The organism is Streptomyces sp. WAC05374 (genome assembly GCF_004353505.1).
GTDB lineage: Bacteria > Actinomycetota > Actinomycetes > Streptomycetales > Streptomycetaceae > Streptomyces.
This window is the reverse complement of record NZ_SMNQ01000001.1, coordinates 1-114,493: the sequence shown is the minus strand read 5'-3', so window position 1 is coordinate 114,493 and position 114,493 is coordinate 1. Positions and strand designations below refer to the sequence as shown.

Sequence of the window (114,493 nt, the reverse complement as noted above, 5' to 3'; positions counted from 1 at the left end):
GGTAAGAGCCTGGACGCCCTCGACGCGGCGACCTGCGAGGACTCGCTGCCCCGTCTGCCCGGCGCCCCGCCCGCCATCAGCGCCTACCGGGAGGGCACGTGATGCGTCGCCACGTCGGGCGGGGCTGGAGCCTTCTCGATCACCTCACGTCCCGCCCGCTCCGACGTCCCCGATGCGCTGACCGTCGTGCTGTGCGCCCGCATCCCGGGGGCGGGCACCGAGCCGTTGTTCCGGCTCATCAACAAGGGTGCCGCCGCGGACATCCTGACGCACGGCGGGCGGAGTACCTCGACTACGGCGGACAGGTCCGTAACCGTATGGAACCGTATGGCGCGCGGTCAGACGACGCACGCGGCAATGCCGCCGGCCATGGCGGTGCCGATGGTTGCCCCCTCGTTCGCGATCGTTTTCGAGCTCTGCGCTCCGTTGCCCGGTGTCAGCGGACCTGGACCATCTGCCACCGAGGTTGGACCAGCGTTGGGTCCGTGATGACGCAGTTGAACCGGGAGCTGAGGCAGCGCAGCCGTGCGGCGTCACTGTCGGCATCTTGCCTGAGCGGTGCGTCGCCGAAGGTTGAAGAGCGCGCCGGGATTCTCCACGCTTGACCTCAACCATGGTTGAGGAGCGATGGTGGAGTGCATGACCACTCACGACTCGACGGTTCTCCTCTTTCGGAACACCATGCGCATCACTGACGGTCACCTGGAGGGGTTCCGTGACGCGATTGCCAGGGCCGTGGCGTTCGCAGAGCAGCACGGGCCGCAGATGATGGTGGAGACCTTCCTGGACGAGGAGCGGATGCTCGCTCACAGCTTCCAGCTCTATCAGGATTCCGACGCGGTCCGCCTCCACTGGAGGCTGGCGGACCCATACATCCAAGAGGTGATGAAGCACTGCCAGGTGGAGCGCTTCGAGGTCTTCGGCGAACCGGACGCCGATGTGGCAGCGGGCGTGCGGTCGGCGCTCAGCGAGCAGTGTGCGCTGACGTTCAGCCCGCGCATCGCCGGATTCGTGCGTTTCGCTTCTGTGTCAGGTGTCGGGTGTTCCCCGCCGACGCGGGGGTGATGCGACCGGGACCTGGGGGTGGGAGGAGGACCAGCCGTGTACCCCTCCTGAATGCCTGCTCTCCGTGCCGGCCGGCTTTTCGGGCGTGGTTCAGATGCTGGTCAGTCACGCAGTTGGCGGGCGATGCGGGGCACCCGGAGCGTTCCGTCGGCGGCCTCGCGTACGAGGGCGACGGCGGCCTTGGGCGGGTGGTCGAGCCGGTGACGGCGTTCGCCCCCCGGGCGGTTCACGCGTTTTCTCTCGCTTCCGCCCTGTCGCTGGGGCTTAAGGCGCTGCCGGTTGTTCACCGGCCCGCCACAGCGGCGGCGCTGGAATGCGGGACTTCCGGACGGGGTGGCACCGGCCCCGCGGACCGGGTCCCGCCCGTCAGGCGAACTGGGCGACCTGGGAGTCGCCGGCGGGAAACTGGATCATGACGAACGCTGGCGAACTTGTGACGGTCCGGGATGACTGGTTCGGCGGGCAGACCGAGTGGCTCGGCGGGGGCGCCGACCTGGGGCTGCTGGCAGCCCTGGAAGCAGGCGGAGCCACCCCCGTGTCCCCGACACAGGCACAGCTCTTCGCCATGCTGGACGACCAGGGCACCACAATCTCGGAGCTGGCCCGACGCATGGGCGTCGCCCGGCAGAACGCGCACCAGGCCGTGCACGGCCTGGTCGCCGCCGGACTGCTCGCACAAACCCCCAACCCCACCTCCGCCCGGCAGCGCCTGATCCGGCGCACCGCGGAAGGGGAACGTGCACACCGCCAGGCCGGCCTCATCCTCGAACGGCTGGAAGAGCAGCTCGGCGAGCGGATCGGCAGCGAGAGCGCCGATGCCCTGCGCACGGCGCTGGAGGCACCCTGGGGCGAGCCACCCGCCCCGCGCCGAGCGTGAGGCGACGTACCGCCCGTCATCAGACCCAGGGGACAGAAGGGCTTCCAGATCCTGCCCAAGAGGTGAGCGCGCCATCAACTGGATCAGGCGGCCGCCGGATCGTCCGCGACTCCCCAGCACAGCGAAGCGCACCTGGCCTGGAGCTCGATCACGCCGATGCCCCACCGTCTCACCCGGCCGCTGAAGAAAACGGTCCGCACCGGCGCCTTCTCTGCATGCCCCGCCCGCGCCGATGCGGATCCGGGCATTCTCCCGCGGCATTCGCCTCGCTTCAGTCGCGCTGTAGAGGGCCGCTGCTGGGGTCAGACGGCTTCGGCTTCAAGGATCGAGGTCAGGGCCGGTGTCGGCACGAGGCGGGGGAGGCGGAACCCGGAGCGGCCAAGCAGGTCTTCGAATGCGGCGGCGGTGCGCTCGCATTCCTGGAGGGTTATCAGCATGACGATGTCCAGGGCGATGGCCGGGTGCGGGGTACCGTCGTCGGGCAGTACCGAGTCGATCACCAGCAAGCGCGTGCCCTGAACCATGGCGGTGCGGAGGGCGATGAGAATGCGCAGGCAGTCCTCGCCTCCATCCGCCGTGGCCTTCCGGACCCGAGTCGCTGGGAGGCGGACGGCGTGGTGTCGGCACAGACCAGCGGCCGCAGGCGGCTCTCCGCAGTGACGTGGTCGCTCGTTCGGGGGTGAGGAGACGTTTCCGCTGTTCCGGGCGGTACGGGGCGCGGGACATGATCGCGGCGCCCCTGGCACCGGGGCTCACACCCGATTTCGCCTCCGGAGGTAGCCGCCCGTGGTCCTCGTCATCGTCGTCGTTGCCGCAGCCCTGCTCGCCGGCCTCGCCGCCAACCGCTTTCTGCGCCCCCGGCTCCTCAGCGAGGACGACGACACCGGAATGGCCGTGAAGGACCTCGTCGGCCCGCTGCTGACGCTGACCGTACTGCTGCTCGCCTTCGTCATGGTCACCGCCACCGGCTCCTACGGCAAGGCGGAGGTCGCCGCCCGCGGCGAAGCCCGCGCCGTCGACCAGATCACCGAGGCCGCCGAGTATGCGCCCGCTGCCCAGAAGACCAGGATCCAAGCGGACACCGTCTGCTACGCCCGCGCCGTACGCACGCAGGAATGGCCCGCCATGGCCGACGGCGACGGCTCTCCCGCCCCCAGCGTCTGGTCCACCGACCTCCGCAACTCCTTCCGCCCCCTGCAAGGAGAGCCGGCCTTCGGCATGCTGGTCGCCGCCGACAACAAGCGCTCCGAGGAACGACAGGAACGCCTCACCCAGGCCACCCCGAGCGTGCCCAGCGCCATCTTCTACTTCCTGCTCGCCACGCTGACCATCACCGTCGTGGCGCTGGGAACGTGCATCCCCCGCCGCAACAACAGGGGCCAGGTCATTACCCTCGTCGTGATCACCGCCCTGCTCGCCACCACGCTGTGCATCATCCGGGACGTCGACCGCCCCTTCGGCGGTATCGTCGATGTCCAGCCCACTGCCATCGCCGAAGCCGAACGCCAGGCCACCCGCGACTTTCTGGCCCACCACAGTGCTGCCGATCTTCCCTGCAACGACCAGGGCATTCGTCGAAACACCTGACCACTAACCGCCTGCCGCGACCACTGTCGCGGTGGCGCCTGTCAGGCCCGTGCCCGCATCCGTGCTCTGGAGCGGGGGGGCACGGGCCTTCGCATGCGATTCAGGACGGTGCCTGCCTGGAGCAGCAGTACGTCGGCGCATACACCCCCGTGGCCATCCCGATGGCTCCAGCCAGCGTGCGCTCTCGAGGTCAGCGTGACACAACGGGGTTAAGTCCCCCACTCAGGAGTTTTCGTGCCCTTCGTCCCTTGTATCAGCGTGTCCGACACGGCTACCAGCCTCACCTTCTACAAGAAGCTGGGCTTCGACGCCGACTCCAGCACCTCACGCCCCCGGTGACGACATCCACATGCTCCTCTACAGGGGTGAGTTCTGCGCGATGATCTACCGCAACGCCGACCTCAAGAACTGGCTCCCTGTCCTCAGGGAGCAGCCTCTCGGATTCGCCGGCATGTTCTACTTCTCCATCGACGACCTGGATGCCTTCTACGGGCATGCCTCCCAGCACGCCGAAGTGGTCAAGGAGATGACCACCGACGAGAGCGGTCAGCGCATGTTCTACATCCGTGACCTCGACGGCTACGTCATCGGCTTCAATGACAAGGCCGCACTGCAGGCCAGCGACCTTGGCAAGTACGCGAGTAGGCCAGCCGGTACTGCTCCGGGACTTTCCCGGGACAATCCATGGCGCACCCAGGGCCGGGCGACCAACCCACTGCCCCGATCCGAAAGACGCCCCAGGCAGGGGATGCGCAAGGTCCCAAACATCCCTCCCCCTGGCTACACCGCTACAAGGCCGCTTCTCATGGTGTGATCGCCCGTTGAGCCGTGGATGACGGATCTGGTCGAGCGTTGGCACAGGACGCGTTGTGGACGCTGCCGGCGGATGGTCCGCCCGCAAAGGTCATACGCCGGCAGGACGGCGGCTGCCGACGGGCAGGGGACCGTCAATGCCCAGCGGCGATCATTTTCGTGGCCACCTCAGGCTGCATCTGGCGGCAGTTGCCGCCGGTGCTCCGGCCGGCCTCCCCCCCCCACGCTCTGCCGGCGCTTCGCCCAGGGGAGCCGGGACCAGGTGTGGCTGCACCGGGCACTCGATCAACTCGGTGCCCGGGTGAGCTGGACCGGTCGTGGCGCGCGATCGACTCCGTCGGTCTTCGGACGGCGAAAGGGGCCGGTGACCGGACCGAATCCGACCGACCGCGACAAGTCGGGGTCCGGACATTCACCTCACCATCGACCGGAACGGACTGCCGCTGCCACTGAGCATCTCCGGCGCCAACACGCACATGGCCTCGGCCTGGAACCGCTCGTACGCGGGATGCCGCCCATCCGCTCCCGTCGCGGACCCGCCGCCGGCGTCCGGCCAAGCTCCACGCTGATAAGGGATCGACTGCGAACAACTGCGCCGATAGCTCCGCAAGTCCCGCATCCGCCACCTGATCACCCGGCAAGTTTGCGGCTGGTGTCTGAGCCAGGCCCCGGGCCTCACCGGGGTGCCTGGTGGCTGTCGTTGGCTAGGGATGTCCGAGGAGCAAGCTGCCGGGGGCGTCGGGGTCTTCGCTGGCAAGGTACTCGCGCCAGGTGGCGTAGTACTCGTCGCGGTTGATGCGGCCGTCTCCGTCGCGGTCCATCTGCTCCATCGCGGTCTTCGCGTCCTCGGACATGCCCCACGCTTTCCAGATGCGGTCGATCTCCTCGCCGTGAAGGACGCCGTCGCCGTTGATGTCGGCGGTGTCGAATTCGGCGTCGAGCGCGGGGCGGAACGTCTTGTCGAGGAGGCTGAGGTCGGCGACGTGGCGGTGGAGCCCGTCGTGGAACTCCTGCCGGCTGACCCGCCCGTCGCCATCGTTGTCCATGTCCGCGACGATGTTGCGGTGGACCCGCTGGTAGGCCTCGTGGAGTGCCGTGGCCTGGGCGGAGTCCTCGGCGTGGCCGAAGGCCGAGGCGAACTTCTGGGCGGTCCTGGCCCAGTCTGCGGGCTCGATGTAGCCGTTGCGGTCGGTGTCCAGGAGGTCGAAAAAGCGGTTGAACTTACGGGTCCGCAGATCGGTCGTTGTCGTCATCACTACCTCAGGCAGGTGTGGGGGGACGGGTCATAGTGGATCTTTCCGTGTCTCTGCGGACAGAGCCAGCCGATCCGGCTCCGATCACGCGATCAGCCGATTCATCTCATGAAAACGTGCTCGGCCGTGCCTTCACCACCACGACCGTGACCGTGGCCCCCTTCCGTGTGGGTGTCATCCCCGGAGGCGGGCGAGCAACAGCATGTATCGGCTGGTGGGATCCGGCAGGTGGCGAAGGGGCTCAAAGCCGCGTGCCGCCAGCTCATCGTCGAGCTGGCCGGCGGTGAAACGCACCGCGATGGTGGCACGCAGCACCTCGCCGCGCGGGAAGACCACCCGGCGCCCGGCAGGGGGACCGGGGACCAGGACGGTCTGGTCGGCGAGCGAACACAGGCCGATCTCCACGCGCTGCGAGGGCGCGGCCCAGACGACGTGGTGGGCATACGCGTCCAGGTCGAAGTCCGTGCCCAGGTCACGGTTGAGGATGCGAAGGCAGTGAAGGTAGAACGCCTCCATGAGCCCGGCGGCGTCGCGGTAGGCGGAGACCATCACCTCTACGTCGTGCAGCAGCGGCACGCCCAGGAGCAGGCCGTCTCCTGGCCGCAGGCTGCCCGCCAGTAGCTCCAGCAGGCCGTGGCGCTCAGCGGGCAGCAGGTTGCCCAGGGTGCTGCCAAGAAAGGTCACCAGCACGGGGCGCCGGCCCGGCTCGCGCAGCACGGGCGGCCACGGACGGGTGAAGTCGGCGGCCACGGCGCGCACCGTGGTGCTGGGGGAGGCGTGCCGGAGCCGCTCGGTCAGATGGTTCAGCGCGCTGGTGCTGACGTCGACCGGCAGGTAGGCGACCGGGGCGGTCATGTGCTGCAGCAGCGGCAGCGCCTTCTCCCCGGTGCCGGAGCCGAGCTCGATCAGGGTCCGGGCCCCGCTGGCGGCCATCACCTCGGATGCGTGCGCTTGGAGCAGATGCATCTCCAGCCGGTTGAGGTAGTACTCGGGCTGCTCGCGGATCCGGTCGTAGAGCGCGGTGTTGTGCTCGTCCCACAGCAGTCGATAAGGCAGGTGCGGCGGGCTCTGACCCAGGCACTCCGCCACCTCGACGCGGGCATGCAGCAAGGCGTCCTGCTGGACTGGGGAAGTGGACACCGACACCGTCAACCTCACGGATGGTAGTTTTCCGAACTCGCAGGGTCACTATAGGGTTTGGCTGTGCAGACAGAGGAATACGGAAGCCGCCTGTACGGCTTCGACCAGCCACTCGAACGCGAACGCATCGGCCTGATCGGCGAGGTCTTCGACCCCTATCCCCGCCGGCGGATCACCGACCTCGGCGCCCTGACCGGCCGCCGCTGTCTGGACGTCGGCGCAGGCCCGGGCACCGTCGCCGCCTGGCTCGCCGACCAGTCCGGCCCCGACGGAGAAGTCATCGCCCTCGACCGCGACACCAGCCTGCTGCACGAAGCCGGCCACCCCGGGGTGCACATCTGGCGGGCCGACATCCACACGGCCAGCGACGACGAACTGCCCAAGCCCGGCTTCGATCTCATCCACGCCCGCCTGACGCTCTGCCACCTGCCACGGCGCGAGGAGGTCCTGCCCCGCCTGGTGTCCTGGCTCGCCCCCGGCGGCCACCTCATCGTCAGCGACGTCATCAACACCATGGCCGCCACCTCCCCCCACCCCGCCGTACGCGCCCTCACCCAGGCTTACGACCGTGCGCTGGCCACCACCCTGGACAGCGACCTGAACTACGCCCGTGCATACCCCACCCCCCTCATCAACGCGGGCCTGACCGGCGTCGACATGGCAGCCGACGTCCCCCTCGTACGCGCCGACAGCCACACCGCCCGCTTCTGGGAACTGACCTTCACCGCCATGCGCACCGAGATCCTCGCCACAGGCCTCATCGACGCCGCCGACTTCGACAAAGCCATCGACCACCTCACTGCCCGCGGGACCCACGAACTCGGCTACACCCTCGTCTCCGCCTGGGGCCGCTCCGCCTGAGACGCCGTGTGCCGATGACGCGGGTCATCCTCGCAGTCCCGGGCTGGGTGCAGATGAGCTCGTCGGGGATCAGCCGTCCATGGCCCCGGCGAGGGCGTCGGCGAGCTCCTCATGGGTCGCTGGCACCCGCCCGCGAAGGGGCATCGCAGAGCGGGCACCAGGCGACGAGACGGCCACCGATGATCCCGTCCCGACATCCCGCACCACCAGGGCCGCACCGCCTGCCACGCCCCAGGCTGCCTCTGGGGCAGCGGGGCGGTACGCCCGGGGCCCGGCCTTAGGCCGTGGACAGCGGACTACGTGGTGCCGCTCGCGGAGGCCTGGGATTCCGGGGCAAGCGGCTGGACGGCGGCGCGGCGCCAGGCCTACGCCAAAGACCTGGACGCCGAGCGGTCCCTGAACGCCGGGTCACCGCGAAGACGAACCGCTCGAAGACGGACAAGGACCCGGCCGAGTGGATGCCGCCGGCCGGCGGCCAGCACGGCGCCTACGTCGCAGACTGGACCGCTGCCAAGAAGCGATGGCAGCTCACGGTGGACGACGCCGAGCGCCAGGCCCTGGCCGCCGCGGCCGCGCTTTGTCCGGGGGTGGCTATGACGACTTCTTGGGGGGAGTCATTTGTCGAGGAGTTCGGGAGGCGTGTGGCCCAGTGTGCAGTGATCAACGTCGATGAGTTTTTATGTCGACAGCGTGTGCGATCGCGGGTTGCGGGGTCTGCGTCATAATCCATCTGTGGATATGTCCGATGAGGGACAGCCGCTCGATCCCGTCTGGCTTGAGATCAACAACAATGTGTGTGGTGGCCTGGCAGGAGCCCCGAGTGCATCGTTGGTGGCCGAGCGGTTCATCGGGGCTGGCTGGAGTTCCAGATCAGGTTCGTCGTGGGAGTCGTATGAGGTCGAGACCAGATGGTGCTGCATCGAGGTCGACCCGACCGACGGGGACACGCTCCTGAACGGAGTTGTCGATCCTCAACGGTTCGAGGAGCTGGCAGCCTTGCTGACCCGGTTCGGCCTGCGGTTCACGCTTGAGCTCTATGACGATGACGGAGAAGTGCTGCGGGAGATCGAAGCTGGAACGCCGTCAACGCTTCATGGCCGCAGCTCCTCAGCCTTTCAGCCGGCTGCTCGCTCCGCGCGCTGGGCACCGAGGCCGCCGTGAAGGGCTACCACGTCCGCTACACCCTCGCGACGAAGCTGGTGAACGAGCTGGTGGAGGCCGCGGACGAGAAGCATCACCCAGCCCGCAGGGCTGCGGCCAGGCCGGCGACGGTCTGTCGCGCCGCGTCAGCGGCGGCGAGTGCAGCGCGCGCGTACGGCAGGACGGACCGACCCACTTCGGTCGGTGTCACCGACCGGTTGGACCGGTCGAGCAGAGGCTGCCCGAGCTCCTTCTCCATCTGGCGGATCTGGGTGCTGAGGCCAGGCTGGGCCAGATGAGCCGGGCGGCGGCGCGAGTGAAACCGCCTTCCCCGACGACGGTGACGAATAAGCGCGGCTGGCAATAATCACTGATTCTAGATCGCAGCACATCAATCTATTGGACGTACGTTTGGGTTGGCCGCAGGCTTGATCACATGGAGAAAGCGGCACCTCGCAAGGACAGGAACGCGAAGGCCAGGGCGTGGATCGCGGCCGGAACGCCACGAGCTGGCCGACCTGCTCGACGGCCTGGGGGACGATCAGTGGGACAGGCGGAGCCTCTGCGCGGGATGGCGGGTCCGTGAGTTGCGGCCCACATAACGATGGGCCTCCGGCTCTCCCTGCCAGCGACGCTCGGCGAACTGGCCAGGGCGCGGGGGAACCTGCACCGGATGACCGACCAAGTCGCCCGCAGGGACGCGGCCGTCCATTCCACCGCGGAGCTCGCCGCGTTCTTGCGGGAGGGCGCCCACCACCCCTGGACGCCACCGGTTGGTGGGTACACGGCGGCGCTCGGCCACGACGTGGTGCACGGACTGGACATCACCGTCGCTCTCGGCCTCGACCGGCGTGCCCCCGAAACGGCTGCGCGTGCTGCTCGACGGGATCCGGCCCAGCGGCCTGAGGTTCTTCGGCGCCGACATCTCCGGAGTGCGGCTGTGCGCTGAGGACCTGGACTGGCCCTACGGCGGCTCTCCCGTGTACGGCGCCGCCCAGGACCTCGCCCTGCTCGCCTTCGGCTGCAGGCTTCCGAACGGTCGGCTCCGGGGCGAACCAAGCAGCCGTTTCACCACCGTCTGAACCCCGCCGCTCACTCTCGCAAGGAGACACCACCATGCGCACCCGTCTGCTCCAGGGACTGTCCCTGCTCTCCACCGGGCTGCTTGCCGGCGCTTTCAGCTATGGCGCCGCGAATCTCGTGCCGACCTTCAATGCCGTCCCACTCGACATGAGACTCGACTTCCACGCCGAGCTGATGAAGATGAACGGGATCACCGTGCAGGGAACCATGGCGATCTCAGCCCTCAGCTCCCTCGCCCTGGCCGCGCTCACCCGAGGCCGGACACGAGTCCTCGCGGCCACGGCAGGGGCCCTGACCGTCGCATCCTTCGTTATCACCCGGTTCGGGAACGTACCGATCAACGGCCGTATCAAGCAGTGGGCCGCCACTGCACCGCCGACCGACCACGCAGGCATCCTGCACCGCTGGGAACTGTTTAATTACGCGCGTACCCTCACCGCCGTGGTGGCGTTCGCCCTCCTCGCCTTCCTGGCCCTGCGAGTGACCGCTCCCTCCCGAGGCTCGCTTGGACGCGAGAGCCAGGCAGCCACACCAGCCAGCGCCGCCCAGACCCGCACCGTCACGGGCGCGCACCGCCCACCGAGTGGATGCGCACCGGATGGACGGTGGTGCGCACCGTATGGAGAGGGTGCGCCCCGGGTGGATGCGCACCAGGCCCGGTCCGGCCGATCATGGTCGTGAGCCGTCAGGCATGATGCCGTGGTGAGCATCATCGAGTTCGGAAACCCATGGACGCCCGCTCATCAAGCGGTGGAGTCGAGCGACCACGCTCACGCGCCTCCTCGATGAGGGAGCCGACGTGAACGAGGTCTGTTGCGGGATGACCCTGCTGATGCACGCCATCGACCTGGAAGGGGACTCGGCTCTCCAGTCAAGACAACCGGTTGACAGCGCACTCACTGCAATTCTGCTTGCATACGGCGCCGACCCGACCATAACCCTCGACGGCGAAACCGCCTACGACATCGCCCACCGTTACAACCGCAGCATGGCGATCCGGTTGTTGCACCGGTTCACCACTCATCATGGCGGCGTCGCGGCGCCCGATCCGGGTGGACTTGTCGATGAGGACAAGCGCTAGTTACGTGATCGGCCGCACGAGCCATGGCTTCGTTCACTTCTAGGAACAGCGTTTGTCGATGAGTTCCGTCAGCAGCGAGCGATCAAGAGGGCCGCGGATGTTCACGAGTTTTGACGGCACCGCCGTGGCGCCGATGCCGCGGGGGCGAACCTATGAGTTCCGCCGGAGTCGTTCCTCGGCTTCAGCAGGTGTGTCGTAGTAGCCGGGGCGGCCCAGCAGGATCGTGGTGAAGTAGTAGCCCTGTTCCTCATCCGGGTCATCGTCGGCTTCGAACGGACGCCAGAAGCTCAGCAGGAGGTCGGGGGCGATGAACGAAGCGGGGTCTTCCAGATCCGCCTCGATCGTGGCGTGTTCGCGCATGCGGGTGACCACCTCGTGGGCCGGCAGGGCGAATACGTCCACGTCGTGGAAGACCACGCGGTCCGTTGCGGCAGTCGGGCGTGCGAGCTCGACTGCCTGGAGCTGGCCCTGCATGCAGTGAATGCTGACCATCAGTCCGCTCGGGCGGAAGATGTGCTGCCCTGGCCGGTCTGATTCCGAGAACGCGGAAGGTCGCGGAGCGAGTCCAACGCGGCATCGGCTTCGTCCCGGGGCATTCCGATGCGGAGCGGGCCGATGCCGGTCGGTGGTGCGAGGAGGAAATCCATGCGGGCATGATGCCAAGAGGCACTGTCGGCTGGAGCTGGCGGAAAGCGTGTGGCTGGGAATTGACTCAGGGTGCACCCCGATGTGCACGGAAATCGGGAACCCTAGCCTTCCTTTTGAGCGGGCCGGGGCACAGGTTTTCGGCGGCTCGGCCCTGTACGGACAAGGTTTCCAGCAGGGTGTCGCGTTATTCGGTTGATCTGGGGGCAGCTCGTCAATGCTGATCGGATTGAGGACGCACCGTGCCGTCACCGCAGGTGTGGTGGCGGCGCTTCTCAGCACTGGCTTCCTCGCAGGCACGGCTGGCCAGGCTGAGGCGGTGGTGCCTGTCTGTGTGAAGGCCGCCTCGGTGTCATGGGGTGCGGGACACGGGCCTGTGCCGTCGACGTCGGGAGGCTCGCTCAACTGCCGGCTCGGCCCGGGCAACAGCGGTGCCGGGGTGAAGGCCCTGCAGGCGGCGTTGAAGCTGTGTCACAAGAAGAACATCGCAGTCGATGGAGTTTACGGCGACAGGACCAAAAGCGCCCTCGCGGCAGTCCAGCGAAACAGCGGCATCGACGACGACGGCCTCTACGGCCCTCAGACCCGCAACGTCATCCTCTGGGACGTCACCGAGAAGACGCCCGCAGGAGGGACCTGGAAGTACTGCGACCGGCTCTGACATACCGGACGCGTTGTTCCCGCCGAAACATCGCACCATCAACGGAGGTACACCCATGTCCATCATCACCGGAGCCCGGCGCGTCGCTGCTACGGGACTCGGCTCCGTACTGCTCGCGACCGGAGTGGTCGGGGTGGCGGCTCCCCAGGCCCAGGCCGTCACCCCCATCTGCACCAAGACCGTCAGCAAAACGTGGACGGACGGGTACGGTTACAAGTTCTCCGGCCCCGTAGCCGCTGCTTCGAACGGCTCCCTGAACTGCCAGCTCGGGCCGGGCAACAGCAGCTCAGCCGTCAGGGCACTTCAGAACTCCATCAACCGCTGCTACAACTTCGCCGATATCGCCGTGGACGGCATCTACGGCCCCGGGACCAAGGCTGCCGTGGCCAAGGTGCAGCGCTACCACGGCATCTCCGACGACGGCCTCTACGGGCCGAGCACCCGGGCCGTCTTCAACTGGATCATTGTCGGCTCCCAAGGACCGGCCTGCCACGACTTCTGAGTGGGCAACACCGGCCTGCCTGCTGCGCCAGAAGTCCAGTGCGGGTGAGGTGCGCACAGGGTGGCGGGTTGACTGACGCCGGGAGGGCAGCGCTGGAGCGTTGCAGGCCGTGGCGTGGACGGCGTGCTTCTCCATGTCCAGCACCCGGTTCTTCCTCCCTCCTCGACACCTTGACCGTCCGTGCCGCCGCGGCACGGACGGACGCGCAGGACGAGGATCAGCCGGTGAAGGCGGGGAGCACGAGCTGGTACGTCCCGTAGTTCATGAACCCCGCGATGACGGCGGCGACCATGGATACGACGAGAATGAGCACCCTGTCGCCCGTCGGAGGGCAGACGACGGCGTACGCGGGGTTCTTCGGGTGGTAGGCGATCCGGACAGTCTTGCCCTTGTTGTGGCCGTGGATGTAGCGGGTCACGCCGTCGGTGGCCGAGAACGCGTGGACGGTGTCGCCGTCGTCCTCCCGGAACACCTGCCGCCCCTCCACAGTGATGCCGTGGCGGGGCAGGTACCAGTCCCGCCACACCATCGCGAACAGCATCACAACGAGGTAGGAGCAGGCCACGCCCGTCGCCCCGAGCAGCAGCGTCGCGATGGCCCGGCTCCAGTCCCCGCCCAGCACACCGACGACGACGGCCAGGGCTGCGATGGCCGCGCAGCCGGTGTACATCAGCCGGATGCCGTGGGTGGGCAATCCGACTTGGACCAGGTTCTCGTCCGCTTCGTCTTCGCCCTCGTCACCGATGACCAGGCTCCGGATCACGACAAGCGTGGAACCGTCGACCGTCTCCTCGTCCGCGGTCTGTTCCGGCAGAGCGGCGTTCACCGCGTCGGCGAAGACGCCCGCGGCGGCCGCGCTGACGTCGCTGACGCGGTACACCGTCGGATCGACTCCCGCCGGAGCGGTCAACTCCAGGAGGATGTCGCGCCGTTCGGCGTGGACCCGGGCGACCGAGGCGAACGGTATGCGCAGCTCGGCGTCCGGACGCCGCAGCAGCAGCTCCCCACCGGTGGAGCGGAGTTCGATGCCCCTGTCGCCACGGAGGACGGGGACGGGCGAAGAGATCGACATGCGCGTGATCGTAGGTGGCGAAGTCCCCGCTGGTGAAGAGTTGAGGGGCTTTCGGATTGAACCTGTGGTGCCGTACCGTCCGTCTGTGAACCTGGTGATGACCGTGCTCCTCCTTGCCGTCCTCGCATCCGCGGCCTTCTGCTTCTTCGGCCTGATACTGATCAAAGGCGAAGGAGCGGAGCTCAAGAAGATGACGGAGCTGTACGAATCCGGCGTCGAGGTGCGAGCGGAGCTGGTGAGCCTAGTGCCGTTCGGCACCAACGGTTACGCGAGCGCTGTCTACGAGTGGCAGTCCCCGGAAGGCTCCGGCCGGCACCAAGAGGGTGCGAACGTGGGCCACGCCCACGTCGTCGGACAGAGCTACCCCCTGGTCTTCGACCCGCAGAACACCAGGCAGGTGCACCTGGGGACGAAGGTCGCGGTCCGCAGGGAGCGCAAGCGCCGCCAGAGCTACGTACGCAACGCCCGGCGAATGACCCTCCTGGCCCTCACGGGCGGCGCCTTGGCGACGGTGGGGCTGATCATCAGCCCCTGACGGCCGTCAAGGTTCGAACGCGGGCATCGGGTGACAACTACCGGCGGGCTGCTGTCCGGCGGCTCTTGGGACAGATCGCCGTCGCAGAGTTCGCCCAGCGCGTCCGCGAGCGGCTGGGGCTCCTGCGGGTCAAGGGGCCTACCACCATTACGGAGCAGGACCTTGCCGACCGGATCGGCTACGAGGTGGCACAGGCGGTCGTGGCACGGCGCCACGGGTAATGGGACCAGCCCTGGCGTCGCTCGTCACGGTAGCGGCCATCCGTGACCTATTGGTGTGATGGGCAGACACGAAATCAGCCCGCCCGCGACGTGCCCCGCCGCATCACGGCCCGACGTCACCCTACGGGACGCGGCGACGTCGCCAGGCCCGGTTCCGGGCGGCGCGGACCTGGCAGGTGATCGGGTCGGCCCTGATGTCGCCGACCCGGCATCCAAGCATCCGGCTGGCTGCCCTGAGGTCACCACCGGTCCATTTGCCGGGAACGCAGGGGGGATGGGAGGCGAGGGATGGGGGAACAAGGCGGCAGGGCAGCGACGCGCCCGCGTGTCGGCCCCCAAGAGGACTGATGCCGCCGAGAGTTCGCATACTCGGTGATCGTGCCGTGAGTGCGACGGCATCCATGACCGGTGTGCTGAGCAGGGCAGGAAAGGCTGATGGGGGATATGGACGACGTGAACGAACCTGCGGTGCCAGAGGTGGTGGAGAGCCCCGCTCTGCGGGCGCAGCCGACCGGCAAGCTGGCCCGGTGGATGCTGCACCACCAGGTGCAGCCGGTCGGGCCGGCGGCCGGGGAGGGGCACGCCGAGCCGCACGCCTGGTGGAAGGTGATGTGCCTGACCGGTGTCGACTACTTCTCCAGCCTCGCCTACGTGCCGGCGATCGCCGCACTGGCGGCCGGGGCGGTCTCGCCGTTGGCGACTCTGCTGATCGTTGCGCTGACGTTGCTGGGGATGGTGGGGCAAGCTGTTCGTGCTGGTCCTGCTCGGCTTCGTGGCTACGTCGTGGATCATCACGATCACGCTTTCCACTGCGGACGCGTCCGTGCATGTGGTTGAGAACCCCTTCTTCCCCCAGGCTCTGCACGGCCATGAGGTCGCTCTCACGGTGGCGCTGCTGCTGGTGCTCGGCGGAGTGTTCCTGCTCGGGTTCAGCGAAGCGGTCAGTGTGGCCATCCCGCTGGTCGCGGTTTTCCTCGCGCTGAACGCTGTCGTGATCGCGGTGGGCCTGACTCATGTCGTCACCACCCCAGGAGCCTGGTCGGCGTGGACGGATGCTCTTGTCGAAGGCGGAGGTGGCCTGGGGGACCTGATGGGTCCGGCGCTGTTGGCCTTCCCTCTGTTGGTGCTCGGCCTGTCGGGCTTCGAGACCGGTGTGAGCATGATGCCGCTGGTATCCGCCGAAGGCCCGGATGAGGAGCAGCGATTGCGCTCGCGCATCCGCAACACCCGCAAGCTGCTGACCACCGCCGCACTCATCATGAGCGTCTACCTGTTGTCCGCGAGCTTCGTCACCACCGTCCTCATCCCTCATGAGCAGTTCGAGCCGGGCGGTGCGGCCAACGGCCGCGCGCTGGCCTGGCTGGCCCACGAACATGTCGGAGAGACCTTCGGCACCGTCTACGACATCAGCACCATCCTCATCCTGTGGTTCGCCGGTGCCTCCGCCATGGCCGGACTGATCAACATCGTCCCCCGCTACCTGCCCGACTACGGCATGGCCCCGGAATGGGGGCGCGCCGTGCGCCCGGTCGTCCTCGTCTACACCGCCGTGTGCATCGTCATCACGATCGCGTTCGATGCCGACGTGGACTCCCAGGCCGGCGCCTACGCCACCGGCATCCTGGCCATGATGGTCTCCGGCGCCTTCGCCGTCACCGTCTCCGTCGCACGCCGTCGCCGTCGCGCGACCGCCATCGGCTTCGCCCTCCTCACAGCCGTCCTGCTCTACGCCCTGGGCGCCAACATCATCGACAAGCCCGACGGCATCGCCATCTCCGGCTTCTTCATCGCCGGCATCATCATCGTGTCGCTGATTTCCCGGGTCTCCCGCACCACCGAACTGCGCGCCGACCGCATCGTCTTCGACCCCGCAGCCCGTCAGTTCATCACTGACACCCTGGCCCACGACAACGCCATAAACATCATCGCCAACCGCCGTCAGGCCGGCGATGAAGCCGAGTACAGTGCCAAGGAGCGTGAGCAGCGCGGCACCAACCCCGTGCCGGCCCCGGCCGACGTGGTGTTCCTGGAAATCGACGTCGTCGACCCCTCCGACTTCAGCGAGACCCTCACCGTCCACGGCGTCGAAGTCGACGGATACCGCGTTCTGCGCGCCGAAGCCCCGGCCGCACCCAACGCCATCGCCGCCATTCTGCTCGCGCTCCGCGACACCACCGGCGTCCAGCCGCACTGCTACTTCGCCTGGGCCGAAGGCAGCCCGCTGAAACACATGTTCCGATACTTCCTCCTCGGCCGCGGCGACACCGCACCCGTCACCCGCGAGATCATCCGCAAGCACGAGCCCGACCCCGCCCGCCGTCCCGGCATACACGTCGGCGGCTGATTCGCCGACGTGCCGGGACAGGGTCACGCTGCAACGCCCGTGACCGGTCAGCCGACCGCGAGGGGCCGTTGCCTCGACACGCCGCAACGGCCCCTGACGGCCCAAGCGCGTGCGGCGGCTCGGCATGCAGCAGAAGGCACGGGGGCACCCGCCCCCGGAGCGGTACGCCGCGCGGGAGTCCGTCACTCCGGGCGGCGCCGGTCCACGCCGGAGATCTTGAGGACGGTCCGCGACACCTCCCGCTCGGCGCACCGGGACAGCTCCCGCAGGGCGGCCGCCCCGCACAGCAGCGTCCCCCGCCCGAGGGACGCTCGGGCGCCGGCGTCGAACAGATGCCATAGGGCGGGGCTGGCGATCAGTACGCGCGGGTCGAGGACGACTTGGTCGCCGGTGAGGTCACGCAGCACCAGCCGTTTGGCGACGCCGTCGGACCAGCGGACCGACACGAGCAGGTCGGTGCGGACGCTGTGCTCCCGCAACAGTCCTCGCACCGTCAGCCAGCCGGGGCCCGCCGTGACCCGTGGGGGCAGCAGCGTCACGAAGAGCAGGGCTGCGAGCGCGGTCCACAGGGCCGCCCTCGGTGCGTTGAGGTCACCCGAGAGACCGTCGATGACCAGCAGCATCGCCAGGAGGAGCGCGGCGCAGCCCCATGCGCCGCGCACGTCCCCGGGCCGGCCCTCGTCGGTCACGGACGGAGAGATACGTCGTCCGATGACGTCCGACGCCAGAGGCTGCGGCGGGTAGTGGCGCGGGCGTTGACGGAGCACTGACGGTGCCCCGGCGAACCCTGACGCAGTGCTGACACGCCGTGTCAAGAAGGCGTGAAGGCCGGCCCCTTGGGCGCCAAGATCGCGCCAGTGCTGTACCCGGCACGGCTGAAAGGGGCGCACGCTGGGCTCACCCGAACGAAGGAGCTCACCGCACATGCCCGTCCTGACCGCCGAGCCCGGAGCAGCCCCGAGCGCCGAGGAACCTCCCGATACGAGCCCGGCTACCCGGCACAGGCTCACGGCGGTCACCGGGCTGGCCGCGCTCTCGCTGGACGCGATGGCATCGGTGGCGTACGGGCCCGAGGCCATCGTCCTGGTCCTCGCGGCGGCGGGCACGCACGGGCTCGGGTACACACTGCCGGTCACCGTCGCCATCGCCGCGCTGCTCGCCGTGCTGGTCGCCTCGTACCGGCAGGTGATCGCCGCCTTCCCGGACGGCGGCGGCAGTTACGCGGTCGCCAAGGCGCACCTCGGCCGCCGCGCGAGCCTGGTGGCGGCCGCGTCGCTGGTCCTGGACTACGTGCTGAACGTCGCCGTGGCCGTCACCGCGGGCGTCGCCGCGCTGACGTCGGCGTTCCCCGCCCTGTACGACGACCGGCTGTGGCTGTGCCTGGCGGTGCTCGCCGGGATCACCGCGGTGAACCTGCGCGGCATCGTCGACTCGGCGCGCGCCTTCATCGCGCCGACGGTCGTCTTCATCGGCGCGATCGTCACCCTCATCGTGGCGGGACTGTTCCGCGACGCTCCGGCTTCCACGGCCGCGACCGCCGGACACGCCTCCGCCCTGGCCGACGACGCCACCACCGTCGGTGCCCTGCTGCTGCTCAAGGCGTTCGCCTCCGGCTGCTCCGCCCTCACCGGCGTGGAGGCCATCGCCAACGCCGTCCCGACCTTCCGCGCCCCGGCCGCCCGCCGCGCCCAGCACGCGGAAGTCGTGCTCGGCGCGCTCCTCGGGGTCATGCTGGTCGGCCTGTCCGTCCTGATCTCCCGATTCGGCCTGCGGCCGGTCGAGGGCGTCACCGTCCTGGCTCAGCTCGCCGACGCGTCGCTCGGCCACAACGCCGCCTTCTATGTCATCCAGTTCGCCACCATGGTGCTGCTGGGCCTCTCCGCGAACACCTCTTTCGGCGGGCTGCCGGTGCTGTTGAAGCTGCTGGCCCGGGACAACTACGTGCCGCACGTCTTCGGCCTGAAGGCCGACCGCCAGGTCCACCGGCACGGCGTCCTCGCCCTCGCCGCCGTCTCCGCTGCGCTGCTGGTCTTCTCGGGCGGCGACACCAACAGCCTCGTCCCGCTCTTCGCGATCGGCGTCTTCGTCGGCTTCACTCTCGCCCAGACCGGCATGGTGATCCACTGGCGTGCCGCGCGCGGCCCGCGCTGGGCCGGCAAAGCGGCGCTCAACGGCCTGGGCGCGGCGCTCACGGGCGCGAGTGCGATCGTCGTCACCGCGACCAAGTTCCGCGACGGCGCCTGGCTGATCGCCCTCGCTCTCCCACTGCTGGTCGCCGCCTTCGTCTGCGTCCACCGCGCGTACGCCACGATCGGCGAACGCCTCGGCGTGGGCCGCATCCCCCGCGCCCCGCACCGCGAGCGCTCCCTGATCGTCGTCCCGGTGTCCTCGCTGACACGGCTGACCAGCGAGGCCCTGACGGCCGCCGTCTCCCTGGGTGACGAGGTGCGCGCGGTCACGGTCTGCCACCAGGAGCCTGAGGACCGCGCCCACACGCGGGCCCTGCTGCGTGACTGGGCCCTGTGGAACCCCGGCGTTCCGCTCGTCGCGCTCGCTTCCGCCCGCCGAACGCTCGGACGTCCCGTCGCCGACTACGTACGCCAACTGGCGGCCGCCGATCCCGGCGTACGAATCACCGTCCTCATCCCAGAGGTCGAGCCGGCTCACTTGTGGCAGCGGCTGCTGCAGAACCAGCGGGGTGCGGTCGTGGCGCATGCGGTACGGCGCGACACAGAGGCGGCGGTGTGCCGTCTGCGCTTCCGGCTCCAGGCGCATTAGCCAGGCGCGTTGCTGACGCTTGTCGACGCGGCTCCGGCGTGGTCAGGGCGAGGACTCCGCTGCGGTGGAGGTTGTGGGCTGCACCGCAGCGGAGGTCTTCGCGTCCCACCCATGGCAGGCCGAAGGCGAGGCCGGGGTGCACGACCGCTCCAGCAGCCCCCCCGTACGACGCCGCACCGCGCCTGTCGGGGTCCGAAACCGGGTCGGGAGCGTCCGCGGTCACGGCCTGCCGGAGCTGCGCGTGGAACTGTGACGCGGCCGCGGTTCAGGTCACCAGGTCCCGCCGGCGCAGGCCGGTCAGCCCCGCGGTAACCAGTGCGCCCGTCAGCGCCCCGAGGATCAGCAGCGGCGGCCAGGACACGGCCGTGCCGGGGAGCTTCGGGATGTGGCCGAACGGCGAGATGTTCAGGACGAGTTGCGGCAGGTCCAGCGCCGGGCCGATCCAGCCCAGTGCCAGACACAGCCCGGCAACGCCCCACCCGGCCGGTGCCGCCTTCGGCAGGGCGCCGTACAGCAGCACCGCCACGCCGCCGAGCGTCCATACCGCCGGGAGCTGGGCGAGCGCGGCGCCCAGGACGGGTCCGGCTTCCCGGCCGTACGAGAGGGTGAGGCCGGCCGCCGCCGCGACCATGAGCAGCACCGAGCCGCCGAAGGCGATGAGCAGATGGCCGGCGGCCCAGCGCAGGCGGCCGACCGCGGTGGCGAGGACCGGCTCGGCGCGGCCGGATGTCTCCTCGCCGTGCAGGCGCAGGACCGAGCCGACGACGTACAGGGCTGCGACCATGCCGAAGAGGCCGGTCATCGCGGCGAGGAAGGCGTTCTCCAGGCCGGACTGCCCGCCCATGCGCTCGAAGATCTGCCGGGCCTGCACGTTGTCGCCGACGAGGTCACTCGCCCCCTCGACCATCCCGCCGAAGACCAGCCCCGCGGCCAGGAAGCCCAGCGTCCAGCCGAGTACGCCGCTTCGCTGGAGCCGCCATGCGAGGGCGCCGGCGGTGGCGAGGCGGCCGGAGGCGGGGCCGGGGCGGGCCGGCAGGAAGCTCATGCCGACGTCACGCCGCCCGGCGAGCCCGTAGGCCACGCCCGCCTGGGCGGCGACCGCCGCCGCCATGAGCAGGAGCACCCACCAGCGCTCGGCGGCGAAGGCGCGGACGTTCTCGGCCCAGCCGACGGGGGAGAGCCAGGTCAGCGCGGACGCGCCACCCGCGTCGCCCGCCGCCCGCAGCAGGAACGCCAGCCCCAGCACCGCCGCCGTCAGCCCCTTCGCGAGCCGCGCGCTCTCGGTGAGCTGGGCGACGATCGCTGCCATGGTGGCGAACACCATGCCGGTGCCACCGACCGCGAGACCGAGCGCCACCGCTCCGGCCGCGCCCTCGCCGGCCAGCCCGGCGGCGATGAGGAGCGCGACGGCGGCGTTGGCGGTCAGCGCGGTCAAGAGCGCGGAGGTCAGCGGCGCCCGGCGGCCCACCTGGCCCGCCGACAGCATCTCCTGACGCCCCGTCTCCTCTTCCTCCCGCGTGTGCCGTACGACGATGATCAGGCTCATCACGGCTGCCAGCGCCGCCGCGAAGACCCCGAACCGCCACGCCACCAGCGCGCCGGTCGAGTCGCCGAACACCGGCCCGTACAAGGACCGGACGGAGCTGTTCGCGTTCATCGAGGCGGCGACCTCGGCGCGTGCGGCGGGTGTGTCGTACAGCGCCCCGATCGAGCCGGCCCCGCTCGCGACCATGCCGCCGACGACCGCTGCCCACAGGGGCAGCATCAGCCGGTCGCGGCGCAGCGCGAGCCGCGCGAGGGTTCCCGCGCCGGTCAGCGCGCTCATCGCCCGGCCTCCTCGGCGACGGCGTAGTGGCGGAGGAACAGCTCCTCCAGGGTGGGCGGGGCGCTGGTCAACGACCGTACGCCGGAGGCGGCGAGGGACGTGAGCACCGCGTTGAGGTGGTCGGCGTCGACCTGGAGGCTGACGCGGTTGCCTCGTACGTCGAGGTCGTGGACGCCCGGCATCTGCGCGAGCCCGTTGGGCGGCCCGGCGAGCTCGGCGGTGACGCTCGTACGGGTCAGGTGACGGAGCTCGGTGAGCGAGCCGGTCTCCACGGTCCGTCCGTTGCGGATGATGCTGACCCGGTCGCAGAGGCTCTCCACCTCGCTGAGGATGTGGGAGGAGAGCAGGATGGTCCGGCCGCGCTCGCGCTCCTCGGCCACGCACCTCTGGAAGACCGCCTCCATGAGCGGGTCGAGACCGCTCGTCGGCTCGTCGAGGATCAGGACGTCCACGTCGGAGGCGAAGGCGGCGACGAGGGCGACCTTCTGGCGGTTGCCCTTGGAGTACGTGCGCCCCTTCTTGGTCGGATCCAGCTCGAACCGCTCGATGAGCTCGGCCCGGCGGGCCTTGTCGAGACCTCCCCGCAGGCGTCCGTACAGGTCGATGACCTCGCCACCGGAGAGGTTGCGCCACAGCGTGACGTCGCCGGGGACGTACGCCACGCGCCGGTGCAGTTCGACGGCGTCGTGCCAGGGGTCCCGGCCCAGGATCTGAGCCGCGCCGGAGTCGGCGCGCAGCAAGCCGAGCAGGACCCGGATGGTGGTGGACTTCCCGGCACCGTTGGGGCCGAGGAAGCCGTGGACCTCGCCGGTCGCGACGGTGAGGTCGAGGCCGTCCAGCGCGCGTGTCCGCCCGAACGACTTGTGCAATCCGGAGACGGTGATGGCGTTCGTCATGCTTCAGAACATACGTATGTTTCACAAAATTGTGAAGTTAAGGAACCGTATAAAGTCGGGAGGTGCACCGGATGACGGGAGACGATGAACCCATGGGCAACGAGGAACAGGTGAGCCGCTTCGTGGAGCGCTTCGCGGCCGAGCTGACCGAGGCCGGCATGCAGCGCATGGCGTCCCGCGTCTTCGCCGCGCTGCTCGCCTCCGAGGGCGGATCGCTGACCTCCGCCGAGCTCTCCGAGCAACTGTGCATCAGCCCGGCCGCGGTCTCCGGTGCCATCCGTTACCTCAACCAGGTCGGCATGGTCAGCCGCGAGCGCGAGCCCGGCTCGCGGCGGGACCGGTACGTCCTGCACAACGAGCTCTGGTACGAGACCTTCACCCGCCGCGACCAGATCCTCACCCGCTGGGAGGCCATCCTGCGCGAGGGCGCCGAGACCCTGGGCCGGGACTCGGTGGCAGGGGCGCGGGTGGCGGAGACGGCGGAGTTCTTCGAGTTCCTCCAGAAGGAGATGCACCAGATGCTGGACCGCTGGCGCGAACACCGCGCGACGCGTCCGCAGCCTGGCTGACCGGCGAGACGGAACGCCGATGATGCGCCCCGGCACCGGCTTCTCGACGACGGGTAGGCCACTGGGTCATGCGACCTGCTGGACAGCCGTTGTGCGCGCCACTGGAGTGGCGGTGGCGTAGTGGATGTACTCGCGTTCCATCGGAAGCCCGCCGTCCAGGCCGGCAGGCGGCTTGCGCGGTTGTCCCGCGAACACGTCCAGCGCGCCGTTCGGCCCCGCGACGCCACGTCCGCGCACAGCGCGGTGACGCAGGTCGTTCGCACCGTCACCGGTCATCGCGACGAGCTTGCCGTCCGCCTGCTCGCGTTTGACGAGGGCGGCCTGTCCTCGGGCGTGGCCTCGGCCAGGTGGCCGTCGCGCCGGCCTCCTGGGCGATGGCGCGAGCGGTCAGGGGGTTGTCGCCGGTGACCATGACCGTACGGATGCCCATGCGGCGCAGCTCCGCGAACCGCTCGCGGACGCCTTCCTTGACACGTCCTCGAGGTGGACGATGCCGAGCACCCTCGGTCCGTCGTGGTCGTGCACGGCTACCAGCAGCGGCGTGCCGCCGCCGGCGGCGATCGCGTCGGACCAGGCGCCGGCCTCCGCGGGCACGGCCCCGCCGTACATCCGCACCCAGTCGATGATCTGGGCAGCCGCGCCCTTGCCGATGTGGCAGGCGGTGCCGTCGGCCCAGCGCAGGCCGATGCCGCTCATCCGGGTCTGGGCGCTGAACTCCACGAAGCGCGCGTGCGTCAGCTCGCCGTCGGCCGGCTCCCGCAGCCCGTACCGCTCCTTCGCCAGTACGACGATCGAGCGGCCTTCGGGTGTCTCGTCGGCGAGCGAGGAGAGCTGGGCGGCGTCGGCCAGGAGAAGCTCGTCCACGCCCGGCATGGGGACGAAGTCGGCCGCCTCTCGGTTCCCGAGGGTGATGGTGCCGGTCTTGTCGAGCAGCAGCGTGTTGACGTCGCCCGCCGCCTCGACGGCACGGCCGGACATCGCCAGTACGTTGCGCTGGACGAGCCGGTCCATGCCGGCGATGCCGATCGCGGAGAGCAGGGCGCCGATCGTGGTCGGGATGAGGGTGACGAGGAGGGCGACCAGCACGGTGGTGGACTGGGCGGCGCCCGCGTACGCGGCCATGGGCTGGAGTGCGACGACGATCAGGACGAAGACGATGGTGAGTGCGGCCAGCAGGATGTTGAGGGCGATCTCGTTGGGCGTCTTGTGCCTCGACGCACCTTCGACCAGGGCGATCATCCGGTCCAGGAAGGAGTGGCCGGGGCGCGAGGTGACGCGTATGACGATGCGGTCCGAGAGCACCGTCGTACCGCCCGTGACGCCGGAGCGGTCGCCGCCCGCCTCCCGGATGACCGGTGCGGACTCGCCCGTCACGGCCGATTCGTCGACCGCCGCGACACCGTCGACCACGTCACCGTCGGCCGGGATCAGCTCACTGGCTCGGACGTTCACGAAGTCGAACAGCTTCAGGTCGGTGGCCGCGACGGTCTCCGCCTCGGTACGCTCGACGTCCAGTCCGTAGCGCCAGTGGCGCAGCCGCAGTGCGACCGTGTCGGTGCGGGCCCGGCGCAGCGACTCGGCCTGCGCCCTGCCGCGGCCCTCGGCCACCGCCTCCGCGAGGTTCGCGAAGATCACCGTCAGCCAGAGCCAGACGCTGATCACCCGGCGAAGACGGACGGATGGATCAGCGCGGAGAGTGTGGTGAGCACCGATCCGACGGCGACGACGAACAGCACTGGGTTCTTCACCAGGGCGCGCGGATGGAGCTTGCGCAGGGCCTCCGGGAAGGACGTCAGCATCTGCTTGGGGTCAAGCAGACCGCCCCCGCCGTGCCTGGCACGCCGCCGGGGTGCGGCCCTGCGGTCGCGCGCTCTCGGATCCGGTGGAGCTTGCTGCTGGGTGGCGGAGAGCATCGGGGAAGACCTTCCGGAGTGACGGAGGCGGAGTGGCCCCGAGGGGCAATGAGGTGCTGTTGGGAACCTTGTCGTGCGGAGGCGCCTCCGCACGACAAGGCCACGCGCGGCCGCGGCGACGACCCGATGGGCAGGAAGTGCCGCGCCGCCGCGTACGCCGTCCCCGCGGGCCGGGAGGCGCGCGCCGGCTTTGAGCGGCCGCGGAAAAACGTAGCCGCAACGGAGACGCCGAACGCGCTGAAGGGGCCTGCCCTTACGGAGCCCTGACGACGTCATGGACGTCCGTGTCCAGCGGACGTCAAGCTCGCGTCAAGGGGGCGGCAAGCGCATCAAGGGGGCGTCAACAAGCCCGGTTTCTTGGGCGTGCGGCCGCTGCGCACGTCCGGCGCACGCGCCGTATCAAGGTCGTGTCAGCCCTCACCCACGTACCGCCATGGTGTCGTCAATACGGCTGGCGGCGACCGCCACCGCGGCGAGACGCTTCGCGTACGGAGCAGGTCTCCGCACCAAGGAGTCGGTCCAGGATGGATGCGGAGAACGTCGTCGGGCTCATCGTCGCCCTCGCCCTCGTCGGATACCTGGTGGCAGCGGTGAGGTACCCGGGAAAGTTCTGAGGCGCCGGCAGCACTCTCCCTCTCCATGAGGCGCAGGACGGCCCGGGGACCGGGCGCTGCACCACACCGTTGCGAGAGCTCCGAGCCGCACAGGCCACTGCGGCTGAATGAGGGCGTACAGGGGCCGTACAGGGCCCGTACAGGGGCCGTCAAAACGGCGCGGGCGGCCGTAAGGGAGCCGTCAACGAGAGCTGCGGCCTGGCTGACATGCGGTTTCCTCGAACGGTCCGAGAGACGGATTGTCATCTCATCGTCTTCATTCAGGAGCTCTCGATGGCCGACGTGGCCTTCGTCGTCACCACGATCGCGGTGTTCGCGCTGGTGGCCTTTATCGCCAAGGGGGTGGCGAAGCTGTGACCGCTGAGAACATCGTCGGCCTGGTCGTGGCCGTCGCTCTGCTGGGTTATCTGGTCCTCGCCCTGGTCAAGCCGGAGAGGTTCTGAGCACCTCCATGAGCCCTTTCCTCTCCGGCGTGCTTCAAATGCTCGCCCTGATTGCCGCGCTCGCCCTCGCGTACCGTCCGCTCGGCGACTACATGGCCCGGGTCTACTCCTCCGACAAGCACCTGCGGGTGGAGAAGTGGATCTACAAGGCCATTGGCGCCAACCCTGACGCCGAGATGCGCTGGCCCGCCTACCTGCGCGGTGTGCTGGCCTTCTCGGCCGTGTGCGTTCTCTTCCTCTACGGCCTGCAGCGGCTCCAGGGCTCGCTGCCCGGCTCGCTCGGCTTCGTGTCGATCGACCCGGACCAGGCGTTCAACACCGCCGCGTCGTTCGTATCGAACACCAACTGGCAGTCGTACTACGGCGAGCAGGCCATGGGCCACGTCGTCCAGACCGGTGGCCTGGCGGTGCAGAACTTCGTCTCCGCCGCCGTCGGCATCGCGGTCGCCGTCGCACTCGTACGGGGCTTCACCCGGTCCCGCACCGGCGAACTGGGCAACTTCTGGGCCGACCTGGTGCGCGGTGTCGTCCGGATCCTGCTGCCGATCTCCGTCATCGGTGCGATCATCCTGGTCTCCTGTGGTGCCATCCAGAACTTCGCAGGCATCCACCAGGTCGGCCAGTTCATGGGCGGCTCGCAGCAGTGGAACGGCGGCGCCGTCGCCTCCCAGGAGGTCATCAAGGAGCTGGGAACGAACGGAGGCGGCTATTTCAACGCCAACTCCGCCCATCCCTTCGAAAACCCGAACGGCTTCACCAACCTCTTCGAAATCTTCCTGATCCTGCTGATCCCGTTCTCACTCACGCGGACCTTCGGGCGGATCGTCGGCTCGCTGAAGCAGGGCTACGCGATCCTCGGCACGATGGCGACCATCTGGGTCGGATTCGTCCTGCTGATGTGGGCGACGGAGTTCGCCGGCCATGGTCCGGCCTTCGAGGCCGCGGGCGGCGCGATGGAGGGCAAGGAGACGCGCTTCGGGATCGGCGCCTCGTCCATCTTCGCGGTCTCCACCACCCTGACCTCCACCGGCGCGGTGGATTCCTTCCACTCCTCGTACACCGGCCTGGGCGGCGGCATCACCATGCTCGGCATGATGCTGGGCGAGATCGCGCCCGGCGGCGTCGGCTCCGGCCTGTACGGCATGCTGATCATGGCGATCATCGCGGTGTTCATCGCCGGCCTGATGGTCGGCCGCACCCCCGAGTACCTGGGCAAGAAGATCTCCACCCGCGAAATCAAGCTCGCGGCCTGCTACATCCTGGTCACCCCGGCACTGGTGCTCTGCTTCACCGCCGCCGCCATGGCGCTGGACACCCCGGCGAACTCCATGACGAACAGCGGCGCGCACGGCTTCTCCGAGGTCCTGTACGCCTACACCTCCGGAGCCAACAACAACGGCAGCGCCTTCGCCGGACTGAACGCCGACACCCCGTGGTTCAACACCACCATTGGGCTCGCCATGCTGCTCGGCCGGTTCGTGCCGATGGTGTTCGTGCTGGCACTCGCCGGCTCGCTCGCCGAGCAGACGCCGGTGCCCAAGACGGCGGGCACCCTGCGCACCGAGAAGCCGCTGTTCACCGGGCTGCTCGTCGGCACCATTGTGATCATCACCGGCCTGACCTACTTCCCCGCCCTCGCGCTGGGACCGCTCGCCGAAGGGCTGGCGTCATGACCACCGACGTGACGAAGCAAGAGAACTCCATGTCCACGGCCTCTGCGGCCCCCGCGCCCCACCATGATGTGCCGACCGGTCACAAGCCGGACGCGGGCCGTGTCGCCGGGGGCCTGTTCGACCCGAAGCAACTGGTCACCTCCTTCCCGGACGCGATCCGCAAGCTCGACCCCCGGGTGATGGTCAAGTCACCCGTCATGTTCGTGGTACTCGTCGGCTCGGTTGCCACCACGCTGCTGGCGCTGAAGAATCCCGGCGACTGGTTCGGCTGGGCGATCACCGTGTGGCTGTGGCTCACCACCATCTTCGCCAACCTGGCGGAGGCGGTGGCCGAGGGCCGCGGAAAGGCCCAGGCCGACACGCTGCGCAAGGCCAAGACCGACACGGTCGCCCGCCGTCTCAGCGACAGCGGTGAGGAGCGCGTGCCCGGCACCGAGCTGCGGATCGGCGACCTCGTCATCTGCGAGGCCGGCGACATCATCCCGGGCGACGGCGATGTCGCCGAGGGCGTGGCATCCGTGGACGAGTCCGCCATCACGGGCGAGTCGGCCCCCGTCATCCGCGAATCCGGCGGCGACCGGTCGGCCGTCACCGGCGGTACGAAGGTGCTGTCCGACCGGATCGTCATCAAGATCACGACGAAGCCCGGCGAGACGTTCATCGACCGCATGATCAACCTGGTCGAAGGTGCCGCACGGCAGAAGACCCCCAACGAGATCGCGCTCAACATCCTGCTCGCCTCGCTCACCATCGTCTTCCTGCTCGCCGTGGTGACCCTGAAGCCGTTCGCCATCTACGCGGGCGCCGACGCGCAGACCTCGATGATCGTCCTCGTCGCCCTGCTGGTCTGCCTGATCCCCACCACGATCGGCGCCCTGCTGTCGGCGATCGGCATCGCGGGCATGGACCGGCTCGTCCAGCGCAACGTGCTGGCCATGTCGGGCCGGGCTGTCGAGGCGGCGGGCGACGTGTCGACGCTGCTGCTCGACAAGACCGGCACCATCACCCTCGGCAACCGCCGGGCCGCAGAGTTCGTCCCCGTCAAGGGCACCACGGCCGCTGAGGTGGCGGACGCCGCCCAGCTCTCCTCCCTCGCCGACGAGACGCCCGAGGGCCGCTCCGTCGTCGTCCTGGCCAAGGAGAAGTACGGGCTGCGCGAGCGCCACCAGGGCGAACTGACCCACGCCGAATGGATCGCCTTCACCGCCCAGACCCGGATGTCCGGCGTGGACATCGACGGGCGCAAGGTCCGCAAGGGCGCCACGGCTTCGATCATCGCGTGGGTGGAGGAGCGCGGCGGCCAGGTCGCCGACGACGCCGACGAGACCGCGAACCGCATCTCGGAGGCCGGCGGCACACCGCTGCTCGTGGCGGCCGAGGACGACAAGGGCGCACGGATCCTGGGCGTCATCCACCTCAAGGACGTCGTCAAGGAGGGCATGCGGGAGCGGTTCGACGAGCTGCGCCGCATGGGCATCAAGACCGTCATGATCACGGGTGACAACCCGCTCACCGCCCGCGCCATCGCCGAGGAAGCGGGAGTGGACGACTTCCTCGCCGAGGCCACCCCCGAGGACAAGATGGCCCTCATCAAGCGGGAGCAGGCCGGCGGCAAGCTCGTCGCGATGACCGGTGACGGTACGAACGACGCCCCGGCCCTCGCGCAGGCGGACGTCGGGGTGGCGATGAACACCGGCACCTCGGCCGCCAAGGAGGCCGGGAACATGGTAGACCTCGACTCCAACCCCACCAAGCTCATCGAAATCGTCGAGATCGGCAAACAACTCCTCATCACCCGGGGAGCGTTGACGACCTTCTCGATCGCCAACGACGTCGCGAAGTACTTCGCGATCATCCCCGCGATGTTCGCGATCGCCTACCCGGGACTGGACAAGCTCAACATCATGGGCCTGGCCTCGCCCGAGTCGGCGATCCTCTCCGCAGTGATCTTCAACGCGCTGGTCATCGTCGCGCTGGTGCCGCTGGCCCTCAAGGGCGTGCGCTACCGGCCCATGAGCGCCGACCGGATGCTCCGCCGCAACCTCGGCATCTACGGCCTCGGCGGCCTCGTCGCGCCATTCATCGGAATCAAGATCATCGACCTGCTCCTCTCCCTCATCCCTGGCATCGGGTGACGACCACCATGAACACGTCCGTAGGAAACACCGCACGCCTGATCGGTGCCGGGCTGCGCGCCCTGCTGGTCCTCACCCTGGTCACCGGGGTGCTCTACCCCCTGGCCGTCACCGGCCTCGCCCAGGGGCTGTTCCCCGGCAAGGCCAACGGCTCCGAGATCCGCAGCGACGGCAAGGTCGTCGGCTCCGAACTCATCGGCCAGCGTTACGACCTGCCGGCGAAGGAGGGCGAGCAGACCCCGGCGCCGGACCTGAAGTGGTTCCAGCCGCGCCCGTCCAACGGCCTGGGCACCAACACCGTCAACACCCAGTACAAGCTGGTCCTTTCCGGAGCCACCAACCGCGCCGGAGACAACGCCGAGCTGCTCCAGTGGGTGAAGAACGCCAAGGCCGCCGTCGTGAAGGACAACAGCACTGCCACCTACCAGGTGAAGCCCGGCGACGTGCCGGCCGACGCCGTCACCTCCTCCGGCTCCGGCCTGGACCCCCACATCTCCCCGGAGTACGCCAAGCTCCAGGTCCACCGCGTCGCCGAGAAGAACCAGCTCCACGTCGCGCAGGTCGAGCAACTCGTCGCCGAGCACACCGACGGCCGGATCCTCGGCTTCATCGGTGAGCCCCGCGTCAACGTCCTCAAGCTCAACATCGCACTGAAGGAACTGGCCAAGAGCTGATGGCCTTACCGGGAGAACGGGCGAGTCGGCGGGCCCGGAGCGCCACGAGCACCCCCGGGGCCGCCGCCTCCCGAGCACAGGCCATCCCTCACGAGAGAAAGGCGGCACGCCGATGACCCGGGTGCTGGTCGTGGAGGACGACCCTCAGCTCGTACGCGCCCTGGTGATCAACCTGCAGGCACGCACGTACGACGTCGACGCCGCACCCGACGGAGCGACCGCCCTCCGGCTCGCGGCGGCCCGTCGGCTCGACGCGGTCCTCCTCGACCTGGGCCTGCCCGACATGGACGGCATCGAGGTAATCAAGGGGTTGCGTGGCTGGACCCGCGTCCCCATCCTCGTGCTGTCCGCCCGCAACGGCTTCGAGGACAAGATCCGCGCCCTGGACGCGGGCGCGGACGACTACATGACGAAACCGTTCAGCATGGACGAGCTGCTGGCCAGACTCCGAGCCGCCACCCGCCGCGGGGACGCGGCGCCCCCGGCGGCTGCCGAGACGGCCCTCGTGACGACCGACGAGTTCACCGTCGACCTCGTCGCGAAGAAGGTCCGGCGCGGGAGCCGCGACGTCCGGCTGACACCCACCGAATGGCACCTCCTGGAAATCCTGATCAGCAACCCCGGGCGGCTGATCAGCCAGAAACGACTGCTCCAGGAGGTGTGGGGGCCCACCCACGGCAGCAAGACGAACTACCTCCGGGTCTACATGGCCCAGTTGCGACGGAAACTGGAAGCGGATCCGTCCCATCCGCGGTACCTCATCACCGAGCCCGGCATGGGCTACCGCTTCGAGAGGTAGGAACGGAAGACAGAACATGGCACGCGGCAAGCTGCGGATCTACCTCGGCGCGGCGCCGGGCGTCGGCAAGACCTACGCGATGCTCTCCGAAGCGCACCGCCGCGTGGAGCGCGGTACCGACTGCGTCGTCGCGTTCGTCGAGCACCACAACCGGCCCCGTACGGAGGTGATGCTGCACGGCCTGGAGCAGGTCCCGCGCCGGGAGATCGAGTACCGGGGCAGCGTCTTCACCGAAATGGACGTCGACGCCGTCCTGGCCCGTCGGCCCGCCGTCGCCCTCGTGGACGAGATGGCCCACACCAACGTCCCCGGGTCGCGCAACGCCAAGCGCTGGCAGGACGTCGAGGAGCTGCTCGCCGCCGGCGTCGACGTGATCTCCACCGTCAACATCCAGCACCTGGAGTCGCTGGGCGACGTCGTGGAATCGATCACCGGCGTACGGCAGCGGGAGACGGTCCCCGACGAGGTGGTGCGCCGCGCCGATCAGATCGAGCTGGTCGACATGTCGCCCCAGGCGCTGCGCCGCCGCATGGCGCACGGCAACATCTACCAGCCGGACAAGGTCGACGCGGCCCTCTCCAACTACTTCCGCCCCGGCAACCTCACCGCGCTGCGCGAGCTGGCCCTGCTGTGGACCGCCGACCGGGTCGACGAGTACCTGCAGGAGTACCGGACCGAGCACGGGGTCTCGAAGATCTGGGGGTCCCGCGAACGCATCGTCGTCGGCCTCACCGGCGGCCCCGAGGGCCGCACCCTCATCCGCCGGGCCGTCCGGCTGGCGGAAAAGGGCGCGGGCGGAGAGGTCCTCGCCGTCTACATCGCCCGCAGCGACGGCCTGACTGCCGCCTCGCCCAAGGAACTCGCGGTCCAGCGCGCCCTGATCGAAGACCTGGGGGGAACCTTCCACCACGTCATCGGCGACGACGTGCCCACCGCCATGCTCGAATTCGCGCGCGGCGTCAACGCCACCCAGATCGTCCTGGGCGTCAGCCGCCGGCGCTCCTGGCAGTACATCTTCGGACCGGGCGTCAGCGCCATCGTCGCCCGTGACTCCGGCCCCGACCTCGACGTCCACATCGTCACCCACGACGAGGCCGCCAAGGGCCGCCGCCTGCCCACCACCCGCACCACACGGCTCGGCCGCTCTCGCACCATCTGGGGCTGGCTGACCGGCCTGGCAGGGCCGGCGCTGCTCACCCTGCTGCTGACCCACATCGACGCCGATCTGGGCCTCGCCAACGACGTGCTGCTGTTCTTGTCCTGCACCGTGGCCTCCGCCATGCTCGGCGGCCTGCTCCCGGCGCTGGCATCGGCGGCCGTCGGCTCCCTGCTGCTCAACTGGTTCTTCACGCCCCCTGTCCACGAGCTGACCATCGCCGACCCGAAGAACCTGGTCGCCCTCCTGATCTTCGTGGGGGTGGCGATCTCCGTTGCCTCCGTGGTCGACCTCGCCGCTCGCCGGACCCACCAGGCCGCCCGGCTGCGCGCGGAGTCCGAGACGCTGTCCTTCCTGGCCGGCACCATCCTGCGCGGAGAGTCGAGCCTGGACGCCCTGCTGGAGAGGGTCCGTGAGACGTTCTCCATGGAGTCGGTCGCGCTGCTGGAGCGGGGGAGCGACGTCGAACCGTGGAATTGCGCCGGCAGCGTCGGCCCCCACCCGGTCACCCGGCCCGAGGCGGCCGATGTCGACATGCCGGTCGGCGACCGCATGTCCCTCGCGCTGTGCGGGCGAGCCCTGCCCGCCGAGGACCGCCGGGTGCTGGGCGCCTTCGCCGCCCAGGCCGCCGTCGTCCTGGACCGGCAGCGGCTCGTCGGCGAGGCCGAGGAGGCGCGCAAGCTCGCCGAGGGCAACAAGATCCGCACGTCGCTGCTGGCGGCCGTCAGCCACGACCTGCGTACGCCCTTGGCCGCCATCAAGGCCGCAGTTACCTCGCTGCGCTCCGACGACGTCGACTGGTCCGAGGAGGACCAGGCGGAGCTGCTGGAAAGCATCGAGGTCGGCACGGACCGCCTCGACCACCTGGTCGGCAACCTCCTCGACATGTCCCGCCTGGAGACGGGCACGGTCACCCCGCTGATCGGCGAGACGGACCTGGACGAAGTGGTGCCGATGGCGCTGGGCGGCGTACCGGAGGGCAGCGTCGAGCTCGACATTCCCGAATCGCTCCCCATGGTCGCCGTCGACCGCGGACTGCTGGAGCGTACGGTCGCCAACATCGTCGAGAACGCGGTCAAGTACAGCACCGACGGCACGGCCGGTCCTGGTGTCGGCCAGCGCCATCGCCGACCGCGTCGAACTCCGCGTCATCGACAGCGGCCCTGGCGTCCCCGACGACGCAAAGGACCGTATCTTCGCGGCCTTCCAGCGCTACGGCGACGCCCCGGGCAGCGCCGGAGTCGGTCTCGGTCTCGCCGTGGCCCGCGGCTTCGCCGAGGCCGTCGGAGGCACCCTGAGTGCCGAGGACACCCCCGGTGGCGGCCTGACGATGGTCCTGACCCTCCGACCGGCTACCGGCCATCCGCCGACGAGCCCCGACCTCCCGGCGACCGTCACCACCTGAAGGCCCTATAAGGGTGTGGTACTTCCTCATGCTGCCCTGGAAGTTGTACGTGCTGGCCGAGGTATGCGGCTGGAGGGCGGGTTGATGGCCCTGCCGTTGACGTACGCCTCCGGGATGGCAACCGTCACCGTCGACCCGAGGTTCGCCCGCGCGGTGTGCGACAGCTTGAAGCCCCACGCGAGCGTGCCGCCAGCCGCGCGGTGGAGGTCACCGTGCGCACCGCGTGCTTCCACGTCCCCGTGCACAGCTTGTTCGCCGGGGTGCGTGCACCTCCTCGGTACCTCCCTTGCCAATTCCTCGACGGTCGCCGCGCCCTTCGGCACACCCTGTGTGAGGAACGCTCCTCCGTTCCCGTACGACTCCTCGACTCCCGCCGCGGGAGCGGAACCGCCGGCCAGCAGGACACCGCACGCGACGGTCGCTGCAGCCAGGGTCCGCTTGCACAGAGATCTCCCCGGGTTCGTTTCCGGCCCCAACTACCGTGGTTCAGAGCGCCGTTCGTGTGGCGCTGTGCGAAAAGTCCTTCCCGTGCCGATCACGAGCACAACGCCTGATGCGTAGGAAAAATCGTCAGGAAGGGGAGCGACGGCGCTGCCTGGTGCAAACCCGCGGTGCCTGTTCGTTGATGGCGGAGACTCACCCATGCAGGCTGATCGCGGAGAACTTTGAGCGGCGACCGCAATCGGGCGGAGCCGCTCAGGGCCGATAGATCAGTTCTAGCAGGAATGCCGTGATCAGCAGCCACGCGCCGATCCCCACCAGCCAAAGCCAACCAGCCAGGGCACCAGCAGCGACCAAGGCCACGGCCAACATCGTGAGAGCGACGATGATGCGACGCATACCGCGCTGGGACAGGACTTTCATGCACGTGCCTCCGCGCGACAGGCGGGTCCGTCTCCGACGGGCAACGGGTGAGGGCCGCTGTGTGTCGCTCCAAGGACGCCAGTCATGCCCGCAGCCTAGGGGGGAGTGGTCCCGAAACGGTGGGCACTGCCTGCTTGCGCCGAGCAGGTGCTGAGAAGTCATCCCAGTTGGCGTGATCTTGCGGCAGCCTGGGGCGATGACTGGTGCGCTTGTCGAGCGGATGGTGCCGGAAGACCTGTGGCAGTTGTTCCAGCGAGTGGTGCCGCCGGCGCCGGTCCGCCCGCAGAGCGGAAGGCATCGCCGGCGAGGGGATCGCGAGGTGCCGGCCGCGATCATCATCATGGCTACCTCGGGCTCGCACCTGGAACCATCTGCCACCGGGGTTCGCCCTGTCGGGAATGACCGCCTTCCGCCGGATCACCGAGTGGACCGAGGCCACGGTGTGGGCCAAGCTCCACCGCCTGGTCCTTGACGAACTCGGTTCCCGGGGCGGGCTGGACTGGTCACGGTACGCGATCGACGCCGTCAGCGTCCGGGCCACCGCTCGATGAGCGCCTGGCGCTCGGCGGCAGCCGGGTCCGGCACCGTTGGGGCGGCCTCCTGCCCGGGACGCCGGGGGCCAGAAGTGCCTAGGCCGCCGGACGGACGCTGCCGGAAGCGGTCGTCTCAGACACGGCCGTCACCACGCAGCTCCTCCCACACGTCCTCGGGGCGGACGGTGCCGCTTATTCCCGGTAGGGCGCCGCCCCAGCGCCAGGCTGTCTCCCATGGCTGCTGCATCTGGATGTCGAAGTAGCCGTCGATACGAGCTGCCCGCCGCTCCAGTACCAGCGGGCCAGGCGAAGCTCACATAGGGTGAGTACACCGGGACGCCCGATCACGGAAGGCCGGGGCTCTCCTGCATCGCGCGACGGACGTTGAGCACCGCGGTCACGTACGCGGCGGACTTCTCCTCGAGGCTCACGATGCGGGACGGCGGCGTCCAGCCCTGGGTGCCGACGATGACACCGGCGGCGAGCTGCGGCGTGACGGGCAGCACGGGTTCGGTTCCGTCTTCGAAGCAGATCCGCCACTCGCGCTCGTGCAGCCAGTCCGCCCGACCGCGCGCGGGATCCGGCTCGTAGACCACGCAGCGGTTGCACGTCGGCCGCGGCAGCGCGGCCCTCATCCGGTCCCGCTCCTCGCGGGAGACGTGGAGGAGGGGCCGGGCTCCGGCGGCGATGAGCTGCTGGCGGTGGAGCAGGAGGCCCCCGGTTCGTACCGGCCCCGCCCGGTGCCCTCCCGGAGCATGACGCGGCGGGCCTCCTCGGTGACCTCGCTGAAGCAGATCTCCGGGGCGTCGGTCTCGAAGGTCTGCGCCCCGCGCAGGGTTCCGCTGTGCAGGATGCTCATCAGACGCTGCTGCGGCGTGGTAGGCGGAAAGGCCTGCCGCTTCGCGGGCTGCACCAAGGGTGAGCACCAGATCGACCACCGCATGCCCGGTACCGTGCCCAGCGCATGGCGCCAGAACCAATGACTGGGGTGGAGTGAGAAAGAGGACCGCAACGACGTCAAGGCAGACGGTCGCTCGTGCTCTGACGCTCCAAGCGCTGCAACCACAGCCATCCGGGCCTTGTCTTCCATCCCATGACAGCCAATCGACGACCGCGACCGACCTCGGACGACCGGGAATTGCGGCTATGGAGAGTCGGCCGGGCCCTGACCGTCACCTTCGTCGCCGCGGTCGTCGTGGCCGGAGGCGTCTTCGACGGCTTGGTGTACCTCCTGAACTTCAAGGAGATCGACACCACCGCGAAGCTCGACGCCAAGACGCTCTTCGACCTGGTCAAGCTCTCCTTCGGCGTGGTCGCCGGGGCCGGCGCGCTCGTCGCTCTGGTCGTCGCCTACCGCCGCCAGCGCGTTGATGAGGCCGGGGCGCACCGCGAGGCTACCCGGCTCCACACCGAACGCTTCTCCCAGGCCGTCGAGCGACTCGGCTCGGACTCCGCTGCCGTCCGGCTCGGCGGCGTCCACGCCCTGGCCGGACTCGCCGACGACGCCCCCGACGACAGCCTGCGCCAGACCTGCATTGACGTCCTGTGCGCCTACCTCCAACTCCCCTTCACCCCTGACCCCGGCGACGACCCTGACCACCAGGAAGAGCACCACCGCTTCCTGGCCCTCCGGAAGGTCCGGCACACAATCCTGCGCCTCATCGGCGATCATTACCGTCGTCCTCGGGGAACCCACGCTCCTGGCAAGGCTGCGACCTCGACCTCACTGGCGTCACCATTGACGGCAAAGTGTCCTTCGCGGGCGCGGACTTCTCCCGCGGCAGGGTGTCCTTCTCCGGCGCGACGTTCGACGGCAGAGTGTCCTTCGACGGCGCGACGTTCTCCGGCGGCGCGGTGATTTTTGACGGCGCGACGTTCTCCGATGACTGCGTGTCCTTCTCCGGCGCGACGTTTTCCGGTGACTGCGTGGTGTCCTTCTTCGGCGCGACGTTCTCCGGCGGCGAGGTGTACTTCGCCGAGGCGACATTCTCCGGCTGCATAGTGTCCTTCGACGGCGCGGCGTTCTCCGGCGGCGTGGTGAGCTTTATCGGCGCGGCGTTCTCCGGCGGCGGGGTGCGCTTCAACCACGCGACGGGGCCAGCCCCCGACGGGCTCATCGCAATCCGCACTTCCGCTGCGGCGCGGATCACCCTTCCCTCCGCCTGGCAGCTCTCGAATCTGTAGCGGGCGGGGAGGCGGAAACGGTCTCTCGTAACCTCTGCAACCGCAGGTCTCGAAGCCTTGTCTCCATCGACATGACACTGAACCCCGCGGCCGCGATCAACTGCGGATGATCGAGAGCTGCGCCTGTGGAAGGTGCCCTGGCCATCACCTTCGTCGCCGTCGTCCTGGTCGCGGGAGGCGTCTTCTACAGCTTGGTGGTCCTTCTGGACTTCCGACTGATCGACCGCACCACGAAGCTCGACTCGAAGACACTCTTCGACTTGGTGAAGCTCTCCTTCGGCGTGGTGGACGGGGCTGACGCGCTCGTCGCTCTGGTCGTCGCCTACCGCCGCCAGCGCGTCGACGAGGCCGACGCCCAACGGGAAGCCACCCGGTTGCACACCGAGCGCTCCTCTCAGGCCGTCGACAAAGTCGGATCCGACTCACCCGCAGTGCGGCTCGGCGGCGTTCATGCCCGGGCGGGCCTCGCCGACGACGCTCCCAAGCGGCTGACAGGATCAAACGCGTCGAGCGCGTAGCCACAAGCCGGACATAACCTGTTCTGCATCACTGCGACTGGCTCTGAGTTCCGAGCGGGCCCCGGTACCCCCTACGGGTACAATTCCGGGGCCCGCTGGTGCGGCTCGGCTACACGCTCTACTTGCCGCGTCCCTTGCGCGGCTCTGGGCCCTGCCGGGGTGCTGACCGGTCCCGGCTGCCCGGCGCTGGCGTGGAGCTTGGGTCGGGCTTCTTGAAGGTGCGGGTGGTGCTGCGCGAGCGTGCGGCCGCCGCTGAGGGTGCTGTCCCACCGAGCTGCTGGGCGGCAGCAGGGGCCATCAGTGGGCTGGCCTGCTGCTCGATATGTGCGAGGCGCATCGGCCACTCGGCGCCGTGCCTGCGGCTGGCATCCCGTAGCCGCATCTGGGTGGCGACGAAGCCGTCGCTCTCCGCTGCGCTCCATGAGCGGGTGCGTTCGGTCTCCAGCGCTTGCCGCAGTTGTGGCGGGCTCTCCCAGCCCCCGGAGGCGTCCAGGCTGTTGGTGTAGCGCGGGTTGCTCTCGCCGCGTCTGTACACGCTGGCCAGGTCGACCAGGGCGCCGCGGTCGACTCGGTCGGCCAGGTCGAGGATGCCGAGGTACGACTCGTCGGCGTTGGCCTGCACGGTCAGCTGTCCCTGACTGCGGTCGGCGAGCTGCTCGAAGTACCGGTTGACGATGCCCTGGTTGCTCATGGCCTGCGGGACGCCCATGAACAGGCCCTCGATCCGCGCACCGGCCTGCCGGTAGGCGCGCATCTTGTCCTCCAAGGCATGCGCGTCCTGCGAGGTCTCCTGGATGATGGCGTGCAGGCCGTGATCGCGCACGTACTGCTCGGCCTGCGCCATCCACGCGCGGCCGTCGGCGCGCGTGTACGCGGCCATGAGGGTGTCGTCCTGAGCCATCAGCTCCGCGTACGCGGGGTGGTAGGGCTTGTAGAGGTCGCTGTCGACGTCCACGAAGCCACCGTGCTGATTCAGCGCGGTGGCCACCAGCTCCGTAACCCGGCTCTTCCCGGCGTCCGGCTGGCCGACCAGGAAGACGACCGTGGGAGTCTCATGACTGGCGCGGCCCTCCAGCAGGTCCGGGACGATCCGCTCATGGAAGATGCGCTGGTTCTCCTCCTCTGGTAACCGGTAACGCTCCACCTCTGCCGGATCGATCATGCGATGCCCGCCAGAACGTCGCGAGCCAGCTCCGCGTAGCGCGCACGCGCCTCGGCGATCTGCTGACGGTCGGTGGAGCGCAGCGCCTCCCGCTCACGGGCTAGCCGGGCCTGCGCCACACGGGCTTCATCGATGGTGGTCTGGTTGGGCTCCGGCTTCTTCTCCTCGGCGGCGATGAGCGCGCTGTAGGCGCCGACGGCACCGTTCACCGCCTCGATCGCGGCCTCGTACGCGGCCGTCTCTTCATTCGACCAGTCATGCGGCTCCAACTGGTGCGTCACGGAGAAGCCATCGGCAGGTGCTGGCATGTGAACCCCCTTCTCTCCAGTGATCATTGTCGTGTACGGGAAGCCGCGAGTCACTGGACATTGCGGCCGGGCGGGTCCGCGACGGCCGGAGGTGCGCGGGAGCCTCGCGTCGTTCCGCCTCTACCGCCGCCGTGGTGGTAGGCGCCAGCGCCTGCGGCGGGTTGCGGATGCAGCCCGAACGCTCGGAGGGCTATCTGGCCAGATAATCTGCGGGCCTCGGCGGTCCCCTTCGAGGGGGAGCCGGGGCCCGCGTCGTTGTGCTCCGCACCGCCGTGGTGCGTCAGGTGCAGCACCTACGGCAGGGGCAGGTGAAGTGCCGGGGCCGCCGCGACGAATCTGTCCGCCGCGGTGATGGCGTCCAGACTCCGGGCGACCGCGTTGCCCACGTCATCCGCTTATCGCGGATCGTCGGAGGCGGGGTCCGCCGGTCAGTGAGTCGGCCGCGCGTGGATCGGGATATGGATCTCCCCGCCGCCGCCGCCGCAGTCGAAGTCGGACCACTCGTATTCGGGGGCTAGTGTCCATCCGTGGTCCGTCGCGGCCCGCACCGCCTCCCGGACCGCCTCGGTCCTGGTGTCGTAGTCCCCCAGGGCTACGGACGCGAGCGGCAGGGCGAGGTCGGAGCCTCGTTCGAGCGACAGAGGGACCTGGCCGAGGTGTGTGCAACGGCCGACGGCGCGGGCATGGAGAAGGGGGCTGCTCCACCCGTGCTGGGTGAAACAGCCCCTTGGGCTCCTCCCGGAGCGGCGGCCAGGGCCGCAGATGAGCCGGCCCGATCGCCGTGCGACGGTGGCCGGTCAGGCGCTCGGCGTCAGTCCTCGAACTTGAACCAGGAGGCGTCGTACTCGTCACCCGGACGGGAGACATAAAGCGGCCTCGGCTCGTCGAACGTGACCTCCGTCTCGGCGATGACGATCGAGGACGCCTTGTCGTGAAGGGCGCCCTCAAGCTTCGGGGTGTCGTCTTTCAGGCTGACCTGCTCGCCGGTGAAGTCGGCGTTCTCGAAGAGCGTCACCGTCCAGCCAGCCGGTACGCGGACGGAGGAGATGCAGTCGTTCATGGACGGGTCGAGCTTGTGGCGCCCCTTGCCGAGCGTGGCGCTCTTGCCCTTGTAGTCGGGGCCGGCGTAGACGGTCACAGTCATCAGAAGGCCTCATTTCGCGAAACGTTACCGCCTGATGACTATAAGTGACGCGGGCTCGACTGACTGGCGCAGGCGGTGCCCGGCCGGTCCCACCCGACGACGCAAGCCTGCCGACGGCGAAGCTCCGGGGTGGCTCTCGATTTCGCTGTCCAACTGGCTCCCGAATCACCTGCCCATACACCCACCACCCGATACGCGGACGGCGGTCAGCACGGGGCTGACGCTGTCCACGCCAAGAAGCGGGCCGCCATCGAGCGGACCCGGCTGTTCACCGCCGAGTGCGCCAGCGCTGGTATCGACCCGCCGCCGGGCGCGGTGGCCGCCCAGAGGCTGCGCGAGGCCTGCCAGCGCAGCGTGTCCGGCGGCACCTGCCGGTTGGCCGGCCGCTGCGCGTTGCGGGCTAAGCAAGTGTCAGGTCGGCTGCTCGACCACGGTGTCGCGCGAGTCGGGGGTCCAGGACATGGTCGTCTTGCCCGCTCCGCCGGGGTGCAGCCCCAGGGACTGGGCGGCGCTCTTGACGATGGTCAGTTGGAGAATGGCGGCCGGGGTGACGGGTTGGTCGCCCGCGTCGCCGCTGCTCGCGCCGCAGGAGTCGAGGCAGATCACGGCGTCGACCGCCGCGGTCTGGGCGTACGCGACTTGCCCGAGGCCCCCGGGTCGACCGCAAACAGTAGCGTGCCGGGGACGAGGTCGAGAGCCGGGATGGTCAGGAAGCCCCTGGTCGCCGTCATCCCTGCACCTTCTCGGTGTCGGTGTTCTCGGGCCCGACCGGCTGGCCGTCGTCCGTGTCGTCGTCGGCCAGCCGCTGGAGCACGGCGGCCGCCCCGTGACTGCCTGGTCGAGCGCGATGGCGTCGAGCAGCACCTGGTGCAGCGCCTTGTAGCCGGTCTCGAAGCGCGTGTGGAACCGGCAGGGGTCCGAGGCCTCGGAGCAGGCGCCGCAGTTCTCCCAGTCGGTGTCGTACGGCTCGATCTCCACCGGTGTGCGGAGCTCCTCGGAGGAGGCCAGGTCGAGCGCAGCCTCGGGCCGGAAGAGGCCGAGCTCGCGCTGCGGCCAGTCCTGCGGCAGCTCTCGTACGACAGGCCGAGGGCGGCGGCGACGGCGGGCTGGTACTCGACCAGCCGACGCCACAGGTTCTCCGCGGCCAGCACGGGGTCGTCGAGGCTCACACTTCCCCCCGTTCTGCCTCGCCGGGGCGTGCCGGTGGGCCGCGTACTCCTGGCGGATGTAGGCGCACAGATGGGGGAGGGTGCTGTTCGTGGTGAGCGAGTCCGGCCTGACGGGGCCGGTGGCGGTGGAGTGCTCGCGGTCGTGGTCGGCCAGGTCGAACGCGGCGTTGGTGATCATCTGGACGACCTTGCCGTCCTCGGCCGAGGCGTCGAGGGTGCTGCGGTCGGTGAGCGCGGCGCGGCGCAGCAGCCGCTCACGCAAGGGGAGATGGCGCCTGTTGCGCACTAAGTCCTCCTGCTCCTCGTACAGGTCGGGGGCTCCGTCGTACCGGGGATGGACATGCAGGGCTCCTTCGTGGGTCAGGTGCCGCAGAGGTGAACACCTTCACGGCGTCGTGCGGGGGCGGGTACTCATGGCTGCTGGTCCTCGGCGGCCTTCTTGCCCGCGGTGATGCGGGCGAGCGCCTCGCGGAAGACGGGAACGAGTTCCTTGTCCATCCGGTAGGCGATGTTCTGGTGCCAGGAGGGGTTGTTCGGGTTGGAGACAGGGGTGATGGGCGCCGGGGTATCGTCCGGCCACCAGCCCTTTCGGACTCCACGGTCGACGGTCCGCTTCAGGCTGTTGGACGGGCCGTTCAGCTTGCCGATCACGCGGCGGAGGTGGTCGGCGTCGATGTAGCCGTCGCCGTCGACGATGACCATCTCGGCCATCCGGCGCGAGCTGGCGGTCAGGTCGTGGAGGTAGCGCTCGGCGCGGTCGACGGTCCAGCCCGGGCGGACGGTGCTGATGGACAACTCCGCGTGGTGCTGGGCGGCGAGCGCGACGAGCTTTTCGGCGAACTCCTCGCTCGCACCCTTGATGATGATTTCCATGCGGCCCTTCCGGCAGATTCTTGCCCGGTTCTCCCCGGTCTCCACGGAGGCTGCCTGACCGGAGGACTCTTCGTCTAGACCGGGGAGAAAATTGGCGGAATTCTGCACTCGTTCGGGTGACGGCTGTCTCGACTCGGATGGCGTGTCAGGGCCGAGGCGACAGGTGCCTGAACTACGTATCACCGCAGTTCAGGCACCCGGGAGTTGTTGTGACGGAGTCAGTCGGCCTCGTGCCCAGCAGGCTGGCGAGGTCGGCGGCGAGGCCGTAGCCGGGGCTGTCGTCGAGGAGTTCCCGGCGTCGGTTGTAGAGCTGGGTGGTACGAGAGTCCTTGTGGTCGGCCCACCGCTGCACTTTGTCCGGCCGGGCGTCCGGATTCGCGAGAGCGTGCGTGACGGCGTCGCCCTTCACGCCGTGGGGACCGCGAAGCGGGAGCCCGGCGCGCTTGGCCAGGGACTGGAGGAGCCGCCACACCGCGGGTTCGTCGAGCTGGGCGCCGGATGCGGTGCAGAACAGCCAGCCGGTGGTGCGGCCGTCGAGGTACTCCATCAGCGCGTCCCATGTGGCCGGCGGGATCGGTTTCTTCTTGCGGCCGCCGCCCTTGACCTTCTCCAGGAGCAGCACGCGGTGTCCTTTGTCGTACCCGAGGTCCTCTACGCGGGCGTTGAGCAGGGAGTCGATGCGCAGGCAGCAGGTGCAGAGCGTCATCAGCAGGGCGTACGCGCGCTTGCGGTAGGCCTTGATGCGGTGCTCGTCGCGGGCGACGGCCACGAACCGGGCCCACTCGGCCTCGGTGTACCCGGGCGTGGGGGAGTAGGTCGGGTCGACGTAAGGCCGTTGGACCGCGTCGAAGGGGTTCTTCACCCCGTCGTCGCTGACCTTGTCCAGGTAGACGAAGAAGGAGGAGGCCGCCGACAGCGCGTTCTTGCGCGAGGCGTCCGAGTACGGCTTGCCGGTGCGGGTCATCTCGCCCCGCCGGCCGCCCTTGTCCCGGACCCAGGTCGGGGTGGTCTCCAGGTACATCCGGAAGGTGTCGGCGAGGACGAACTTCACGGCCATCGGGTGTTCGCCGTGGTCCCGGGCGAACTCCTCGAAGACGCGGAAGCCGCGGGCGTAGGACTTCTGCGTGTTGACCGAGCGCTGGTGCGCGACCCAGGCCGCCGCGAGCGTCGGCAGAAGGTCGTCCTCGCCATAGATGGCGACGAGGTAGTCGTACAGCTTCCGCGCGTGCTCCGGCCACAGTGCGCGAGGGTCGTGCCGGAACGTCGCGAGCGTCGACCGGGGCGAGCGGGCAACCTTCGAACCCGGTATGTCGGGTGATTCACATGATTGCAGGGCATCCTGATCGGACGTCAGCATACGTACAGGATGACCGTGCTTATCCTGTGCGTTCCTGCTGGCGGCCCGGCCTGATTGCCGGACAGCACGGAAGAGGTCAGCGAGCGCACATGATCAGCTCGGCAACCGTTTGGCCGTGCTCGATCGTCCTGTAGTTATGCCATCCCGGAGTCAGGAAACGTCCACCCCGCCTGAGTGGCCCCACTGTGGCCACGGCACCAGCTTGGAGGACCAGGTCGGCTGCCGAGGCATCCACGTCCCCGGCCACACCGCATGCCTCGCACACCTTGCCGACGCCGACCGTGACACCTATCTGGCCAGCCTGACCCCCGGCAGCGACATCGACCACCGCGGCACACGCTTCACCGGACCTCTTCTCGATGCCCTTCTCGCCGCCCTCCACGACACCACCGGACAACCCCGATTCGGCCTGGCCCGGTTCGAGTCGGCGACCTTTGAGAGCGACGCCAGGTTCGCGTCGGCGACCTTCCAGCACTACGCCGGGTTCGAGCTGGCGACCTTCGAGAGGGGCGCCAGCTTCGCGTCGGCGATCTTCGAGAGCACCGCCTGGTTGGAGTCGGTGACCTTCCAGGGCGACGCCAGGTTCGGGTCGGCGACCTTCCAGAGCTACGCCGGGTTCGGGTCGGCGACCTTCGAGGGGGAGGCCGCGTTTGAGTCGGCGACCTTCGGGCAGACCGTCGGGTTCGAGTCGGCAACCTTCGAGATGGGCGCCGGCTTTGTGTCGGCAACCTTCCAGGGCGACGCCGGGTTCGGGTCGGCGACCTTCCAGGGTTACGCCGGGTTCGAGTTGGCGACCTTCGAGGGCACGGCCGGGTTCGGGTCGGCGACCTTCCAGAGCTACGCCGGGTTCGAGGCGGCGACCTTCGAGAGCACCGCCGGATTCTGGGCGGCGACCTTCAAGAACTACGCCAAGTTCGGATGGGCGACCTTCGAGGGCACCGCCGGGTTCCGGGCGGCGACCTTCGAGGGCGCCGCCGGGTTCGAGTTGGCGACCTTCAAGAGCTACGCCGGGTTCGAGGCGGCGACCTTCGAAAGCGACGCCTGGTTCCAGTCGGCGACCTTCAAGCAGGCTGCTACCGTTGGCCCTGCTGTATGTGCCGGGCGAGTCCTGCTGTCCGGGGCAACCTTCGGCGGCCCGGTGACCCTCTCCTTCGCTGCGCACAGCCTTGAGTGCCGTCGGACTCGCTGGTCGTCCACGGCTGAGGTGCGCCTGCGCTACGCCACGGTGGATTTTGCGCATGCAGTGTTCGAGTACCCCCTCACCATCGCCGCAGAGCTGGACCCGTTCGTTCTCGACGACGGCCAGCAGTTGGCAGAAGATCCTCATGCGAGTGCGCCCAGCTCTGGGGTGAGGCTGGCGTCGCTGCGCGGAGTGGACGCGGCCCACCTGGTCCTGGCCGACGTCGACCTGTCGGGCTGCCTGTTCGCCGGCACAGTGCACCTGGACCAACTGCGGCTGGAGGGCGCCTGCACGTTCGACACCATCCCGCCCGCCGTCCACTGGCGCCGCTGGCCGCCCGTGCGGTTCACCGAGCGGCGCGTCCTGGCCGAGGAGCACCACTGGCGCGCCAGCCGGCCGGGGGCGGTGCGGGGCTGGAATGTGGCGGTCCTCGGCGCCGGGCGCGCTGGGCCGTTGCAGATGGCGCCGGTGTACCGGGCGCTGCGCAAGGCGTTCGAGGACGGGAAGCATGAGCCGGGGGCTGCGGACTTCTACTACGGGGAGATGGAGATGCGCCGCCACGCAGGCGACATTCCCCGCAGTGAGCGGTTTCTGCTGACTGCGTACTGGGCGTTGTCCGGCTACGGCCTCCGTGCGTCCAGGGCTCTGGCCTGGCTCGGCGTCGCCATGTGTCTGACCGTCGTGCTGCTGATGGCCGTCGGTCTGGCGAAGGAGACCCCGAGGCAGACGGCGACCGGCACCGTCCCGGCCGGCGGGGGCAAGGTCACCTTCGAGATCGGAAAGGACGATCCGAAGAATCCTGCCGGTGACCGGTTCAACGGTGAGCGCTTTGAGAAGGCCTTGAGCGTCACGCTGAACTCGGTGGTGTTCCGCTCGTCCGGCCAGGACCTGACCACCGCCGGCACCTACATCGAGATGGCCTCCCGCCTGGCTGAACCCGTTCTGCTGGGCTTGGCCGTCCTCGCCGTCCGCAACCGCGTCAAACGCTGACCGAGGACGAAGGACTGACCGGCGGCGCAGCCGACCTAGCACCCCGCGTGTGGAGGCTCGTGCATCACCGCTCAGACCTTCCTGCCCTCTCCTGCGCTACCGTCCTGGTGATCGGTGGCGCAGGGACTCATGGGCTCCCGCACGCCGGCATGGGCGCTGCACTGCTTGCGTAGCAGGGGTGACAGGAGTCGAACCTGCGACATCCGGTCTTGGAGACCGGCGCTCTGGCCATCTGAGCCACACCCCTTCGCAGACGCCACCATGCCAGTCAGCCGGGTGTCGCACCACCGACTTTCCCGGCGCCGCTGCCGGAGCGTATGTCCGCCACCGGCGTGCAGGCCGGTGATCTCGTTCTCCTTGCGCCAGCGCAGCAGGGTCTGGTAGCCCACCAGCCACGCCAGCGACTTAAAGGGTGTCGGCGTACACGTGAACGTGCCCAGTCACGTACGGATGAACGTGCCCACCTCCGGACGTACCGAGGGTTGATCGTGGGCAGTCTGCTGCCGGCCTGTGAAGGGTGGCGGAGGGCGGCTGACCGTGGTCTTGGACCCGCAACGGTGGATGGAGCTTCGACGTTTCCGCGGGCTGTTTGAGTCCGGGGCGATGAGCCTGTCGGAGATCGCCAAGGAGACCGGGCTGAACCGCCGCACGGTCCGCAAGTACCTCTCCCCTGAAGGCCCGGTTGCGCCGCCTCGTCGGGTTGCGCCCGGACATGGCCGTCGGCGGATGGTGGATGAGGTTGCGCCTCTGATCGACGCGATGCTGCGGTCTGAGATTCTGATCAAGGGTGCCGTGGTTCACGAGCGGCTGGTGGCCGAGTACGGCTTCACCGGCACCTACCAGCGGGTCAAGCTCTACATGCAAGAGGCCCGGCCGCGGATCGCGGAGGAAATGGGCATCAGCCCGGGCGAGCTGGCCGGGCTGCACCGCAGGTTCGAGGTCGTTCCTGGAGCGCAGGCCCAGGTCGACTGGGGAGACGAAGGGCAGATCCTCGCCCACGTCGGCATCCCGAAGGTCTACTCGTTCCACATGACCTTGTCCTACTCGCGGGATCCATTCTGCTGCTTCACTACCAGCCAGGACCTGGCCACCTTCTTCGACTGCCACCGACAAGCGTTTGCCCACTTCGGCGGGGTGCCGATGTCGATCGTCTACGACCGAACCAAGACCGTGGTCCGACGCCACGTCGCCCCGGGCGAGGCGGTGCCACTGCACCCGGAAGCGGTTGGATTCGCGGGTCACTACGACTTCGACATCGACGTGCTGGCCGCCTACCGCCCTACCGGGAAGGGCTGGGTCGAGCGGCAGGTCCTGATCGTCCGCGACCATGTCCTGGCGGGACGGTCCTTTTCCTCCATCGAGGAGCTGGACTCCGCTTTCAACGCCTGGGTGCCGTTGCGCCGGGCGAAGTCTCACGGAACCCACGGTGAGGTGATCGGGCACCGAGCGATCCGCGATCACGGGGCCCTGAGGCCTTTGCCGGCGACGCCCTATGTGGTCACTCAGCGGCACCTTCGCTACGTCGGCAGGGACTGCCTGGTCGCCTTCGACGCGAACCTCTACTCGGTGCCGGCCCGCAAAGTCCGCCCACGTCAGCTGGTGGAAGTCAGAGCCACGAAGTCCCAGATCACGCTGCATTCCACCGTCCCTGACGCCAGCGGCGACACCCTGCTGGCGATCCACCCAAGGGCCGTCGGCCGCGGAGCCTGCGTCGTCGACGAGAAGCCCTGGGACGGCCTGCCCGATGGGAAGAACCGGCGGACCACCACCGGTGACGTTCCTTCGCAGCCCCGTCACGAGAACGCACTCAGCGAGGAGACGGCCGGCTCGCTGATGGCCCTCCTGAACCGGGCCGCGGCCGTCCGCGTCGAGGTCGGCCGCAGACCGCTGTCGGTCTATGACGAACTGACCGGGACCCGTCCCTTCACCACCCACCCCACGCAGGAGGAGCCCAGTTGAGTGAGCTGGTCAGCACCCGAATCCGCAGCACAGCCGCCAAGCTCGGCCTGCCCCACCTGGCCGAGAGCCTGAACCAGTACGCCGGCCGGGCGGACGAGGCCAAGATGGGCTACCTCGACTTCCTCGACCGGGTCCTGGCCGAGGAACTCGCTGTTCGTGACGATCGGCGCTTCCGCCAGGGCCTGCGGCTGTCCAAACTGCCGCACCACAAGACGCTCGACGAGTACGACTTCTCGTTTCAGCCCGAACTCGATCCCCGCAAGATCAAGGACCTGGCCACCCTTGCCTTCGTCGAGGCCAAGGGCAACGCGGCCCTGCTGGGACCGCCCGGGGTCTGCAAGACCCACATCGCCGTCGCGCTCTCGGTCGCCGCCTGCCGAGCCGGCTTCTCCGTCTACTTCACGACCCTCGACGACATGGTCCGCCAGCTCAAGGCCGCCGAAGCCGCCGGACGCCTCAACAGCAAGCTCCGCACCTACCTCCGCCCAGGCGTCCTCGTCGTCGATGAAGTGGGCTACCAGCCGCTGGAACGGGATGAGGCAAACCTGGTGTTCCAGGTGATCTCCAAGCGCTACGAAAAGGGCTCGATCATCCTGACCTCGAACAAAACCTTCAGCGAGTGGGGGCAGGTGTTCGGTGACGAGGTCCTCGCCACCGCCATCCTCGACCGGCTCCTGCACCACTGCGACGTCGTCTCCATCAACGGCCCCATCTACCGGCTCAAGAACCGGCTCGCCGCCATCGAGCGCGACGCGAACGTGGCCTGACCGCAGGCGATCCCCGTCGTCGTGCCGCCAGCTTCCTAGCAACTCTGGCGGGCGGGCAGTCCCGCTCGGGCCCGCCAGTAGTCCGCGTCGCGAGATTCGGTCAGCCATCCGATCACACGCTCAGCGCCTGTTTGGAAGACGCCAGCCAGCGAGTTCTCCTCGCCGACGACAAGCCTGAGGGCGTCGACGTCATGGGTGGCGTGATCGGTGTCGCACCAGCAGGCAACGTTCACCGCCGCGTCGACTGCGAGCCGGCCTCGGTCTGTCCACACCACCTCAAGCTGGAACTCCAGCTGATCGGCCCCAGCCGCATGCTCGACGACATCCAGGCCGAAGATGATCGGCGTCCACGGCTGCGTGCCTGGGAAGACCGCGTGCTGCAGTGCCCATTCCCACTCCGCCCCGTCTCCGTCGACGCGAGCCGCATCGACGGCCCGAGCCGCATGCCTCAGGGATTCCACGTCGGCAGGCGACAGGAAAGGGAAGAGCGTGGGAAGCGGGACGTCGTCAAAGGCACCTCGGTTCATGGCCATGCGTCGATCATCCGTTCTCCCCGCCCCGAGCAACAAGGAGGCCCCATTCCTGAGGTCTCCGCAACGAGGCTGCCAGGTTGCCGTCCACCAAGCTGAGCACGTTCATCCGTACCTGGCTGAGCACTTCAACGAGTACGGCGACACAGGTGGGAGAACTGGAACGCGCATCGCCGACCTCGAAGCACACCTCCTGGAAAGACCCAGCATCGCTGACGGCCTGCAGGACGCATCAGGGAGCTCGCAGGCCGCGGTGGGCTTTGTCAGCCGTCGCCTGATCACTCCGCAGTGAAGTTCGGCAAGCTGCGTGTTATCGATCACGCTCTGGGGAACCTACAGAGGTCGATCGATCAGGCGGGGCGGTGGCAGCCCGATGGCGAGGCCACACGCCCCCTGACTGCGAGGAGAGCCCATGGGTTCCTCTGGCGTTGCCGTCTCTCCCGCGTGCATTGAGGCTTTCAACAGGCTCAAGCCGGAGCGCAAATACAAGTACATCATCTTCAATGTCAGTGACGGCAGCGAGGAGATCGTAGTCGAGAAGACATCGGACGACGGCGACTACGGGGCATTCCTCAAAGACCTCCCGAAGCCCGACTGCCGCTACGCGGTTCACGACTTCGAGTACGAGAGGGAAGGGAAGCGCAGCGACCTCGTCTTCCACGTGTGGGTGCCTGACGAGGCCAAAATCCAGAGCCAAGTGTTCTTCTCTTCCTCCAAGGACGCGCTCCGGAAGCGCCTCATCGGTATCGCCGTGGACATTCAAGCGACCGACTTCACCGAGGTCTCCTACGAATCGGTCCTGAAGAAGGTGACTCGAGGGCTGTGATGAGACGCTAGCCAGTCTCCACGCAGACCACCGCAGCGGCCGTCGGCTCGTGGAGCCGACGGCCGCTGCCACCACCCGACGTCCTCTCATCAGCTTGCCTGACGCTGCGTCCCCTGCGCGACCCTGACGCGTGGGAGCTGGACGAGGGCGCAGACGGCAATGCGGACTCTAGCCTTCCTTCAGGGGCAGCGGTGACACAGCGTCCCGGCGAAATCGGCGGATCAACTTCCTGGGCCGCCGGTGTGGCCCCTCGGCCAGTGGGGCTACGACTTCACGCGGACCGACCTCACAGGCTCAGGGAGAGGTGCCACCTGCCCGGGACTGACCTCCGCGACGACCGAGAGGCGAACCGGGGCCTCGCTGGGGTGCCGCGAATTCCAGAGCTCCGCGCAGACCTTGTAGACGGTCTTTGGCGTGGGACCTCAGCGGTGTGGTGGTGCCGCACAGCACGCACGGGGCGGCCGGCCAGAAGTGCGGGCCGTGGCGCCAGTCCAGGAGCTGCACCAGCGCCTCGGGCTGCTCCGGACCCGTGGGCACAGCACGCAGAGCCCGGGTCTACGCCGACATCCGCCGCCACCCCGACCACGATGCCTAACACGACCCGAGGCTCACCGCCCCGCCGTCCGGCCGGACGACCGCAGCCTAAGCGGGGGAGAGGTCCTCCACCCGTCGATCAGGCCCAACTCGGTGTCGGGCCGGCACACCGCACACGCTTCGACGCCCTCCACCAGGGCGCGCCGGGCGGTCAGGTCGTCCACCCCGGGCGCCTTCTTCGCCATGGCGGAGTCGCCGAGGTGGACCCGGACGACGGCGCGGGCGGCGTCCAGGCCGCGCTGGAGCCGGTAGGGCGGCGGGGGCGGTGGGGCGGTGCGCTGCTGGATCTGGCAGCGCCGGGCTTCGGCCGCGCGCACCTGGCGGACGTACGTTAGATGCACGGTCAGGTACGTCTCGATGTCGGCCAGCCGCTCGTTGTCCGGCGGGTACGGGGGCGGCAGCGGGTCGGACACAGTTTTGGTCCTGTCGGAGCCGTCGTACAAAGGGGTGGGTCAGGCGGCTTCGGCGACGTCCAAGGCCCCCGTCGCGGCCGCCTCGCGCGTGGCCTGCCTCAGCCCGGTGCGGGCCTGCCCGCTTCTCCGCCTCGGCCTCTCCTCCTGCGGGCTTGCCGCTACGCACCCCGGCCTAGAGGAAGCCGCCGCGATAAACCTTCCCGAGGCCATGTGGCGCCTGCAACTGATCCCCGGCATCGGCCCATGGACCGCCGCGGAGGTCCTGCAACGCTCCAACGGCGCCCCCGACGCCCTCACCCTTGGCGACCTCCACCTGCCCGGCCACATCGGCTACGTCCTCACCGGCCGCCGCGACCTCGACGACACCGACATGCTTCAACTCCTGACCCCCTACGCCGACCAGCGTCACCGGGCCACCCGCCTCGTCCTGCTCACCGGCCGCATCCCGGCCCGCCGCGAACCCCGTGCACCACTGGGCCGCATCACCCGCCTGTGACCTGCAGGGCCCGGGCGCGCGCCGGCGGACCGGTCACCCGGCCTTACGCACGCCCGGCCGTCGCTCAACCCCCGTGGCGGGGCTCGTGTCTATGTCGGCCAGGCCCGTGCCGCGCAGATTCGCGCCGTCCGGGTCCGCGCCGTGACCGGGCTGAAATCTTGCTCTCACTGCGCGGCCGGCGACTCGGTGAGGTGCACCGCCTGGGCGCGCCGCGCGGATGGCGGTCAGGAGCGGTGCAGCAGGAACTCGTCGCCGTCGTTGACGTAGCTTGAGATGACGAGCTCGCCATCCAGCTCCGCCACGGTGAGCGTCAGATCGCCAGGCCCCTGGAAATGCAGGTCGACTTGATACCCAGCCGTGTACTTGTCGAACGACCAGGTGCCCTTCCCGCTCACCCGCCCGTCCGTATCGACGGGCAGGCCGTCTTGTTCCGGCTTGTCCGCCTGCAACCCCTTGGCCACGAAACGCTGGTCTCGCTCGGTCATTGTGAGACGCGCGCCTCCTTCTCCCTCCCAACCGCCGACCAACTCAGTCACCTTCAGCTCGCGCTCCTTGAGGGCGGTCGAACGCGGCCGATCATCACCTAGCAGCGCACAGCCGGAGAGGCCGAATACGAGGAGAGCCACCGTGGCCACTCCGCTCAGACGGCGACCTATTTCATACCCAGAACTCATTCAGACTCCATTGCAGCCAGTCGCCGCCAAGCAGGGGAGGGCGCAGCCCCACGACGGACACGGCACCCTCACCCCCGCTTACCTTAAGACGGCAAGGCGCGGCTTGAAGCGGGCGGGGCGAGCGACGTGGAGTAGTGCTGGTCCAGCCCGGCGAGTAGCCGCGCCATGGACGGACCTTCTCGCAGGCATCGACCAGATCCGGGGGCGAGGGTATGCCCTGTGGATCCCGCCCGGAGGGTTGCTTGGGTGGGGCGGTTCGCGCCGCCGGCCGACGGGTGGATTTAAGAACCGCGACGTGGAAGGCGATCAAGAGCAGGCGCGCACAGAGCCGCATCCATGCGCAGCGGTTCGGCCTGAACCGGTACGAGGTGGAGCGGGGCGGTTACGGCGGAGATACTGCACCCGGAGCCCAACGGATAGGACGGCTGCCCAGGCCGGGGACGACCTGAAGGCGTGCGGGACCTGACAGCCGGATACCGGGCTGGGGATGCTGGACTGTCTGGGCTGACCAGCGGGGCGCGCCTCAGCTCGCCTTGCGGGGCTTTCGGACCGGGGTCTTCTTCGCCGCCGCCTTCTTCGGCGTCCTGGGAGCTGACGGGCTGCCGCGTCAGGTGCCGGTCATGGCGCTGGTGCACGAGGAACTGCAATTCCGGAGCGGATCCCACGTCTGATCGAACGTGCCGTTGGGCTTGTCGGCCATGGCCAGGGCCCGGAACCAGGCCTGACCAGCACACACGGTGGCTGCTCAGGCCGGTCCGAAGAGTGCGTCGGCGCAGATGCGCTCCCAAGTCAGGCAGGCTAGCTGATCGTTTCAGAATGAAACGCTTGGCCAGAGAGTTGCGCGCTGCGATGATGCGGACGCGACTGGGCGGTGGGGACGGGGGCATCAGGTGACGCGATGGCAGCTCTTGCGTGGAGACGTCCTGGTCGGTGAGCTCAGTGAGTATGGCTGTGATCAGCCGTTCTTCCTGGCGCGCTTCGCCCCGGGGCCGGGCTGGGAAAGCGTGAGTTCGTTGTTCGAGGCATGGGCGGCCTATGAGGGCCCTGACCCTGATGGGCTCAGGTTCGTCGCCCTGGCCAAGCCGTTGCAGGATTTGGGGCTCACGCTGGCTCCAGTAGTTGACGGCCAGCCTCCGTTGCGGCTCTTCAAGGATTGCATCGTGCGTATCAACGGGTCTGAGGCCCGTCTCCGCTACTGGCGCGATTGACCGCCCGCTGGAGCCGCCGGCCGAGGCATATGAGGCTGCGGGCCAGTTCGAGCAGGCCCCTGGTGGAGATCGGCGCGTCGTTCGTAGTGAGTGCGGAGTCGTTTGAACTGGTGCAGCCAGGCGAAGGCGCGCTCGACGACCCAGCGCACTTTGCCCAGTGCGGAGCCGTGGGCGACGCCGCGTCGGCGATCACGGGTTTGATGCCGCGCTTTCACAGCAGGGGCGGTACTTCTCGAAGTCTCGTAGCCACGGTCTGCATACAGCCGCCGGGGCTTGCGGCGGGGACGTTCGCGCAGTCCCGGGATCGACGGGACGGCGGCGATTAGGGGCAGGAGCTGGGTGAGGTCGTGCCGGTTTGTCGCCGGTGAGCGTGACGGCGAACGGGGTTCCGTGGCGGTCGACGATCAGGTGGTGCTTGGAGCCCGGGTGGGCACGTGACGGGCGAGGGGCCGACGTGATCCCCCTTTGAGGGCCCGGACATGCGAGCCGTCCACGGAGCAGTCGTCCAGGTCAACGAGTCCGCGCGGCGGAGTTCGGTCAGCAGAACGGCGTGCAGGCATGACCAGACGCTGGCCTCGGTCCAGTTCCGCAGCCGACGCCAGGCCGTCATCCCAGAGCAGCCCACGGCCTCGGCCGAGAAATCGCGCCACGCGACACCGGTCCGCAGCTCGAACAGGATTCCGGCGAGCGCCTAACGGCCGGGAACACGCAGCCGTCCCGGGATACCAGCGGCGCCGTTCGGGAGCGGACGGCAGCAGCGGAGCCACCCGCTCCTGCAGGTCGTCAGGAACAAGATCAGCATGCACCCGGACATCCTGCCGACCAAGATCGTCGGACACGAGACCCGCAGCTCAACTCATTCTGAAACGATCAGTAAGACACACCTCGTACGGCCTCGGCGTGCCCGCGCCAGCGCCCTGAACGGGGGTATGTAGGAGGATTCGCAGCAGTGTCCGAAGCTGCGTTCAAGAGCCGCCGACCGGCTTTTCCCAGGTCAGACCCTTTAATGGGGCCTTTCCAATGGTCCTCGTGACCACTGTTGTGGGCCTAGCCCCCGCATCACGCACCGTTCCTGGCGTCACGAGCAATCCACTCGCTCTCACGAAGTAGGACGTCCAGCGCTGTCGCTCCATAGCCGCAAGACGCCAAGGGATGAAGACCCCCAGCTCCGCCCGACGTGCCAACTCATGACCCAGGAGGCTCGATACCATGTCCGCCTCGACTGACCCAAACTCCCGCCAGGTGCCCCAGGTCATCACCGCGCTCGTGGCCGCCGTCACCGTCCTCTGTATCCTGCTCACCGTCACCGCGTGCGTGTCCGCTTCCTACGTGGCCTGGCAAGACCTGAGCGCCGCCGCACCCCTCGGCGTCGCCGCCGGCCTTCTCAGCGCTACCGGCACCGTTGCAGCCGCCGTGACAGCCGTGCTGCGCCCTTGGCAGCGATGACCACCTGCCCCCGTCACTGACCGTGGCGGTAGCGGAAGTGGTCAACGGGAGTCCCCGTCCCGGCCCCCTTGACTGCGACGCCCGGTAGCGGTCAAGAGCCGCGGTGTCTTCCTCCTGCCCAGCCACTTGAGACAGCTTTTTGTCGGAGCCCAGCGTGTTGGAGGCTCCGCCCAGTACGTGTTGGGCGGAGCCTCCTGATTGGTTGTGGGGTGCGTTAGCCGATGGCTGAGTATCCGGACCAGGTGGTTCCGATGGTGCTGCGGACTAGGTAGAAGGGTGTGGTGGCGACGAGTCCGGAGGCGTGTCCGGGGTTGACGCGTACGTCGCCGTTGGCGAGGAGGACGACGACTTCGGGGTTGCCGTCGCTGGTGATGTCCTGGAAGCCGGTCACGATGGGTGCCGCTGCGCGTGACCAGCCGGAGGCGCCGTAGGTGTCGAGCTGGCCGCCTGATGCTGTTCTCGTGCCGATGGACGCCAGGTCGAGTGCTCCGGTCGCCGTGTTCTTGCCGTACCGGAGCTGGAGCTGGCCGGCGGTGTTGGCGCGGAATACGAGGTCGAGGGCGCTGTCTGCGCCGAGGTCGCCGAGCTGGACGAGGTCGCGGTCTGTCCAGTCTTCGCCGGTGAGGTGGGTGGCCTTGGTGAAGGTGGCTCCGGTGTAACCGGTGAAGGCCCACAGGTTGCCGCTCGCCAGCGCCAGCATGTCTGGCCGGCCGTCGCCGGTGACGTCGCCGACTGCCACGATCTGTCGGAGGCTTGCCGGAGCGGGCGCGCCGGCGGGCAGGATGACCTCGCGGCGCTTGTTCACGTCGAAGCCGCCGTAGCCGTCGGCTTCATAGGTGTAGAGCTTTCCGTCGGCCATACGGGCGACGAGGTCCTGGATGCCATCGCCGGGGAGCCAGTCGCCGTTGTGGGTGATCAGTGCGTTGGTCCAGTACCCGTCTGGCACCTGTACTGCCTTACCGTCGTCGCCGATGGTGTACGCGGCGGCCATCAGCCAGCGGTGGAAGCGATCCTTGCCGGGGCTCTTGGCGTACAGCTCGAGGACCCCGTCTTCGTTGACGGAGTAGAGGTCGGGGATTCCGTCACCTGTCACGTCGCCGGGGTGGTCGAGCACCTTGGGCGGGGATACGTAGAAGACGTACTGGAAGGGGCTGGAGATGTTGCCGCTGGCGTCGACGGCTCGGACGTACAGGACGTTGGGGCCTGCGTGCGGTGGACGCAGTACTGGCGTGACGGCGCTGCCGTCGGCGGTGGCTGTGACTGTCTGGTCGAAGGCGGTGTTGAAGCTGTACTGGTATTTGGCCACGCCTTCGCCGGTGCCGCCTGGTGTGAAGGTGAAGGTGCCGGTTACCTCGCCGTAGCGTTTGGTCGACCAGACGTCGTACTCGGATCCCGGTGGTGGGAAGGCCGTGGAGGTTGCGTTGGGGCTTGTCGGCGCTGTGTTGTCGACCTTGAACTTGCAGGGCTTTGTTGTCCCGGCGGGTCCCCACAGGGAGGTTGCGCCGTCGTCGTCGATGGTGCGTGCGGCCCAGCTGTAGGTCGTGCCGTTGGTGAACATGCTCCAGGGGTAGGGCGTGTTCTTGGCCGTTCCGTAGCTGTCGGGGGTGAGGTTTTGGTTGACGACCGGGTGGTCGGGGTCATTGGTGGGCCACACGTACAGGTTGATGTACTTGAGGTTCGTGGCGCCGTCCGGGTCGGAGCCGGTGACGATGAAGGTGAGGTCCGACTTGCCGACGCTGGGGACGTAGCCGGCATTGGGATCGCACGTGACACCTGGTGACATCTTCATGGCTGATGCCGTCGGCTCGTTGGGCGGTCTGTTGTACACCATCTCGATGTAGGGGGCGCTTTCGCCGTTGGCCAGGAACTTCTTCCAGTAGCTGGCCTCGCCCTCGTTGGCGGCACGCAGGCCAAGTGGCAGGGAGGCCCACTTTCCGTTGGAGGCTTCCTGAGCGGCGGATCGGATATCCATGGCGATCCACTTGTCGGGGCAGGTGTCGGACCGGTATCCGTGGCCGTTCGTCTGGCTCGACAACTGGCGAATCCAGGCCGGCTGGGTGTCCCACGTGGTGGTGCTGGAGATCGCGCCGGTTAGGTAGAGGTTGTACTGGCGTGAGGCGCAGCCCCAGGCGTAGGTCTGCAGCGCCCGGAACGTCGCGGTCTTCACGGTGGCGCCCCGGAGAGCGGAGGGGTATTCGAAGGTGAAGATCGAGCGGGACAGCCCGCCGCTGTCCGACTCGTAGCCGACGCGGGCGTCGTTGGAGCCGTCGTTGAAGTTCTGGCCGTTGTAGAAGCTGGACGTGCGGTACTTCTCGTACAGGAGTGTCCAGTTCTGCTTCCGGCCCTTGAGGGAGGGGTCGATGAAGACGGGATAAACCGTGTCGGCGTCGGCCAGCAGCTTGTCGGCGACGGTGATCGCGAGCACGCCCGTGTCCTGGTTGAACGTTGCACCGAGCGGCGCGTCGTGGGTGCCGGGCTGCGGCCCGGCGAGACCGTCCTCAGTGAGGCTGGTGTCCTCAACCGCTGCCTCGGGGGAAGGTGCCGATTCGCCGATGGTCTTCTTGACGGGGCCGGCGGAGTCCCACATGTAGGGGCTTGGGGCTGCGGCGACTTCCTGGCCGGAGTTGTCGCGGGCGCTGACCACCCTGGTCTTGGCGTCGAAGGTGAACGTCAGAGTGGGGGAGGTGAGGCGGTAGTCGAGTCCGTTAAGCACTGGGTCGCTTGCTGCTTCGCGGTTCTTGACGATGAGGACGTGGGAGAACCCGCTGTCACGTGCGGTGAGGAGAAGATCGATACCGGGCCGTACTTCCTCGTACAGCGCTCGTGGTCCGTCGATCACAGGGGCGGGGAGGGGGCCGGGCCAGCTGACGACGATGTCGTGTCCGTCGGTGGTGAACCGTACGAGCTCACTCCAGATGCCAGCGTCCTCGGAAGGGCTGTCCAGTAGGAGCGCTGGGCGGGCCAGCGCTCGCGAGGCGCGGCTGGCGCTCTTGCCGGCGGTAGTGCCGTGTGAGAAGAGGAGCGGGTCGTTGACGGCCTTGGGGGCGTAGCCGCCGTTCACTCGCTCGAGGGTGGTGTCGATGGGCTTCCACTCGCCACCGACCTTGGCGCGGATGGTATCGCCGTAGGTACGGGTGCGCAGCAGCCCGTCCGGCCGCGCCCACGTCGTGGAGGTCGCGGTGCGCTGGTCGGGGACCTCGATGTCCTTGCCCGTCCGGCGGGCTTCGCGTACCGCCTCATCCGTGGTGACAGGTGCCTTGCGAGCAGTGTTCGGCTTCGCCTGTGGGAAGCCGTCCTGGGAGAGGGTGGCGTTGAGGTGCAGCCCCGTGGGGATGGCTACCGCGACCGCCAGGAGGGCCGCGAGGCCAGCGGACCGGCGCTTGCGACTGGACCTCAAATTCCGTAGCGCCATGGGTTGTTCAGGCGGGTTCGCTTGCGCTTCGGGTGGCGTACTTGATGCCTTCTCCGCAGCCTTCGAGGCGTCCATGACTTCCTTTCCCCCCGGGGCGCCTGGATGCTGAGCGGCCCTCGGATTTCCTGCTACGCGCATATGTGTGCCAGCAGAGCATGAAGCATCTTCACGCTTTCGTCATCCGCCCTGCGGATCGGAACCCTCTGCCGGCCCCTTTGCGTCGTACGGGTGAGACGGCCTCTGCACGCGGCCTCAGTAGCGGAAGAGCGGTGCTGATAAGCCATCACTCGGTGCAAATCCTCCATGTAGAAGCTCGATTTGCCAGCATGTAGAGCATGATCACCGACTACGTAACGCTTGAGTATGCAATCCTCTCGACCCGCCGCTGATGCCGCGTCAGTCCCTTTACGCAACTTCTCCTCTATTTCCTGTTGTGATTGAGGTCACACCTTGTCGGCGGTTGTGGATTTCCTGTGCACCGCCCCCGCACAATCGCCGAGCTATTTGTCGTTTTCCCTGCGTGGGTTGTTGCTTGCCAAGGCTCCGCAGCGGAAGTGGGGGGTCTCCATGTCCTCGTCCTTTTCAGGGCGCACCTTTCGTTTCCCCGGAAACCTGAACTGGCCGACGATGGCGTGGAGTTCACGTTCGTCGAAGAAGTCAGGCAGCGCGGTGCGTCACCGCCGCGCGCAGCGCGTCCGCCGCCTGGGGGCGATGCTCTCCCTCGCCGTGACCGTGACCCTGCTTCCTGCCGAGGCCTGGGCCATCGCACCGCCCTCCCCTCGCACCGCCCCGACGCTGACGCAACTGCAGCAGGAGGTGGAGGCTGGTCCGGACGAGGTCACGATGGAGCAGCTCAACAGCAGCTGGTCCGGAGCACCCATCGAGCCCCCGGTCGAGTACAACCCCACCCAGACCACACCTCCCACGGGCGGCGCTGCCCCGGTGCCGCTCGAAGGTGCGGGTGACCAGCTCGTGCAGGCAGGCACTCTTCCTGTGCGCATCGGTCAAGCGTCCCCCACCGAGACCGAACCGGCCCCGCCCGCGCCCAGCGGGACCTGGGACGTGGCTCTCGAGCCCCGCGCCAGCACAGAATGGATGGACGTCGACGGCGCCATCATCAAGATCACCCCTCCCGAGACCGGGTCGACACCTGTCGATGTCGAGCTCGATTACGGCCAGTTCGAGGACCTGTTCGGCAACGAGTGGTCCTCGCGCCTGAAGCTCACCCAGCTTCCCGAGTGCTTCCTCACCACGCCCGAGCTGGAGGAGTGCACCACCACCGTCGACGTCCCCAGCGCGAACGACCCCTCGACCGACACGGTCCGCGCCACCATCAACCCCGCCGCCAGCCAGGTCCAGGGACTCACCACCCAAGCGGGAGGCGGCCCCGTCGTCCTCGCCGCCACCGACTCGGCCTCCGGCGCCGGCGGCACATACAAGGCCACCCCCCTATCCGCCACCGGCAACTGGACAGCGGGCGGCAGCAGCGGCAACTTCTCCTGGTCCTACCCGCTCACCGTCCCCCAGCCGCCAGCCGGGCCGGCACCGAAGATCTCCCTGTCCTACTCCTCCCAGACCGTCGACGCACACACCTCCGTCACCAATGGCCAAGCCTCATGGATCGGAGATGGCTGGGACTACCACCCTGGCTACATTGAACGCCGCTACCGCCCCTGCTATGACGACCGCTCCGGAACCCCCAACAATGACAACAGCACGGACAAGAAGAAGTCCGACCTGTGCTGGGCATCCGACAGCGTCGTGATGTCGCTCGGGGGCTCCGCCACCGAACTCGTCCACGACGACGCCACCGGCGACTGGGTCGCACAGACGGACACCGGCGCGAAGATCGAGTACCTGGCCAAGGACGGCAGCGCAAAGACCGCCCAGAGTGACAAGTACGACGCTGAATACTGGGTCGTGACCACGCGCGACGGCACGAAGTACTGGTTCGGCCGTAGCACTCTGCCCGGCCGCACCACCCCCACCAACTCCGCCCTCACCGTCCCCGTCTTTGGCAACCACACTGGCGAGCCCTGCCACGCCGCCACCTATGCCTCCTCCTCCTGCCAGCAGGCATGGCGCTGGAACCTCGACTACGTCGAAGACCTCCACGGCAACGCCATGATCATCGACTGGAAGAAGGAGACGAACCTCTACGCCAGAAACGAGAAGTTCAAGCAGGCCGTCCCCTACGACCGCGGCGGCTACCCCACGCAGATCCTCTACGGCCTGCGCTCGGACAACCTCAGCGGAGCCCCGGCCGGCAAGGTCCTGTTCACAGTCGACGAACGCTGCATCCGCGAAGGCACCACCAGCTGCTCCACCACGGAGTTCGAGTCGAAGAACTACGCGGACAAGCAGCCCTGGTGGGACACACCCTCCACCCTGCACTGCAAAACCGGGGCCGCGAACTGCTACATCACCTCGCCCACCTTCTGGAGCCGACTGCGCCTCATCGAGGTCAAGACCCTCGGGCAGCGCACACCCGGATCAACATCCCTGTCCTACGTCGACCACTGGAAGTTCCACCAGTCGTTCCCCAAGCAGCGCACCGACACCCACCCACCGCTCTGGCTGGAATCCATCACCCGCACGGGCTACAGCACCACCCGGAACAGCTCCGGCAGCCAGCTCACCAAGGCGCTGCCGCCGGTGTCGTTCCTGCCCAACGACCTCGACATGCCCAACCGTGTCGCCAAGAGCAGCACAGACCAGACGCCGGACTTCGACCGTCTCCGCGTGGAGACCATCCGCACGGAATCAGGCGGCGAGATCCATGTCGACTACTCCGACCCGTGCCCCGTCGGCGGCGCACACCCCGCCCCCGCGTCGAACACGACTCGCTGCTTCCCGGTCTACTGGTCCGCTGACCCCGAGGTGCTCTCCGACGAGAACCTCGCCAAGAAGCCAGCCCCCATCGAGTGGTTCAACAAATACGTCGTCCTCAGCGTCTTCGAGAAGGACCGCGTAGCCCGCCAGCCGGACGTCGTCACCAGCTACACCTACGAAGACGACGACGCCGCCTGGGCGAAGAACACCGACGAGTTCACCAAGCCGGCACTGCGCTCCTATGACCAGTGGCGCGGCTACGCCAGCGTCGTCGAAAAGAAGGGCGTCACCAGCACAGACCCTCCTGCCACGGACGCCACCGAGCAGTCACAGACCCGCACCCGCTACTTCCGCGGCATGTCCGGCGACGCCGGCCGCGCCACGATCACCGTCAAGGACTCGACGGGCACCCTCACACTGGGCGAAGACCTGCCCGCCTATCAGGGCAGGGTCGCCGAGACCCTCACCTACACCAAGGCCGGCGGCACCCTCGTCTCCCGACAGATCTCCTGGCCCTACAGCAAGACATCAGCCTCCCGCGCACGCACCGGCCTTCCGGCACTGGATGCCTACCGCACCGGCACCGTCCGCACGGACACCATCCAGAACATCAGTGGCGACCGGACCCGCACAGTCCGCGAGCTCACCACCTACGAGGACACCTACGGCCTCCCCACCAAGACCCACACGCTCACCCTCACCCCGAACGACGCCGGCGGTGAAACCACCGGCGATCAAAAGTGCACCACCACGGCATATGTGCACAGCACCGGAAAGCACCTGATCGGCCTGCCCCAGCGGGAGCGCACCACGGTCGGAACGTGCGACCAGGCAGGCACCGCCACCGCCACCCAGGTCATCTCCGACACCCGCACCTCCTACGACGCACTCGCTGCCTTCGGCACAGCTCCCGTCAAGGGCATGCCCTTCCAGGTGGACACCGTCAATAAAGACGGCACCGGCTGGATCACCTCGGAACGTACGACGTACGACGCTCTCGGTCGCGTCACCAGAGCCCTGGATGCGGCAGACAACCCCACCACGACCACCTACAGCCCCTCCACTGGACCGGCATTCGAGGTCACAGCCACCAACGTGCTGGGCCACGCCTCCACCACGGCTGTCGACCCCGCACGTGGCTCGGTGCTGACCACCACAGATGCCAACGGCCGCAAGACGACCAGCGAGTACGACGAACTGGGACGCCTCACCGCCACATGGTCCCCGTCCCGACCCCTGACGGCAGAGGCCACCGCTCGCTTCGAATACCAGATCGACGACAACAAAGTCCCAGCCGTACGCTCCCGCACCCTGCGCGACAACGGCACCTACGCCGACACCGTCGCCATCTACGACGGCATGCTGCGCCCCCGCCAGACCCAGACCGAGGCCCTCGGCGGCGGCCGGATCATCACCGACACGCTCTACAACGCCAACGGCACGGCACGACAGGTCAACAACAAGTACCTGGCCCAGGGTGAGCCCGACACACAGCTGTTCTTCCCGGCCACCGTCTTCGAGGTGCCCAACTCCACGGAAACCGCGTACGACGGCCTGAACCGGCCCATCCGCATCACCACGCTGCACGAAGACGTCGCCCAGCACTCCACGACCACCCGCTACGAAGGCGACTGGACACTGTCGCGCACGGCCATGTCCGCCACCGGCACCACCCCGCTGTCAGGCAGCGTCGCGGTCAAGACCTGGACGGATGCACTGGGACGCACCTCCAAGGTCCAGCACTACCAGGCCACCGACCTCACGACGAGCATCGACACCACCTACCTCTACGAGCCCCGCGGCCACCTCGCAGAAGTCACGGACCACCAAGGCAACAACTGGACCTACGACTACGACGCACGGGGCCGTAAGAAGTCGGCCACAGACCCGGACATGGGCACCGCCTACTTCGAGTACGACAACCTGGACCGGCAAATTAGGACAGAGGACTCCCAGGCCAGAACCCAGCACACGAAGTACGACGCCCTCGGCCGCCAGACGGAGCTGCGCGAGGACAACGCCGAGACAGGACCGCTCGTCGCAAAGTGGACCTATGACACCCTGCCCGGCGCCAAGGGCCAGCCTGTGGCCTCCGTCCGCTACAACGACGGCGCAGCCTTCACCAGCGAAGTCACGGGCTACGACACCGAGTACCGCCCCACAGGATCAAAGATCACCATTCCGACCACACCCATGACCACGGGACTGGCCGGGACGTACACCTACACCAACACGTACACCCTCACGGGCAAACCCCAGTCGGTCGACCTCCCGGCCACGCCCGGCGGCCTGGCAGCCGAGAAGCTCGTCACCCGATACGACGGCGAAGGCTCGGCCACCACAACCTCAGGTCTGCTGTGGTACACCGCCGAAACCGTCCTCAACCCATACGGGGAAGAACTCCGAACCACCACGGGAGAAGCACCACGCCGGGTATGGACGACCAACACCTACGACCGGCACACCGGCCGCATCAGCCAGTCGATCAAGGACCGGGAGACCGCCCCCACCTCGATCTCAGCCGTCACCTATGCCTACGACACGCTGGGCAACATCACCTCTGTCACAGACAAGCAGCCCGCCAGCACGGAAGAGCAGTGCTTCGCCTACGACCCCATGGGACGCCTGGCACACGCCTGGACAGACGGGAACGGCAGCCTGCTCTGCCCAAGGACGTCGTCGGCACAGGGCGCCGGCCCTGACCGCGCGAACGTCGCGGCGGGTCCGGAAGGCAGCGGCTACTGGCACTCCTACAAGTTCGACGCCATCGGCAACCGAACCGAGATGACCGTTCACGACCGCACCGACGCGGACATGGACGACATCCACACCTACAAGTACGGCAAGACTGTGGAGGGGGGCCCGCAGCCGGCCCCGATCGTCCAGCCCCACACCCTGACAGAGGTCACCTCGGTCCTCCGCGCGCCTGGATCAGTGATCAAGCCGCGCTCCACCCACCAGTACGACTCCGCCGGCAACACCGAAGAGCGGGTCGTCGACGGCAACACCCAGAACCTCAAGTGGGACCGCCGCAACAAGCTGACGTCGGTCGACACGAACAACGACGGCACCGCCGACGTCAAATACCTGTACGACGCCTCCGGCAACCGCCTTATCGAGGACGACGGCACCACACGCACCCTCTTCCTCGGCGAAACCGAAATCGTCGTCAACACAGCAGGCCAGGCCGTGGACGCCCGCCGTTACTACAGCCACCCAGGCGCACCCACCACCGTGCGTACAACGGGCGGTAAGACGACGGGCCACAAGATCGCCGTGCTCCTGCCAGACCACCACGGCACGGCGACCACCGCCGTCGAGCAAACCGCCGCCCAAGCTGTAACCGGCCGCCGGTTCGACCCCTACGGCAACCCCCGCGGCACCGAACCCACCAACTGGCCTGACCGCCACACTTTCCTCGGCAACGGCATCGACGATTCCTCCACCGGTCTGACTCATATCGGGGCCCGCGAATACGACGCAACAACCGGCCGCTTCATCTCCGCCGACCCGATCATCGACATCAATGACCCGCTCCAGATGAACGGGTACACCTACGCCAATGCCAATCCCATAACTCACTCTGATCCCACCGGCCTGTGGATCGGATGGCTTCTCAAGAAGGCAGCCGAGCACGCCCAGGAACAGCAGGACATCGCCTCCCTCGGCTCCTATGTAGCGACTGTCGAGATGGCGGAGGCTGGGGAGCCCTATGTGCGTACGGTGCAGAACGGATATGGCGGCGCGGAAGGTCGACGAGCTCAGCGGAAATACGGCGGCGAAGATGCTATCAGTGAAACAAGATGGAAGATGTGGCTCTATGGCATGCCCGAGAAGGATATAGATGACCTCGGCGAGTGCCTGATATTCGACTGTAATCAGATGATAACTGCGGATGACCTGGAGGCTCTGCCTCTGAGTAGTCAGAGTGCCGCAGAGATGTTTGGCAGAGCGTTTGCGGACGGTCTTGGCTATCGTATGGGGCTTGGTGCAAGCGGAGCCAAGCCAAGCAAGCTCATGCAGAGGTGTTTCGGCAATAGTTTTGTTCCCGGAACTAAGGTGCTGATGGCCGACGGCACGGCGAAGTCCATTGATGACATCAAGGCCGGAGACACCGTCCTAGCCACTGATCCTGAGACAGGCGAGACGGCCGCAGAGGCTGTGACAGCCACCATCGAAGGAACCGGCTCCAAAGAACTAGTACGACTCACACTGCGTACGGGTAGCGATGCAACTGATACGGCAACCGTTATTGCCACAGACGGCCATCCGTTTTGGGTGCCAAGCGACGATGAGTGGGTACCTGCAGAGGACCTCAGTCCCGGAGCATGGCTCCAGACGGGTGCGGGTACACTCGTCCAGATAACTGCAGTCGAACGGTGGACTGATGGCAAAGCCACAGTTCACAACCTGACTGTTAGTGATCTGCATACGTATTATGTGGTCGCTGGGGCAGTATCCGCCCTGGTTCACAACTGTAACGTTGCACCCGCGGGTCATGTTTACCGAGGCGGCATCTACAAGAATCTTAAGGATCCTGCAACAGGGAGGAATGTTCACGGCACTGAGATCAACCATATGCCGCCCAACTCGATCAATGGACTGCCGCGAGATAAAGGTCCGTCAATCCAGATGGACAGGGCGGACCATTACAGGACGGCGAGCTGGGGCCGGAGTCGCGAGGCGATAGAGCATCGTCGGCAGCAGCAAGCGTTGATTAATCAAGGCAACTATCGCGCAGCCATACAAATGGACGTCAATGACATTAGGTCGAAATTTGGCACCAAGTATGATAATGCGATCAAGGAAATGATGTACTTCCTTCCTCCTGGATGGTGAACTAGTGCGCTTCAATGTGATCCCACGCCAAGGGCTGGATCGAGCTAAGTTTGGCGAGACGCGCGCCGATCTAAGGGCTCGGCTCGGACCGTGTGAGTCATTTCAAAGGGGAAGCTCTACCGTGCTCACGGACCACTACGTGGATCTTGGGCTGTTCCTTGATTTCAACGATTCAGACAGGCTCGAGTTCCTGGAGGTGACACCCGTTGCCGGCGTGTTCCTTGGTTCCGTTCCCCTTTTGGGGCGCAGCTATCGAGAAGTAGTTGCTGAACTAAGAGAGGCTGGCCTCTCGGGGAGCGAGGATGAGTCGGGAGTGGAGTACTCGGACCAGTGCTTTGCGCTGTTCTGCTCAGCCCCCTTTGAGGACGACTCCATCGTAGAAGGTGTGACCGTGTTCGCCCCCGGATACTACGATTAGTCGAGTCCCAAGTCGAGTCACAGGAGCCCAATTTAGCAATCTGCATTGGGCTCCTGTGGGATTTGATGGACGAATCTAAGCGCTTTCCCGTAAAGAATCTTCGGCGTGCTTGATGACCCGGCTGCGGTTCGCAGGCGCGTGCCCTAGGTCATGTCCGGAAAGTCAGGGGAGCCAGAGTCGGAGGCAGGCGAGGGTGACCATGGCTTTGAAGTGGGCGGCTCGTTTGTCGTAGCGCGTGGCCAGGGCGCGGTTCTGTTTGAGGCGGCTGAAGCAGCGTTCGACGACGTTGCGGCGTCGGTAGGCGGCTTTGTCGAGCCGACACCGGGCGCTGCCGCGCCGGATGCGGCCGTTGATCTGGTCGATCCGCTCCGGGATCGTGCAGGCGATTCCCCGTCGTCGCAGGTAGGCACGGATCTTCCGCGCGGAGCAGCCCTTGTCGGCGACCACTCGGTCGGGCGGGGTCCGGGGCCTGCCCCGCCCCGGCCGGGCGACCTTGATCCGGTCCATGACCGCTTCGAACTGGGTGCAGTCGTTGACGTTCCCGCCGGTCAGGGTGGAGGAGAGCGGCCGGCCCCGGCCGTCGCAGGCCAGGTGGATCTTGCTGGTCAGCCCGCCGCGCGACCGGCCGAGGGCCTCGCCCTCCCAGGGCCCCCTTTTCGAGCCCCGGCCGCGTGCTGATGGGCGCGGACCGTCGTGGAGTCCACGCAGACGATCGACCAGTTGACGGTGCCGACGGCGTCGGAATGCTGCTGGACATGCGCCAGCAGCCTGTCCCAGGTGCCGTCGGCGGACCAGTGCCGGAACCGTTCGTAGACCGTCTTCCACGGCCCATAACGATCGGGCAGGTCACGCCAGGCCGCACCGGTGGACAGCTTCCACAGGATCCCGTTCACCACCTGGCGCCTGTCCCGCACAGGCCTGTCCATCCGGCCCGGCGCCAGCAACGGAGCGATCAACGCCCACGACTCATCAGTCAGTTCATGTCGACGCACCACGGACGGAGTAACGAGCGATCGACTTTCCGGACACGACCTAGCCCGGAGGTTTGGTCGGCGCGCTTCGGGGCAGGCGGGGTCTCGTGTACTCTGTTCCGCCCGATCTGCTCGCGCGGGTTCGGCGTGCCTTGATGGAGGCGGGGTTCCACGTCGCCCGAGGTGATGCGGAGGACGGCCGTGCGGGGATGTTGGTGATACAGGTGCCGGCCAGGGTGCTCGTGCGGTGGACGGCCTCGGACGGGTTCAGGTCGCTGGCGCAGGACCGGCCCGGAGCTGCTGGCGACAGCATGCAAGCGATAGTGCAGGCGGCGGTCTCCGGCCTGCTGGTCCAGCTTGGGCACCCCGTCACGGAATCACCCGATGGCAGTGACCTGCTGGTCCTGGATGCTCCATAGGTCAGGCCGGCAGTTGAAGCGGGCGTTCGTATGACCATCGTGGAGCGTCGTGACGCCGTTGTGGGAGTCGGCCGATAGACGCAAGCGGGTAGGCCCGCTTTCAGTGGCTTTGATGAGTTGCTGAAGCCACCTCCGATCATTGACGACGAGATCGTCGACTAGGTGCTCGGGGCCATGGCCGGGATCGGTTCGGCCTGTCACTCGCGATTCCGATCAGGCCATGCGGGCATGGTGGGCGGCCGCTCGTGATGGCAGTTGGCACCGACACGGGCGCAGGGGAGGGGCGAAGAAGTAGAGGCACTCACCGCCATGGGCCTCGCGCAGTGGTCCGCCTGTGGCGCTGGGCACGGCCTGTTGTGGTGTATGCGGTTTAGTGTGGTGGCGTGCTGGAGTGCGGAGGTAGGGGATGACCGAGCAGATGGCGTGGCAGGACTGTCCTTGGGAGCGCCGGGTCTATCCGCTGGGGGCACCGCCGGCGGCTGATGCCTATGGCTGGGCGCTGCCGGCCCCGTTCAGCTCGCGTGTGGGGGTTCCGTTGGCCGCAGAGCGGCAGGTCCCGGTTCTGGTGCTGCGTGCTGAGCGTGGTGCTGGTAAGTCGAAGACGCTCCTGCAGGAGCGTAAGGCACTGGACGCAGCAGGATTGTCCGCCACGTGGGTCGATCTGGGGCGATGCCAGGATGCCCTGCTTGCCGCGCAGGCTCTTGAAGCGGCACTCAGGCCCCCTCAGGCCACGGGCGAGTGGCACGTGCTGCTTGACGGGCTGGATGAGGGGCTGAATGCTCTGCCCTCCTTGGATCGGCACATTGTCGCTCGTCTCGAAGCGTTGAGCGAGTCGGCGCGGGCTTCGCTGAAACTGCGGATCACCTGCCGCACCGCACGATGGCCCCGCACGCTGCAAGATGATCTCATCCGCTTGTGGGGACCAGGGGGAGTTGCCCTCAGGGGTCTAGCTCCGCTTTCTCGAGAGGAAGCCAGATTGGCTGCCGACCTCTACGGTGTTGGGGAGCCCGACGGGTTCATCGATGAGGTACAGCGGCGAGGATTGGTTGCGCTAGCCATTCACCCGGTCACGCTGCGGCAGCTAGTGGTCAGTTTCGGCGACAACGGTACCCTGCCTGCCACGACCGAAGCTGCATATTTGGAGGCCTGCCGTCACCTGTGCACCGAGACGCAGCGCCCGACCGACCCGGCAGCCCTTGATCGTCAAGTCCCGGCCGGGGATCTTCTTGCTGTCGCAGCGCGCATCGCCGCCGCTGCGCAGTTCGGTGGGTATCAGACGATCAGTGACCAGGCGCAGCCAGCGCAAGGAGACCTGACACTCTCTCAGTTGTCCGGCGGCGGTGGTGAACCAGGCCCTCTCGGGTCAGCCGTTTCCTGTACAACGCGAGAACTGCGTCAGGCGGTCGAGTCGGGCTTGTTCGTGCCGGTAGGTGAACTGCGGTGGACCTTCGCGCACCGCAGCTATCAGGAATTTCTCGCAGCCCGCTTCCTGCGGACCCGGCGCGTGCATGCTGAAGTGCAGCGGGAACTGCTGTGGATCGGCGACGGTTCAGCCCGCCATGTACTGCCAGTTCATCAAGAGACAGCCGCCTGGCGCTGCACCAGCGACCCCGACCTGTTCGAGGAGATTCTCCGCGACGACCCCCTCGTGCTCCAACTTGCAGACCTGCAAGCCCTGCCCCCTTCCGGCCGGGCGCGGGCTGCGCAGGCCTTTCTCAGTCACTTTGAACGCGACGACACCGCTGCATTCCAATGGTCCGCCTCCCACCGATTCGCTCACCCTGAACTTGAGAACCAGTTGCAGCAGTACCTAGAGGCGAGCACAGAGCCCAACCTGCTTTACACGGCCGTCGCTCTCGCGCGGTCGTGCCTTTCCGCAGGACTGGCTGACCCACTGCTCAAGATCGCCGAACATACCGGGGTCGTCACCGAGATCCGCGTGTCTGCCATCGATGCGACGGTAGTGGACGCCGCAACCCTCGGCCGGATCAACACGCTGGCAAGGGACGCATCCCCAGAAGTGGCCGCCGCAGCCCTGCAACGGCTGTGGCCACAGCACATAAGCCTCGACGACTTCCTCGACCTGGTCCCCGACCCAGACCCCGCATATATCGGGACCGCCTACATGCTGCAGCGAGAGCTCCCAGGTATGCTCTCACCTACTGACCTGTCAACGGCCATGGACTGGGCCACACGCATCCTCAGCGCACCCGGTGGTCAGGGAAGCAAGACGCTGGCGATTGCCCTCACCGCTCAGGCCGTACGCAATGCCAAAGCAGACGGCAATACTCCACAACAGCAGTACATCGCGAAGGCTGTGCAGGCGCTGCTGGCCCTAGCCGACTGCGATCAGGACTTCCTCTACTCGGACCAAGCAAGCGACCGTCTAGCCGATCTTGGTGCTGCCCTGGCTGACAGGCACAACGTACGACGTCTTATCGCTCACCGCCTGCTCGAAAAAGCGGCAGAGGCCCAGCTGATCACCCTAGACAGCATCTCGAATGCCATGCAGATCTTGCCGACCGGCGACGCACTGTACTGGATGAACCAGTGGGGAAGCCTCTCCACCCAGGCACGAAAACTAGCTGCTCACGCCGTCCGCATCGCCAAGCCCGATGATCCGGTGCTGCTGGCGAAAGCCGAGCAGGCGCGCATGGCTCACCCCTCGCTGCGTACAGTGACCGCTTGGTGGGACACCCCTCCGACCGAAAATCCCCGCCAACGCACCATCCGCGAAGAGCGCGAACAGCGGCGGAAGGAACTCACCTACAGCGACGAAGCACTACGCACAGCACTTGATGGCTTGCACGTTGCTACACCGAACGATGTACGCACGGCCTGGCGCCGCGTCCTCGCCGAATTGCACAAGACCCACGACGGATCAGCCGCCAACAGACACCCATCCGTCATGTCCCTGGCCCGTAAAGCCCCCTCCTGCCCTGCGCCCGGCAGTAACCTGGCGCACGCGCTGCAGCAGGCGGCTCAACACGCCCTTCGACTCGTTCCGCCCCTGACCGCGGACGACCTCACCCCACACGGATCGGCGCAATGGACCCGCATCCCAGAGATCGCGGCCTTCGCCGTCGCCGGCACTGACGTCTCAGTACTACCAGCCACCCCCGAGCAGGCGGCGGGATGGGTCCTGGCTTTGGCCTCCGCACCGGCATACGACGACCACGAGGTGTCCCTGCGGAACCAACTCCTGCCCGTGTACGCGCACCGGGCAGCTGACCATCTCCCGCCGCTGCTAGCCGACGTCCTGAACCGGGCTGACGACAATACGGCGCGCGGCATGACGGGTGTCCTCGCAGCATCCACGCGCAATGAGACCCGCTCAACCCTTCTCACCTGGGCAACCGCACCAGTACGGACTCCTGAACAATGGGCCACCACCCTGCACGCTCTGGCCGCCCATGCAGACACCGAAGCCCGAGACCTGTTGCGGCAGGAAGTTGCCGCCGATCCTGCTCAGCAACACCAGGGCAGCAAGCCGCGCACCCGCTGGATCAGGGCCGCCCACGCTCTAATGTTCTTCGATAATCAGTTCACCACCGTTCTCCCCGAAGCCTGGCCAGCCATCCGAGACGGCCTAAGCGACGAAACTGTACTAGCCGAGTTTCTCAACCAACTGGCAAGCACGTCCCGCAACTGGCCCGACGCCACAGGTGAACTGTCTGAAAAGCAGCTCGCAGACCTCTACACCCTCGTTGTCGACCACCTAGGAACCACCATCCTGGCGCTCTCCTACGGAGGTGAACCGGGCATCGTCACGACCCAGGACCGCCTCGGCGACCTCGCCCGGTCCCTGCCCACCCTGCTGGCCGCGAAGGAAAGCCCCCAAGCAGCAACCCATCTCCAGCGGTTGGCCAATCGCTACGCTGACGTGTGGCAGCTGAGAAACGCCGCAAGGACCACAGCCCGCGCCGCAGCCGCCCGCCACGCCACGCCGCTTACCCCAGAAGAACTACTGCGCCTTGCCCGGGACCCTCAATTGCGACGAATAGCCGACGAACGTCAGCTGCACGACATTATCCTGGAATCCCTACACCGCTTCGAGGCCGCACTCCATCGACCCAATGGGCTCGTGATCGCTCTATGGAATAGAGACCAACATGGTGTTAACCACACCAACTGGTGGCCCTGCTGGGAGGAGGATTTCAGCGACATCGTCGCTGCCTTCCTCGCTCAGGACATAGGCGGCCACCGTGTCGTCATCAATCGCGAAGTGCAGGTCCGCCGACCTGGTTTCCCCGGCCTGCGGACTGACATTCAAATTGAAGCACCGGCGGTCCCCGGGGCCAGCGACGACCCCATCAAGGTGGTCATCGAGTGCAAAGGCTGCTGGAACACAACGCTTCCCATGGCCCTGACAGACCAGCTTGTTGGCGACTACCTACAAACCCCCAGGACCGCCGGTGTCTACCTGATCGGCTACTTTGACTGCGATCACTGGGGCATCAAAAGGCGGCAGTGCCCGGTCCAGGACCACACGCTGAGCAAAATCCAAGACCACCTGCAACGACAGGCACAACACCAACAGCACGAGCAAGGCGTAGTCGTCTCCGCCCTTGTCCTTGACTGCCGCCTTCCCCCCACAACCACTGGAGCATCCTCGTAAGCGCGACATTCACCCCGGCCCGCCTCAGAGCAAGGGTCAGCGAGCGCGCTGCGGGGGCGCGCCGTGCGAGGCCCTGTGGCCGACCAGAGCGCGCTGGCACATCGCGACCGCAGGATCCTTCTGGAAGCGGAGGCGGCCTGTCGCGGTGCACTGGCTCGCTCGCGGAGACTGCGGACGAGCATACGGAAGCGACTGCGTTCATGAGCATGCGTGCGTCCGCTGCCCCGTTCTGATCATCTCCCCGACGCAGGCGCGTTCCTGACGAGCATCGAGCAGGGGCTGTTCAAAATCAGGCGTCGCCACACCACCGAAGCCATTGTCGGCGGCATCACCGGCATGCCCGCTTCGCAGCCGCGATCACCGTGGACCGGCGCACGGCGGCGCACGCTTCTCCTCCACCTGGAGAGCCGCGAACGGACGTCACCTTGGCTGTCCCGCACCAGGTCGCGGAAGTCGACGCAGACACCGCCATCGATCGAGAGGCCTCGCGTCACCCGATGCGAATCATCCGACTACGCCTCGACGTCACGGCGGCCGACGTGCCCCCCTTCGGTGAGGGCGTCACACCCGCCGCCGGGTGATCCGACACGCGACATTGGACGGCGCGTGCCCGGCAGCGCAGATGCCGGGCACGTCGTGGCGGCAGATCACCACGTTCTGTCGTGCTTGCCCCTCCACTCGGTGAGCGCGGTCAGGGCCTTCTGGGCGCGGAGAAGTTCTCCTCCGAACGCGCCGGCGCGGAGGAGTGGCCAGGTGTCGGTGAGTTTCGCCTCGATGACGGCGGCGAGGCCGTTGTTGTCATAGCCCCAGGTGGAGTCGATGAAGAACTCTCCCGCCCAGGGATAGGAGAGGAAGTCGTTGTCGGTGTCCATAGCGATCAGGGACGCGAGGAACTCGAAGCGGGCGCATGCTTCGCGGTAGGCGACGTCGCTGGGCTCGACGAGCCGGAAGGGCTCGCGCAGCGTGTCCTTCAGCCAGTTGCTCTGGGGGTAGAAGAACTTGGCCCCGTTCCCCGACCGATGCATGTCGTGCATGCCGTCAACGCTGAGCACCCGGTTGGGTTGAGGTACCACGCCGGTCCGCGGCGGGTGCGTCCGGAGTGGGGGAGGGTCCACTCCGGGCAGTACAGGGCAGTGGCCAGCAGTTCCTCGCGGCTGCTGAGGACGGCGGCGACGCCGATCGTCCAGGTGGCCAACAGCGCCGGCAGGTGCCGCAGCTTCTCCAGAAACTCGTTGTAAGTGCCCGGTGAGGTGTCGCGCAGGCGGACAAGGCGTTCGACTGCACGTCGCCAGAGGTGATCTTGCGTACCGTCGTCGTGGAAGACACCGTTGGCCAGCAGATGCAGCAAGGTGTCGCTGTCGGCCCGGTAGCCGCGGACATTGGAGCCGAAGGTGTCGGCCCAAGTAGTGGACGTGGCAAGCACCGGCTTGTACTCGGGCGTGCTGTGGTCGACGATCGGGGTGACGGCCTGGTCGACGAGGTCGAATAGCTCGATGCGGCGCAGCGGGTCGGGCAGGGCTCGCTTGAGCTGCACGACGGCGACGTCTCGGGTGATGGGCGCGATTGTCAGACGGTCGAGAGCTGCGACGCGGCGCACGAGGTCGGTGAACAGCTCGTCCGCGCTCTTGCCGTCGATCACCACCGCGTCGTGCTGGGAGGTGAGAGCACGGGCGGCGTCGCTGAACGGGCCGTACTGCGACCAGAACAGCGGGTACCGGCGCGACCGGGTGCCCTCGACGGCGCGGACGAGTGCCTTGTCCCAGTCCGCAGACCACCCGCACACGATCAGCCCGTACTCGTCCAGCACCCGCTCCAAGAGCTCCTGGAGCTCGTCGGGGTAAGTTTCCAGCTCGTCAACGGTGTTGCGCTGCTCCAGGTCGGCGTAGTCGCCGTGCAGCTTGATCACGGTGACCTGGCTGTGCGCGAGCGGCTTGAGCCCCTTGATCTGGTCCGGACGGCTCACCACCTGCGGCGAGATCCCGACCTCCTGGAGCGCCCGCTCGGTCAGCCGGTCGAAATTGGTGGTGAGGATGACACGGATGCTGCCGCGCTTGACCAGCTGGGCGATAGCCCGGTGCGCCGCGGTCGGGCCCTTGCTGTCGTCTTCACCGTCCTCAGGCTCGAAGTACTCCGCGAGCATGGCCTGCCTGGAGGAGGGCTTCGGAGCCGCAGCGGCCAGCAGCGCCGAGTAGCCCAGTGGCTCGCTGGTATTGGCCTCCCACCACTTCTCGGGGTCGGCCGTGGCCTTCGCGCGGGCGTCAGGGTTGTCGGGGTCACGGACGGCGGCGACCTTCCCGACGATGTCCTTCACGACCCCCCCAGCCGGTCTTGACCCCCGAGGCGATCGAGACGCCAGCCCCCAGCAGCAGCGCGTACACGCCCGGGTTCGAGTGCACGTTCAATGCCATGGCCATCGGAGGCTCGATCAGACCTCCGGCCGGGATGGCGACCGGTCCGGTCGCGTCTTCGCTCGCCATGTATGCCTCCTTCTGCCGATGGCCCGCTCGCTGGGCGCAGCCTCATCAGTCCGACATCATGATACCGAATTAATCGTCACCATGACGAGAAGGGTTGATCGCCTTGGCGACGTGGGAAACTGGGCCGCTTCAACCTTGTCGACCGCCGGAACCACGCTCGCCTTTGCCCCCGCAGGGCGTTCAGCGGCGTACGGTCCGGGTGTGAATGACTAACAGTTGAGCGACGGGACGACGCCGCGCCCTGGACCGCCTCCGCCTACCGCCTATGAGGAGCGCTGGTTGCCCTCGAAGCGTTGTGATGCTGCGGGTTGCCACGTCCACCGCCATCGTCAGCTCCGGCCGCCGAGCCTTGCCGTCCTCGCACACGAACATCACGTCCAGCAGGGTGCTGTCCATCATCACCAGCTCCCCTGCGTCGCGACGGTCGGAGTGAACACCGGCTCCGGCCGAGATGCCCGCCGCCGCTGGCCGGCGGCTGTCAACGCGAGCCCTTCCTGCTGGGCGACGGACCGCACCAGCCGGTTGAACGTGGCCACCGGCGGCACCGCCACCGCCCCGGGCCCGTGGGCGTCTTCCACCAACCACCCCACCTGACACCGCAACCGGCTCAGCGTCCCCGTCGAACGTCCCTGCTGCTCCTCCAGCGCCCGCTTGACCGCGGTCACCACCCGGGGATCGGCCCGTCCGAACGCAGACCGCTCCCGTTTCAGCCAGCCGTCGACGAGACCCCAGCATCTGTGCCCAGCCCTCGGCCGTCAGCCCGAACATGCCGAAGGCGGCGAACCCCTCGGCCAGCGCGTCCGCCCCGACCTCCTGCGCTCCCAGGCCGATCGCGGCGGCCATGTGCACCATGCTCTTGGCGTCCGGCCCCTCGGCCTCGGTCGGCACGTCCCCGCCGGCTTCGAGCGCCGCGCGCACCAGCGTGGGGTTAGCCGCCCCGCGGTACGAGCCCATGAGCCGTCCGGCGGCCGCGTACAGCGCGTCCTGCCCTTCCTCGCCCGCCCCGGCCGCGCTGCGCGCGAACTCCACCAGCCTCAGCGACGCCGAGCGTTGCGGCGCCCACACCACGCCTCGCGCACGGCGGCCACTGGCCGCTCCGGCACCCGGGCCGCCCCCGGCCGCACCGGCGGCGTGCCGGCCTCGGCGAACCACGCCACCGCCCGCATCCTGACCGGGGAGAAGATTGTGGAGAACCGGCCCCAGCCGTCGTGGCGACCGGGCTGGGTACTGCTGCATGCGGCCAAGCAGATCGACCGCACCACCCTGCGCGAGCCGCTGGTCGCCCGCACGATCTGCGGCCGGGACCTGGTGACCGGCGCGGTGGTCGGCCTCGCCCGCATCACCGGCTCCCACCAGGACCCCAAGGGCTCGCCGCCCTGTTCCCCATGGGCGCAGCCCGGCGTCTGGCACCTGGTCCTCGACGACGTCCAGGAGCTCGCGCTGCCCATCCTGATCGAGCGGGGGCAGCTCGGCCCGTGGCGGCCGTCGCCGGACCTGGTCACGGAGGTGCTCCAGCAGTTGCCCCACCTGCCGCCGTGACCGCAAACGAGGCAAGCCGCTGTTCGAGCCGGGCCTCGTCCCGGCTCCCGGCGATCTCCACGAATGGCGCGACAGCCGGCACTTCGACGGCCAGCAGTCCCGCCCCTGCGTCCTGTGCGACAAGCCCACGCCTCTGCGCTCCCACTACGGGGAGCCAGCACACAAGGAGTGCGCCGAAAGCCGGATCGCCGCGAACCCCACCGAGGCACGCCTCGGCCGGTTCACCTCCGACAGCCAGCCCAAGTACCGGCGCGACGACGACTACGCCTGAACCCTCCACCAGGAGACCCTTATGAGCAGCACCCGCGACGTCGACCACGCCCTCGCCTACCCCGAGCCGCCCGCCTCCCCGCTCTGGCACCGCCACAACGCGAAGGCCCGCCTGCTCACCGACGCACAGCGCCAGCGCAACCGCGAGCTCCTGATGCTCGCCCAGCACAGCTCCCGAACCCGTCGTCTACGCACCTACGAGACCCTGGCGGAGGCCGAGGTATCAGCTCCGCAAGCCAGTCCGGCGCAGTGTGATCGGTGTGGTCCCGTGCCATCGTTGGACGGCTCGGTGGACGGTGCGGGCGTCGGCGTAGCCGGTTCGTGCGGCGATGGCGTCGACGCTGAGCGTCGTGTGAAGGAGGAGCTCCGTAACGTGGTCGCGGCGGAGGGTCTCGATCTCGCCGTTCCACGTGCTGCCATGCTCGCTGAGGCGGCGTTGGAGCGTGCGCACGCTGAGGTTCATGCGTTGAGCTACTACGCCGAGCGTGGGGGTGGCCTCGTCATAGACGGAGCTCAGTGTTGTGCGGAAGAGGTCCAGCCAGCTGTGCAGTGGGATGGCCGTGGCAAGTGTCTGGTCTGCGTGTCTTCGCAGCAGCGTGGATAGGCCCGGCTGGGCATGCACTGTTGGTGTCGTCAGGTCGGCGGTAAGAAAGGTGATCGTGCTGGTGGGAGCCTCGAAGGTGATGGCGCGGGTGCCATACAGCTCGATCAGCAGGTCGTGGCAGCGGGGGGCCTTTGCTGCCAGCGTAACCTTGACGGGGATGAGGTTGCGCCGTGCGGCCTCGGACAGTCGCTGGCGATACAGCCCAAGGCCGTAGGCTCTGATGGCGCACGCGGCTTCGTGGTCCATGTCGGCCTGGTTCAGGTGGCTGATGGTCACGAGTCCACCGTCGACCGCGATCTCGAGTCTGTCGGTGCTGACGTCGGCGACGGTGGCGAAGTAGTCGGCGGCGTCGTGGATGCCTTCGAGGGGTGTGGGGGCGGCCGTGATCAGATAATCCCACACGCCGAGAGCACCGAGCTTCGACTGCTGCACCAGCAGCATGGCTTGTTCTGGCCATGAGACGTGCCTGGCCGTCAGTTCCGCGAGTCGGAGGCCTGTAGCCGAGGGTATGCGGCACTGGTCGTCATTGAGGTGCTCAGGCGTCAGCCCCAGGAGCTGGGCGTATCCATGGCTGGGCACGCGAACCAAGCGCGCCGCTTCGACGCTCATACGGATAAGGGCGGAGGACATCGTCCCCTGATGCACACGCGTGACCACGGGTGGACAGCATAGATCATGGTAGAGCGCCAGGCCGCGGCGGCATTTTGGCGTGATGATCCAGGATGATGGCGTGATTGGTCCCCCTGTGGCGTGCCAGGCCCCTCCTGTGTCGTGTGGGGTCCATCTAAACGTCACGGGGTCAGCCTTAGCGTTGAGCAGGAGATCTTGTGCCGCTCGAAAGCCGCGCCATCGAGGGACGGGTCATCGAAGTGGCATAAGCCCGGGCGCGGCTCGTCGAGGCAGCGAGGCCTCGGCAGTCGCGCAAGCGCACCTTCCAACTCAACTCTGGGATGCAACCTCATGAAGAAGACGATCCGCAGATTCACAGCGCTGACCATGGCCGCTTTCGCCGTTCTCATGGCCAGCACGACGTCTGCGCACGCCTCCGTGGAGGCAAGCGGCGAACTGATTGCGTATGTGGGGGGCGGCGTGAAGTGCGCCACCCCGAAAGGCAATAGCACTGCCAACGGCACTGAGCTGACCTTCTGGGACTGCACGCAGAGCGATATGCAGACCTTCCAGTGGAAGGATGGGCTCCTCCATCACTGGAGGAGCGGTAAGTGCGTCACGCCCCGTGGCAATGCCTACGCCACGAATGGCGCCGTGCTGACCCTGTGGACCTGCGGTGCTCCCCATAACGAGGTGCAGCGTTTCGACGTCGGCGACAGGTACTACTCCCAGACAAACACCAGAACGTACTGGGGCAACAAGTGCATTACCGGCTATGGAAATGGCACCTCCAACGGCACGACCATGACGCTGTGGTCCTGCGCCAGCCCCGTACCCGCCACCCAGAACTGGGGTATGTGGCGATAGTGCCCTACCGCGTCATCAGCGGCGCCTTGGGGGACGCTGATGACGCAGTCGCCCCTCCCCAGCGACGAGCGTTGTCCGGCCGATCGGGTGGTCGCCTCGCCCTCAGGTTGCTGTCCTGAGGACGAGGCAAGGGCTGTCCCGTAAATGATCGATGGCGTGCTCGATGACCAGCTCGTCCTTCCGTTACCTGGCGAGGGTGAGGTTGTGGAGGCGGGCGATGCCGAGCATCCCCTTGACCTCAACTGCACTTGAGGTCCTACGGTCCGTGCATGACCTGCCCAGCGTGCAGGCTCCGCACCGAAGCACCAGGAGGGAAACCATGACGACCCAGCAGAGCTCGGACGCCGATCTGGCCGGACAGCCCGCCGCGTACTGGACCGGTGTCGCCTACGAGGCGCTCATCGCATACACCCGGGCCCAGCAGGTCGAAAAGGGCTATACCCAACCCCAGTTCTGGCTGCTGCGGCAACCTGTCCGTGAACGACATCTCGCCCAACGGCGAGGGGATGACGCTGCCCGAGCTGAGGAAGGCCATGACCTCCTACATTCGACCCGAGGACGATCTGGCGGCGGAGGCCGAGGTGCTCCTCGAACGCGGCTGGCTGGCCCGGGACGCCGAAGACCGGCTGTGGCTCACCGAGGATGGTGAACAGGCCCGCGTCGACCTCGCGCGCAACGCGCCGGCGATCCGTGCCGCCCTCCACGAGGGTATCGACGAGGCGGACTACGTCACCACAGTGAAGGTGCTCCAACGGCTGATCCGCAATGCAGGCAGAACGGTCGTCTGACAGACCAACGGCCCGGGTGGGTGCCCGGGCCCGGTCATCTGGCAGCAGGTCAGTCGGCGTGCCTCTCTAGCGAGGTCGTGCCACCCTCCTGATCGACCTCATGAGCCGCAGGCTCACCCAGGAACCCACCCTGAACTGGCGATATGCCTGACTCCAGAGGCTTCAGTGGAGCGGGTGCGAGCGCTGATGCTGATCAGGCGAGGCGAAGCTCAGCCCATTCTCGTCGAGAGCATTGAAGACGGTCACCCGACTCGTCTCGAAGACGAAGCTGACATCGGCGTTTCCCTGAGCCAGATCCCTGCCTGTCCACTCGAGCAGTTCGACCCCATTGAGAGACAGCCCCCGCACAGCCTGAAGTCCGGGAAGAGGCTCGGAACGCCACTGCAGGTCGAAGCCGGTCCACCGGACAGGGCCACTGGGGTCAATCGTGTTCCACGTGAGGGAAAGATCATCGAACTTGTGATGATTGATCTCGACCTGCTCGCCCTCGAAGTCGAACAAGACCGGGCAGTCACAGAACCACTCGTCGTCCTGGCGGTCCCAGACCATCCAGACTCTCGTCAGAGTCCGGCCGGCAAGACCACGCAGGCGATGCGCATGCTCCCGCACGACCTCACTCCGGCGGTTCAACCACAACGGCTGGTAGCCCTCGATGCCAAAATCGAACATCGCGTCATCTTGTCAGAGCTGCCTCACGTCAGCTCGACGCAGCCCAAGCGAGAGGCGACCGGCCCCTTTTCAAACACTCCCGCCGGGACAAAACGCTCTTTAAGCGCCGCTGACGCCAAGTCCGTTGACGCCGCCCGCCACCTAGGGATCACCTCCGGGCCCCGGCTTAAGGAGCGTCGTTGTCGCCAGCCGGCATCTGTCTAAGGTCGGACAAGTAGTTCCGGTGGAGGACGGTGGTTTCGTGGTTCGGACCCAGCGCGGCTTCGATGATGGCCAGCGCCCGCTCTGCCAGCGGTAGGGCGTCGGTGTGCCGCCCGAGCTCCACCCAGATGTCGGCGAGATTGCTCAGACGGATGCCGGTGTCAGGGTGGTCGGGACCCAGCGCGGCTTCGGTGATGGCCAGCGCCCGTTCATCCAGCGGCAGGGCGTCGGCGTGTCGCCCCAGATCCGACAGTGTACGGGCGAGATTGCCCAGACGCACAGCAGTGTTGGGGTGGTTGGGACCGAGCGCGGCTTCGGTGATGGCCAGCGCCCGCTCTGCCAGGGGCAGGGCGTCGGTGTGCCGCCCCAGCGACCCCAACCGAAGGGCGAGGCTGTCCAGGCGCACAGCGGTGTCGGGGTGGTCGGGACCGAGCGCGGCTTCGGTGGTGGCCAGCGCCCGCTCTGCCAGGGGCAGGGCGTCGGTGTGCCGCCCCAACGCTCCCAACGTGCGGGCTAGGTGGCCCAGAGCGGCGGCGGTGGCGGGGTGGTCGGGTCCTAAGGTGGCCTTGGCGATGGGCACGGCCCGCTCTGCCAGGGGCAGGGCTTCCGCATGTCGCCCCAGGTCTTCCAGCGTGCGGGCGAGAATGTTCAGCCGAGCAGCGGTTTCGGGATGGCTGGGGCCCGACACCATTTCGGTGACGCGCAAGGCCCGTTCCGCCAGCGGAAGGGCGTCTGTGTGTCGCCCCAATTCCCCCAGCATGCGGGCGAGGTTGCCCAAGCTGATGGCAGTGGTGGGATGGTCCGGGCCCAGGGTGGCCTCGTTGATGGACAGCGCTCGTTCGGCCAGTTGCAAGGCCTCCGCGTACCGCCCCAGCTCCATCAACGTTCGGGCAAGGTTGCCCAGGCGGATGGCGGTGGCAGGGTGGCCGGGACCCAGCGCCGCCTCGGTGACGCGCGATGCCCGCTCCCTCAATGGCAGGGCTACCGCGTGCCGACCCAGCTCTCCCAGTGTGCCGGCGAGGTTGCTCATATGGATGGCGGTGGTGGGGTGGTGGGGGCCCAGCACCGCCTCGCTGACCTGCAATGCCCGTTCCGCTAGCGGCAGAGCCTGGGCGGCCTGACCGCGGGCCCGGAGATATGAGGCGGCCCCACCCGGAAGCTGCGCCGTCTGCGGGTAGGGGTGGGCGCCAGCGTAGTGGCCGGTCACTGCGTGGACGTGGGGAAGAAGGTCCTGCCAGCGAGGCCAGCACCGGACCTCCGCGGGGCTGTCGGAGGGTGTTGCCCGGTGGAGCAGAGACAGGGCGACTGCGCTGGGGTGGGGTGCGGTCTTCGGGCGGGGGCCGGGCAGGAGGCGCCGCAGCCGTGAAGGCCGGGGTGCGGGTGCGCCAGGAGGGGTGGTGGTGCGCAGGACGGCTTGGACCAGACGGTGGACGACGACGGCGGTGTCGGTGAGGGTGATCATGCTGTAGGCGGCCAGCAGTCCCAGCGCCTGATCCACCGCGTGCGTAGTCGGCAGGGCGGGGGCCAGAACATCGCGGGGCAGTGAGTCGGACGCGCAGTAGGCCAAAATCCGCAGCAATTCCACCGCGTTCGGGTCAGCGGCCTGCAGCGCGGTAAGGGTGAGGTTCCACAGGCGCGCCATGGTGCGTTGGTGAGGGTCACCGGGGGCGGTGGTGGCCAAGGTGGTGGCCGGATCGGTACGCAGCCGGTCCAGGTAGGCGGCAGGGTGGGTGCGGGTCTGAGCCAGGTAGGCGCCGGCCTGCTGCAGCGCCAGCGGCAGGTGCCCCAGCTCCTCAGCCAGGTCGGCCAGTGGCACAGTGTCGTCGTGGCCGCGGCGCCCGGTGAGGTCTCGTAGGACCGCCAGCGACGCCTCCGGAGCCAGAGTGTCCAGGTACAGGGCGGTGTCCAGGTCCTGCCAGGGCAGGTCACGACGGGTGGTGATCAGCACCTGCCCGGTGCTCAGCCTTCCCAGCCAGGGTCGCAGGTGGGCGGGTTCTTCGACGTTGTCGAACACCAGCAGCCATCGGGTGCGGCCCTGTAACCAGGTGACCGCCCACTGGGCAGCGTCCTCCAGCGGCAGCGCCCCATGCACCGGGTCCAGCGCGGCGGCCAGCCTGGCCAGCCCCGCAGTGATCTGCTCCGGTTTCCCGGCGTCGATCCACCACACCGGGCCGCCGCCTTTGTCCCGGTGGCGGCGGGCGTGGTGCAGCGCCAGCGTGCTCTTGCCGACGCCGCCCATGCCTCGCACGCTCTGCGCCACGATCCCCGTGCCGACCGACGGCAGTTGCCCCAACTGAGCCAGGACGTCCTCGCGACCCTTGAACACCCGGCTGTCCGGAGCGCGCAAGTTGTTCACCCGCGCCACGGAGCTGTCCTCCACTGCTGCCCGCAGAGCTCCTGCGCGCAGCACGACGGTGCGCTGCTCGACCCGGTTGTGGCACCCGGTGACCACTATCCCCGAGTTGTCCCCGCCGATTGCTGCCGCCTGCGCGCCAGCGGCGGACAGCCCTTCCGGATCGGTCACCGCTGCACCGTGTTCCCGTCCCCGGTCACGATCGTCCCGTGGTTATCTCCACCGACCGCCGCTGACCGCTCACCAGGCGCCACCGCACCGCTCCGAGCTCGGCGTGGGGTCGGGGAACCTGGGGAGCCAATCCACCCCACCGCCCAGGCCGCCAGCACCGCCCCCAGCACCGCGCCCGCACCCGCACCCGTGGCAATGCGCTCCGGTCGCTCCCATGGCAGCACCACATCGCCCAGCCACACACACAACCCGAACACCGTCAGCGACGCCACACCGATGGCCAGCCAGCGTCCAGCCTGCCCCATCCAGCACCCCCGCGCTCGCACGAGTCCAGGCCGCCCATTGTCCCACTCCGATCCCTCAGACGGCCATGGTTCGGCGATAAGACCGCCACACCTTCCAGCGAAGCCCTACAGCCGGCCGAGGGCTTTCAGGCCCTGACCCGAACACGCGGGGCCACCCCCGCATACGGCCGTCAACGAGCTGCGCCGCTCGACTACGCCACCCGGTCCGGACCGCCGGCGAAGCCTCCTGACGCCCGCGCGCGGGGCCCGGGACCCACGTGATACCCGCCCCCCACGGCCACGGGGACGACAACGTCTGTTGATTGCCGACACCGCCCGGGCCGAGTTGCATGCCCGGGGCGACTTCGCCGGATCCGCCAGATATGCGAGGTCGGCTGGCGCTCTAGAACCCGAGTCCGTCATCGTCGGCTCAACAACCCGGCGGCCCCGCGAGGGCCACGCCGGCGGAGCCCGCGAGATCATCCGCGCCGGCGACCCAGTCAGGATCGGTGTCTGGATCACCAAGGCGCGCACCAGTAGGCACCACACAGGCCAGCTCCCCGGCGACCACGCTCGCCGCACTAGGGGCTGGACCGGGAGGCTGCCTCTCCTGACGCTGTCACCCCACCGGGCTGGTAACGTCTGTTACCATTCTGGTATGGCGAAGACACAGCTAGGCGCGCGCGTGGATGCCGACGTCGCAGAACTTGCGAAGAAGCGAGCCGCCGACCTCGGGCTGAGCATCGGTGACTACCTCGCCAGGCTTGTGCAGGACGATGCCAGCGGCTTGCGCGCCCGCGCGGTCGACGCAGCCGCCCGCTTCCTGGCCGAACACCAAAGCGTCTTCGACGAAGCCGAGAACGCCCAGCAGGCACCCCGGGGAGCACACGCGGCCTGATGGAACTGCACATCGACGTTCCCTGGATCCTGCAGGTCGCCGAGGCCGCCGGAGCGGACGATCCGGCACCCGACGACTACGGCGTTCCCGTCTCGGCGGTCGCCCGTCACGGTGCCGAACTGTTCGAGCACCCCGTCTACGACGGCCCCTACGCCAAGGCAGCCGCCCTCGTGCACACACTGGGCCGGTGCCGCTGGCTGGAACGCTCCAACATGGCCGTCGCCGCGGCGACAGGCGTCATGTACCTCGAGGCAGCCGGGATCTCCGTCAAGCCCGACCGCGAGGACGCCATCGCCCTCAAAGACCTGCTCCTCGACCCGGCCTGCACCGCCGAGAAGATCGCCGCTGTGCTGCGGGCCTGGCCCACCGCCTCGTAACACCCCATCGCCCTGCACGACCGGGCGACTAAAGGGTGTTGCAGAAGGCTTAGTGCGGGCGAGGCTGAGTGTCGATTGACGTGCTGTTTCACCCGGCCAAGGCGAGGTTGTGCATGGTGGCGACGGTCTGGACGGCGTGATGGAGGCCGTCGCCCTTTTGGCGGCAGTCGCGGAGGATCTTCCAGTTCTTCATCCGGGCAAAGGTGTGCTCGACGCGGGCACGCACGCGCCGGTGTTCGGCGTTGTCCTCTTCCTGGCCGCGCAGGAGGCGGCGCCCGGCTCTCCTGCGGTGCGGGACGATCAGTCCGGTGCCCAGGTAAGCGCCGTCCGCGATCACCGTCGTGCCTGCCGCGAGGGCGGGCAGGCCGGACTCGCGCCAGACATGCGCATCCGCCTTGTTCCCGGGCGCCGGTCGGGCTGATGCCACGACCAGGCGGGTGTCGGCATCCATGATGACCTGCACGTTCGCGGAGAACCGGTAGTTGCGCGAGGAGGCGCCGACCGTTCGGTCACGAACCGGGACCAAGGTGCCGTCCACGATCCATAACCGTTCCACGCCCGCCACCGGCCTCGGCACCGGCTCCAGCGCGAGCAGGGGTCGCAGACGCTTAATGACCCGGCACACGGTGGCCGGCGAGCACCCGAAAAGCGGTGCGAGCTGCCGCATCGTAAGGTTCGTGCGGTAGTACACGGCCACCAGCAGCACCCGTTCGGCCAGCGGAAGGCACCACGGCCGGCCACCACCGGGACCGTTGCCGCCCCGTTCCCGCACCGCGCGAAGCAGCTTCTCAAAGCGCCCCATCGGCAACCCGGTGAACGTCTCCACCCACACCGGCTCAGCCCTCAACACCCCAGCCATACAGGCAAAATTCCCGCCACCAAGCCTTCTGCAACACCCTTTAAAGGGTGTTGCAGAAGCCTCAGTTCCGGGGATTTCTCCTGTGGGGGTGGGGTGTTGAGGGCTGACGCGGTGTGGGTCGAGACGTTCACGGGCTTGCGAATCGACCGTTTCGCGAAGCTGGTGAGAGTGGTGAAGGAGCGGGGCGGGAACGGTCCCGGCGGTGGCCGGCCGTGGAGTCTGCCGCTGGCCGACCGGGTCCTGCTGGTTGCCGTTCACTACCGCACCAATCTCACCATGCGGCAGCTCGCCCCGCTCTTCGGGATCTCCCCGGCCACCGTCTGCCGGGTCATCCACCGCCTGCGGCCGTTGCTGGCCCTGGAGCCCGCCCCGCGGCCGGTCGCCGACGTGGACCGGCTGTGGATCGTGGACGGAACCTTGATCCCGGTCCGCGACCGCGCCGTCGCAGCCTCCTCCCGCAACTACCGGTTCTCGGCGAACGTACAGGTCATCATCGACGCGGACAGCCGCCTGGTCATCGCCTCGGCCCGGCCCGCGCCGGGCAACAAGGCCGACGCCCACGTGTGGCGGGAGTCGGGCCTGCCGGCCACGGCGGCCGGGACCACGGTGATCGCGGACGGCGCCTACCTCGGCACCGGCCTGATCGTGCCGCACCGCAGAAGGGCCGGACGTCCCCTCCTGCGCGGCCAGGAGGAAGACAACGCCGAACACCGACGCGTCCGTGCACGCGTCGAGCACACCTTCGCCCGGATGAAGAACTGGAACATCCTCCGCGACTGCCGCCAGAAAGGAGACGGCCTCCACCACGCGGTCCAGGCCGTCGCCACCATGCACAACCTCGCCATGACACGGTGAAACAGCAGGTCAGGCGCCGCTTCGTCCTGCCGAAGCCCGACCTTCTGCAACACCCTTTAGGGCGTGTTGTGAAAGTGCTGGTCACAGCCATTCGTTGAAGCTGCGACCAGCACGCTTCGCTTCGTAGCGGACGGCGAGTTCGGGTACCGGGACGAGGGGTCAGAGGAGGATCTCGGCCCGCACGCGCTCGGTCGGGGTGTTGATGTCCCAGAAACGGGCGGTGCCGCGGGCGTTGCGGTACGCGCCGGTTCCGCCGGTGACGGCCATGTCGAGCGGCTTCGGTCCCTTCGTCCACAGCGCCTGCAGGGTCACGGAGCCGCATTCGAGCTCTATGGTGAGCACGCACTGCGTGGTGACGTCCGCGCCGTCCACGTGAATCACCTGGCAGGTTCCTCCGCCGCCGCCGATCTTGCGGCCGTCCTTGAGCGCGGTACCGGAGTAGACGTCCTGGTCGCCGAGGCTCGGCCCCTCCGGGGCTGCGTCGATGACATGCCACTGATCGGTGCGGAGCTGCGCCTCGACGATCTCGACCTTGGCGCGGGCCGGGGTGCCGGCTTCGGCGCCGGTGGCGGCGAGGACGCCGACCGCCGCGGCGGCCAGCGACACGGCGGCGGTCCGGGTGAGTGCGGTGCGGCGGTTGGCGGTGTGGCGCGGGCTTCCTTCGGTGACCATGGCTGGTCCTCCCCATCTGACGGGCCGTTCGGACACCGTCGACGCTATGGGCGGTGCAGTGGCAGCGTCCAAGATCAATTCCGCTATGGCGTTATGCCTCCGCAGGCATGAGGTCGCTCCGATCCGGCTCCCGGGACCGTCGCCTGCGTGGCCCCGGGGGCCGTAGGGAAGTCCACGGCCGGGTCCCTCCTCTGACCACCCGTCGGGTGAGCAGTATTGCAAGGTGGCTATGCTCGTGGTGCTTTGAAGGAGGGGCGGCAGTGGATCTGCATGCGCTTCAGCAGTTCCTGGTCGTCGCGGAGCTGGAGCACCTAAGCGGCGCGGCAGAGCGGCTGCGCGTCGCCCAGCCGTCACTCAGCCGCACCATCGCGCGTCTGGAGTCCGAACTGGGCGCGCCCCTGTTCGATCGGGGTGGCCGACTAAAGCTGAACGAAGCGGGACGGCGCTTTTACGAGCACGTGGAACGATCCCTCGGGGAGCTGGAGGCGGGACGGCGTGCCGTGGCCGAACTCGCCCGCGGCGGCGTCGGCAGTGTGTGCCTGGCATCGGAGACCTTCCTGACGGTCACCGGCCCGCTCGCGGCGTTCAAGCGGGCCCATCCAGACGTCGACGTCCAGCTCTACCAACTCCCGGCCTCCGACATGCACCGCGCCCTGCACGCGCGGGAGGTCGACCTGTGCGTCGCCTCCCAGCCGATCCCCGGCGACGGACTGGACAGCGTTCCCCTGCACGACGAGCAGGTGTGGCTGGCCACCCCGCCCGGTCACCGGCTCGCCGGACGCTCCTCGGTCGCCGTCGGGGAGCTACGGGACGAGCCGTTCGTCGCGCCGCGGCCGGGTCACTGGCAGCGCCGCCTGCTCGACCGGCTGTTCGAGGCCGTCGGGCTCAAGCCGCGAATCGTCTGCGAGGGCGACGAGCTGGCCGCCACCGCTGCCCTGGTCATCTCGGGGATGGGCCTCACGCTCATCCCCGCCATGGCCCTCCAGACCGACATCCGCGTCCCGGTCGCCTGCATCGCCGTCGACGACGACGCCTGCCGCCGCACGCTCACCCTCCACCGGGCCGCGGACGCCCGCGTTTCCACTGCCGCCCGGCTGATGCACACGGCCCTCGTCGCCTGGCCCTGGGACACAGCAGACGATCAACCGCGACACTGACATGCGGGGGCTCGGGCCGCGTAGACCCGATCACAGGCAGCGGCGCGCGGTCGAATGCGGGAGGAATCAACCGCTCGCCGTCCGCTACAAAGCGGACCCTGCTGGCCGCAACCCTTAGCCAATGGCTGTGACCAGTGGTTGGCCTGGTGTGAACGACCTTGATCTCTTGATGGACGAACCGGGCGACCGGCTGCCGCTGCTCACCGCTGGTGAGGCACGAGCCGCCGTGGCGCTCCTCGGATACCTCCAGCACGGCACGGAGCCCCCGCCGAACACGGCCCTCTGGGCACACGAACTCCAATAACGGCTGCTCCGCCGCATCCCGTCACACTGAACCACGCTGCACGCTCGGACCGTGTGGTGACCTGGGCGGGCGTATGACAGGCCCGTGGCCGTGTTGGGCGGTGTCCCGTCGGCCGGTACACACGAACGCGGGTGCGGCCTGTCCGGCTTGACTGCTGGAAAATGGTGCTGACATCCGAAGGATGGCACCGCTGCCGCCTGCAAATGCACTACTCCGCTTGTCTGTACCCGAGGATCCCCACACCACGAATCCGCGCACGCCCGCTTTCTAAAGCCACTCCGCACTCCCATAGAGGGTCCGACCTTGCAAACCAGGCGTGGCATACAGGCGGAAGATCGCGAGTGGCGATTCGAGCACCGCCTCGTAGGGCACCCGGCAAGGAGCCCCAACGCGCCCCCCGGCGCCGACTAACGACCAGCCCTGACGGCCTTGAGAAACTCTTCCCTTTCAGCCAAGGCGTCTAGATCAACCGATCGAGCAAGGCTGTGTAGACGAGGGGAAAGGTCAGCGCCGCCGCACTGGTTGAGAGCACTGCTGATCGGCAGACCGGCGAGATTGCCGTTCGCCGCGCCGGTGCCATGCGTGGTGGTGCCCCCTATGCGGGCGCCCGTGTTGTGGTTGCCGCAGGAGGTGCCGAAGGCGGGTGAAAGGAAGTCTCCGACGCCTCCGGCCGAGGCGGGACCGGCAGCGGCAACGACAGTGCCCAAAGCGGCAGCGGTGGTGAAGACGGCCGTTTTGCGACGAATCATGCCTGGTGCAACGACGCACCGCACAGCAGGTCACGAGACGTCGGCACGACGCCGGGGGCGAGGGCACAGCGGGCGGGAGGTCATGGCGCCAAGCGCCAGGCGCTGGGCACGTTGCTGGGCATGCGGTGGTCGACCTGGTGCTCGCCCTTGGTGCAGCCGCCGAAGGGGCCACTGGAGGGCCGCAGTTCCCGCATGGCGGGCGGCGTGGTGCGGCCGGCGGGGGAGACCCAGTCGACGGCCAGCCCGCGGGTGACGGTCGCCGTAACGCCGAGCTCCTCCTCCAGCTCGCGGCTGGCGCCCTGCGCGGGGGACTCGCCCTTGTCCACGGCGCCGCCGGGCAGCAGACGGGCGGGTCGGTAGGTCACGCGCTGAAGCAGCACCCGTCCTCGCTGGTCGGTGATCAGCACAGAGGTGCCGGCCCACAGGGCGTGCGAGGCGCGCAGCGCCCCGTACGCCTCCTCGTTCATAGCGACGCCGGGAGGCTCGTCGGGTGCGGAAGTCGTCGTCATCTCTCTCCGATAAGTAAGTGCCCGGACGGTGAAGGGGGCGGACAGGGGCCGGGTTGTCAGATGGTCAGTCTGATCCGGGTCCCCCTTTGCAGGGCCGGGGGTGAGCCGGGTGAAGTGCTCGGTCCGGATGATCTGGGCGCGGTCGGCTTCGGGGAGGCGGGCGAGGATGCCGGGCAGGGTCCGTTCGCGGGCGACCTCGCCGTCGTGCGCGAGGATCGCGCGCCACTTCACGTCGGCCCAGGGGGTGACGTCGACGCTGGTGGTCACGTACGAGTCCGGCACCGCGAGGACGGTCTTGCCCACCCCTTCGAGCAGGGGGCGGAGCAGTCCGACGCCGGACTCGGGGTGCGTGGCGGCGTACACCGCGGTCGGCTGCCACGGCGCGCCCGCATCCGGGTACAGGTAGGCGAGGCCGGCGGCTTCGACGGCGAGCAGGGTGATCTGGTGGGTGCGTACGTGGTCGGGGTGGCCGGTCAACTGGCCGACCGCGTCGTGGGTGACCACGATCTCGGGCTTGAAGTCGCGGATGTGGGCGACGAGGCGGCCGACTGCTTCGTCGAGGGGAGCGTCGACGAGCCGGGGCCGGCCGGGGGAGGCCTCGGGGTTGCGGGCGTCGTTGTAGCCGAGCAGCCGCGGACTTCCGGCGCCCAGGACGGCGAGAGCGGCGGCGAGTTCGGGCGCTCTGCGGCTGTCGGGGGCCCAGGTGGCGGTGACGACCGCGGTGCGGGCCCCGGCGGTGTGGTGCTGGGCGAGGACGCCTCCGGCGAGGAGCGACTCGTCGTCCGGGTGGGCGGCGACGGCAAGCAGGCTGGGCAGCACGGGGTCTCCAGGACTCTCACGGTACGGGGTGTAGGATCCGCGATTCGCTGTGCGCTGCCTCCTGCGGAAACGAAGAAATCCGCGCTCGATGCGCACCCGTCGTGTCGGCTGACTCTACGCAATCCGGGCGGCTTGGACACTATGGGTGATCACTGTCGGTAGGAGGCATGAGATGTCTGTCGCCTGCGTTTCTTGTCGAGCTCAGGAGGTGTGCGAAAGGCGACCGAGACGACAGCGGGCACAGGTCAGCACCTGGTCAGCGATGTGTTGAGCGGCGCTCCCCCGGTGTCGTGTGGGACGTAGTCCGCTGATTCCCACACGAAGCGACTGCACGGGGCAGCTCGGCGATGTTGGGGGAATCTGCTGCCGCAATGAGCTGGCGGCCGAAGCCGCGTTGGACCGCCAGCGCTCCCTGGATACGGGGACTCGGTCTGGAACGCTGCCATCGCGATCTGGCCAACCTCGGCCTGTACTGTACCCGGCTGTAGGACGTCAATGCCCGTTGACGCTCCACCGATCCGGCACGCTTCAACTGCGCCTTTTCCCCCCTTCGGCGCGCCCCCAGCAACTGCCAGTACCTCTCTACTACGGCACGCCACGGGATCCGGCAACCGTTTTGCAAGGTTCTATGGACAGCCGCTCGTGTCATTGCCATCATCCAAGGGACGTAACCCTGGGCGGGGGAGGCCCTGCACGGGGAGATGGAGAGTCGGGCGCGGTCGAGGGGGAACGATGAGACGTCCAGGAAGTATCTTCGCTGTAGTGGCGTTATGTCTGGCTATGGTGTTGGGGATCGGCGCGTCGAACGCGACAGCGGCTCCCGGCCCGACGCCACCGCCGCGCAACAACAGCTCCAACGAGACGGTCTACCTCGTTAAAGGCTTCTTTCCCGCGCAGTTCTTGCCGCCGGGTGTTAGCTGCCCGAGCCGGTGGGACGATTTCACCGAAGCGATGAGGTCGTGGGGGTGGGCACAAGAGACTCAGTTCCGCAAAGTCGGCTTCTACCGGTTCGACACCGGCTGCGACGTCAACCTAGCGCGGCTTGATGGCACTCGTGACGTTTCCCTGCAGGAGCTCGGCCGCCGCCTGGCCTGGGATATCTACGACAATTACTCCAGCCACGGCAAGAGTGTTGACCTGGTGGGCCACTCCATGGGTGGGCTGATCGTGCGGGCCGCCCTGCTCGGTGTCAAGCGCTACGGAGCAACGGAAAGGTGGCCTGACTACATCTTCGTCGAGGACGCAGTGACCCTTGGAACTCCGCACCACGGGTTACGCAGCGATTGCGGGTCGTGGTCCTTGCAATGCAAGGAGATGCAGATCGGCTCCGGGTTCATAAACTGGCTGCAAGCCGAAAAGCTGCCGCAATCTGCCCAGGGGACCGACTGGACGCTCATTGGGTCCAATGCCGACACCACTGTGGGGCTCAAAAATTTCCGTAGCGCTGCCCCGACGACCGACAGCGCGCAACACCTCGTGCGCTACGACAAGTCCGAAAAGATCGATCACAGCGAGCTGCGTGTGCTGTCCACCGGTGCCAAATCCCTGTACTACTCGAACTTCGGGTCGTCTTGGAAGTACACGACGAATGGAGCACCCCCCGTGCGTGCGGCCAGCCATGCCCTGTACTGGGAGTCGCGGTGGTGATCCAACGCATATGGCGGAACGAGCACGTGGCATCGCCCCCTCGCTGATCGGCGCTTCGTAGCAACCGCCGTCGTCGCAAGGGCCTGGCCTGACCACGGACGCTGGTCGATTCGCGGCTTCGCGAGCTTGGTTGAAGAGTACTGCTGCTTCACCGAATCGGTGTGCTGTTCGGACGGGTTGGTGACCGGCGGAGCCTCTAGCCGTCGATCACGCCGAGTTCGGTGTCTGGCCTGCACACAGCGCAGGCGTCGATCCGGTCGGCCAGGGCCCGCCGAGCAGCCTGCTCGGACACCCCGGCAGCGCCCGTGCCACGAGTACGCACGTGCCCAGGTGGACGGCCACCGGTGTGCGGGTGGCCGTCCAGGCCGCGCTGGATCAGGTACGGCGGCGGGGGTGGCGGAGCGGTCCGCTGCTGAATCTCGCGGCGTCGGGCTTCCGCTGCGCGCGCCTGCCGTACGTACATGAGCCGCACGGTCAGGTACGTCTCGATGTCGGCCAGCCGCTCGTCGTCAGGCGGGTACGGGGGTGGCAGCGGGTCGGACACGGGCTCGGTCCTGTCGGGATCGTCGTAGAGGCGGTCGTTAGGCGGCTTCGGTGACGTCAGGGGTCGGTGTGGCTGCGGCGCGCGTGAGCTTCTTCGGCTCCGAGCGGGCCTGCGCAACGCTTGTCCGTCTCGACCTCTGCCCGGAAGGGATGGCGGCTGACCTCCAGGGACAGCTCCAGGCACCGCTTACGGAGCTGGGCAACGGCTTCTTGCTCTTCTTCGGCTCAGCCGGGACTGGCCTCGCGGCCGCCGCTGACCTCATCGGTGTGCGGGTGCTTCGTGCCTGTTCTTCCTCCGTGGTGATCAGTGTTCGCCCGCTCCGAGCAGCCGTACACGGCGCGGCAGGGATGTCCCCGCCATCATGATCACCTGCCGCGCTGCCGGTTGTTGACCCCTGCGGGCGCGGGCGTCCACCGGGCTCCGCGGACGCGTTTCACGCCCCGGGAGCCGCGCCCGGGGCGCCCACGGGATCGGCGGCGAAGTGGCGCAACACCGGCTCCTTGTCGAAGAAGCGCTCGATCGCCTCGGCGAAGCGGGGGGCCTGCTCGCTCTTCGGGAACTTCTCGATGTGGTGCTCCAGCGTGGCCCAGCCGACGCGCAGCAGGTAGGCGCCTGTTGTCTCCACGTCGCGGTGCAGCTCGACGGAGCGGCAGCCCTCGGCCGACCGCAGGATGGGCGCGGCGGCGAGAAGCGTCTGCTCGAACTCCTCCTCCTGGCCGGGGGTGACGGAGAGGTAGGCGTACTCGTAGATCATGGGATGTCCTTTCGGGTGTGCTCAGCGCACGGTGCGGATGCGGGTGACGGTGACGGCCGCCAGCAGGCCGACCACCATGGTGAAGAGGTAGAGGGCGGGATAGTTCCCGCCGGACCCGATGGCCAGCAGCACGGGGGCCAGGGCCGGACCGATGGACTGGGGCAGCACGTCGGCGCTATTGATGACGCCGAGGTCCTTTCCCACGTCGTCCGAGCTGGGCAGGACCTCGGTGGCCAGGGCCATGTCGACGGCGAAGTAGAACCCCGACCCGATGCCGAGCAGGATCTGGGCGAGATACACCGGGGGCAGCGTGGTGGAGACGGCCAGCAGGGCGAGACCGGCGGCGAGGAACAAGGCGGCCGCGGTGACGAAGACCTTGCGCCGGTTCAGCCGGTCGGAGAGCCATCCGCACACGGCTGCGGTCACGGCGCTGAGCGTGTAGTTGAGGGTGGTCAGCAGGGCAACGGTCATGGCCACGGAGCCGCTGGAGAGGCCGACGCGGGAGCTGAGGTAGTAGGCGAGGTACGGGACGGGGGCCACGGAGGCGAAGTAGGTCAGGAACCGGGTCAGCCAGACCCAGCCGAAGTCCGGGTGGCTGCGCGGGTCGGTCCAGAAGCTGCCGAAGAACTCCTTCGCCGAGAACGGGCGCCGCTCCGCGGGTGCGCGGGAGTCCTTCAGCGGCAGCGCGAACAGGCAGATGCAGCCAATCGCGGCAGCGGCGGGCACGAGGAAACCGGCCGGGCCGGCGGAGAACAGGGCCGCCGCCCCCATGCCCACCGGCACGGCCAGGCGCTGGCTGAAGCCCATCACTCCCGACACGGTGCCGCGCTGGGCGAGGGGCACCTGCTCGGGCACGGTGGCCGCCAGCGCGGCGATGGAGGCGTTGAAGCTCAGTTGGGCCAGGCACCATCCGGCGGTGATGGCCGCGACGGACGGCACCAGGGCGACGACGGCCAGTCCCGCGGTGCCGCCGAGGACCCCGCACACCAGCCAGGGGCGGCGGCGCCCCCAGCGGGAGGCGGTGCGGTCCGACAGCCGCCCCGCGAGGGGGTTGGCGAACAGCGCGACGAGCGCCCCGAGGGCGGCGGCGACGGCGAGGCTGGTCTCCTTGTGCTCGGGGTCGACGTGCTCGACGCGCAGGGCCAGGGTGACCAGCGCCACGGAGAGAACGGCGCTGTAGAGCCCGAGGTAGGCGAGGCCGAGCCGGACCACGAAGGCGCGTGACACCCGTGGTCCGGTCTCGGTGGTGGGGGTGGCGGAGCGGGTCATGGGGCGGTGTTCACCGGGCTTCGTGCGAGCCGCGCAGGCGGACCAGGGAGGCTTCGACGCTCTCCAGGAGGCTGTTCCACGCTTTCGCGAACGCCGCGACGCCTTGGTCCTCCAAGAGCTGCACGACCTCGTCGTAGTCGATCCCCAGTTCGCCGAGCGTGGCGAGTACGCGGGCGGCGTCCTCGTGGTGTGCGCGCACGGTGTCCCCGTGGACGTCGCCGTGGTCGGCGACGGCTTCCAGGGTCTGCGGGGGCAGCGTGTTGACGGTGCCCGCGGTGACCAGTTCGGAGACGTAGAGGGTGTCGGGGTAGGCGGGGTTCTTGGTGCTGGTGGAGGTCCACAGCAGGCGCTGGGCGTTGGCTCCCTGGGCCTGCAGAGCCTGCCAGCGCGGGGAGCGCACGGTCTCCTCGTACGCCTTGTGCGCGAGCCGGGAGTTGGCGATCCCGGTCCGACCGCGCAGCTCCAGTGCCTCGGGGGTGCCGATCTCCTCCAGGCGCCGGTCGGTCTCGGTGTCCAGCCGGGAGACGAAGAAGGAGGCCACCGATTCGATGACGGACAGGTCGCGTCCGTTGCCCAGCGCCTCTTCCAGGCCGGTCTGGTAGGCGTCCACCACCGCCCGGTAGCGGTCGATGGAGAAGATGAGGGTGACGTTGACGCTGATGCCCTCGGCGATCGCCCGGCTGATGGCGGGAAGGCCGGCCGGGGTGGCGGGGATCTTGATGAGCAGGTTGGGCCGGTCGACCGTCCACCACAGGTGGCGGGCCTCCGCCAGGGTGGCGTCGGTGTCGTGGGCGAGACGGGGGTCGACCTCCAGGGAGACCCGCCCGTCGTGGCCGTCGGTGCGCTGGTACACGGGACGCAGCACGTCGGCGGCCGCGCGCACGTCGGCGGTGGTCAGGGCCCGTACGGCCTCTTCGGCGCTGACGCCGCGCAGGGCGAGGTCGCGCAGGTCGCCGTCGTAGGCGGAGCCGGTGCCGCCGGCGATGGCCTGGTGGAAGATGGACGGGTTGGTGGTGACGCCCACCACGTGCCGGTCGCGCAGGACGGACGCAAGAGCGCCGGTGGTGAGCTGCTCCCGGCTCAGGTCGTCCAGCCAGATGGACACGCCGAGTTCGGTCAGCTGCCGTAACGCATCGTTCATGGGGGGAATGGCTCCTCGTGTGGTCATGCCTTGACAGCGGCTCCGGCGTCCACGGGCAGCGTGGCGCCCGTGACGTAGCGTGCCTCGTCGGAGGCCAGCCACAGCACCGCGTTGCTGATGTCGCTGCTCTCCACCCAGGGCACCGGAATGACGCTCAGCTCGGCGGCCGCCGCGGCGAACTCCTCACGGGAGGGGTCCTCGACGTCCGGCAGCAGCAGGCGCCGGCCGGTGACGTTCTGGACCATGTCGGTGTCCACGTTCCCCGGGTGGATGCTGTTGACGCGGATGTAGTACGGGGCCAGCTCGTTCGCCAGGGACCTCATGAGTCCCACGAGTCCGTGCTTGGACGCGGCGTAGTGGGACATGTTCGGCCGGCCCAGCGTGCCGGCGACGGAGTTGGTGAAGATCACTGAACCGCCGCGTTCGGCCTCGATCATGTGCGGGATCGCCGCCTTGACGGTGTGCCAGGCACCGGTGAGGTTGACGTCGATCATGTCGTTCCACTGCTTCTCGGTCAGCTCCCACGAGCGGCCGAGCGAACCGATGCCGGCGTTGGCGCACACCACGTCGATGTGGCCGAACTCGTCGAGCCCGGCCCGGACAAGGGCCTCCATCTGGTCCAGCTTGCGCACGTCGGCCCCGAAGGTGAGGATCTTGCCGCCCTCCTTCTCGACCAGGCGCCGGGTCTCCTCCAGGTCCTTGGAGGTCGCCAGGGAGTAGTGCGTGCTGCCGACTTCCTCGCAAATGTCCGAGGCGATGATGTGGGCGCCCTCTTGGGCCAGCCGGACGGCGTGCGAACGGCCCTGGCCGCGCGCGGCTCCGGTGATCAGGGCGACCTTGCCCTCTACCCGTCCCATGCGTGTGCCTTCCTCTTCGTGAGCGTGCGGGGTGGTGTCGGTGGCCGGATGCCTTGTCAGGCGCGGGCGCCGACCGAGCGTGCGCCTTCGGTGGCACGGGCACGCAGGGCGCGCACGGCGGCTCCGGGGTCGGCACCGGCGTAGACCGCCGATCCGGCCACGAAGGAGTCGGCACCGGCCTCGGCACAGCGCGCGATGGTGCTTTCGTTGACGCCACCGTCGACCTGGAGCCACAGCGGCACCTCCCGGCCGCTGAAGCGGCGCACGTTGTCGATGAGCGTGCGGGCCTGGCGGACCTTCTCCAGGGTGAAGTCCAGGAACTTCTGGCTGCCGAAGCCCGGCTCCACCGTCATGATCAGCAGGGTGTCGACCTCGTCCAGGAGCCCCTCGTACGGCTGGAGGGGCGTGGCCGGGCTGAGGGCGAGCCCTGCCTGGGCGCCCGCGGCGCGGATGGCCCGCAGCGTGCGAACGGGGGCCTGGGTGGCCTCGGCGTGGATGGTGACGCTGCCGGCGCCGACCTCGGCGTAGCCGGGGGCCCAGCGGTCGGGGTCGGAGACACCGAGATGGATGTCCAGGGGGAGCCGCGCGTTTTTCACGAGCGATTCCACCACGGGTAACCCGACCGTAAGGTTGGGCACGAAGTGGTTGTCCATGACGTCGACGTGGAGAAGGTCGGCGTCATCGGCGACCGCGGCCGCCTCTTCGGCGAGGCGGGTGAAGTCGGCGGCGAGAATACTGGGGGATATTCGGGTGTTCACAGGGCGACTCCGTCGATGGCGAGGGTGATGCCGTCAGGCTGCGTACGGAACTCGATGGATTTGACTCCGTCGGCGACCACGTGGGCATTGCGCAGTTCGCTCACGTCGTGCCGGAAACGCACGGCGACGACCGTCATACCCGCGTCCTTGGCGGCAGTGACACCGATGGGGGAGTCGTCGATCCCTACCGCCGAGGCGGGGTCGAAACCGAGTTTTTCGGCGCCGAGGAGGAATCCTTCGGGGTGGGGTTTGGGGTGGACCACGTTATCCGCGCTGACGATGACGTCGGGGACGGGCAGACCCGCGCTGCGCAGCCGGGCCTGTGCCACCTCCGTGTCGTTGGAGGTGACGATCCCCCACCGCTCGGGAGGCAGGCCGGCCAGCACCTCGGCCGCTCCGGGGAGAGCGACGACTCTGTCCACCCTGACCCGTTCGGCCTGACGGACCCGCTCGGCGTGGTCGTCAATTTCCCGCTGCGTCAGGTGCGGCAGAAGCGTGCGGATAATGTCGGCGCGTTTCTGTCCGTAGAAGGGGGCGAGGTCGAAAGTGTCGCCCAGGCCGACGGATTCAGCCCACTCGTTCCAGCAGTCTTCGGCGTCTCCGTAGGAGTCGACCAGCGTTCCGTCGAGATCGAAGAGAATGGCAGCGTGCACTACAGCCATGCGGCGCCCTTTCGCGGCAGGTTTTCCCGGCTGGAATATGCAGCCTACAAGCACCATTCCGCGGCGGCTCGGGGTCACGATGCCATATCGGCCGCCTCGGCGCAGTCCCGCTCCCCTCCCCTTACCTGCGGGGAGAGCGCCTCTGACCGGGTGCGCCGCATCCCTATGTCCGGTTATGGAATGGCCAGTAATCTTCGCCCGGGCAGGGGCCTGGCGTGAGACTGCGTAAGGATGGCGCAAGGGAACCCTAAAAACGTAATGTGAAACCGTGAATTCCACCACACCGTCAGGACCAGCGCACCTCATCGGGCGCTGTCGCACGCACCGGACGCCGCAGCGAGTACCCGCCCGCGCCCGACACCAGAAGCGTCATACAGGCGATGAACACCAGCCGGCGCCCTCAAAGCCGATCGGTCCCACCAGGAGTCCCACGCGGACGACCGGAACCGAGATGCCCGCGTAGGCCACCACGAACAGTGCCGAGATCACAGCCGCCCGCCGGTTCGCCTCAGACGCTACGGCCACCGCGGCCGGCGATCTGCGGAACGCAAGCCCGTGCCCCGATGCCACCGACGAGCGCGCTCAGCACGCCCAGCGGCAGCAGCTCCCCCCACAGTGCGCCCGCCAGCAGCGCCAGCAGCGCCAGCAGCGCCGGCCCGGCGAGCAGCGCGGCGCAGCCCAGCGGCAACGAGCGGGCCGAGCCGACCCGCCCCACGGTTGGTCGACCGGCGGTCGAGGCGAAGAAGGCCGGCGCGACGACCGCCCCGCGCGGCGCGCTGTTGCGTACGTTCAAGGACCCGGGCGAGGACGGAGGGGACGCCGAGTGACCCGGGCAGTCCGCCCTCGTTCGGCCGACAGTGCGGGCAGCGCCTGGCCGTTGTGCGGACGTGGACGACGAACGGAGTCCGGACGGGTCACCATACGAGGCGGGGCAGCACCTTCGCGCGCTGAGATTCCGCACCGAGACCGCCCTCGCCCGGGGCCTGGGGGTGATGACCAGGCCGCCCGACGTGGCCCGACCCGGCGACCTTGGGCGGGACCAGGCGGTGCCAGGGCTGGTGCCCGCTCGTAGGCTGCCGTCATGACCGAGATCCAGACCCCGACACCCCGCGACGCCTTCGAGCTGCTCATGGCCGGTAACCAGCGCTTCGTCTCCGGCACTCCCGAGCACCCGAACCAGGACGCTGTCCGCCGCACCGAAACCGCACCGTCCCAGAAGCCGTTCGCCGTGCTGTTCGGGTGCTCCGACTCCCGGCTGGCCGCCGAGATCATCTTCGACCGTGGCCTGGGCGACCTGTTCGTCGTCCGCACCGCCGGCCACGTCGCCGGTACGGAGGTGCTCGGCTCCATCGAGTTCGGCGCGGCCGTCCTCAACGCGCCGCTGGTCGTCGTCCTCGGCCACGACTCATGCGGCGCCGTCGCCGCGGCCTGCTCCGCCCTGGAGAACGGGCAGACGCCGGGCGGCTTCGTCCGGGATGTCGTCGAACGGGTGACCCCGAGCGTGCTGGCAGCCCGCGCCGCCGGACGCGAGAGCGCTGAGGAGATCCTGGCCGAGCACATCGAGCACACCGTGGACCTGCTGCTGGAACGCTCCCACGTCCTGGCCGAGCGGGTGGCCGCCGGCCGCCTCGGGGTGGTGGGCCTGTCCTACCGCCTGGCCGACGGCAGCGCCCAGCTCGTCGCCACCCGCGGCCTCGACGTCGCGGCTCCCACCGCGTCCTGACCGCCCCGCTCGCTCAGATCGACCGCGAGTCCAGCCCGCGGCCCGCGCCAACCCAGCGAGGCCGCGGGCTGACGTGGGTCAGGAGCTGGGGCAGTCGTCTCCGGTGGATCGGCACGCTCACGGCCCCCGGCCCGCGAGCGGTGGGCTGTCGGGGTGGTCACACGGTGGTACGGGGCCCCGCGGCGCGGCGGAGCCGGTTGGCGATCGCCTCCCAGCCCTCCTCCGCCGGCAAGGACGCGACGAGGACGTCGCATCCCTTCTGGTCGAGTCCGCGCAGGAACCCGTACAGGCCGCGCGCGTAGGCGTCCCTCGAGGCGGGGATCGCCACCACGGCGTGCGCCTTCACCGGCGGCGAAGGAGGCGGGAAGAAAGACGCGCCCACCTGGTGCCCCGCGCGGAAGCGAGTTCCGCTTCGGCGACAACCTTCCTCGACTCAGCCCAGCACGAGCCTCCAGCGGCCGGGCGCACGGCGGCGGCGATCCCACCGATCACCGCCCGGCCCCCGGACCGGCGGCTGAAAGTGCCGCACGCCCGCGCGGCGCGCAACCCCGCTCCCTGCCGGTCCGGTGGACAGGCGGGCGGCTCGGAAGGCTTTGGTCACCAGAAGGCGCCCCGTGCCCGAAGGGACACGGGGGAGAGGCGTGCTGGGGACACTTTCCAGGCCAAGCTCTGAGCGAGTCGCGAGCGCGGCAAGATCGGCAAGAATGCCTCACACGCCGAGACTGCGGGCGGCGGTTATGCGGGGCGACCCCACTCGCCGGTCGCCCAGTCAGTGGGTACGGGTGGCACGTGCGAGCAGAGCAACCCTGGCGCGGCTCGAAGTGGGACAGGGCTGGACGTACCGAGGTCAGGTGGTGGTTGGCCAGGTTCGTAGCTCGGCGGCGATGCGGCTGGCCGTGCATTTGGGGTCGAGGAGTAGGTCGCGCAGTGCGGCGGCATTCTGCGTGGTGGGTTTGACGGAGATGCCTGAGGCTTCGAGGTACATGACGCCGGTGGCTGCCGCGACCGCCAGGTTGGAGCGCTCGAGCCAGCGGCAGCACCCGAGGGTATGGACCAAAGCGGCTGCTCGCGCGTAGGGGCCGTCGTAGACGGGCTGGTCCAGCATCTCGGCCTGGTGCCGAGCGCAGGCGGCGACCGGAACGCCGTAGTCGTCCGGGGCCGGGTCGCCTGCTCCCGCGATCTCAGCGACCTGGAGGATCCACGGCACATCGATATGCAAGTTCATCAGGCAGCCTGTCGCCCCTTGCCGCACTGCTCCGCTTGCTCAGCCTCGTCGAACAGGGCTTGGTGCTCGGTCAGGAAGCGTTCCGCGGCTCCCATGGCTCGGGCTCGCAGGCCACTTGCGTCCTCGAGCACGAGTTGGGCCAGGTAGTCGCCCACCGACATGCCACGGTCTGCTGCCCGCTTTCGGGCGAGCTCCGCGATCTCCGCATCGACCCGGGCACCGATCTGCGTTTTCGCCATCCATCGATGGTAACAGATGTTACCAGGTCGGCCGATCGGTGAACCGGGCGATCGCCAGGGACCGGCCGCCGTCATAGGCACGGGGACGGATCCGCGCGAGGTCGTTGCGATGCCCCTCACCTGCACCGCAGGTCGGTTGTGTAGCTCAGCTGTCCGCCCTTGAGATCCTGCCTTGGACACGTCCAAGACGGTTGTACTCGCCCGAGGGCCGGCCGGCGGCCAGGAGGCAGGCGTCGGTGAAGTGGTCGATGGCGGTCAGGCTGAGGCGGACGCTGGGTCCCGGCAGCACGAGCAGGCCAGGCGGGCCTGGGACAGCAGCCGGGATCTCGGCGCCATAGACCTCGCGCGTTTGGAGTGCCTGGTCGGCGCAGACGATTGCCAGCGGCGCACGATGGTCGATGGGCGGCGTGGTGTTGGTCGCTTCTGCTGGCGGCACTGATTACTGCAGCGTGTCCGGGCTGCCCAGAACGGCGCTGGGCAGGTAGCCCGAGCGGACGTTCGGATCCCATCCGTGCACCTGCACCGCCAGGGCTGTCACTGCGGCCGCGCCGACCGCTCAGATGCAGGAAGATCTCCACACCTGCCAACTGCAATTGCAGGAGACGACGACTCCACCGCATGCAATGAAGGACAGATAAAGGCCCGCACCCTCCCCGACGTGATCCACCGCACCCGCGGATCGTCCGAGAAACCTACCGCAGCAGCGAACCCGAGCCGCGCCCTTAGAGCACCTGCGTACCGACCGCGGGGACACGGACGCCAGCCGGGCGATGATCGCCCGGGCTCGGGCGCTGGTCGGGCACCGGCTGCGCGTCTACCGGCTCAACGAGCAGATGACCGGCAACACGACTCGCCAGGTGCGCACCGTTGTGCACCTCGCCGACCATGGCCCGGACACCGACCCGATCCACGGGAACAGCGCGAAGGAGAACGTGCTGGCCGTGGTGACGGCGCACTACTGGCTGCGCCGTCGGCGCGCCGCCCGGCTGCGCTCGGCCGTACGGCCGCGAGGGCCCGTGCCGGGGCGTGACCGGATCGCACGGTTCGCGCATCGCTCCGCGCGGACGAGCCCGGTGTGGCCGGCATGATGGGGATCGCGGCCGGGTCCGCAGGCCGGTCCGGACGGGTCAGTGGTTCCTCGTGTGCGGCCGCGCGGGGCGCGGCAGTGGCTGACGCCAGTCGCCCAGCGTCGTGAGGAGGAAACGGCGAGCGAGCGACCGTATGTCGTCCCAGGCCGGATCCGTGGCCAGGGCGTCGGCCCAGAGGCCGTCCCGGCAGGTGGCATCAATCGCACCGAGACGGCAGCCGATGTCCCGAAGACGATCGAGATCCTCGGGCTCGAAGACTCCGCGCTCCGCGAGACCTTCGGAGACGCGGCAGAGCAACTCCGCCTCTTCGACGACGCCCTTGGTGTCCAGCTCACGCTCGCCCAGCCAGACGAGCTGGTCATCGATATCGGCTGCCAGGAGGGCCATGAAGCGCAGCGTCCAGGTGCGCACGTGGGCGTCGCCGAGAGAGTTCATTTACGCATGATCGCACTAGCGATCGGTGGCATCGTGCCCTAGTCGGCGGCGGGCCCGGTGCTGATGGCCGGGTCGAGGACCGGGTCGAGGACTTCGACCTCGTCGCTGCACCCTGTGCCGAGCCGGTGCGACACGCACAGTTGGATTACCGCGCTCTTGCCGTATCGGGGGTGGAGGAAGTTGCGTCCTGCCACCCAGCCCTCGGCCGTGGCCGAGTCTGTGCAGGTCACTTCGTTGGTGTCCCGCCACGGGCCGGAGCCGCCGTAGAGCTCGCGGGAGTGGTGGCGCAGGAAGGCGTGGAACTGGCCTGCGGCCTGGCAGTCAATGTAGACGCGCGCGCTGACGACGTAGGAGTCCTTCTCGAAGCGCACTTCTCCCTTGCTCGATGTGGCCTTGTACGCGTTGAACCAGCCGGCGACACGGAGGTCACGGAACTGCCTGACGGTGTCCGCGTGGACGGGCGTCGAGGTCACGCAGGTTAATGCTGTTGCTGCGGCCAGGATGGCGGCGCTGCGGAGCGCGTAGTTCGGTTTGCGGTTCATCCGATGCCCTTCTGGGTTTCGTCCGGCCGGAATGGTTTAGAGGAGGTCTTCTCCGGCGGCTGCGGGCGGGCCCATCAGTACCTTCGGCCAACCCGCCAACGGCCTAGTCCTGCTCCAGGTCTCCGAAGCGGGCGGCGGAGTTCCAGTTGCTGTTGCCCCAGTTGTGTGCGAGGTGAGCGGGGGCGCTCGTATACTTGGAGATATGGACCTCATCGTCGTCGCCACGGTGCCGGGGCTGCGGCTGTGCGCGCCACTTGACGTCGTCGCAGGTGGCGATCGAGGGCTCCGTCGGTTCGAGTTCGAGCGTCTCGGGAGCTCCTGAGGGCCGCAGGTGTTCGGGCCCGTGCTCGACGGTGATCTTGTAGTCGAGCTTCAGCTCGTGGCTCAGGCGCAGTGGGACGGCCCGCGTCACGCGCAGTTCTCCATCCACGTTTGCGGTGCGGCTGCTGGAGGAGACGGTGACGCGGCCGAGCGTCGGTTCTGTGGCCGAGAGGGACAGGTGCGCCACTTCCAGCAGGACGGCCTGCTTGGGGTCCGCGCCGGGCTTGGCCTTCACCGTGTAGGTGATGCTGCCCTTGTAGGTGAGGCGGTAGACCGTGCCGGCCAGTTCCAGCCAGCCCCCCGTCGTACGCAGACGGAACGACTGCTGTGCGCCGATTTGCGGAAGACCGATCGAAGCCGAAGGAGTCGGGTCCAGCATGAGACCTCCCGATCTGGGCGAAGTGGGTACTCCGGTCCTGCTCCTGCGCGCGACGACCGGCCGTGGCCATGGATCTGGACTGCGGAGAGCGGTGCAGCGGCCACCGTCCGAGGCTGAACGAAGGCCACTTGCCGCAGAAGCGCGGCACGAAGGGCTACACCTGAGACTTTTCCGCTCGGGCGGTCTGCGACAGACCCTTGACGGGAACACGCCATAAGTCGGATCAGATGAGGACACGCGCACCGGCGACCGGTACGCGCCCCGCGCAACACTTTGTTTCCCGGCTGCCGGTCTGACCGGCGATAGCTCGCCCGGCCAAGGACCTCTTGGCGCGAACCGCAGAGGGCTCTGCCCCGGGAGGGCCTTGTCCCGCCGGACGGGCGCACTTTTTAGATCAGTCATCGATTTTCCGCTTTGCCGAACGGGGCGGCGTAGCCGGAGGGTAGCTGACTGATGATCCGGTTCAGCTTGCCTCCCGGAGACGGTGTCGGCCAGGGTGGACAGCACTGAGCCTCCGCCAACTTGAAGTCGCAGTTCAATGGGCTGGTGTGTCCGGTCCTCGGGGTGCTTGTGCTGGTCGTGGGCTTGAGTCCGCAGAGAAGATCGTCCGTCACTGGTTGACTTCGAGGTTCGTCAGGACGAGTAACGCGCGCAGGAGGCGGGTGGCGCACCCTTGATGGGACGGGGCTTGCGGGACACGCTGCGTACTCGCAGGTCGGAGCCCGGGGCGGCAGAGCCCCACGGCGGCGAGCGTCGTATGGTTCGACTTCCCCATACGAGACAGGAACGATGCAATGCTCGGCTATTGGCTGGCGGTCGTCTGCCGACTGGTCCTGCCCGCGCTGGCGATCGGCGCGGTATGCGCGGCAGCAATGACTGCCGTGCTGGTCCTGGGCGACGGCATGCCCTGGAGTGGGGCCGCCCCCCAGGCCCTAGCCGCAGGTGCGGCGGTCGCGCTCGCCTTCACCGCCGCGCTGTCCATCTCCATGGTGGTGAGTGCGGCCCGCACGGCTCGCTGGTACGGGCTCACGCTCGGCCCGGAAGCCGTGGCCCTGCCCTCTGTCCGTGAGGTGCGGGTACCTGCCATCGAAGGCAGGACCGTTTTCCAGCTGACAGACAGCGTGCGGTACGCGGTGGAAAAAAACCCCGTCCTGCGGTTGGAAGAGGTCACCGCGTTCGGGCACGGCACCCTCGACCTGACCCTGCACGGGCCGTCGGACACGACGGTCTCCGCGCAGGTCAGCGTCACGACCGGAGCAAAGGAGACGGCCGCCGTCGTAAAGGCGCGTCCGGCGGCCGCGTACAAGCGGCTGGACGCGGCGGCCTGCTGGGCCGTCGCCCGCTCCGTCGAGGAGAGCGTGGCGCAGGCCCTGCGCGCCGAGGCCGCGGGCGGCACGGCCGCCCGCTGACGCCGGACCGCCCGAAGGGATGCCCCTAGCCGCGCTCGGGCCAGACCGGTCCCTGATCGGTCCAGACGACACCCTTAGTACGGCACAGACAGAAGGATGCCCGGCCGGGTCCGTGAAGACCCGCCAGCCGTAGCCGTTGGGGCCGATGAAGTCTTGCTTCAGTGTCGCGCCGAGGACGACGACACGGCTCTGCTCGGACTCGATGTCGTCGACTTCGAAGTCGAGGTGGAATTGCTTGGGGTGCTCGGTGTCGGGCCACTGCGGAGCGTGGTAGTCATCCACTCGGATGAACGCCAGCTCGATCTCGCCGAACCGGATGCCTGCCCAGTCCGCTGAGCTGTCCTCCTTGATGGGACGGCCCGTCACCGCGGAGTAGACGCCAGCTCCATGGTGTCCGGACAGTCGATAACAGAATAGGTGAGTTGCAATATCCTGCGATCTTGGCACGAGTGCACCCGTCCAGACATCATGGACGCCTGGAACAACCGGAACCGCACATCGGCCGTCCCCGCACAGCGCCAGGTTCGGTAACCGAGGTCGCCCTACCCGTCAACGCGGACGGCGCCGGCCGCTCACCGGTACGGGGCGGATCACCGCTCCGTACCCGAGGCGCCGCGAGCCCCAGCGCACACGCGCTGGAACACCACCGGGCCGGCGCCCGGCTGCGGAAGCGATCGTCACCACGGACGACCTCAGGACACCACACCACTCCAGTGTGGCGAGGGCGCGCTTCGTTGTACGTGGCATCCCCGGCCAGATGATCCCTCCCTGCCGGGGCACTGTCCCCGTCGCCCGTCCGGTGCGACGGGTGGTAGCTCACCAGCTCATCTTCCATGTGTCCTTCGGCATGGTCGCCAGGTAGCGGCATGTGGCCCGGAGTGCTTGGTCGGCGTGGTTTTCGGTGAGCGGGGGCGGACCGCCGGGGATGTCGCCGAGGGAGGTGGGGAAAGGCGGTGCGTTGTTGTACGGGGCCATGAGTCCGGGGATGTGGCGCAGTGCGCTGGGTGAGGTGTCGGGGTCGGTGCCGGCGGTGAGAACGCTGCTGATGACGTCGTGGTACAAGCCCGGGTCGACCAGGCGCGGCCGGAGTTGCCTGAGGTCGATGCCGAGGTCGCGCGGGGCCCGTTCGCCGAGCATGGTGAGAGCGGTCTTGGAGCCGACGTCGACGACGTGCTGCATGGGGAGCGCGGCGGGGCCGGCGGTGATCCAGTAGTCGTCCCGGGCGGCGGGGTTGCGGGCCAGGGCGGCGAGGGCGGCGGCGATGACGTCGGTGGGGAGCAGGTCGATCCGGGTCGCGGGGGTGCAGGGCAGGAAGGGCAGGTGGCCCCACATGGCCAGGCCGACGAGGTAGTGGAATGCCTGGAGGCGGGCGACGGCGCCGGTGCGGGTGTCGCCGATGACAGTGGAGATCCTGGCGATGGTGGCGGGCAGGCCGGATTCACGGACGAGGGTCTCTCCTGCTTGCTTGGATTCGGCGTAGGCGTTGAGGGTGGCATCCGGTCGGATGCGGCTGATGAAGGCGGTGGAGCAGTGCACCAGGCGGGCGTCGGCGTCCTCGACGAACCGCAGGACGTGTCCGACGCCGCGTACGTTGACCCGGTGCAGGTTGCGCGGTGCGGAGCCGAAGTTGACCAGGGCCGCGCAGTGGATAACGACGTCGATGGTGGCCGCCAGTTCCCGGTAGTCGGTGGGGGTCAGCCCGAGCCAGGGCCGGGTGATGTCTCCCCGGCGCGTGGGGCCCGCGGTGGGCTTGTGATGGGTCAGAGCGACGACAGGACCGCTGTCGGCCAGGTGGCTGAGCAGCGCGGAGCCGACGACGCCCGAAGCGCCGGTCAGCAGGAGCACCGGTGAATCGCTCACGATCCTTCCTCCTCCGGCGAGTGGTCGGCGGCGGGACGGTCGCGGACGTGGACGTGATCCGCCGCCAGGGTGACGTCCAACGCGTAGGGCCGGTGGGGGGCTTCGTCGGTGTGGGCGGTGCGCAGGTCATCGGCCACGGTGATGCGGCATGGGTGGGTGGCCGTGCGGCGGGCCACGTGCTCCTTGGCGGCGATCAGCGGTGTGCTGTCGCGGAGGGACAGGCCGGCCGGCAACTGGTAGAGGGAGGCCGCTGTTCCGGGGAAGAAGTCGAGTTGGCGCACATCGTCGTGCCGGAGCACGGTTGTCGCGTCGTGTGCGGTGGACAGCAGGAGGCCGGGCACGTAGCGGCGGTCGCGAAGGTAGTCGCGGCGCAGGTGGGGGGGCATGTCCAGCAGGGGTCCCACCGGCAGGAGGATGAGCACCAGGCGGGCGTCGGTCAGGACCCGTTCGGCCACGCACAGTTGGAGGTCGACGGCCGGCAGGCGCGCGTCACCGGTGTGGAAGCCGGCGAAGCGGGCCTCGACCTCGATGAGGCCGGTGCCGGGCAGAGGCCCGTACGTGTGCAAGCGGCTGAGCCGGTGGGGGTAGGTGACGCTCGCGCGGTCGATGGAGGGGGACCATTGCCACATGCGGGTGTGCGGAATGATGTGCGTGGCGGCATCCAGCAGGCCTTGGTGGAGCAGGCCGGGCGGCACGCTGCCGCGCCCGGGGTGGAGGACGCCCGACGCGCCGCCTTCTCCGGATCTGGCCGAGCGGAGGTACTGGAAACGGGGGCCGTGGAAGCAGTCGCCGCTCTCATAGGGGTCGGCCATGGGGACGGTGTGTTCCAGGGGGGCGAAGCGGCGTGGCGGCGGGAGTACGTCGAACACGGCCGTGGCGCACGCCACCGGCGCGAAGCGGGACAGCCGCGCCTCGCGCAGCTCTAGCCAGGCCGACAGCGTCACCTGGGGGCGGGCGGCCGAGCCCACGCAGGTCAGGCGCAGGGAAGTCGGCCCCGGCAGGGGCAGCCAGCGTCGCACCTGAAGGTCGCGAAGCCCCGTGGCGGTACGGCCCGCGTACCGGGTGGCCGCCCTCGCGATCAGATCGGCCATCGACATCAGGGGCAGGGCGGGCACTGTCCAGGTGGGGCAGTGGTCGCGCACCCAGTCGTGGGTGGCGGGATCCAGCACGGTCTCCGTCACAGGCTCACCCAACGGGCCCGGCGCTTCGGCGACGCCCTGTCTGGCGAGGCCTGCCCGTTCCCGGGACCACATGGCCACCAATTGGGCGACGGCCCGGCCTTGCACGCGCAGGAACCGCTGGTGCAGCTCGGTCGCCCGGCCGTGCTGTGCCGCGATCAGTGGCCGGAGGACCTCGCCCGTACTCGGCCTGGCGGGGATCGGCTGCGCCGGGTCGGGCGCGAAACACGGCTGCTCCGGGGCCGGCTGCACGGGGGCCCGCACGGGGTTGGGCTGCGCGGGATTCGGCCGTACGTCGTGCGGGTCCTCCGGCGAAGGCACCGGACCGGCGAACGCGTCCTTGCCGGTCCGCGGTGGCCGCGGCAATACCTCTACGTGCGTGGTCGGGTCGGGTGAGGGGACGTCAGGCATCGTCGGCCTCCCCGAGAACGGCGGAGAGCGGCCCGGCGGCCAGGACCACCTGCGGCCGCGACACCGCGGTCGTGAGCTCGGTGACGAACGCCCGTGCGCCATCGTCCATCGACAGCATGGGCACTCCGCCCATGGCGAAGAGGTCGGCCAGTTCGGGCGATACCATGCCGCCTCGCCAGGGGCCCCACACCAGTGCCCGCACACAGGCGTCTCCGCGCAGTGCGTGCTCAGCCGCGATCATGTGGTTCAGGGTTTCGTTGGCCATGGCGTAGTCGCTCTGGGCGGCGTTGCCGAAGCTGCTCGCCACCGAGGAGAAGGCGCACAGCAGTCGCAGCGGATCGGTCCGGGTCGCCTCCAGGAGTGCGGCCAAACCCTCCACTTTGGTGGTGAACACCGAGTCGAACTGGTCGAGCGTCTTGTGCCGGATCCGCCGGTCGGCGATCACGCCTGCGCCGTGCACGAGGCCGGTGACAGGCCCCCAGTGGCTGCGCACCTCCTCCAGCGCGGTGCCGACCTGATCGCGGTCGCGGATGTCCACCCGTAGATAACGGACGTGCGCGCCCGCCTCCTCAAGGGCCGTGGTGGTGGCGCGAATCCGCTCGCCGTGCGGGCCGTCCGGTGCGGCACGGCCGAGCAGGACGAATCGTGCGGGGCAGGTCCGGGCGAACTCGACGAGCGCGGCGGCGGTGATGCCGCGGGCGCCGCCCGAGGCGACGATCACCGGATGGGGCGGGAGGTCCAGCGGCTGGAGCGGGGCGTCCGGGGCGTCGGTGAAGTGCAGCAGTCGGCGCGCGCCGCCCGTGGACAGGCCGACGTTCATTGCCTGCCCGCCCGTCAGCAGCTCCTCGACGATGCCCCGGGCGGCCTCGGCCGGAGTCCGGTCCCCGCAGGCGTGGTCGATGGCCTTGACCGACGCCTTGGGCCACTCGGCCATGGCGGTACGGGCCAGTGCGGCCAGGCCGCCGGTCCAGGCGCGTTGCGCGTCGGGCGTGCTGAGTCCGAAGTCGCCGCCGGTGTTCTGGACGGTGACCAGGACACCGCCCTGCTCCTCGGCCCTCGGCGCGAGGGTGTGCGCGGCCCGCAGGGCCTCGCGTTGCATGGCGAACGCGTCCGGCAGCAGGGCCGGCCGGGCCAGGCCGCCGAGGAAGATCACCCCGGCTGCGCCGGTCGGCACGGTGGGCCGGGACTCGGCGGCCACGCCGTGCTCCCGCAATTGGCGCGCAACCTCGTCGCCGATGCCCGTCCGGTCCCCCGTCACCACGATGGTGCCGTGCCGCAGGCCGGCCATCTCCCTGCCCGGGGCGGGCGTCTCACGCAGCACCGGTACGTGCCGGTGCACACGTGAGGCGGTCGAGCCGGCCCTGACCACCGTGGCAGGCACGCCGGCGGCGGGCAGTCCAGCGGCGGGCGAGCCGCTTGCCGGGGCCGTCTGTGCGAGCAGCTCCCTCAGATGGTCGGCCACCTCTCCCACGGTCCGGAACGTCACGATGCGTGTGACGAGCGACCGGTCGACATTCTCCAGGGTGGGGAACATCGGGCGCAGCGCCCCCAGGATCTGCATCCTGGTGATCGAGTCGAGGCCGAGGTCGGCCTCGAGTTCCATGTGAGGCGCGAGCATGTCGACGGGATAGCCGGTCTTCTCCGAGACCACCGACAGCACCAGCGACTCCATCTCCGTCGGCGCGACAGGGGCCGCGGGCGGGACTTCGGCCGGTTCGGGTGTTCCGGGTGCTTCGCTCGTCGGCCCGGTGTGGGGCAGCGGCGGCAGACCGATGTTGTCCGCCGTCTCCGGCGGGTGCTGGTCAGCATCGGGGAGGTGTGAGGCGTGCGGGTCGCGCAGTGCGCCGGCGGCGAGGGCTTCGATGGACTTCTCGGCGAGGCGGAGATACTCGGCGTGGGCCTGTGCGGTCTGCCGCTGTACCTCCAGCAGTGCGCGGGCCATGCCCGCGCCGGGCTCCTCCTCCCACTGAGGCTCCGGCGTCGGGCTGCCCAGGAAGTCCGGACCGGTGACTGACTGCGTGCCCTGGCCAGGCTCGGCGGCGGAGAATGCGGCGTCACGCGCTATCGGGGAGGGCGGTACGGCGGCGGCCGCGCCGGAGGCCGGGTAGCGCCGTCCGTAGTTTCCTCCGTCGATGGTCAGGCGCATCCGCAGCGCGGAATCCGACGCCGTCTTCCGGTCCGGCGGTGGGGCCGCGTGATGTGCCCACAGGCCCGCCGGCCGGAGGGTGACACCCAGGGTGAACAGCCGTGCCAGCGCTTGGTTCAGGCCCGTCACACCCCGCTCCGTGGCCGGGTCGCAGGGAACCGAGTGATGGGGCTCGTCGCCGAGGATCCGGTCGATCAGACGGGTGAGCACCTGGCCCGGTCCGACCTCCAGGAACGTACGCACACCGTCCGCGTACATCGCCCGGATCATGTCGGTGAAGCGGATGGGCGAGGCGAGCTGAGCGGTGATCCGTTCGCGGATCCGGTCAGGCTGGAGGGGATGGAGCGCGGCGTCCGCGTTGCCGTACACGTCCAGCCACGGTGCCCGGATGGTCCGGCCGCTCAGGAAGTCGGCCAGCGGCGCGGCGGCGGAGGACATCAGCGGGCTGTGGAAGGCCGTGGCCACCTCCAGCCGACGGCTGGTGATGCCTGCCGCCGAGCAACGCCCTTCGGCTCGTGCGATCCCGGCGCGGGAGCCGGAGAGAACCGTCTGGCCCGGCGCGTTGTCGGCGGCGACCCACACCTCGTCACTCTCCACGCTCTCCTCACTCGCCGCTATGTCCGCCACGAGGTCCGCCACGAGGTCCGCCACGAGGTCCGCCGGGGCGTCGACCGCAAGCATCCCGCCGGGCACGGCCGCAGCGTCCCGCATGAGCTCCCCGCGCCGACGGGCCAGCAGGAGCAGGGTATCGGCGTCGAACACCCGAGCGGCGTGCAGTGCCGTCAGTTCGCCGAAGCTGTGCCCGGCGACGCAGTCCGGCCGGATCCCCACCGCGTCGAGCACGTCGAGCAGGGCGAGGCTGTGCGCGGCGAGGGCCGGCTGGGCCCACTCGGTACGGGTCAGTGTCCGCTGCTGCCGTCGATGGTCGTCCTCGGTCGTGGCGGGTGGCGGGAAGACGACGTCCGCCAATGAGCGGTCGCCGAGCTCCAGGGCCGCGGCACGCTGCCACACCTCGTGTGCGCGTGGGAAATGCAGGGCGACCTCGGCGCCCATCTGTGGTCGCTGCGTACCCTGGCCGGGGAAGACGAACGCGATGCGGCCGCCGGCCGGTGCCCCGCTGCCGTAGTGGATCCCTTGCGGCGAGGAGAAGGACGCTTGTGGCCGCCCCTCGATCCGTGACGCCGCCTGCCGCAGTCTTGCGGCCAGGTCCTGGCCATCGGTGGCGACGACGGCCAGCCGGCAAGCGGCCGTGGCGTCGGCGTCGTCATGGGACCGGCGGGCAAGCGTGGCCAGGCGGGAGCCCGCATGGTCCTCCGCCGCCTGCACCAGGTCCCGGCAGCGGTTCACCAGAGCGGCCGGCGTATCGGCGGACAGGACCACCAGTTCGGACGGCCGCGCCGCGCACAGCCCGGGGGCCGTCATGTCGGCGGGGTACTCCTCCAGGGTGATGTGCACGTTGGAGCCGCCGAAGCCGAAGCTCGACACCGCCGCCCGCCGCGCATGGGCCGCGGTGTGCACCCAGGGGCGGGCCGCGGTGTTCAGGTAGAAGGGGCTGCCGTTCAGGCCCAGGGCAGGGTTGGGTTTCCCGGCCTTGATGGTGGGCGGCAACACCCGGTGGTGCAGTGCCAGGGCCGCCTTGATCAGTCCGGCGGCGCCGGCGGCTCCCGTGGTGTGACCGATCTGGGACTTCACCGAGCCCAGCGCACACCAGGCGGTGTCCGTGCGGCCGGTGCCGGTGAACACCTCCCGCAGGGCCGTGACTTCCGCGGAGTCGCCCGCGACGGTGCCGGTGCCGTGGGCTTCCACCAGGCTCACCGTGTCCGGCCCGTAGCCGGCGGCGCCATAGGCCCGGCGCAGTGCCCGCGCCTGGCCGGAGGCAAGCGGGGCGTAAATGGCCGTGCCGCTGCCGTCCGAGGACGCCCCGACCCCGCGGATCACCGCGTAGATCCGGTCGCCGTCCCGTTCCGCATCCGCCAGCCGTCGCAGCGCGAGCAGCGCGATGCCCTCACCCAGCACGGTACCGTCGGCGTCCTCGGCGAACGGCCGGCAGTCACCCGTGCGTGACAGGGCCATGGCCTTGCTGAAGGCGGTGAACGTCATCGGATCGTTGAGGGTGTCCGCCCCGCCGGTGATGACGAGGTCCGCCCGCCCCAGGAGGAGGTCGTCCACGGCGACGGACACGGCTGCCAGCGAGCTGGCGCAGGCCGCGTCCACCGTGAAGTTGCCTCCGTGCAGGTCGAAGGTGTTGGCGATGCGGCCGGCAACCACGCTGCTCAACACACCGGGGAGGGTAGCCGCCTGCCAGGGCACGTAGTGATCGGCGATCCGGTCACAGATGGCCTTCGCCCGTCCCTCCGCGATACCGCACTCGCGCAGCGCCTTGAGCCACACCGGGCGGCCCATCCGTAACCCGGTCTCCCCGATCAACTGAACAGCCACCGACCCCAGATAAACACTCACCCGCTCACCGTCCACCCGGCGGCCTCCGCGTACGGCGGCAAGGCCGGTGAGCAGCCGGTCGGCGGCGATCAGTGCCAGCAACTGGGCGGTGTCGGTCGCCTCGATGGCACTGGGCCGCAAGCCATAGGCGGCCGGGTCGAACTCCACCTCGGGCAGGAACGCACCGCGCTTGCAGTAGGTCTTGTCCTCGGCTGCCGGATCGGGGTCGTAGTAGTCCTCCGCGCGCCAGCGGTCAACCGGTACGTCGGTCACCAGGTCGCGGCCCTGGAGGATATTGCGCCAGTAGTCGTCTAGTTCCCGGGCCCCGGGCATGATGGCACTCATACCCACGATGGCGACCGGTTCCATGGTGCTCGGCCGGTTGTCGGACATGATGGGCTGCCTCCGGAAATCGGGATTACGGGGCGGGTGACGGATCGTCAGCGCAGTGGGCGCGGCCGGTACTGACCGGCGTGAGGCGGTAACTCGACCCCGTGGGTGCGAAGCTGCCGTATGCGGGTGACCACCGCCGCGCCCTGCATCAGGTTCAGTGCGATCTGGGCGACCGTCCGCCGCGCGGGCTCGGCCAGGAAGGTGCCCTTGGTCCATTCATTGAACGCACCGGCTGCGGGGGAGCACCAGAGCTGGTAGTCGCTGCGCCGGGTGGTGTTTCCCGTGACGGCCCACCGGCTCGACGAGCCGAGGTACCACTGGAACACCAACGCCATGCGGTGTTTGGGGTCCTTCTCGGCCCGACCGACCTCCGCCGTGTCGCGGTGCGTCCAGTATGCGCGCGTCCAGTCCCAGACTGCTTCCACCGAAGCCCCGAGCACCTCACGCTCCAGCTTTTCGCGCTCCGGTGCGGGAATGGCCTCCAGGGAGGGGTACTGCCGGTACATCCGGGCTAGCCGGGCAGCCCTGCCCGCGAACATCGTGCCCCGGCGCAACACCTGCACCTGGGCGCCCAGCTC

Annotated in this window: 93 protein-coding genes, 1 tRNA gene and 18 pseudogenes (1 of these 112 cut by a window edge); 54 read left to right on the top strand and 58 right to left on the bottom strand. The window is 68.5% G+C overall.

Annotated elements, in window-relative coordinates; all coding sequences use genetic code 11:
* Both E2B92_RS00550 and E2B92_RS00545 read left to right on the top strand, forming a co-directional pair.
* A protein-coding gene (locus E2B92_RS00550) for a hypothetical protein (RefSeq protein WP_126882834.1) crosses the window boundary here: on the top strand, positions 1–102 show its 3' portion. Its footprint begins 84 nt before the window's first position; the window shows 102 of its 186 coding nt (coding positions 85–186); its start codon lies beyond the left edge, outside the window; its stop codon occupies positions 100–102.
* A 537-nt stretch (positions 103–639) separates the two neighbouring features.
* Positions 640–1,065 (top strand): hypothetical protein, encoded by a 426-nt coding sequence (locus E2B92_RS00545; protein ID WP_126882835.1) that lies wholly within the window; start codon positions 640–642, stop codon positions 1,063–1,065.
* A 101-nt stretch (positions 1,066–1,166) separates the two neighbouring features.
* On the opposite strand, the pseudogene E2B92_RS00540 reads toward E2B92_RS00545, so the two are convergent.
* A pseudogene (locus tag E2B92_RS00540) lies at positions 1,167–1,262 on the bottom strand (fic family toxin-antitoxin system, toxin component); the annotation flags it as partial.
* 215 nt (positions 1,263–1,477) lie between these two features.
* Here E2B92_RS00540 and E2B92_RS00530 point away from each other — a divergent pair.
* Complete coding sequence (locus E2B92_RS00530; protein WP_126882836.1) at positions 1,478–1,942, top strand: MarR family winged helix-turn-helix transcriptional regulator; 465 nt, start codon at positions 1,478–1,480, stop codon at positions 1,940–1,942.
* 302 nt (positions 1,943–2,244) lie between these two features.
* Here E2B92_RS00530 and E2B92_RS33725 read toward each other — a convergent pair whose 3' ends face one another.
* A complete protein-coding gene (locus E2B92_RS33725) occupies positions 2,245–2,688 on the bottom strand; it encodes a methyltransferase (RefSeq protein ID WP_260604288.1) in 444 nt (147 codons plus the stop codon).
* 40 nt (positions 2,689–2,728) lie between these two features.
* On the opposite strand from E2B92_RS33725, the gene E2B92_RS00520 reads away from it, so the two are divergent.
* The 3 genes and pseudogenes from E2B92_RS00520 to E2B92_RS33150 all read left to right on the top strand — a co-directional run.
* Entirely contained in the window at positions 2,729–3,529 is an 801-nt protein-coding gene (locus E2B92_RS00520) for a bestrophin-like domain (protein WP_126882838.1), read from the top strand.
* Between the two features lie 349 nt (positions 3,530–3,878).
* A complete protein-coding gene (locus E2B92_RS32825) occupies positions 3,879–4,343 on the top strand; it encodes a VOC family protein (RefSeq protein WP_185923452.1) in 465 nt (154 codons plus the stop codon).
* 14 nt (positions 4,344–4,357) lie between these two features.
* Positions 4,358–4,918, top strand: a pseudogene (locus E2B92_RS33150) (transposase); the annotation flags it as partial.
* Between the two features lie 128 nt (positions 4,919–5,046).
* Here the strand turns inward: E2B92_RS33150 and E2B92_RS00505 are convergent.
* Positions 5,047–5,595: an EF-hand domain-containing protein gene (locus E2B92_RS00505; protein ID WP_126882840.1), complete on the bottom strand. Its 549-nt coding sequence runs from the start codon at positions 5,593–5,595 to the stop codon at positions 5,047–5,049.
* A 174-nt stretch (positions 5,596–5,769) separates the two neighbouring features.
* Positions 5,770–6,735 (bottom strand): L-histidine N(alpha)-methyltransferase, encoded by a 966-nt coding sequence (locus E2B92_RS00500; protein ID WP_126882841.1) that lies wholly within the window; start codon positions 6,733–6,735, stop codon positions 5,770–5,772.
* Between the two features lie 63 nt (positions 6,736–6,798).
* Between E2B92_RS00500 and E2B92_RS00495 the strand changes: the two genes are divergently transcribed.
* The 4 genes and pseudogenes from E2B92_RS00495 to E2B92_RS00480 all read left to right on the top strand — a co-directional run.
* A complete protein-coding gene (locus E2B92_RS00495; RefSeq protein WP_160159717.1) occupies positions 6,799–7,596 on the top strand; it encodes a class I SAM-dependent methyltransferase in 798 nt (265 codons plus the stop codon).
* Between the two features lie 294 nt (positions 7,597–7,890).
* A pseudogene (locus E2B92_RS33145) lies at positions 7,891–8,177 on the top strand (GmrSD restriction endonuclease domain-containing protein); the annotation flags it as partial.
* 151 nt (positions 8,178–8,328) lie between these two features.
* Complete coding sequence (locus E2B92_RS00485; protein WP_126882843.1) at positions 8,329–8,757, top strand: hypothetical protein; 429 nt, start codon at positions 8,329–8,331, stop codon at positions 8,755–8,757.
* Positions 8,727–8,828, top strand: a pseudogene (locus E2B92_RS00480) (IS21-like element helper ATPase IstB); the annotation flags it as partial. The gene E2B92_RS00485 and the pseudogene E2B92_RS00480, both read left to right, overlap by 31 nt.
* A gap of 11 nt (positions 8,829–8,839) precedes the next feature.
* Here the strand turns inward: E2B92_RS00480 and E2B92_RS00475 are convergent.
* Positions 8,840–9,111: pseudogene (locus E2B92_RS00475) on the bottom strand (LysR family transcriptional regulator); the annotation flags it as partial.
* Between the two features lie 41 nt (positions 9,112–9,152).
* On the opposite strand from E2B92_RS00475, the gene E2B92_RS34025 reads away from it, so the two are divergent.
* The 4 genes from E2B92_RS34025 to E2B92_RS00460 all read left to right on the top strand — a co-directional run bounded on the left by E2B92_RS34025 (position 9,153) and on the right by E2B92_RS00460 (position 10,900).
* Positions 9,153–9,338: a maleylpyruvate isomerase N-terminal domain-containing protein gene (locus E2B92_RS34025; protein WP_443070212.1), complete on the top strand. Its 186-nt coding sequence runs from the start codon at positions 9,153–9,155 to the stop codon at positions 9,336–9,338.
* 249 nt (positions 9,339–9,587) lie between these two features.
* Entirely contained in the window at positions 9,588–9,818 is a 231-nt protein-coding gene (locus E2B92_RS33920) for a hypothetical protein (protein WP_312846010.1), read from the top strand.
* A gap of 34 nt (positions 9,819–9,852) precedes the next feature.
* The gene (locus E2B92_RS00465; RefSeq protein ID WP_126882844.1) at positions 9,853–10,500 is read left to right on the top strand and encodes a DUF1772 domain-containing protein; all 648 of its coding nucleotides are present in this window, start codon (positions 9,853–9,855) and stop codon (positions 10,498–10,500) included.
* A gap of 139 nt (positions 10,501–10,639) precedes the next feature.
* Positions 10,640–10,900, top strand: coding sequence for a hypothetical protein (locus E2B92_RS00460; RefSeq protein ID WP_312846011.1), 261 nt, complete (start codon positions 10,640–10,642; stop codon positions 10,898–10,900).
* Positions 10,901–11,050: 150 nt separating this feature from the next.
* Here E2B92_RS00460 and E2B92_RS00455 read toward each other — a convergent pair whose 3' ends face one another.
* Complete coding sequence (locus tag E2B92_RS00455) at positions 11,051–11,374, bottom strand: hypothetical protein (protein ID WP_235023615.1); 324 nt, start codon at positions 11,372–11,374, stop codon at positions 11,051–11,053.
* A gap of 388 nt (positions 11,375–11,762) precedes the next feature.
* Between E2B92_RS00455 and E2B92_RS00450 the strand changes: the two genes are divergently transcribed.
* Entirely contained in the window at positions 11,763–12,206 is a 444-nt protein-coding gene (locus tag E2B92_RS00450) for a peptidoglycan-binding domain-containing protein (RefSeq protein WP_126882845.1), read from the top strand.
* A 55-nt stretch (positions 12,207–12,261) separates the two neighbouring features.
* Positions 12,262–12,708, top strand: a complete 447-nt coding sequence (locus E2B92_RS00445; protein ID WP_160159716.1) for a peptidoglycan-binding domain-containing protein — start codon at positions 12,262–12,264, stop codon at positions 12,706–12,708.
* Positions 12,709–12,925: 217 nt separating this feature from the next.
* On the opposite strand, the gene E2B92_RS00440 is transcribed toward E2B92_RS00445, so the two are convergent.
* Positions 12,926–13,780: a hypothetical protein gene (locus E2B92_RS00440; protein ID WP_126882847.1), complete on the bottom strand. Its 855-nt coding sequence runs from the start codon at positions 13,778–13,780 to the stop codon at positions 12,926–12,928.
* An 85-nt stretch (positions 13,781–13,865) separates the two neighbouring features.
* On the opposite strand from E2B92_RS00440, the gene E2B92_RS00435 reads away from it, so the two are divergent.
* From E2B92_RS00435 to E2B92_RS00430, 3 genes and pseudogenes are all read left to right on the top strand, one after another.
* A complete protein-coding gene (locus E2B92_RS00435) occupies positions 13,866–14,315 on the top strand; it encodes a DUF3592 domain-containing protein (protein ID WP_126882848.1) in 450 nt (149 codons plus the stop codon).
* Positions 14,316–14,380: 65 nt separating this feature from the next.
* Positions 14,381–14,536: a hypothetical protein gene (locus E2B92_RS32560; RefSeq protein ID WP_160159715.1), complete on the top strand. Its 156-nt coding sequence runs from the start codon at positions 14,381–14,383 to the stop codon at positions 14,534–14,536.
* 444 nt (positions 14,537–14,980) lie between these two features.
* Positions 14,981–16,880: pseudogene (locus tag E2B92_RS00430) on the top strand (amino acid transporter).
* Between the two features lie 182 nt (positions 16,881–17,062).
* Here E2B92_RS00430 and E2B92_RS00425 read toward each other — a convergent pair.
* The gene (locus tag E2B92_RS00425; protein WP_126882849.1) at positions 17,063–17,569 is read right to left on the bottom strand and encodes a hypothetical protein; all 507 of its coding nucleotides are present in this window, start codon (positions 17,567–17,569) and stop codon (positions 17,063–17,065) included.
* A 235-nt stretch (positions 17,570–17,804) separates the two neighbouring features.
* Here E2B92_RS00425 and E2B92_RS00420 point away from each other — a divergent pair, with 235 nt between their 5' ends.
* Positions 17,805–19,658 carry an APC family permease gene (locus E2B92_RS00420; RefSeq protein WP_126882850.1) on the top strand — a complete coding sequence of 618 codons (1,854 nt, stop codon included), beginning with the start codon at positions 17,805–17,807 and terminating at the stop codon, positions 19,656–19,658.
* 265 nt (positions 19,659–19,923) lie between these two features.
* On the opposite strand, the gene E2B92_RS00415 is transcribed toward E2B92_RS00420, so the two are convergent.
* Entirely contained in the window at positions 19,924–21,483 is a 1,560-nt protein-coding gene (locus tag E2B92_RS00415; RefSeq protein ID WP_126882851.1) for an ABC transporter permease, read from the bottom strand.
* Complete coding sequence (locus tag E2B92_RS00410; protein WP_126882852.1) at positions 21,480–22,379, bottom strand: ABC transporter ATP-binding protein; 900 nt, start codon at positions 22,377–22,379, stop codon at positions 21,480–21,482. The genes E2B92_RS00415 and E2B92_RS00410 overlap by 4 nt, the downstream gene beginning before the upstream one ends.
* Positions 22,380–22,450: 71 nt before the next feature.
* Here E2B92_RS00410 and E2B92_RS00405 point away from each other — a divergent pair, with 71 nt between their 5' ends.
* Entirely contained in the window at positions 22,451–22,948 is a 498-nt protein-coding gene (locus tag E2B92_RS00405; RefSeq protein WP_126882853.1) for a GbsR/MarR family transcriptional regulator, read from the top strand.
* A 204-nt stretch (positions 22,949–23,152) separates the two neighbouring features.
* On the opposite strand, the pseudogene kdpB (E2B92_RS00395) reads toward E2B92_RS00405, so the two are convergent.
* Positions 23,153–24,861: pseudogene (gene kdpB / locus E2B92_RS00395) on the bottom strand (potassium-transporting ATPase subunit KdpB); the annotation flags it as partial.
* A gap of 524 nt (positions 24,862–25,385) precedes the next feature.
* On the opposite strand from kdpB (E2B92_RS00395), the gene E2B92_RS00390 reads away from it, so the two are divergent.
* The 8 genes and pseudogenes from E2B92_RS00390 to E2B92_RS00360 all read left to right on the top strand — a co-directional run bounded on the left by E2B92_RS00390 (position 25,386) and on the right by E2B92_RS00360 (position 33,760).
* Positions 25,386–25,475: a potassium-transporting ATPase subunit F gene (locus E2B92_RS00390; protein ID WP_126882854.1), complete on the top strand. Its 90-nt coding sequence runs from the start codon at positions 25,386–25,388 to the stop codon at positions 25,473–25,475.
* Between the two features lie 207 nt (positions 25,476–25,682).
* A complete protein-coding gene (locus E2B92_RS32820) occupies positions 25,683–25,832 on the top strand; it encodes a hypothetical protein (RefSeq protein WP_185923453.1) in 150 nt (49 codons plus the stop codon).
* The gene (gene kdpF, locus E2B92_RS00385; RefSeq protein WP_018845955.1) at positions 25,829–25,918 is read left to right on the top strand and encodes a K(+)-transporting ATPase subunit F; all 90 of its coding nucleotides are present in this window, start codon (positions 25,829–25,831) and stop codon (positions 25,916–25,918) included. The genes E2B92_RS32820 and kdpF overlap by 4 nt, the downstream gene beginning before the upstream one ends.
* Positions 25,919–25,926: 8 nt before the next feature.
* Positions 25,927–27,591 carry a potassium-transporting ATPase subunit KdpA gene (kdpA, locus tag E2B92_RS00380; protein ID WP_126882855.1) on the top strand — a complete coding sequence of 555 codons (1,665 nt, stop codon included), beginning with the start codon at positions 25,927–25,929 and terminating at the stop codon, positions 27,589–27,591.
* Positions 27,588–29,726 (top strand): potassium-transporting ATPase subunit KdpB, encoded by a 2,139-nt coding sequence (gene kdpB, locus E2B92_RS00375; protein WP_126882856.1) that lies wholly within the window; start codon positions 27,588–27,590, stop codon positions 29,724–29,726. Before kdpA ends, kdpB (E2B92_RS00375) begins: the two co-directional genes overlap by 4 nt.
* An 8-nt stretch (positions 29,727–29,734) precedes the next feature.
* Positions 29,735–30,400, top strand: a complete 666-nt coding sequence (locus tag E2B92_RS00370; protein ID WP_126882857.1) for a potassium-transporting ATPase subunit C — start codon at positions 29,735–29,737, stop codon at positions 30,398–30,400.
* Between the two features lie 112 nt (positions 30,401–30,512).
* Entirely contained in the window at positions 30,513–31,199 is a 687-nt protein-coding gene (locus tag E2B92_RS00365) for a response regulator (protein ID WP_126882858.1), read from the top strand.
* A gap of 16 nt (positions 31,200–31,215) precedes the next feature.
* Positions 31,216–33,760: pseudogene (locus E2B92_RS00360) on the top strand (DUF4118 domain-containing protein).
* Positions 33,761–34,456: 696 nt separating this feature from the next.
* Here the strand turns inward: E2B92_RS00360 and E2B92_RS32555 are convergent.
* On the bottom strand, positions 34,457–34,624 hold the full coding sequence (locus E2B92_RS32555) for a hypothetical protein (RefSeq protein ID WP_160159714.1): 168 nt from the start codon (positions 34,622–34,624) through the stop codon (positions 34,457–34,459).
* A gap of 196 nt (positions 34,625–34,820) precedes the next feature.
* On the opposite strand from E2B92_RS32555, the pseudogene E2B92_RS00355 reads away from it, so the two are divergent.
* Positions 34,821–35,163 (top strand): annotated as a pseudogene (locus E2B92_RS00355) (transposase); the annotation flags it as partial.
* Positions 35,164–35,501: 338 nt separating this feature from the next.
* On the opposite strand, the gene E2B92_RS00350 reads toward E2B92_RS00355, so the two are convergent.
* From E2B92_RS00350 to E2B92_RS33135, 3 genes are all read right to left on the bottom strand, one after another.
* Positions 35,502–35,792 carry a hypothetical protein gene (locus tag E2B92_RS00350; RefSeq protein ID WP_126882859.1) on the bottom strand — a complete coding sequence of 97 codons (291 nt, stop codon included), beginning with the start codon at positions 35,790–35,792 and terminating at the stop codon, positions 35,502–35,504.
* Entirely contained in the window at positions 35,789–36,016 is a 228-nt protein-coding gene (locus tag E2B92_RS00345) for a hypothetical protein (RefSeq protein ID WP_126882860.1), read from the bottom strand. Before E2B92_RS00345 ends, E2B92_RS00350 begins: the two co-directional genes overlap by 4 nt.
* 285 nt (positions 36,017–36,301) lie before the next feature.
* Entirely contained in the window at positions 36,302–36,829 is a 528-nt protein-coding gene (locus E2B92_RS33135; RefSeq protein ID WP_235023612.1) for a hypothetical protein, read from the bottom strand.
* Positions 36,830–36,906: 77 nt separating this feature from the next.
* Here E2B92_RS33135 and E2B92_RS33130 point away from each other — a divergent pair, with 77 nt between their 5' ends.
* Together E2B92_RS33130 and E2B92_RS00335 are read left to right on the top strand one after the other, a co-directional pair.
* Positions 36,907–37,341: a pentapeptide repeat-containing protein gene (locus tag E2B92_RS33130; protein ID WP_235023611.1), complete on the top strand. Its 435-nt coding sequence runs from the start codon at positions 36,907–36,909 to the stop codon at positions 37,339–37,341.
* A gap of 125 nt (positions 37,342–37,466) precedes the next feature.
* Complete coding sequence (locus E2B92_RS00335; protein ID WP_235023610.1) at positions 37,467–37,859, top strand: hypothetical protein; 393 nt, start codon at positions 37,467–37,469, stop codon at positions 37,857–37,859.
* Positions 37,860–37,977: 118 nt separating this feature from the next.
* Here E2B92_RS00335 and E2B92_RS00330 read toward each other — a convergent pair whose 3' ends face one another.
* From E2B92_RS00330 to E2B92_RS00305, 6 genes are all read right to left on the bottom strand, one after another.
* On the bottom strand, positions 37,978–39,021 hold the full coding sequence (locus E2B92_RS00330) for a zeta toxin family protein (RefSeq protein ID WP_126882861.1): 1,044 nt from the start codon (positions 39,019–39,021) through the stop codon (positions 37,978–37,980).
* Positions 39,018–39,329: a hypothetical protein gene (locus E2B92_RS00325; RefSeq protein ID WP_185923454.1), complete on the bottom strand. Its 312-nt coding sequence runs from the start codon at positions 39,327–39,329 to the stop codon at positions 39,018–39,020. Before E2B92_RS00325 ends, E2B92_RS00330 begins: the two co-directional genes overlap by 4 nt.
* Before the next feature lie 811 nt (positions 39,330–40,140).
* Positions 40,141–40,473: a peptidase inhibitor family I36 protein gene (locus E2B92_RS00320; protein WP_126882863.1), complete on the bottom strand. Its 333-nt coding sequence runs from the start codon at positions 40,471–40,473 to the stop codon at positions 40,141–40,143.
* Between the two features lie 411 nt (positions 40,474–40,884).
* Positions 40,885–41,928 carry a hypothetical protein gene (locus tag E2B92_RS00315; protein ID WP_126882864.1) on the bottom strand — a complete coding sequence of 348 codons (1,044 nt, stop codon included), beginning with the start codon at positions 41,926–41,928 and terminating at the stop codon, positions 40,885–40,887.
* Positions 41,929–42,053: 125 nt separating this feature from the next.
* Positions 42,054–42,515 carry a hypothetical protein gene (locus tag E2B92_RS00310; RefSeq protein WP_126882865.1) on the bottom strand — a complete coding sequence of 154 codons (462 nt, stop codon included), beginning with the start codon at positions 42,513–42,515 and terminating at the stop codon, positions 42,054–42,056.
* 172 nt (positions 42,516–42,687) lie between these two features.
* Positions 42,688–43,872: a tyrosine-type recombinase/integrase gene (locus tag E2B92_RS00305; RefSeq protein WP_126882866.1), complete on the bottom strand. Its 1,185-nt coding sequence runs from the start codon at positions 43,870–43,872 to the stop codon at positions 42,688–42,690.
* 202 nt (positions 43,873–44,074) lie between these two features.
* Between E2B92_RS00305 and E2B92_RS00300 the strand changes: the two genes are divergently transcribed.
* Positions 44,075–46,042 (top strand): pentapeptide repeat-containing protein, encoded by a 1,968-nt coding sequence (locus tag E2B92_RS00300; RefSeq protein ID WP_443070210.1) that lies wholly within the window; start codon positions 44,075–44,077, stop codon positions 46,040–46,042.
* 173 nt (positions 46,043–46,215) lie between these two features.
* Here the strand turns inward: E2B92_RS00300 and E2B92_RS00295 are convergent.
* Positions 46,216–46,289: transfer RNA gene (locus E2B92_RS00295), tRNA-Trp, on the bottom strand.
* 314 nt (positions 46,290–46,603) lie between these two features.
* Here E2B92_RS00295 and istA point away from each other — a divergent pair.
* On the top strand, positions 46,604–48,001 hold the full coding sequence (gene istA, locus E2B92_RS00285; RefSeq protein ID WP_235023609.1) for an IS21 family transposase: 1,398 nt from the start codon (positions 46,604–46,606) through the stop codon (positions 47,999–48,001).
* On the top strand, positions 47,998–48,768 hold the full coding sequence (gene istB / locus E2B92_RS00280; protein WP_126882868.1) for an IS21-like element helper ATPase IstB: 771 nt from the start codon (positions 47,998–48,000) through the stop codon (positions 48,766–48,768). Before istA ends, istB begins: the two co-directional genes overlap by 4 nt.
* A gap of 35 nt (positions 48,769–48,803) precedes the next feature.
* On the opposite strand, the gene E2B92_RS00275 is transcribed toward istB, so the two are convergent.
* On the bottom strand, positions 48,804–49,301 hold the full coding sequence (locus tag E2B92_RS00275) for a hypothetical protein (protein WP_126882869.1): 498 nt from the start codon (positions 49,299–49,301) through the stop codon (positions 48,804–48,806).
* Positions 49,302–49,710: 409 nt separating this feature from the next.
* Between E2B92_RS00275 and E2B92_RS00270 the strand changes: the two genes are divergently transcribed.
* The gene (locus E2B92_RS00270; RefSeq protein ID WP_126882870.1) at positions 49,711–50,124 is read left to right on the top strand and encodes an actin-binding ADF family protein; all 414 of its coding nucleotides are present in this window, start codon (positions 49,711–49,713) and stop codon (positions 50,122–50,124) included.
* 608 nt (positions 50,125–50,732) lie between these two features.
* Here E2B92_RS00270 and E2B92_RS00265 read toward each other — a convergent pair.
* Positions 50,733–51,131, bottom strand: a complete 399-nt coding sequence (locus tag E2B92_RS00265; RefSeq protein ID WP_126882871.1) for a DUF6233 domain-containing protein — start codon at positions 51,129–51,131, stop codon at positions 50,733–50,735.
* A 141-nt stretch (positions 51,132–51,272) separates the two neighbouring features.
* Between E2B92_RS00265 and E2B92_RS00260 the strand changes: the two are divergent.
* A pseudogene (locus tag E2B92_RS00260) lies at positions 51,273–51,627 on the top strand (DNA-3-methyladenine glycosylase 2 family protein); the annotation flags it as partial.
* A 224-nt stretch (positions 51,628–51,851) separates the two neighbouring features.
* Here E2B92_RS00260 and E2B92_RS00255 read toward each other — a convergent pair.
* Positions 51,852–52,253 carry a hypothetical protein gene (locus tag E2B92_RS00255; RefSeq protein ID WP_126882872.1) on the bottom strand — a complete coding sequence of 134 codons (402 nt, stop codon included), beginning with the start codon at positions 52,251–52,253 and terminating at the stop codon, positions 51,852–51,854.
* 938 nt (positions 52,254–53,191) lie between these two features.
* On the opposite strand from E2B92_RS00255, the gene E2B92_RS00250 reads away from it, so the two are divergent.
* Complete coding sequence (locus tag E2B92_RS00250; protein WP_126882873.1) at positions 53,192–53,509, top strand: hypothetical protein; 318 nt, start codon at positions 53,192–53,194, stop codon at positions 53,507–53,509.
* Here the strand turns inward: E2B92_RS00250 and E2B92_RS00245 are convergent.
* Positions 53,469–54,315, bottom strand: a pseudogene (locus E2B92_RS00245) (IS5 family transposase). The gene E2B92_RS00250 and the pseudogene E2B92_RS00245 overlap by 41 nt on opposite strands.
* 436 nt (positions 54,316–54,751) lie before the next feature.
* Here E2B92_RS00245 and E2B92_RS00240 point away from each other — a divergent pair.
* Entirely contained in the window at positions 54,752–54,955 is a 204-nt protein-coding gene (locus tag E2B92_RS00240; RefSeq protein WP_126882874.1) for a hypothetical protein, read from the top strand.
* Positions 54,956–55,169: 214 nt separating this feature from the next.
* Here the strand turns inward: E2B92_RS00240 and E2B92_RS00235 are convergent, their stop codons facing one another.
* Entirely contained in the window at positions 55,170–58,442 is a 3,273-nt protein-coding gene (locus E2B92_RS00235; protein WP_160159713.1) for a DNRLRE domain-containing protein, read from the bottom strand.
* A gap of 375 nt (positions 58,443–58,817) precedes the next feature.
* Here E2B92_RS00235 and E2B92_RS00230 point away from each other — a divergent pair, with 375 nt between their 5' ends.
* Together E2B92_RS00230 and E2B92_RS00225 are read left to right on the top strand one after the other, a co-directional pair.
* Positions 58,818–66,038: a polymorphic toxin-type HINT domain-containing protein gene (locus E2B92_RS00230; RefSeq protein WP_133087344.1), complete on the top strand. Its 7,221-nt coding sequence runs from the start codon at positions 58,818–58,820 to the stop codon at positions 66,036–66,038.
* Positions 66,039–66,159: 121 nt separating this feature from the next.
* Positions 66,160–66,456, top strand: a complete 297-nt coding sequence (locus E2B92_RS00225; protein WP_126882876.1) for a hypothetical protein — start codon at positions 66,160–66,162, stop codon at positions 66,454–66,456.
* A gap of 162 nt (positions 66,457–66,618) precedes the next feature.
* Here E2B92_RS00225 and E2B92_RS00220 read toward each other — a convergent pair.
* Positions 66,619–67,448: pseudogene (locus E2B92_RS00220) on the bottom strand (IS5 family transposase).
* 804 nt (positions 67,449–68,252) lie between these two features.
* On the opposite strand from E2B92_RS00220, the gene E2B92_RS00215 reads away from it, so the two are divergent.
* A complete protein-coding gene (locus tag E2B92_RS00215) occupies positions 68,253–72,464 on the top strand; it encodes a hypothetical protein (protein WP_126882877.1) in 4,212 nt (1,403 codons plus the stop codon).
* Between the two features lie 647 nt (positions 72,465–73,111).
* On the opposite strand, the gene E2B92_RS00210 is transcribed toward E2B92_RS00215, so the two are convergent.
* From E2B92_RS00210 to E2B92_RS00200, 3 genes are read right to left on the bottom strand one after another with little or no spacing between them, the layout of a single operon-like run.
* The gene (locus E2B92_RS00210) at positions 73,112–73,498 is read right to left on the bottom strand and encodes a hypothetical protein (protein WP_126882878.1); all 387 of its coding nucleotides are present in this window, start codon (positions 73,496–73,498) and stop codon (positions 73,112–73,114) included.
* Positions 73,435–74,775: an SIR2 family protein gene (locus tag E2B92_RS00205; RefSeq protein ID WP_126882879.1), complete on the bottom strand. Its 1,341-nt coding sequence runs from the start codon at positions 74,773–74,775 to the stop codon at positions 73,435–73,437. The genes E2B92_RS00210 and E2B92_RS00205 overlap by 64 nt, the downstream gene beginning before the upstream one ends.
* Complete coding sequence (locus E2B92_RS00200; RefSeq protein WP_126882880.1) at positions 74,738–74,941, bottom strand: hypothetical protein; 204 nt, start codon at positions 74,939–74,941, stop codon at positions 74,738–74,740. Before E2B92_RS00200 ends, E2B92_RS00205 begins: the two co-directional genes overlap by 38 nt.
* A gap of 1,131 nt (positions 74,942–76,072) precedes the next feature.
* Between E2B92_RS00200 and E2B92_RS00195 the strand changes: the two genes are divergently transcribed.
* Positions 76,073–76,480 (top strand): hypothetical protein, encoded by a 408-nt coding sequence (locus E2B92_RS00195; RefSeq protein ID WP_126882931.1) that lies wholly within the window; start codon positions 76,073–76,075, stop codon positions 76,478–76,480.
* A gap of 493 nt (positions 76,481–76,973) precedes the next feature.
* Here E2B92_RS00195 and E2B92_RS00185 read toward each other — a convergent pair whose 3' ends face one another.
* Positions 76,974–77,963, bottom strand: a complete 990-nt coding sequence (locus E2B92_RS00185; protein WP_160159712.1) for an AraC family transcriptional regulator — start codon at positions 77,961–77,963, stop codon at positions 76,974–76,976.
* Between the two features lie 351 nt (positions 77,964–78,314).
* Here E2B92_RS00185 and E2B92_RS00180 point away from each other — a divergent pair, with 351 nt between their 5' ends.
* Together E2B92_RS00180 and E2B92_RS00175 are read left to right on the top strand one after the other, a co-directional pair.
* The gene (locus E2B92_RS00180) at positions 78,315–78,830 is read left to right on the top strand and encodes an RICIN domain-containing protein (protein WP_126882883.1); all 516 of its coding nucleotides are present in this window, start codon (positions 78,315–78,317) and stop codon (positions 78,828–78,830) included.
* Positions 78,831–79,149: 319 nt separating this feature from the next.
* Positions 79,150–79,618, top strand: a pseudogene (locus E2B92_RS00175) (MarR family transcriptional regulator).
* A 162-nt stretch (positions 79,619–79,780) separates the two neighbouring features.
* Here E2B92_RS00175 and E2B92_RS00170 read toward each other — a convergent pair.
* The gene (locus E2B92_RS00170) at positions 79,781–80,287 is read right to left on the bottom strand and encodes a hypothetical protein (protein ID WP_126882884.1); all 507 of its coding nucleotides are present in this window, start codon (positions 80,285–80,287) and stop codon (positions 79,781–79,783) included.
* A 166-nt stretch (positions 80,288–80,453) separates the two neighbouring features.
* Positions 80,454–83,012 (bottom strand): tetratricopeptide repeat protein, encoded by a 2,559-nt coding sequence (locus tag E2B92_RS00165; RefSeq protein ID WP_126882885.1) that lies wholly within the window; start codon positions 83,010–83,012, stop codon positions 80,454–80,456.
* Between the two features lie 942 nt (positions 83,013–83,954).
* Here E2B92_RS00165 and E2B92_RS00160 point away from each other — a divergent pair.
* Positions 83,955–84,194 carry a hypothetical protein gene (locus E2B92_RS00160; protein WP_126882886.1) on the top strand — a complete coding sequence of 80 codons (240 nt, stop codon included), beginning with the start codon at positions 83,955–83,957 and terminating at the stop codon, positions 84,192–84,194.
* Positions 84,194–84,571, top strand: a complete 378-nt coding sequence (locus E2B92_RS00155; RefSeq protein ID WP_126882887.1) for a fic family toxin-antitoxin system, toxin component — start codon at positions 84,194–84,196, stop codon at positions 84,569–84,571. The genes E2B92_RS00160 and E2B92_RS00155 overlap by 1 nt, the downstream gene beginning before the upstream one ends.
* 88 nt (positions 84,572–84,659) lie before the next feature.
* Here E2B92_RS00155 and E2B92_RS00150 read toward each other — a convergent pair whose 3' ends face one another.
* Positions 84,660–85,430 carry a transposase gene (locus tag E2B92_RS00150; protein ID WP_133087343.1) on the bottom strand — a complete coding sequence of 257 codons (771 nt, stop codon included), beginning with the start codon at positions 85,428–85,430 and terminating at the stop codon, positions 84,660–84,662.
* A 93-nt stretch (positions 85,431–85,523) separates the two neighbouring features.
* Between E2B92_RS00150 and E2B92_RS00145 the strand changes: the two genes are divergently transcribed.
* On the top strand, positions 85,524–86,285 hold the full coding sequence (locus E2B92_RS00145; RefSeq protein WP_126882889.1) for a transposase: 762 nt from the start codon (positions 85,524–85,526) through the stop codon (positions 86,283–86,285).
* 159 nt (positions 86,286–86,444) lie between these two features.
* Here E2B92_RS00145 and E2B92_RS00140 read toward each other — a convergent pair whose 3' ends face one another.
* Complete coding sequence (locus E2B92_RS00140) at positions 86,445–86,957, bottom strand: allene oxide cyclase barrel-like domain-containing protein (RefSeq protein ID WP_126882890.1); 513 nt, start codon at positions 86,955–86,957, stop codon at positions 86,445–86,447.
* Between the two features lie 260 nt (positions 86,958–87,217).
* Here E2B92_RS00140 and E2B92_RS00135 point away from each other — a divergent pair, with 260 nt between their 5' ends.
* Positions 87,218–88,114 (top strand): LysR family transcriptional regulator, encoded by an 897-nt coding sequence (locus E2B92_RS00135; protein ID WP_126882891.1) that lies wholly within the window; start codon positions 87,218–87,220, stop codon positions 88,112–88,114.
* A gap of 166 nt (positions 88,115–88,280) precedes the next feature.
* The gene (locus E2B92_RS32550) at positions 88,281–88,418 is read left to right on the top strand and encodes a hypothetical protein (RefSeq protein WP_160159711.1); all 138 of its coding nucleotides are present in this window, start codon (positions 88,281–88,283) and stop codon (positions 88,416–88,418) included.
* Between the two features lie 829 nt (positions 88,419–89,247).
* Here the strand turns inward: E2B92_RS32550 and E2B92_RS00130 are convergent.
* Both E2B92_RS00130 and E2B92_RS00125 read right to left on the bottom strand, forming a co-directional pair.
* The gene (locus E2B92_RS00130) at positions 89,248–89,634 is read right to left on the bottom strand and encodes an NUDIX domain-containing protein (RefSeq protein WP_235023683.1); all 387 of its coding nucleotides are present in this window, start codon (positions 89,632–89,634) and stop codon (positions 89,248–89,250) included.
* A gap of 129 nt (positions 89,635–89,763) precedes the next feature.
* A pseudogene (locus tag E2B92_RS00125) lies at positions 89,764–90,495 on the bottom strand (PIG-L family deacetylase); the annotation flags it as partial.
* A 780-nt stretch (positions 90,496–91,275) separates the two neighbouring features.
* Between E2B92_RS00125 and E2B92_RS00120 the strand changes: the two are divergent.
* On the top strand, positions 91,276–92,142 hold the full coding sequence (locus E2B92_RS00120) for an esterase/lipase family protein (protein WP_160159710.1): 867 nt from the start codon (positions 91,276–91,278) through the stop codon (positions 92,140–92,142).
* 196 nt (positions 92,143–92,338) lie between these two features.
* On the opposite strand, the gene E2B92_RS00115 is transcribed toward E2B92_RS00120, so the two are convergent.
* The 8 genes and pseudogenes from E2B92_RS00115 to E2B92_RS00080 form a co-directional block, all read right to left on the bottom strand.
* Positions 92,339–92,686: a DUF6233 domain-containing protein gene (locus tag E2B92_RS00115; RefSeq protein ID WP_126882894.1), complete on the bottom strand. Its 348-nt coding sequence runs from the start codon at positions 92,684–92,686 to the stop codon at positions 92,339–92,341.
* A 433-nt stretch (positions 92,687–93,119) separates the two neighbouring features.
* Positions 93,120–93,440: an antibiotic biosynthesis monooxygenase family protein gene (locus tag E2B92_RS00110; RefSeq protein ID WP_126882895.1), complete on the bottom strand. Its 321-nt coding sequence runs from the start codon at positions 93,438–93,440 to the stop codon at positions 93,120–93,122.
* A gap of 21 nt (positions 93,441–93,461) precedes the next feature.
* Positions 93,462–94,709, bottom strand: coding sequence for an MFS transporter (locus E2B92_RS00105; protein ID WP_126882896.1), 1,248 nt, complete (start codon positions 94,707–94,709; stop codon positions 93,462–93,464).
* Positions 94,710–94,719: 10 nt separating this feature from the next.
* Positions 94,720–95,850 (bottom strand): transaldolase, encoded by a 1,131-nt coding sequence (tal, locus tag E2B92_RS00100; RefSeq protein WP_126882897.1) that lies wholly within the window; start codon positions 95,848–95,850, stop codon positions 94,720–94,722.
* Between the two features lie 23 nt (positions 95,851–95,873).
* Entirely contained in the window at positions 95,874–96,707 is an 834-nt protein-coding gene (locus E2B92_RS00095; RefSeq protein WP_126882898.1) for a mycofactocin-coupled SDR family oxidoreductase, read from the bottom strand.
* Between the two features lie 56 nt (positions 96,708–96,763).
* Positions 96,764–97,465, bottom strand: a complete 702-nt coding sequence (rpe, locus tag E2B92_RS00090; protein ID WP_126882899.1) for a ribulose-phosphate 3-epimerase — start codon at positions 97,463–97,465, stop codon at positions 96,764–96,766.
* A complete protein-coding gene (locus E2B92_RS00085) occupies positions 97,462–98,127 on the bottom strand; it encodes an HAD family hydrolase (RefSeq protein ID WP_160159709.1) in 666 nt (221 codons plus the stop codon). Before E2B92_RS00085 ends, rpe begins: the two co-directional genes overlap by 4 nt.
* A 286-nt stretch (positions 98,128–98,413) precedes the next feature.
* Positions 98,414–98,950: pseudogene (locus E2B92_RS00080) on the bottom strand (MFS transporter); the annotation flags it as partial.
* 258 nt (positions 98,951–99,208) lie between these two features.
* On the opposite strand from E2B92_RS00080, the gene E2B92_RS00075 reads away from it, so the two are divergent.
* A complete protein-coding gene (locus tag E2B92_RS00075; RefSeq protein ID WP_126882901.1) occupies positions 99,209–99,850 on the top strand; it encodes a carbonic anhydrase in 642 nt (213 codons plus the stop codon).
* A gap of 157 nt (positions 99,851–100,007) precedes the next feature.
* On the opposite strand, the pseudogene E2B92_RS00070 reads toward E2B92_RS00075, so the two are convergent.
* The 4 genes and pseudogenes from E2B92_RS00070 to E2B92_RS00055 form a co-directional block, all read right to left on the bottom strand.
* Positions 100,008–100,285, bottom strand: a pseudogene (locus tag E2B92_RS00070) (Sua5 family C-terminal domain-containing protein); the annotation flags it as partial.
* A 412-nt stretch (positions 100,286–100,697) separates the two neighbouring features.
* Entirely contained in the window at positions 100,698–101,075 is a 378-nt protein-coding gene (locus E2B92_RS00065; RefSeq protein ID WP_126882903.1) for a fic family toxin-antitoxin system, toxin component, read from the bottom strand.
* Entirely contained in the window at positions 101,075–101,314 is a 240-nt protein-coding gene (locus E2B92_RS00060; protein ID WP_126882904.1) for a hypothetical protein, read from the bottom strand. The genes E2B92_RS00065 and E2B92_RS00060 overlap by 1 nt, the downstream gene beginning before the upstream one ends.
* A gap of 145 nt (positions 101,315–101,459) precedes the next feature.
* Complete coding sequence (locus E2B92_RS00055; RefSeq protein WP_126882905.1) at positions 101,460–101,750, bottom strand: hypothetical protein; 291 nt, start codon at positions 101,748–101,750, stop codon at positions 101,460–101,462.
* 334 nt (positions 101,751–102,084) lie between these two features.
* Between E2B92_RS00055 and E2B92_RS00050 the strand changes: the two genes are divergently transcribed.
* Positions 102,085–102,402, top strand: a complete 318-nt coding sequence (locus tag E2B92_RS00050) for a hypothetical protein (RefSeq protein ID WP_126882906.1) — start codon at positions 102,085–102,087, stop codon at positions 102,400–102,402.
* A 39-nt stretch (positions 102,403–102,441) separates the two neighbouring features.
* Here the strand turns inward: E2B92_RS00050 and E2B92_RS00045 are convergent, their stop codons facing one another.
* From E2B92_RS00045 to E2B92_RS00035, 3 genes are all read right to left on the bottom strand, one after another.
* Entirely contained in the window at positions 102,442–102,837 is a 396-nt protein-coding gene (locus E2B92_RS00045) for a hypothetical protein (RefSeq protein WP_126882907.1), read from the bottom strand.
* 38 nt (positions 102,838–102,875) lie between these two features.
* Positions 102,876–103,379, bottom strand: a complete 504-nt coding sequence (locus E2B92_RS00040; RefSeq protein ID WP_126882908.1) for a hypothetical protein — start codon at positions 103,377–103,379, stop codon at positions 102,876–102,878.
* Positions 103,380–103,482: 103 nt separating this feature from the next.
* Positions 103,483–104,079 (bottom strand): hypothetical protein, encoded by a 597-nt coding sequence (locus E2B92_RS00035; protein ID WP_126882909.1) that lies wholly within the window; start codon positions 104,077–104,079, stop codon positions 103,483–103,485.
* A gap of 794 nt (positions 104,080–104,873) precedes the next feature.
* On the opposite strand from E2B92_RS00035, the gene E2B92_RS00025 reads away from it, so the two are divergent.
* Complete coding sequence (locus tag E2B92_RS00025) at positions 104,874–105,488, top strand: hypothetical protein (protein ID WP_126882910.1); 615 nt, start codon at positions 104,874–104,876, stop codon at positions 105,486–105,488.
* A 25-nt stretch (positions 105,489–105,513) separates the two neighbouring features.
* Here the strand turns inward: E2B92_RS00025 and E2B92_RS00020 are convergent.
* The 5 genes and pseudogenes from E2B92_RS00020 to E2B92_RS32545 form a co-directional block, all read right to left on the bottom strand.
* A pseudogene (locus E2B92_RS00020) lies at positions 105,514–105,919 on the bottom strand (VOC family protein).
* A gap of 385 nt (positions 105,920–106,304) precedes the next feature.
* Entirely contained in the window at positions 106,305–107,348 is a 1,044-nt protein-coding gene (locus tag E2B92_RS00015; protein ID WP_200836895.1) for an SDR family oxidoreductase, read from the bottom strand.
* The gene (locus E2B92_RS00010; protein WP_160159708.1) at positions 107,345–108,529 is read right to left on the bottom strand and encodes a polyketide synthase dehydratase domain-containing protein; all 1,185 of its coding nucleotides are present in this window, start codon (positions 108,527–108,529) and stop codon (positions 107,345–107,347) included. The genes E2B92_RS00015 and E2B92_RS00010 overlap by 4 nt, the downstream gene beginning before the upstream one ends.
* Positions 108,530–108,929: 400 nt before the next feature.
* Positions 108,930–113,915, bottom strand: a complete 4,986-nt coding sequence (locus E2B92_RS00005; RefSeq protein ID WP_200836894.1) for a type I polyketide synthase — start codon at positions 113,913–113,915, stop codon at positions 108,930–108,932.
* 47 nt (positions 113,916–113,962) lie between these two features.
* Positions 113,963–114,493, bottom strand: a pseudogene (locus E2B92_RS32545) (2-nitropropane dioxygenase); the annotation flags it as partial.

What these genes read in the sequence shown, in the direction of transcription:
- E2B92_RS00415 (WP_126882851.1), bottom strand. Translation starts at nt 21,483, where the DNA reads ATGAGCGCGCTGACCGGCGCGGGAACCCTCGCGCGGCTCGCGCTGCGC.
- E2B92_RS00345 (WP_126882860.1), bottom strand. Translation starts at nt 36,016, where the DNA reads ATGAGCATCCTGCACAGCGGAACCCTGCGCGGGGCGCAGACCTTCGAG.
- E2B92_RS00325 (WP_185923454.1), bottom strand. Translation starts at nt 39,329, where the DNA reads ATGCCAGCACCTGCCGATGGCTTCTCCGTGACGCACCAGTTGGAGCCG.
- istA (WP_235023609.1), top strand. Translation starts at nt 46,604, where the DNA reads ATGGAGCTTCGACGTTTCCGCGGGCTGTTTGAGTCCGGGGCGATGAGC.
- E2B92_RS00060 (WP_126882904.1), bottom strand. Translation starts at nt 101,314, where the DNA reads ATGGCGAAAACGCAGATCGGTGCCCGGGTCGATGCGGAGATCGCGGAG.
- E2B92_RS00040 (WP_126882908.1), bottom strand. Translation starts at nt 103,379, where the DNA reads ATGAACCGCAAACCGAACTACGCGCTCCGCAGCGCCGCCATCCTGGCC.
- E2B92_RS33135 (WP_235023612.1), bottom strand. Translation starts at nt 36,829, where the DNA reads ATGATCGCCGATGAGGCGCAGGATTGTGTGCCGGACCTTCCGGAGGGC.
- E2B92_RS00085 (WP_160159709.1), bottom strand. Translation starts at nt 98,127, where the DNA reads ATGGCTGTAGTGCACGCTGCCATTCTCTTCGATCTCGACGGAACGCTG.
- E2B92_RS32820 (WP_185923453.1), top strand. Translation starts at nt 25,683, where the DNA reads ATGCGGTTTCCTCGAACGGTCCGAGAGACGGATTGTCATCTCATCGTC.
- E2B92_RS00045 (WP_126882907.1), bottom strand. Translation starts at nt 102,837, where the DNA reads ATGAACTCTCTCGGCGACGCCCACGTGCGCACCTGGACGCTGCGCTTC.
- E2B92_RS00410 (WP_126882852.1), bottom strand. Translation starts at nt 22,379, where the DNA reads ATGACGAACGCCATCACCGTCTCCGGATTGCACAAGTCGTTCGGGCGG.
- E2B92_RS00025 (WP_126882910.1), top strand. Translation starts at nt 104,874, where the DNA reads ATGCTCGGCTATTGGCTGGCGGTCGTCTGCCGACTGGTCCTGCCCGCG.
- E2B92_RS00365 (WP_126882858.1), top strand. Translation starts at nt 30,513, where the DNA reads ATGACCCGGGTGCTGGTCGTGGAGGACGACCCTCAGCTCGTACGCGCC.
- E2B92_RS00310 (WP_126882865.1), bottom strand. Translation starts at nt 42,515, where the DNA reads ATGGAAATCATCATCAAGGGTGCGAGCGAGGAGTTCGCCGAAAAGCTC.
- E2B92_RS00420 (WP_126882850.1), top strand. Translation starts at nt 17,805, where the DNA reads ATGCCCGTCCTGACCGCCGAGCCCGGAGCAGCCCCGAGCGCCGAGGAA.
- E2B92_RS00155 (WP_126882887.1), top strand. Translation starts at nt 84,194, where the DNA reads ATGGAACTGCACATCGACGTTCCCTGGATCCTGCAGGTCGCCGAGGCC.
- E2B92_RS00320 (WP_126882863.1), bottom strand. Translation starts at nt 40,473, where the DNA reads ATGACTGTGACCGTCTACGCCGGCCCCGACTACAAGGGCAAGAGCGCC.
- E2B92_RS00075 (WP_126882901.1), top strand. Translation starts at nt 99,209, where the DNA reads ATGACCGAGATCCAGACCCCGACACCCCGCGACGCCTTCGAGCTGCTC.
- E2B92_RS00050 (WP_126882906.1), top strand. Translation starts at nt 102,085, where the DNA reads ATGATCGCCCGGGCTCGGGCGCTGGTCGGGCACCGGCTGCGCGTCTAC.
- kdpB (WP_126882856.1), top strand. Translation starts at nt 27,588, where the DNA reads ATGACCACCGACGTGACGAAGCAAGAGAACTCCATGTCCACGGCCTCT.
- E2B92_RS00505 (WP_126882840.1), bottom strand. Translation starts at nt 5,595, where the DNA reads ATGACGACAACGACCGATCTGCGGACCCGTAAGTTCAACCGCTTTTTC.
- E2B92_RS32555 (WP_160159714.1), bottom strand. Translation starts at nt 34,624, where the DNA reads ATGAAAGTCCTGTCCCAGCGCGGTATGCGTCGCATCATCGTCGCTCTC.
- E2B92_RS00330 (WP_126882861.1), bottom strand. Translation starts at nt 39,021, where the DNA reads ATGATCGATCCGGCAGAGGTGGAGCGTTACCGGTTACCAGAGGAGGAG.
- E2B92_RS00150 (WP_133087343.1), bottom strand. Translation starts at nt 85,430, where the DNA reads ATGGCTGGGGTGTTGAGGGCTGAGCCGGTGTGGGTGGAGACGTTCACC.
- E2B92_RS00405 (WP_126882853.1), top strand. Translation starts at nt 22,451, where the DNA reads ATGACGGGAGACGATGAACCCATGGGCAACGAGGAACAGGTGAGCCGC.
- E2B92_RS00455 (WP_235023615.1), bottom strand. Translation starts at nt 11,374, where the DNA reads ATGCAGGGCCAGCTCCAGGCAGTCGAGCTCGCACGCCCGACTGCCGCA.
- E2B92_RS00450 (WP_126882845.1), top strand. Translation starts at nt 11,763, where the DNA reads ATGCTGATCGGATTGAGGACGCACCGTGCCGTCACCGCAGGTGTGGTG.
- E2B92_RS00305 (WP_126882866.1), bottom strand. Translation starts at nt 43,872, where the DNA reads ATGCTGACGTCCGATCAGGATGCCCTGCAATCATGTGAATCACCCGAC.
- E2B92_RS00110 (WP_126882895.1), bottom strand. Translation starts at nt 93,440, where the DNA reads ATGATCTACGAGTACGCCTACCTCTCCGTCACCCCCGGCCAGGAGGAG.
- E2B92_RS00370 (WP_126882857.1), top strand. Translation starts at nt 29,735, where the DNA reads ATGAACACGTCCGTAGGAAACACCGCACGCCTGATCGGTGCCGGGCTG.
- E2B92_RS00095 (WP_126882898.1), bottom strand. Translation starts at nt 96,707, where the DNA reads ATGGGACGGGTAGAGGGCAAGGTCGCCCTGATCACCGGAGCCGCGCGC.
- E2B92_RS00130 (WP_235023683.1), bottom strand. Translation starts at nt 89,634, where the DNA reads ATGAACGAGGAGGCGTACGGGGCGCTGCGCGCCTCGCACGCCCTGTGG.
- E2B92_RS00120 (WP_160159710.1), top strand. Translation starts at nt 91,276, where the DNA reads ATGGTGTTGGGGATCGGCGCGTCGAACGCGACAGCGGCTCCCGGCCCG.
- E2B92_RS00445 (WP_160159716.1), top strand. Translation starts at nt 12,262, where the DNA reads ATGTCCATCATCACCGGAGCCCGGCGCGTCGCTGCTACGGGACTCGGC.
- E2B92_RS00530 (WP_126882836.1), top strand. Translation starts at nt 1,478, where the DNA reads ATGACGAACGCTGGCGAACTTGTGACGGTCCGGGATGACTGGTTCGGC.
- E2B92_RS32825 (WP_185923452.1), top strand. Translation starts at nt 3,879, where the DNA reads ATGCTCCTCTACAGGGGTGAGTTCTGCGCGATGATCTACCGCAACGCC.
- E2B92_RS00350 (WP_126882859.1), bottom strand. Translation starts at nt 35,792, where the DNA reads ATGAGGGCCGCGCTGCCGCGGCCGACGTGCAACCGCTGCGTGGTCTAC.
- E2B92_RS00460 (WP_312846011.1), top strand. Translation starts at nt 10,640, where the DNA reads ATGACCCTGCTGATGCACGCCATCGACCTGGAAGGGGACTCGGCTCTC.
- E2B92_RS00180 (WP_126882883.1), top strand. Translation starts at nt 78,315, where the DNA reads ATGAAGAAGACGATCCGCAGATTCACAGCGCTGACCATGGCCGCTTTC.
- E2B92_RS00235 (WP_160159713.1), bottom strand. Translation starts at nt 58,442, where the DNA reads ATGGACGCCTCGAAGGCTGCGGAGAAGGCATCAAGTACGCCACCCGAA.
- E2B92_RS00390 (WP_126882854.1), top strand. Translation starts at nt 25,386, where the DNA reads ATGGATGCGGAGAACGTCGTCGGGCTCATCGTCGCCCTCGCCCTCGTC.
- E2B92_RS00160 (WP_126882886.1), top strand. Translation starts at nt 83,955, where the DNA reads ATGGCGAAGACACAGCTAGGCGCGCGCGTGGATGCCGACGTCGCAGAA.
- E2B92_RS00440 (WP_126882847.1), bottom strand. Translation starts at nt 13,780, where the DNA reads ATGTCGATCTCTTCGCCCGTCCCCGTCCTCCGTGGCGACAGGGGCATC.
- E2B92_RS00035 (WP_126882909.1), bottom strand. Translation starts at nt 104,079, where the DNA reads ATGCTGGACCCGACTCCTTCGGCTTCGATCGGTCTTCCGCAAATCGGC.
- E2B92_RS00065 (WP_126882903.1), bottom strand. Translation starts at nt 101,075, where the DNA reads ATGAACTTGCATATCGATGTGCCGTGGATCCTCCAGGTCGCTGAGATC.
- E2B92_RS00140 (WP_126882890.1), bottom strand. Translation starts at nt 86,957, where the DNA reads ATGGTCACCGAAGGAAGCCCGCGCCACACCGCCAACCGCCGCACCGCA.
- E2B92_RS00105 (WP_126882896.1), bottom strand. Translation starts at nt 94,709, where the DNA reads ATGACCCGCTCCGCCACCCCCACCACCGAGACCGGACCACGGGTGTCA.
- E2B92_RS00215 (WP_126882877.1), top strand. Translation starts at nt 68,253, where the DNA reads ATGACCGAGCAGATGGCGTGGCAGGACTGTCCTTGGGAGCGCCGGGTC.
- E2B92_RS00185 (WP_160159712.1), bottom strand. Translation starts at nt 77,963, where the DNA reads ATGAGCGTCGAAGCGGCGCGCTTGGTTCGCGTGCCCAGCCATGGATAC.
- kdpA (WP_126882855.1), top strand. Translation starts at nt 25,927, where the DNA reads ATGAGCCCTTTCCTCTCCGGCGTGCTTCAAATGCTCGCCCTGATTGCC.
- E2B92_RS00275 (WP_126882869.1), bottom strand. Translation starts at nt 49,301, where the DNA reads ATGGCCATGAACCGAGGTGCCTTTGACGACGTCCCGCTTCCCACGCTC.
- E2B92_RS00005 (WP_200836894.1), bottom strand. Translation starts at nt 113,915, where the DNA reads ATGTCCGACAACCGGCCGAGCACCATGGAACCGGTCGCCATCGTGGGT.
- E2B92_RS00465 (WP_126882844.1), top strand. Translation starts at nt 9,853, where the DNA reads ATGCGCACCCGTCTGCTCCAGGGACTGTCCCTGCTCTCCACCGGGCTG.
- E2B92_RS00210 (WP_126882878.1), bottom strand. Translation starts at nt 73,498, where the DNA reads ATGCACGACATGCATCGGTCGGGGAACGGGGCCAAGTTCTTCTACCCC.
- E2B92_RS00545 (WP_126882835.1), top strand. Translation starts at nt 640, where the DNA reads ATGACCACTCACGACTCGACGGTTCTCCTCTTTCGGAACACCATGCGC.
- E2B92_RS00270 (WP_126882870.1), top strand. Translation starts at nt 49,711, where the DNA reads ATGGGTTCCTCTGGCGTTGCCGTCTCTCCCGCGTGCATTGAGGCTTTC.
- tal (WP_126882897.1), bottom strand. Translation starts at nt 95,850, where the DNA reads ATGAACGATGCGTTACGGCAGCTGACCGAACTCGGCGTGTCCATCTGG.
- E2B92_RS00200 (WP_126882880.1), bottom strand. Translation starts at nt 74,941, where the DNA reads ATGGCGAGCGAAGACGCGACCGGACCGGTCGCCATCCCGGCCGGAGGT.
- E2B92_RS00170 (WP_126882884.1), bottom strand. Translation starts at nt 80,287, where the DNA reads ATGTTCGATTTTGGCATCGAGGGCTACCAGCCGTTGTGGTTGAACCGC.